Consider the following 115343-nt stretch of genomic DNA (forward strand, 5'->3'; position numbering starts at 1 on the left):
GAATACGGGCGGAACGAGATACATACGCTGGCGACTCTGTTTGACGGAGGATTGCAGGACGTCGAAGAAACCGCGCATGGTTTGCAACAGCACCACATTGTGCGAGGCTTCCGCGATCGCCAGATGAAAGCGCACGTCGGCCTGGGAGGCGAGATCCGGGTCTTCGCTGAGCGTCGCATCAAAGCAGAGTCTGATTTTCTCTTTGTCGGCAGCGGTGGCACGCATGGCGGCGTGCCAGGCCGTACTGGCTTCAATGGCGTGGCGGGCCTCCAGAATGTCGAAACTGTAGTCCGGATCGTCCGCCAGCAGGGTTTTCAGCGGTTGCACGATATTCTGTTCAGACCAGGCTTCATGCTGCCAGCGAACAAACGTCCCGCCGCCGCGACGGCTCACCAGCACGCCTTCGCTGACCAGCTTCGCCAGCGCTTCGCGTAAAGAGTTGCGTGATACGCCAAGCTGTTGAGCCAACTGGCGCTCGGCGGGCAATTTCATGCCCGCTTCCAGGTTTTGTTCTTCAATCAGCGCCCGCACGCGAGAGGCAATCTCGTCTGACAGGCGTTTTGGCATCACAATCACGGAATCATCCAGGTTAAAACATAGGCCTGAAGCGTAGTGATCACGCCCACCATACAGGTGAAGATCAGGCTGTGTTTGACAGTAAAACGGAACAGATCGGACTCTTTCCCTACCAGTCCCACCGCCGCGCAGGCGATGGCGATAGACTGCGGCGAGATCATCTTCCCGGTTACGCCTCCAGTGGTGTTCGCCGCCACCATCAGCACATCAGAGACGCCGATTTGCTGCGCCGCGGTAGCCTGTAGAGAGGCAAACAGCGCGTTAGATGAGGTATCCGAGCCGGTCAGGAAGACGCCCAGCCAGCCGAGGAACGGCGAGAAGAACGTGAAGGCGCTGCCGGTGTGCGCCAGCGCTAACGCCAGCGTAGAAGAAAGCCCGGAATAGTTCGAGATAAACGCGAACGCCAGCACCATGCCGATGGAGTAAATCGGCAACGCCAGCTCTTTCAGCGTGCTGCCAAAGGTTTGGATTGCGGCTGAGGGTTTCATTTTCAGCCAGACGATAGATAACAGCGCGGCAAACAGGATCGCCGTGCCGGTGGCGGAGAACCAGTCAAATTTATACACCGCCGCGTAAGCGGTCGCTTCGTGTACGACCGGCGGCATACGGGCGACCAGTTTATCGAGATACGGTACCGGAACGTTAATTACCCAGTCATACAGCGCGCCGCCGGGGGCAAACAGCGCTTTGAACGGCGGTATGCTCCAGAGAGTGACCGTGGCGGTCAGGAACAGGAACGGCGACCAGGCGCGAACAATTTGTCCTGTCGTATAGCGGGTACGGGCCAGCGTCTGATCGACCTGTGACGCGCCCATATCGCCGAAGCGGAAGATGCGTACCGGCTGCCAACGTTTGAGGAACAGCGTCAGGCACACCAGAGACACCAGCGAAGAGATAATGTCCGGCAGTTCCGGCCCGATAAAGTTGGAGCTGAGATACTGGGCGATAGCAAACGAACCGCCAGAGACCATCACCGCAGGCCAGGTTTCTTTCACGCCGCGCCAGCCGTCCATAATCGCCATAATCCAGAACAGCACGATAATGGTCAGGAACGGTAGCTGACGACCGACCATCTGACCGATTTCAAAGCTGTCCAGGCCCGTGACCTGTCCGGCAACCAGAATCGGGATCCCCATCGCGCCAAAGGCGACAGGCGCGGTGTTTACAATCAGGCACAGCCCTGCCGCATACAGCGGATTAAAGCCCAGACCCACCAGCAGCGCGGCGGTTATCGCCACCGGCGCGCCGAAACCCGCCGCGCCTTCAAGGAACGCGCCGAAGCAGAAGCCGACAATCAGCATTTGCAGACGTTGATCGGGGGTAATCGACAGAATTGACGAGCGAATAATGTCAAACTGCCCGGTCTTGACCGAAATTTTATAGACGAAGACCGCGGCGATGATTATCCAGGCAATCGGCCATAGCCCGTAGAAGAAGCCATACACGACCGATGCCAGCGCGTGATCGACCGGCATTTTATAGAACAGCAGCGCGACGGCGAGCGCGATAACCACCGTCCACGAAGCGGCAACGTAGCCTTTCAGCTTGAGTTTAATCAGGGCGAAAAAGAAGAACAGGATTGGGAGCGATGCGATCAGGCTGGAAAGCCAGATATTACCCGCCGGGTCATAGTTTTGTTGCCAGAGGTTCATTGCAGGTCTCCTGAGAACCACACGCATAATGGGATGAATCTTTGCTCATCTCGTTGAAGTCACATTATGTGTAAAAGTGGTCCTGCCAATATTGTTGTGTATGGATAATGACAACAAATAGTTAACCAGATGTTATTTATTGGCAACGGTATTGTAGAGTTAATTTAGTGAAATGTGAGTAGGCTGTGGTAACGGGCTAAAATTGGTAGGGCCAATTGAGGGGAGAGGACAGCAAAGGGAAGTGAAAAGGCAATGGCATTATGCCATTGCCTTTGATGTCGGGAGTGTTGTTACTTCATTACCACTGGAAGCCCGCGCCAATGGCCGCAGAGTAATCGCCCTGGCTGTTGCTGGTTCCTTGCAATTTATACACCCAGCCCCCGCTTTCACTTACCATGGAGACACCAATGGCGACGGCACTTTCACCATTAAACGTACCGCCAGCAATCGAGGTCATGTTGGCGCCCGGGGCGTAGGCTTGTGGCAGACCGGCCATCGCCATCGCTGAAGCGATACCGCCGCTCATCTTGTTTTCTACGCCTTTGATTTTGCTGTTCATTTCACCCATTTTCTGGTCGGTATAGGTGTTTGCTTCTTCGACGCTGCGTTTCAATTGCGCATAGTTAACCGCATCCGTATCATTCACCGCCGCTGAAACATTGCCGATCCGAGTGGTACCGCCACTCCCGTCTCCCAGGTTGAGCACGCTATAGTTAACCGAGCCATCTGCATTGGTTTCATAACGCACGGAGCCTGCTTCTGAGGCTTTCAGTTGCGCCACATTAACCGCGTCAGTGTTGTTCACCCCTGCGGCAACGTTGGTAATACGGCGTTGTTGAGTAGAAGAGCCGACAGACACAGTATTAGCTTCATCTGCGACGGAATTTGTGCCTAACGCCACGCTGTTTTCAGCGGCAGCAATAGAGCCAGAGCCAATCGCGACGCTGTCCGCACCCTGGGCATTTGCATCTACGCCATCGGTGTTGGTCTTGAAGTACTTGGTGCTACCGGTAGTGACGATATCGCCAATACCGTTTTCAATATTGGTGACGCGAGTATCAAGACTACTCACCTGCGTGTTCAGGTTATTGATGCTTTCGGTATTCGCGGCAACACGGCTGTCGGTGACTTTCAATTGACCAACGTTAACGGCATCGGTATCTGCCGAACCCGCCGCGACGTTAGTGATCTGACGTTGACCGTCTTCACTGCCGACAGAGAACTCACCGACAGAGTTCTGCGGTGTGTCCATGTTGTAGGCGGTGTAGTCAGTCTGTGCGCCGCGAGTGGTCTGAGAACCATTACCCATTGCAATACTGTTTGCATGGTAGGCGCGTGCGTTAGAACCGATAGCAATACCGTTGATGGCATCAGCCATCACCAGTGTATTCAGACCAATACCAATACCTGCATCAGCATTGACGATGGTCTTCGCACCCATTGCCAGTGAGTCAGTTCCGACAGCCAGTGAATCTTCTTCCGTTGAGTTTGCGTGGTAGTACTTGGTCGGTGTAGTAGTGACCGCACCAATGGCATTTTGTAACTGACGAACTGTTACCGCATCTTGCGCTTCAGAGCCGTCCGCAACGTTGGTAATTTGACGATAGCTTTCTCCATCCGTCCCCAATGACAACGCGCCCAGCAACTCTCTGTCTGTTGTATTGTAGCCAATGACAACGCCATCGCTTGTTACGCTCGTTGTTTGTATACCTGATGAAATCGCGCGGTTGGAGGTGGAGCCACTGCCCAAAGCGATACTGCCATCAATGCTACTGCTGCTGTTTTGGCCAAGAGCCAGACTGCCAGCGCCAGAGGCGACGGCGTCGTAACCTACTGCCGTTGCGCCGTTACCCGTTGCGTATGCATCCTGGCCTTCAAGCCCGTTATCATTCGTACGGATGTATTTCACGCCGGTACCATTTTCCGTGATATAGGTTTCGCTGGTATCGCCGGCTAGTTGGCTAATAGATTCATTATACTGAGAAATCAGCATGTTAGTTTCATAAAGCTGAGAGCCATTAACGGCGTCAGTACTGTCACTGGCGATTTCACCTGCTGCTACATTGGTTATCTTATTGGTACCGCTGGTACCGTGGCTGGCGCTGAACGCACCCTCTTCGTCATCCCAGCTCAGTGCATCGGTACCAAGATTGGTGATGGACGTATTGATATCCGCGATAGCAGAGGTGTTTTGATCCACCTTCTGGTTGGTTTCATACAACTGTGAGCCGTTTACCGCGTCTGTACTGTCCTCAGAAAGCGCCCCGGCGGCGACATTGGTTATTTTACTGGTGCTTCCACCGTGGTTTGCGCTGAAAGCGCCGATGTCTTCGTCCCATAACAGAGCGTTATCAGTGAGGCCGGTAATGGACGTATTAATGTCGGAGACAGAAGTATTCAGGTTCTCAATCGCGGTGCTGTTCTGAGTGATGTTAGTGGTATTGGCGGCGATATCGGTCGTGTTCTGATCCACTTTTTCATTGGTTTCGAACAGCTGCGAGCCGTTAACCGCGTCGGTACTTTCTTCAGACAGCTCTCCGGCAGCAACGTTGGTGATTTTGTTTGTCGTACTACTTCCGTGGCTGGCAGAGAACGAACTTGTTGTTTCATTCCAGCTCAGATTGTCAGAGCTAAGATTGGTGATGGACGTATTAATATCTGCGATAGCAGAGGTGTTTTGATCCACCCTCTGGTTGGTTTCATACAACTGGGAGCCGTTCACCGCGTCTGTACTGTCCTCAGAAAGGTCCCCGGCGGCGACATTGATGATTTTACTGGCGCTTCCGTTGCGGTTAGCGCTGAATGCGCCAGAGACTGCATCCCACAACAGGGCATCGTCAGTGAGCGTGGTAACTGAGTTGCTCAGGTTGTTGATACTGGTGGTGTTGGTGGCGATATCAGTGGTGTTCTGATTGATGCTGGTTGTATTGGCAGCGATATCAGTGGTGTTCTGAGACACATTTTCATTGGTGGCAAACAATTGTGAGCCGTTAACGGCGTCGGTGCTGTCCGAAGCCAGGGTACCCGCCGCCAGATTGGTGATTTTGCTGTCGCTTCCGTTGTGGTTAGCGCTGAATGCGCCAGAGGCTGCATCCCACAACAGGGCATCGTCGGTGAGCGTGGTGACGGAGTCGCTCAGGCTGTTGATATTGGTGGTGTTGGTGGCGATATCAGTGGTGTTCTGATTGATGCTGGTCGTATTGGCGGCGATATCGGTTGTGTTCTGAGACACATTTTCATTGGTGGCAAACAACTGAGAGCCGTTAACGGCGTCGGTGCTGTCAGCGGCCAGGGTACCCGCCGCCAGATTGGTGATTTTACTGTCGCTTCCGTTGTGCTTAGCGCTGAATGCGCCAGTGTCAGCATCCCAAAGCAGGGCATCATCGGTAAGGCCGGTGATGGAATCGCTCAGATTGTTGATATTGGTAGTGTTGGTGGCAATATCAGTGGTGTTCTGATTGATGCTGGTCGTATTGGCGGCGATATCGGTTGTGTTCTGGTTAATGCTGTCGGTATTAGCGGTAATATCGGCAGTGTTTTGGTTGATGCTGTCGGTATTGGTGGCGATATCAGCAGTGTTCTTATCCACTTTCTCATTTGTATCAAACAACTGAGAGCCGTTAACGGCGTCGGTGCTGTCTGCGGCCAGGGTACCCGCCGCCAGATTGGTTAACTTGCTGTCGCTTCCGTTGTGCTTAGCGCTGAATGCGCCAGAGGCTGCATCCCACAACAGGGCATCGTCGGTGAGCGTGGTGACGGAGTCGCTCAGGCTGTTGATATTGGTGGTGTTGGTGGCGATATCGGTTGTGTTTTGGTTAATGCTGTCGGTATTGGCAGCAATATCAGTGGTGTTCTGCGTCACATTGGCGTTGGTTGCAAATAGCTGAGAGCCGTTAACGGCGTCGGTGCTGCTTTCTGATATGGCTCCGTTACCAACGTTGACAATTTTGCGCTTTAGGGCATCACTCCCTACAGAAACTACGTTTTCTTCGGTCGCTGTAGAATTGCTCCCTATCGCGACGGAATTTTTTGCAGAGGTTACCGCCCCACTACCGAAGGCAATGCCATTTGCCGCATCTGACGTTACGGATGTATTGTAACCGAAAGCCATGCTATCCAGAGATGCGGCATTCGCCCCTAATCCTACCGTCAGGCTTCTTTCTGCTGATGATACGGTATCGCGTCCAAGCGCTATTGAATTTTTCCCTGAGGCATTTGCATTTGTTCCCAGTGCGATGGCGTAAAGATTTGAGGCAACTGCGTTTGTACCTACTGCCATAGAGTATTTAGCCGTAGAAGTGGTATGTGCACCTGCCCCTAGCGCCACTGAGCCTATACTCTCAGCAAGGCTATATCCGCCCAACGCAGTGCTGGAAGCCCCAGATGCCTTACTATAGTAACCTATTGCAATACCGGCACCCGCTACATATCCTTTGGACGGATCTTCTGCGACCTTTTCTTTAGTTGTTATTGTTGAATCAGCTTCGGCGCCTTCGCCAATGGCTATCCATCCATTCTCAGTGCCGATCCCTTTCCCTGTATCGTTCCCAGCATTGGCCAGTGCGTCCGCAGAAACCATAATGCTGCTAAGACTGATGAGTGCGGAAACCGCCAGCTTTCTGCGGCCGCTTTTTTTGCCGCGGCTTTTTGCGGTTTCGCTGGTGACAACAAATGTTCCCGTAGCGGCATTCCAGAGGACTCTAAATATTCTGTTCATGAATAAGTGCTTTCCTTTTCTAAAATAATTGTATCAATGGCTATTATTTTTTTGGCTTCTTTTTCGTATCATTAATAGGTTGTATGCTGTCGAATATGACATTCTCCATGTTAATACCTATTTTTAGATACTTAAGATTATTGGGCGATACGCCTTTTAATGTTAGCGTGACGTTTGTCCATGCTCCCGGTAAGAGTTCGATTGTCGAATCCATTTTTGTGTTGAGCAGGAGTTGTCGCCAGCGAGGCAGATCTTTTGCCTCGGAAGGTTTTTTCGTACCCCATGTCATATTAAACGCAAGGTTTGATACGGGAATGCTGAGTAAGTTAACTAAATCAAGATGAATAACACTTCCATTATCTATTGGCTCAATAGATAGAATACGCCCGGCTAATCCGATATTGCCGTTGTTAATAATAAAATAGTGCGTTTGTGATGGGTCCAGTTCTGTATAGTCGAATAGCCGTTGTTTGCGTTCAACGCGGCCAACGACTTCGGCGACCTTTTGAGTCGTGTTGATAACCGTAGCTTGTTGTTTTTCTAGCAAATTTATCTTTTCTTCTTGTTCTTTTTGTTGTTTTTCTAACAGGTTTATCTTTGTTTCTTGTTCTTTTTGTTGTTTTTTCAGCTCTTCAACAAGGTGTTTATCTGCAAAGTAGTCACAACCAGATAAAAAGAATGTGAATCCCAAAGCAAGCAGGGGGATAAATTTTCCATTTTTGTGCATATAAAATATCCTTGTTAATAATTTATATAATATAAATAGTTAACCTGTTATTTATACAGCTAACTCATCATTTTGCGAGCATTGCCAATAACCATAATATATGGTTATAACTAAAACATTCATTGTTTCTATAGGAGTGTGCAAATACCCGACGTTGTTTATCAATTACTCATAGCAATGCTTTATAAAAATATAATTATAATGTTTATGTATGGGGATTTTTTTCAGGGATGATAATGTTATTTAATTTTGCGGGTCAATCATATTCTGCGGGATATAAGAAAAGAGGATGAAAAAAATTCATTGTATAAATACAAACAGGCATGATAGTGGAATTTTTCATCCTGAAAAAGCAGGGACTATCGTTAAAAATGAACTTGTATATAAGCGGTGTAAATAGTTCCATGAAAAATTCGGAATATAGCCCGATGCTCTCAAGACACCCTCCGTACAACGGGTGTCCTGAGAGCCTGTGATGCGGAAGGTTTAGAACTCGCTCTTCGCGAAGCCTGTCATCTCTTTGAGCCCCATTTCCCGGCCCAGCGCCGTCATCGGGTGGACCACGATCAGGCCGCGTACGCTTTTTTTGAGTTTGCCCATATCGGCCTGTTCTTTTTTAGTGATCGCGCGGCGAAACGGCAGGTTCATCAGCTTCTGCGCTTCTTTACTCAGTTTCTGGCTGTGTACTTCGCGCAGACGGATAATTTCTGCTTCCAGCGTCTCTTTTTCTTTTTCCAGCTCCGCGTATTTATCGGCGGATTCAACCAGAGAGAGACCTGCCTGCTGGTGGCGAATAGCATCAAGACGATCGCTCAGGCGTTTAATTTCGTTTTTTTCGACTTCTTTCATGGGATAGCTTCTGATAGAAATGGGATAGATACCTTATAGTATGCGCGCAGTGAGTGATTCTTCACAACTCATGACGTAAAGATAATCAATTATGGCAAGTATTACACTGCTCACTATTTAATTATCTCGTTGAGAATAAAATCCTTTTTGTCGAAAGAAAAGATGAAGCGCCCTTTTGTCGGCAAGAAAAGCGATTAAGCACATTTTCCTCAATGACAACGCTAAATTGATCCTAAACTCAAATAAGCGACCGCGGGAGTCAGACGCGGGTCCCACATGGAGGATCTATCATGGCAAAAATAGGTGAGAACGTACCACTTCTTATTGATAAAGCCGTCGATTTTATGGCGTCCAGCCAGGCGTTCCGTGAATACCTGAATAAAACGCCGCCGCGTGATTATGTTCCTTCCGAAGTGCCGTCGGAGAGCGCGCCCATTTATTTGCAGCGTCTGGAATATTACCGACGGCTGTACCGACCAAAAGAAGAAGAAAGAGGTTAACGGCGGGATTTACTTTTGAAAGGCCTTTTTTAAGCTGATTTTAGAAATCAGCTCGGTCAGAGAGAGAACCATCGTCGAACGCACCGCCTGCTGGTAGCGCTGAATTTGCATGGCGTAGAGCGCCGCGTCGGACGTATCAAAATGCGGCGGCGGCGGTAGCGCCATGACGCAGTGCAGTTCGCCAAACGGCCCGAGGATTTCATCGTCGGTAAAGGCGTACTCATTGCCGTCGTGATTCAGCTCTTCGCGCAGCGCCATTAACAGCTCCGCATCTTCATATTCGGTGCGGCTGAGTACGCCCAGACCATAGATAAGTTTCAGACGTACCGAAAGATCGCCCAGCGGCCCGTCGCCGTCCAGCAACGGTTCCACAGCGTATTTCACCGCATAGTCGTCTTTGCGAAACACCTGGAGCACCAGAATATTCACCGCCTCGGTCAATAACTCGACGGCGGTAATCAGGAAGCTCCGTACGGTTTTGCCAGCATTCAGACGCTCAAGCACACGATTTTCAAAGGCTTGGGTTTGTTCCATTATTGCCTGCATATCTGACAATCTGTTATTTGGGCGCAGGCTAACCTGCGCCGGATTCTGCGTCATTTGGTCGCGTTATATGCGTTAACCGCCTCCGCCACCACATCGCTATTGGCATCCAGCCCGGAAATTTGCGCCAGCGCGGCCTGCGGGCCTTTTTCGGTAATCAGAGCCGCCAACTCCTGCGCCTGCGGATCTTCATCACTACGGAAATGCATCGCCGCCGCGATCCCTTTGACCAGATTTACATGCGGCAGACCATATTCCAGGGTGCCAAGCAGCGGTTTGATCAGACGGTCGCCCGCGCTGAGTTTGCGTAGCGGCTGACGACCTACGCGTTCGACGTCATCTTTCAGATACGGGTTTTCAAAACGACCGAGGATTTTCTGAATGTATGCCGCATGTTTGTCGGCATCAAAACCGTAGCGTTTGATCAGCACCGCGCCGCTTTCTTCCATCGCGCCTTTCACCACCGCACGAATACTCTCATCGAGAATGGCGTCGCGAATGGTTTGATGACCGGCTAATTTGCCGAGGTACGCGGTTATAGCATGACCCGTGTTCAGCGTGAAGAGTTTACGTTCGACAAATGCCATCAGGTTATCCGTTAACTCCATCCCCGGGATGTTTGGCAACGCGCCTTTAAACTGGGTTTTATCGACGATCCACTCGCTGAAGGTTTCTACCGTCACTTCCAGCGGATCGTTGGTCGCAGAAGCAGATGGCGGCACAATACGGTCAACGGCGGAATCGACAAAACCGACGTGCTGTTCAACCCAGGCTTTATCGCCATCCGCCAGCGCGTTCATCACATGGCCTTTCAACTGTGTTGTGCCGCGTACCATGTTTTCACAAGCGATGATATTCAGCGGGGCATCCACGCCCTGCGCCTTACGTTTTACCAGCCCTTTAGCGATGGCCGGAGCGATACGCTCAAGCACAACCGGACCCACGGCAGTAGTGATTAAATCAACGTGGGCAATCAGGTCGACAACATCATCGCCGATGCTGCTGACAGCGTTGACGCCGGAAACCGTATCCACCTGCTCATTTTCACCCACAACATGAACCTGATAGCTATGACGGGCATTCAGGGCATTGAGTACGACCTGGTTTACATCCGCAAACGTCAGTTGTATCCCCGCGTCAGCCAGCAGTTTGCCGATAAAGCCACGACCGATATTACCTGCGCCAAAATGTAATGCTTTCATAGTATTAACCTTCATTAATGTTTTTACCCGAGAGGGCTGGGGTGAGGGACTGCATAGATTTCCCCTCAACCTAACCCTCTCCACAAGGGAGAGGGTATCGCCTTCATATTTCGAACTGCAGATGCGTTGGCTCTCCTCGCTCACCCCAGTCACGTACTTATGTACGCTCCTGGGGATTCACTGCGTTGCCGCCTTCCTGCAGCTCGAACTATTTTGGGGATACTTAACTGTTAAGCTTTTTTACCTGCCAGCAGTTCCAGCACTTCATCCACGCTGGTGGTGTGCGCCAGACGTTCGATTACGGATTCATCATCCAGCGCGTTGGTCAGGCTGGTGATGACCTGGATGTGCTCATTATTACGAGCGGCGATACCAATGACCAGACGGGCAATATCGTCTTCTTCTTCACCGAAGCGTACGCCTTCCGGATACTGGCAGAACACCACGCCGGTTTTCAGCACGCGATCTTTCGCTTCCACTGTACCGTGCGGTACTGCGATGGATTCACCGAGGTAAGTCGGCGTCAGCTTTTCGCGGTCCAGCATCGCCTCGACGTATTCCGGCTCAACATAGCCGCCTTTCACCAGTTGTTCACCGGCAAAGCGAATCGCCTCTTCTTTGTTAGCGGCTTTACGGCCCAGGAAGATATTCTCCGCACCCAGTTTGAACAGGTTGTTATCACCCTCCTCAAAGCTGTCTTTCAGATGGTCGCGTACTTTCTCTTCATTAGTATTGTGGCGCTGTGCGGCAACCAGACGTTCGGTCAGGCTGGTGTACAGGCCGCTATCCAGGAAGTTGGTCAGCGAAATATGCTGCGCCTGCGGTACCTGACGCATCGCGCGCTCGGTAAGGTCACGGTGAGTAATGACCAGATCCACATCCGGCGGCAGATTGTTAATGGCGCTGTTGGTGACGGAGATCTGGCTCAGGCCCGCATCCTGTACTTTCTTACGCAGTACCCCTGCGCCCATCGCGCTGGAACCCATACCGGCATCGCAAGCCACGATGATTTTACGCACATGGCTCAGGTCGTTGGTCACGTCGCCAGCCGCTAGCGGAGAGGCGCCTTTAGATTCCGCTTTCATGTCATGCATACGACGGGTGGCCGCTTCAATGTCATCTTCTTCTTTCACTTTGCTGGTTTTCAGCAGAATTGCAGAAACCACGAAGGAGACTGCCATTGCCGCCACGATGGCAGCGATGTTAGCGAAGTAAGCGCCTTTTGGCGTCATCGCCAGTACCGCCAGAATGGAGCCAGGAGAGGCCGGAGAAACCAGACCGCCGTTCAGGATGGTCAGGGTAAATACGCCAGTCATACCGCCAAGGATAACGGCCAGAATCAGGCGTGGGTTCATCAGCACATACGGGAAGTAGATCTCATGGATACCGCCCAGGAAGTGGATAATTGCCGCGCCGCCCGCAGACTGTTTAGCGCTGCCGCGACCGAAGAACATGTACGCCAGCAGGACGCCCATCCCTGGACCCGGGTTAGCTTCAATCAGGAAGAAGATGGATTTACCCATCTCATGGGACTGCTGGATACCCAGTGGTGAGAAGATGCCGTGGTTAATCGCGTTATTGAGGAACAGGATTTTCGCCGGTTCAACAAAAATGGACGCCAGCGGCAGCATATCGTGCGCCACCATGAAGTTAACGCCCGCCGCCAGAATTTTGGACAGGACTTCAACCGCCGGACCAATACCGAGGAACGCCAGGATGGCGAGGATCATACCGATGATGCCAGCGGAGAAGTTGTTCACCAGCATCTCAAAACCGGATTTGATCTTACCGTCTACCCAACTGTCGAATTTCTTAATGCAGTAGCCGCCTAATGGACCGGCGATCATTGAGCCGAGGAACATCGGCATATCCGCGCCGACAATAACGCCCATGGTAGTGATAGCGCCCACCACGCCGCCGCGTTCGCCGCCAACCAGACGACCGCCGGTATAACCGATGAGCAGCGGCAGCAGGTAGGTGATCATCGGACCAACCAGTTTCGCCAGCGTTTCGTTAGGCAACCACCCTGTTGGAATAAATAATGCGGTGATAATACCCCACGCAATAAACGCGCCGATATTAGGCATCACCATATTGCTGAGGAATCGACCAAAGCTTTGCACTTTGATCTTAATATCGGATGACATAAAAACACCCCTTCTTATGTTGCTGTCGCGCAGGCTGAAAGCCCGAGGTTTGTTAATGTAGCGGCAGAGGTAGCCGGACCCTGTAGTGTAGATACTGCGCAATCTGGCACTGAATCGTTCAACTGTCCAGACAGGGACAATTTATGTGATTTGTGTCACATAAATATAGGGGGTAGAGAGGTAATTGATGTGATATTGATCACAAAGTGGCTGTGTAAAAAAACAACGAATCTAATTTTTAGCCCTTAAAAGACCATTTTATGTGAGATATTTCACATTTTTATTTTGGAGCTTTGTTGAATTTTTGTGATCCTCTTCACAAGAAATTTTAAGCCCGGGTAACGCCAATACGATCCGGCAAACATTTTGTCGCGAGCTCACTCACGTTATGTCATTCAGCAACCTCCTTTTGCGTCTCTTTTCGTCTTATTTGAGCCATACTATGATTTTTACTGGTTGGCAAAAAGGACACGGCATGAAACTCATCGGTAGCTACACCAGCCCTTTTGTGCGCAAAATCTCTGTTCTGCTGCTCGAAAAAGGCATTACCTTCAAATTTATTAATGAACTACCCTACGAGGCGGATAACGGCGTGGCGCAATACAACCCTCTGGGTAAGGTGCCAGCGCTGGTGACGGAGAAAGGCGAGTATTGGTTCGATTCGCCGATCATCGCGGAATATATTGAACTGCTGGATATCGCGCCAGCGATGCTCCCGCGTGACCCGATGGCAGCGCTTAAAGTTCGCCAGCTTGAAGCGTTGGCTGACGGCATTATGGATGCAGCGTTGGTTTCTGTACGCGAACAGGCGCGTCCGGCGGCGCAACAATCGGAAACGGAACTGCTGCGCCAGCGGGAAAAAATCAACCGCAGCCTGGATATGCTCGAAAGTTATCTGAGCGACGGGACGCTAAAAACGGATACGGTCAATCTGGCGACTATCGCGATTGCCTGTGCGGTAGGCTATCTCAACTTCCGCCGGGTCGCGCCTGGCTGGTGCGTTAGCCGCCCCCACCTGGTCAAACTGGTCGAAACGCTTTTTCAACGCGAAAGCTTTGCCCGCACCGAAGCGCCAAAGGCTTGACGCGCATTATGTCCGCCTGAGCAAACTCACGTTACAATCCCCCTTATGTCGATATCCCTCTCCCGCCAGGAGAGGGCCACCAACAGCCAGGCATTTTCATGACAAGCGAAACGCGTACACTCTACAGCCAGCTTCCTGCTATCGATCGCTTATTGCACGATAGCGCTTTTCTTTCTCTGCGCGATCGGTATGGCCATACCCAGGTGGTTGATCTGCTTAGGCGGATGCTTGACGACGCGCGCGACGTCATCCGGAATACGCAAACGCTTCCCGACTGGTACGCAGACTGGGCGCAAGAGGCGAAACTCCGGCTGGAAAATGCGGCGCAAAGCGCGCTGCGCCCGGTGATTAACCTGACGGGGACGGTGCTGCACACCAACCTTGGCCGCGCATTGCAGGCGCAAGAAGCGATTGAGGCGGTAACGCAGGCGATGCGCGCGCCGGTGACGCTGGAATATGATTTGGATGGCGCCGGGCGGGGGCATCGCGACCGGGCGCTGGCGACGCTGTTATGCCGTATCACCGGGGCGGAGGACGCCTGTATCGTCAATAACAATGCGGCGGCGGTATTGCTGATGCTGGCGGCGACCGCCAGCGGCAAAGAGGTGGTGGTTTCGCGTGGCGAGCTGGTCGAAATCGGCGGCGCGTTTCGTATTCCGGATGTTATGCGCCAGGCGGGCTGTACGCTGCATGAAGTGGGCACCACCAACCGGACGCACGCGAAAGATTACCGTCAGGCGGTAAATGAAAATACCGGTCTGTTGATGAAGGTGCATACCAGTAATTACAGCATTGAGGGCTTTACCAAAACGGTAGAGGAAGCGGAACTGGCGGAAATCGGGCGAGAGCTGGATATTCCGGTGGTGGCGGATCTGGGCAGCGGTTCGCTGGTGGATTTAAGTCAATATGGCTTACCCAAAGAGCCGATGCCGCAGCAGCTCATTGCCGCAGGCGTCAGCCTGGTAAGCTTCTCCGGCGATAAGTTGCTGGGCGGGCCGCAGGCCGGGATCATCGTCGGCAAAAAAGCGATGATTGCCCAACTGCAAAGCCATCCGCTGAAACGCGCTCTGCGCGCGGATAAAATGACGCTGGCGGCGCTGGAGGCAACGTTACGTCTGTATCTGCACCCAGAAGCGTTGGCGGAGAAATTACCCACCCTGCGTCTGTTAACCCGCAGTGAAGCGTCGATTCGCGAACAAGCGCAGCGATTACAGGCGCGGCTGGCGGTACATTACGGCGATGAATTTGCGCTGGAGGTTAAACCCTGCCTGTCGCAAATCGGCAGCGGTTCATTACCGGTAGACCGCCTTCCCAGCGCCGCCATGACCTTTACCCCGCACGACGGGCGCGGTAGTCGGCTGGAGGCGCTGGCGGCCCGCTGGCGCACGCTGCCTGTACCGGTCATTGGCCGAATTTATGATGGCCGTTTATGGCTGGATATGCGCTGTCTTGAAGACGAAAGCCGGTTTATGGAGATGATGCTGAAATGATTATTGCAACTGCCGGACACGTAGACCACGGTAAAACGACGTTGCTCCAGGCGATTACCGGAGTCAATGCCGATCGCCTGCCGGAAGAGAAAAAACGCGGGATGACTATCGATCTGGGCTACGCTTATTGGCCGCAGCCGGATGGTCGTGTGCTGGGCTTTATCGATGTGCCTGGGCATGAAAAATTCCTCTCTAACATGCTGGCGGGCGTAGGCGGTATCGATCACGCTTTGCTGGTGGTCGCCTGTGATGACGGCGTTATGGCGCAAACGCGCGAGCATTTACAGATCCTGCAACTGACGGGCAATCTCCAGCTCACCGTCGCGCTGACCAAAGCCGATCGCGTGGACGAGGCGCGTATCGGTGAAGTACGTGAAGAGGTACTGGCGGCGCTCGACAACTATGGCTTCGCCGATACCGTTTTATTTGTCACCGCCGCCAATGAAGGACGCGGTATTGCAGAACTTCGCGCTCATTTACAGCAACTTCCTGCACGTTCGCACGCCGCGCAGCATCGCTTCCGTCTGGCTATCGACCGTGCGTTTACGGTGAAAGGGGCGGGACTGGTGGTGACCGGAACGGCGCTGAGCGGAGAGGTAAACGTGGGCGATACGCTATGGTTGACCGGCGTTAATACGCCGATGCGCGTACGAAGTCTACACGCGCAAAATCAGCCCACCGACCATGCGTATGCCGGGCAACGTATTGCGCTCAATATTGCGGGCGATGCGGAGAAGGAACAGCTTAACCGCGGCGACTGGCTGCTTTCGGATGCGCCGGTGGGGGAGGCTTTTTCCCGGGTGATCGTTTCTCTGGCGCTTCATGCGCCGCTTTCCCAATGGCAGCCGCTACATATTCACCATGCCGCCAGCCATGTGACCGGTCGCGTCTCTTTGCTGGAAGGCGGGCTGGCCGAGCTGATCTTTGATACGCCGTTGTGGCTGGCCGATAATGACAGACTGGTGCTGCGTGATATTTCCGCACGTGCCACCCTTGCCGGCGCACGCGTGGTGACGCTTAAGGCGCCGCGTCGCGGTAAACGTAAGCCAGATTATTTGCACTGGCTTTCAACGCTTGCCGACGCGCAGGACGATAGCGCGGCGTTGGCCATTCATCTGGAACGCGGCGCCGTCAACCTGCTGGATTTCGGTTGGGCGCGTCAGCTTAATCCTGTCGGTATGCGTCAGCTTATTGAGCAACATGGTTTTATCCAGGCCGGAGACAATCTGTTAAGTGCGCCCGTCGCCGCCCGCTGGCAGCGTAAGATTCTTGATACGCTGGCGACCTACCACGAACAGCACCGCGATGAACCGGGGCCGGGACGCGAGCGTTTACGCCGCATGGCCCTGCCAATGGAGGATGAAGCGCTGGTCCTGATGCTGATCGAGCGGATGCGCGACGACGGCCTGATTCATAGCCATCACGGTTGGTTGCATCTGCCGGATCATAAAGCAGGATTTAGCGATGAGCAGCAGGCCGTCTGGCAAAAAGTCGAACCGCTATTTGGCGATGAGCCCTGGTGGGTACGCGATCTGGCGAAAGAGACCGGAACGGAAGAACAATTGATGCGGCTGGTGCTGCGGCAGGCGGCACAGCAAGGCATCATTACCGCGATCGTAAAAGATCGGTACTATCGTAACGATCGGATTGTCGCTTTCGCCAATATGATCCGCGAGCTGGATCAAGAGAGAGGATCAACGTGTGCGGCGGATTTTCGCGACAGGCTGAATGTAGGGCGGAAACTGGCCATTCAGATCCTTGAATATTTTGACCGGATTGGATTTACACGACGTCGTGGGAATGATCATTTATTACGTGATGCGTTATTATTTCCGCAAAAAGAATGAAATGGTTAAATTAAATAACAAATGAAGCAATACAATTATTGCGTTGCTTTTTATTTTTCTGGCTTCTTAAAATAGCCAGCGTGAGCCTATTATCAGAATAGTTTTGCCCATATTCTTTGCGCCTTAGTCAGGCGACTCACGATGAGATTGTGGAACTTTATCGCGCGGCGATGTAACGCCTTTGCCCGGTGGCGCGGACGCTTACCGGGCCTGCGTAGACGATGCAGGCCGGATAAGGCGTAACTCGTTAGCCTCGGTCGAGCTTTTGCTGCGCCAGCCAGACGGCGCCCAGCCTGCCCGCCTGATTTCCCAGTTGGCAGGGCTGAATCGGCACCTGGAGCGCCTCCCACATTTCAAACGTTTCAAGATGTCGCGTCAGGAGCGGGTAGAGCTTTTCCTGTTCGCTTATTCCTCCGCCGATCAGCACCACGCCCGGATCAAACATAGAGATCACGCTGTAAACGCCGCGTGACAGATAACGCGCCCAGTCATTGACCGCCTCACGCAGATGAACATCGGTCGCCATTCGTTCGAAGATCACATCCGCAGGCGGCATCTCTTCGGCAGGCAGCGCCAGCGCCTGGCGGCACGACGCCATTAATCCGCTGGTTGACGCGATCTTATGCATACTTTCGCCATTATTCCCGACCGGCATGACGCCGAATTCACCGGCATGGAAATGTGCGCCGCGATACAGTTCTCGTCCGACGATAATACCGCCGCCAATGCCGGTTCCAATGGTGATACAGACCATGTTTTCATAATGCTGCCCGGCACCTCGCCACATTTCGCCCAGCGCCGCGCAGTTCGCGTCGTTCTCTACGACCAGCGGCAGATCGGTCAGCCCGCTGAACAACTCCATCAGGTTGACGTCATCCAGGTAAGCCAGCGCGCCCGCTTTTGCCGCATGACCGTTATGGGGATTAATATGGCCGGGGAAACTGACCCCGATTGCCGCAATGTCATAGTCCTGTTGGCAACGCGCCACCACATCCTGCCATTTGCGGGTAAACGTGGAGGCGTCCTCTGGCGTATCGAATTGATGATGGGTTAATTCTTCGCCGTCACTGTTAATCACGCCATATTTGACGTGAGTTCCTCCCACATCAATGCCGATATATTGCTGCATAGTGTTCTCCGTACGTTAAACAGGCACCTGTTTAGTATGGCTAAAACCAGACGGAGAAACGTAAAGGAAAGTAATTCGTGATTGCTGTCGTAAAGCGGGAAACCATTGGCGAAAAATTCACCAGTACCGTCTACCCTTGTGGAGTACCTTTACAATAAGGAGTTGGTCATGACGAACAATCCCCCTTCAACACGTATTCAGCCAGGTGAATACGGGTACCCACTGAAATTAAAAGCCCGCTATGACAATTTTATTGGCGGTGACTGGGTTGCGCCCGCCGACGGCGAATATTATCAAAACCTGACGCCAGTGACCGGCCAGCCGCTATGTGAAGTCGCTTCCTCCGGTAAAAAAGATATCGATTTAGCGCTCGACGCCGCGCATAAGGCGAAAGATAAGTGGGCGCATACGTCAGTACAAGACCGTGCCGCTATCTTGTTTAAGATCGCCGATCGGATGGAACAAAACCTCGAACTGTTGGCGACAGCGGAAACCTGGGATAACGGTAAACCGATTCGTGAAACCAGCGCCGCCGACGTACCGCTGGCGATCGATCATTTCCGCTATTTCGCCTCCTGTATACGTGCGCAGGAGGGCGGGATCAGCGAAGTTGATAGCGAAACTGTGGCCTACCATTTTCACGAACCGCTTGGCGTCGTGGGGCAGATAATCCCGTGGAACTTTCCGTTGTTGATGGCAAGCTGGAAAATGGCGCCAGCGCTGGCGGCGGGTAACTGCGTGGTGCTTAAACCGGCACGCCTGACGCCGCTTTCCGTTTTGCTGTTAATGGAAGTCATTGGCGATCTGTTACCGCCGGGCGTCGTCAACGTTGTGAACGGTGCGGGCGGCGAGATCGGCGAATATCTGGCGACCTCGAAACGTATCGCGAAGGTGGCGTTTACCGGTTCGACGGAAGTGGGTCAACAGATCATGCAGTACGCCACGCAGAATATTATTCCGGTGACGCTGGAGTTAGGCGGTAAATCGCCCAATATCTTCTTCGCCGACGTGATGGATGAGGAAGATGCGTTCTTTGATAAAGCGCTGGAGGGATTTGCCCTGTTTGCCTTTAACCAGGGCGAGGTGTGTACCTGTCCAAGCCGTGCGCTGGTCCAGGAGTCCATCTATGAGCGCTTTATGGAGCGCGCTATTCGCCGGGTAGAGAGCATTCGCAGCGGGAACCCGCTAGATAGCGGTACGCAAATGGGGGCGCAGGTCTCCCACGGCCAGCTTGAGACTATCCTCAATTATATCGATATCGGTAAAAAAGAGGGGGCCGATATTCTGACCGGTGGGCGACGCAAGGAGCTGGATGGCGAACTTAAAGAGGGCTATTACCTTGAGCCTACCATTCTGTTTGGTAAGAATAATATGCGCGTCTTTCAGGAGGAGATCTTTGGCCCGGTGCTGGCGGTAACCACCTTTAAAACCATGGAGGAGGCGCTGGAAATCGCTAACGATACGCAGTATGGCCTCGGCGCAGGCGTCTGGAGCCGCAACGGCAATCTGGCTTATAAGATGGGGCGCGGCATTCAGGCCGGGCGCGTATGGACCAACTGCTATCACGCCTATCCGGCACATGCGGCGTTCGGCGGCTATAAGCAGTCGGGCATCGGGCGCGAAACGCATAAGATGATGCTGGAACACTACCAGCAAACCAAGTGCCTGCTGGTGAGCTATTCCGATAAGCCGCTGGGGCTGTTCTGACGCAAGAGGTAATGCCCGATGGCGCTGCGCTTATCGGGCCTACCGCATTGATATCAGTCTGGTGGTAATGCCCGATGGCACTTCGCTTATCGGGCCTACCGCGTTGATATTAGCCTGGTGGTAATGTCTGATGGCACTTCGCTTATCGGGCCTAACGCATTGATATCAGCCTGGTGGTAATGCCCGATGGCGCTGCGCTTATCGGGCCTACCGCGTTGATATTAGCCTGGTGGTAATGTCTGATGGCGCTGCGCTTATCAGGCCTACAAAAATTCATCGCAATATACTGATATTGCAAATCTTGTAGGCCGGATAAGGCGCAGCCGCCATCCGGCACAGTATTACCGCTCGTTAACCCAAATCCGCATTTCGCCCTCGCCACGGTTGGCCCAGCTAAACCATGGAATGAACGTTAGCGTCTGCGGCTGGCGCGATGACGGCGTGTTATCGTAGTGCCACAACGCCTGATGCTGCGCATCTGGGGCGCTTTGCTTCTCGCCTTCAGCCTGAATCAGCATCTTATGCGCAAAAAGCCCTTTGCCCTCAAAGACCCGGAACTCACTCTCTTTCGGTAGCCACAGATTATGCAGTTCTTCGCCGTTATCGGCCTGCTCAAGGCAATAGACCAGCGGCCCGCGCTGAATGGCAACCTTACCGGCGACGTGACGCGCCAGCGGATTGCCATACACGCGGCGAACCGGCATCGGCAGCGTCAGGGTTATCGTATCGCCCTCCTGCCAGGTTCGACGGATATGCAGATAACCTTTGCGAATATCCTGCTCCACTTCCAGCCCGTTGAGCGTCACTTTTGCCTCAGGGCACCAGTCCGGCAGACGTAGCGCCAGCGTGTGACGTACCGGCTGCACAGAGTCGATGGCGATCTTCACCTGCTCATGCCACGGGTAGTTCCCGCTGATTCGCAGTTTGAGCGCGCCATTTTCAACCGGTATTTCCATGCTGTTACCCACGTACATATTGATGTACAGCGCATCCGCACGCGGCGTGTAGATGTAGTGACCAAGGGAGGTGAGCACGCGGGCGATGTTCGGCGGGCAGCAGGCGCAGCCAAACCAGCGCTGGCGGATGGGCTTAACGTGATCGTAAATATGGTTGAATTTTAACGATTTTGGATGCACTTCCAGCGGGTTGACGTAGAAGAAATGCTTGCCATCCAGCGCCATACCGCCGAGGACGGTGTTGTACAGCGCGCGCTCCATCACGTCGGCGTACTGGCTATCGGCTTCCATTTCCAGCATCCGGCGGGCGAACATCATCAGGCCGATTGAAGCGCAGCTTTCCGCATAGACCGAATCATTCGGTAAATCGTAATCGCTGCTAAAGGCTTCGCCGCTGCTCTGGGAACCGATGCCTCCGGTGATATATAGCTGACGCTGCGCCATATTTTTCCACAGGCGCAGGCAGTCCTGGCGTTTGCCTTCATCGTTGCTCAGGCGAGCGAGATGCGCCACGCCAGTCATCAGATAGACAAAACGTACCGCGTGGCCAATGGCCGTCTGCTGCTGCGAAATTGGCAGATGCGCCTGGCTGTAGGCTTTGTCTTTGACCATCCACGCCGGGCCGTAGGTATGCCAGTAAGAGGTTTGGCCGCGTTTTTCGTACTCTTCGTCGTAGAAGTGCGGTTGGGTGCCGCGCTGCCCGATAAAGTAGCTTGCCAGCGTCATATAGCGCGGCTGCTCTGTTACCTCATACAGACGCATCAGCGCCAGCTCAATTTCCGGGTGGCCCGGATAGCCGTGCAGCTGATTTTCGCCAGGGCCGAAAGTGCTGTCGATATGATCGGCCAGGCGACAAACGACGTCTAGCAGCCGACGCTTGCCGGTGGCCTGAAAGAAGGCGACGCCCGCTTCAATCAGATGCCCGGCGCAATAAAGCTCGTGGCACTCCGCCAGGTTGCTCCAGCGCTCTTGCGGGGCTTTTGCCGTAAAGTACGTATTGAGATAGCCATCGTCACACTGCGCGGCGGCCACCAGTTCAATCACCTCATCGGCGGTTTTCTCAAGCGCTGGATCGGGCTTCTGGCACAGTGACCAGGCAACCGCTTCCAGCCATTTCGCCACGTCGCTGTCCTGAAAGACCATGCCGTAAAAGTCGCCCGTCTGCTGGCCTGCGGCAATGCGGAAATTTTCAATGGCATGGCTGGGTTCAGCCTCTGGAATACGATCGTTTAACGCATCCCACTGGTAAGGAATAACCACATCGCGAACCAGTTGTTGATACTGTTCGAGGAACGGATCGCTGACCGTCAGTTTATGCAGATCGACTTCCAGTACGTTCATTTCGTGCTCCTTAAGGCTGTAGAGGTCATAGATATTCCTCGCTGACGGGGTATTTTATGGCAGTAATTTTTATTTTCGCGTTATGACCTGATTCATTTTGCCCAGATAGCGGTGAGCGACAAGGCGATAAAAGAGTAAAAAAAGATGACGATTCCGACCCGTATTTAAAAATGTGAGATGGATCGAGTGAAATGACTATTTTTAGTTAATAATCAAAAGGTAATATGAAATACGGTGCTGAATGAGCGGGAAATGACATATTAATGCTCGAATTATCCATAACATTACCGATTAAAGTCCAAAACGGCGGATTATTTATTTCTCGCGGCATTGGGCGTCATCCTGCCAGGCGTCTGCAATCGTGGGAAATTATATTTGTGGAAAAAGGCTGCCTGAAAATTCAGGAAGAAGAATGTGTTTTCTGTGTCGAAGCCGGGGAAAGCCTGTTGCTTTGGCCGCATCGCCGCCATATTGGCGTTGAGGAGTTTCCCGCCGATCTTAAATTTTACTGGCTCCATTTTGAGGTCAAAGCGCCGGACAGCGACCCGCGCTGGCTGACGCATCTTTCCGTGCCGCAGCATACCCAGGTTGCCGATCCGCAGGCGCTGATTGCGCTTTTTCGCCAGTTTATGAACGAGCAGGAAAAGCACCAGCGCAGCCCGGCGCTGGAGTTCATCGTGCTGCTGATTTTGCAGCAGCTCACCGTTGACGCCCGGCAGAATGAAAACGCCGAGGCCGCTGGCGTGTCGCTGGCCTGGAAAGTACAGCAGTTGATTCGAACGCACTATCACCTGCCGCTTTCCAGCTCGGTTCTGGCGAAAGAACTGCATTGCAATGTGGATTATCTGGGACGTGTTTATCGGCGGGTATTTCACCTTACGCTAACTGAAGCCATCCACCGCCAGCGGGTGCGCGAGGCGGAAAAGTTGCTGATTAGCGACGCGCGTTCGTTAAAAGAGGTGGCGGAGCGGTGCGGTTTTAATGACGTTGGTTACTTTCGCCAGATCTTCCGTAAGCACACCGGCCTGACGCCTACCGCCTGGAAGCGGCGCTACAGTAAGGAACACGTTAATTCTTGAGTATAATCTTTGGCCCTCTGACAACGCGGTTGCAAACTGAATGCCCGATGGCGCTTTGCTTATCGGGCCTACAAGAGTTCATCACAACGTATTGATATTGCAAATCTTGTAGGCCGGATAAGGCGCAGCCGCCATCTGACACAGGCTGTGGCTGCCGGCATTACTGCCCGTAATAGGCATTCGCGCCGTGTTTACGCAGATAGTGTTTATCGAGCAGTTCAGGCTGCATATCCGGTAGCTGCGGGGCCAGCTGGCGCGAGAACAGCCCCATATAGGCACACTCCTCAAGCACCACGGCGTTGTGGACGGCATCGGCGGCATTTTTACCCCAGGCAAACGGGCCGTGTGAATGAACCAATACCGCCGGGATTTGCGCCGGATCCAGACCGCGCTCTTCAAAGGTTTTAATAATCACCTCGCCGGTCTGATACTCGTACTCGCCGTTAATTTCCTCAACGGTCATCAGTCGGGTACAGGGGATCGCGCCATAGAAATAGTCGGCGTGGGTGGTGCCCCAGGCGGGCAGATCGAGCCCGGCCTGCGACCAGATCGTCGCATGGCGGGAATGGGTATGCACGATCCCACCGATCTGCGGATAGCGGCGATAGAGCGCCAGATGGGTCGCGGTATCGGACGACGGTTTTTTGTTGCCTTCAACGACCTTACCGCTGGCGATCTCTACCACCACCATATCGTCGGCGGTCATCACCTCATATTCGACGCCGGAAGGCTTAATGACCATCAGCTTGCGCGTCTCATCGACCGCGCTGACGTTGCCCCAGGTAAAGGTGACCAGCCCGTGCGCCGGGAGGGCCAGGTTGGCCGCCAGCACCTCGGCTTTCAGTTGCTCTAACATGTGAAACCTCCTTCCTGCATCCGTGATTCAATCCAGCGGCGGGCCTGGATAATTTCCAGCACCGGCTCGCTGGCTTTCTCTGTCCACATCTCAATCAGAAATGAACCGCGATAATTCAGCTCATGCAGCGTTTTGAAGATGCCGACAAAATCAACGCATCCTTCGCCAAACGGCACGTCGCGGAACTGGCCGGGGCTGTCACCGGTCACCGGCAGCGTGTCTTTCAGGTGGATAGCGGCGATACGGTCGATACCCAGCTTCAGCTCGGCGGTCACGTCGTTCCCCCAGGCGCTGAGGTTGCCGACGTCTGGATAAACGGTGAACCACGGTGACGAAAGCATCTCGTCCCACTTTTTCCACTTGCTGATGGAGTTCATAAACGCGGTATCCATGATCTCCACCGCCAGCATCACCTGCGCCGCTGCGGCCTGTTCCACCGCCCACGCCAGCCCTTCGGCGAAACGTTGTTGGGTGCCTTCGTCGTGTTCTTCGTAATAGACGTCGTAACCTGCTAGCTGAATGGTGCGGATACCGAGATCGCGCGCCAGGCGAATGGCTTTGGTCATGATTTCACGCGCCCGCTGGCGTACCGCTTCGTCGCGGCTGCCAAAAGGGAAGCGACGATGGGCGGAGAGGCACATCGACGGGATGGCGACGCCGCTTTCCAGCATCGCGTTCACCAGCGAAGCGCGTTGGGCCGAGGTCCACTCCAGGCGTGAGAGACGTTCGTCGGTTTCATCCACCGACATCTCAACAAAATCAAAACCGCAGCTTTTTGCCAGCACCAGCCGCTCTGGCCAACTGAGGTCTTTCGCCAGCGCTTTCTCGTAAATACCTAATGGATGATTACGCATGCTTTTCTCCCCAAATGGCGTCAATTTGGGCGTGGAATTCGGCTGCGACCTGCGCCGGATGGGCGGCACCTGCCAGCGCACGTCCGGCGATAAATGCCTTGACGTTAATGTCGCGGAACAGCGGCAGATCCGCTGGGGTAATGCCGCCGGTAATTGACAGTTCAAGGCCAATGTCGGACAACGCCTTCATGCGCGCCAGATCCGCTTCGCCCCACTGCTGCCCGCTGGCCTGCGCATCGCGTCCGCGGTGGTAAATCGCCTGGCGAACCCCGACGCGATACCAGTCTCGGGCGTCGTCCAGCGTCCAGTTGCCGAACAGTTCTATCTGAATTTCACCGCCGCAGGATTGCGCGACGGCATGGCCTTTCTCGACGGTTGCGAGCGGCGCAGCGCAGATGATAGTCATCCAGTTAGCGCCAGCGCCAAAAGCCTGCTGCGCCAGGGTTTCTCCGGCATCGGCCACTTTCCAGTCGGCGACGATGATTTTTTCCGGGCACTGCGCTCGCAGGGCTTTCACCGCGCTAAGGCCTTCGGTTAAACAAAGGATGGTTCCGGCCTCAACGATATCGACATGATCCTGTAGCAGGGCGACATCGCGTTGGGCTGCTTCCAGGCTGGTGTGGTCGAGCGCCAGTTGCAGTAATGGTCGGCTCATAATGCGTGCTCCTTAATACGGGCGTGATAGCCCTGTAGTGCGGTAATCAAATCCTGGTATTGGCGGTATTTACGCTGATAGAGGGCGTGCGCGGTCATGTCCGGCAGCAGCGTGCGCACCGGGTGCTGCAGGTCGCGTTGGGCTTCGCGGAAATCGCGATATACGCCGGTGCCGACGCGGGCAGCCAGCGCCGCGCCGAAGCAGCCGGTCTCCTCCACCTGCGGCAGTTCAATGCGTAAACCGCTGACGTCCGCCAGCATCTGCATCCAGACGTCGGAGTGGGCCGGGCCGCCGGTAACGCGCAGGGCGCAAACGTCGGTAAAACGTTCACGCATGCGGTTGAGGTGGGTCATATGGCTGAAGACCACGCCTTCATAAATCGCCTGCAGCAGGTGCGCGCGGGTGTGCAGCGCCTGCATGCCATAAAAGCCGCAGGTCATCTCCAGCCCGGCATTGCTGCCGTAGAGAAACGGCAGAAAAAAAAGGTCGCTACCGGCTTTCGGCAGGCTGGCAACCGCCTGGTTGATCTCATCAAAAGAGAGGGCGCCCCACTGGGCGGTGAACCATTCAAGGTTGCCGGAAGAGGTCGGGCTGGCTTCGTGAACGATATACTGCCCGTCATTGACGTAGCGGCCATAGACGTAAGGGTGGGCCTCATGGTCTCGCAGGCCGTGAACGATGCCGCTGGTGACGGCCCAGGTACCCATCACCGCATTGAGGGTCGATTCATCCTCAATACCGGCGCAAAGGGCGGTGGAAACCACATCAAACAGGCCGCCGACGACGGGGGTACCCGCCGCCAGACCGGTTATGGCGGCCGCCTGAGCGGTGATTTCCCCGCATATTTCTGCTGAACCCACCACGGGGGGCAGCGCGCTGTCGATTTCGCTGATGCCCAGCCATTCGGTCAGGCGCGTGTCGTACTGGCCCGTCGCCATGTTGTAGAGGTTGGACTCGGAGATATTGCTCTCTTCACAGCCCTTTACGCCGGTTAAGCACCAGCGCAGATAGTCATGCGTCATCATGACGCTGCCTATCTGCGCGTAGCGCTGCGGCTCATTCTCTTTTACCCAGCGTAAAAGGGAGACCGGATGCCCGGTCCAGAGAGTTTGCCGAGTCAGCGGGTAGAGTTTTTGCGGAACCGCTTCTTTTTGCCAGCGCCGGACAATTTCCATGGCGCGACGGTCGGAAGAGAGAATCGCTTTACCTAATGGCCGATCGCTTTTATCTAACAGAAACAGGCCTTTCCCTTGGGCTGAAATACCCAGACCGCGGATTTGTGAGCCGCTCACCCCCGTGTGCGTCAGCAGTTTGTTGATGACCGAGCCGCACTGTCGCCACAGCTCGGTCATATCGCGTTCAACCCAGCCTGGCTGCGGGCTTAAAGCGTGCAGCGGCAGGCGTTGCACCGCTACTTCCCGGCCTGCGCCATCGTACAACCCGGCTTTTAGCCAACTCCCACCACAATCTAACCCCAGCCAGTAGTTGCTCATGACTTATTGCACCTCGTCCACGGCTTTCAGGAGATCGGCGCCCTGCGGGTTGTCTTTCAGGAACATATCGCGCACCTGGCTGCCCAGAGCATCGTTGAAGGCTTTACGGTCGATATCGGTCAGGACTTCAACTCCGGCTTCTTTCATGCCATCGATAATTTTTTGCTGATCTTCGGCGACCAGTTTGCGCTGATAGTCACCCGCTTCTTTGGCGGAACTCAGCAGTGCCTCCTGGAACTGCGGGCTTAAAGCGTCGAATTTGGCTTTATTGATCACCAGCAGCAGAGGCGAATAGGCGTGATGAGTGAGGGAGAGGTATTTCTGTACCTCATAGAATTTCGCTGACCACACGACGTTGATAGGGTGTTCCTGGGCATCAATCGTACGGGTTTCGAGGCCGGTATAGACTTCGGAGAACGGCATCGGAATAGGGTTCGCGCCGAAGATTTTAAAGGCCGCGATATTCATTGGGCTGTTGTTAGTGCGGATTTTTAAGCCTTTCAAATCGCCCGGCGTTTTTACCGGCGCGCGGGAGTTGGTGACGTCGCGCCAGCCGTTTTCCCAGTAGGCGAGGACTTTTAACCCTTTTGAATCGAGTGATTTTTTCAGTTCATCGCCGACTTTGCCGTCGAGCGTTTTATGCGCATGCGCGGTATCGCGAAACAGGAAGGGGACATCAAGTAAGTTGAATACAGGGGCCAGGCCGGTGAAATTGTTCGAACCGGACATTTCCATATCAATAGTTCCGCCGCGCACCCCGCTGATCATTGCCTGGGCGTTACCTAATGTGCTGTCAGGAAAGAGTTTTAGCGTTAATTCGCCGTTAGTTTTTTCTTTTAATAGTTCGTTAAATTTTTTCGCGGCAATATGTTGGGAGTCAGTTTGCGGTGTTTCATAACCAAAACGTAAAGATTGCGCCGCCAGAGACGACACGCTGAAAACCGTCAGACCAGCTATCAATAATGAACGAGCAATAACGTGTAATTTCATAATATTATCCTTTAATTAATCCATTTAAGCGGTGTGATAATTAGCTCGGGAATAAAAATAAATAAAACCAGCAGCGACATCAGTACGACAACGTAAGGGAATACGCCTCTTACCGCGTCATCAAATTTCAATTTTGCTACCCCGGAAATAACGTTGAGGACGTTGCCAACGGGCGGTGTGATTAATCCAATAGAGCAGTTAATAATGAACATGACGCCGAAATAAATCGGGTCAATATTGGCTTCTTTAACTAATGGCAATAATACAGGGGTAAGAATTAACACCGTTGGCGTTAAATCCATCACCATACCGACGACCATAATTGAGATCATAATGACGATAAATAAGAGTCGCGGAGAGTCGACCAGCGGCTGCAGCAAATCTGACACCATCATGGGTAATTCCGCGATCGTAATCAGCCAGGCGGATACCTGGGCCGCGGCCACCAGAAACATGACGACTGACGTCGTTTTGGCGGCATTGACCAGCACGTGGTAGAGACTGGAAAACGTTAATTCCCGATAGATAACCACGGCGACAAACAGGGCGTAAAACGCGGCGACCGCCCCTGCCTCCGTTGGCGTGAAAAGTCCGGAACGGAAGCCGCCGATAATAATCACCGGTAGAAACAGCGCCCAGATACCTGAAACCAATGATTGCCAGATTTCACGCGGTGTTGCTTTGGGCTGAGAAGGGAGATTTAATCGCCCGGCCTGCCACCACCAGGTGAGCATAAGCGCCGCGCCCATCATGATGCCCGGTGCGATCCCGGCCATAAACAGCTTGCTGATCGACAAGCCGCTGGAAACGCCGAAGATAATAAAAGGAATCGAGGGGGGAATAATTGGCGCAATGATCCCGCCGGAAGCGATTAACCCAACGGAGCGGTTGATCGGGTAGTTTGCGGAGCGCATCATCGGCACCAGCAGCGCGGCGACCGCAGCGGTATCTGCTACCGCAGAGCCGGAAAGGCTGGCCATAATCATTGCCGCAATAACGCCCACGTAGCCCAGGCCGCCGGGCTTATGGCCGACCAGCTTCATCGGCAGGTCGACAATTCGCTTTGACAGGCCGCCCGCGTTCATGATTTCACCGGCCAAAACAAAAAAGGGAATGGCCAGCAGGGAGAAACTGTCCGCGCCGTTAACCAGGGTTTGCGCCATAATCTGCACGTCAAACATATCCAGGTATGTCATCAGAGCAGCGCCGCAAAGCAACAGCGACCAGGCGATGGGTAAACCTATCGCGATCCCGCCGAGCAGGCAGCAGAGAAATATCACCACGGCCATGATTAGGCTCCTTGCTGTGGTTGTTGAAAGGAATCGTTACGCGTTATTAAGTGATAAAGCCGACGCAGCTCGATTAACGCGATAGCAACGCTTGTGGGCAGACAGGCGATATACATCAGGCCGATCGGTAAACCGAGGATTGGCGAGTGATCGCTCCAGTCCTGCAACGCTTTTTGCAGGCTGCCCCAGCCTAATGCGAGGCATAACAATAAAATCAGCGAATGCGTCAGCAGCGAGAGTCGACGCTGATTCGCTGGCGAAAGTTTTTCCACCACAAAAGTGACCTGAACGTGAGCGTTATCCATAAATGCAACGATGGCGCCAATAAACGTCAGCCATACAAATAGATAACGTGATAGTTCATCTACCGACAAAATACTGCTCTCAAAACCGTAACGTAAAATAACGTTAATAAATACAATGCAGGAAAGTACGGCAATTAATACCGCAAGTATGCCCTCAAGTACCCGCTTCATAACGACTCCATCAGGTTATAGAAACTTATTTCTTTCGATGCTGAATAGTGGAACTTAATTTCTTATGTTTGGTTTATATTAGGTCGGCGCAACGTTGAGTTGCAGGCCGAGAATTAAGGTGATGATGTTTAATTCAGGTTAGCGGCGTGTGGCCTTTTTCATCATGTTAATACCATCGCGTAATATATTTATGCGGTGATTAATATCGGCACTGGCATTGATTTCCAACAATTTAATACCGGTAAACTGCAACAGTTCGGGAGCGGCGGAGGTAATGAGTTCTTTAACATGTTTCTCCGTCATCAGACTTTGTGGACAGAAAGGTGCAAACGGAGCATGGAGGTCCTGCCATTCGCCGTATTCTCCATCCAGCGTTGTACCGGAGAACATCAGCGCCCCGAGTTTTCCAGCCTGTTTGGCCTGCTGCGTGTGGATCAGTGGTAGAGAGGTATCCCGCCCTTCAATAGCCGAGCGCGCCCAGTTAATGCAGACGCTTATGTCATAGTCGGCAATAGTTTCCAGTACGTTTACTAACGGTAAGAATCCTTTGCGCGGTGCGGGGCCGGTCACCGCGTCGCAGTGTTCAAGCACCAGGTCGCAGGACCAGTCCCAGTTGGCAATCTCTTTTAATGAGCGCGCAAAGGCGTCGGTTGCCTGCGCCACGTTCGGATTGCCCGCCAGAGGAGCGGCATGAAGCTCAAGGGCTATGACTTTGCCGGTATTGTTCCCATTGATTTTATTGATCTTCTGATGCAGATGACGATAGTACTCCACGCAGGCTTTACGCTGTTCCTCGTCACAGGACGCTAATCCAAAACCGCCGTTTTCGCTACGGCGGCGCATGGTTTCCATTATCGCGGTGACCACGATTTGCCAGTTTCCCGGTGTATGGCGCAATAACCACTCGTCGCCGAGTGGGTGAAGATGTTCAAGACAAGGCTGCTCCAGCCCCTGGATATCCGGAGTATCAGAGAGTTGCCGCCAGAATTCCGTCTCTTCCTCTTCACTCTTCTGGTGAAATGAGGGTGCACAAGGGTACGCACCGATAATATAACCGGTATTATTTTTCATTTTGTGCTCCAGTAAACTCTATTTTATAAAACGTCTATGGCGACTTTTACGACTATTTTCCGTATCGGCGTAGCAATGCTTTTATTACAACCTGGACGATGAACATCCTGCGGGAAAAACAGGGCATAACTTCCCGGTATCATTTCAATGAATGATTCATGTTCACTGTCGTGATAAAAAATAATATCGCGCTGTTCTAATAATGACTCGCTGATTTGATTATTACCGGTATCAATGGCAACCCCAATTTTCTCTTCGCCCCATGCCAGAAACTGAATATCCAGATAGCGGCGATGAACCTCCGGACGATTTTCAGCAGCATCGCGGGTGGTCATATCGATAATCTGCGCGAAGATATTTTTGCCGTCGATTTCCACTACGCCAGGTTCCAGCGTGCGAAAGTCCGTATTGCGCAGGAAATCGAGCGCCTGCTCTATGGCCGACGGTAGCCGGCACGGATTAGGCTGCGCAATATGTCCAAAAATCATGATGTGGCTCCTTACAGCGCCTGAATTTTGGCCCAGACGCTGTCGTCAATGGTGATACCGTGACGGCGGTTGTCATCCAGCAATTTGGTAAATTCGTGGCCGGGCAGCCGGATAGCGACGTTGTCGTCGGCGCGTTCAGCGGTGGTGATGAAATCCATAATCCGCTGCAGTTTGGCATCGCGGGTTGCGCCATCGATCAGCTTATCCACTTCTATGGCGATGAAAATCTGTGAGACGCCATACTCATCGCTGTTTTCCTGGGTCACTTCGGCAACGGAAGAACCGTTGGAAAGCAGGGTGGCAATCATGTCCAGCACAATCGACAGACCAGATCCTTTCCAGTAACCCATCGGTAAAATGCGGCGATTTTTCTCGATAACGCCCGGTTCTTTGGTCAACTGACCGTTATCGTCGAAACCGCCGTCCACCGGCAGTTCGCGGCCCGCCAGACGGTTAACTTCTAACATTCCGTAGGAGAACATCGACATCGACATATCTACCATCGTGATCGGCGTAGACGGGATGGCGACGATCAGCGGATTGGTACCGATACGGCACTCTTTCGCGCCCCACGGCGGCATGACGGCGATGGAGTTGGTCCAGCAAATGCCGATATAGCCTTTTTCCGCCGCCTGCCAGCCGTAGCTGCCGCCGCGCATCCAGTGGTTAGCATTACGTAACGCCACCAGGCCAATACCATGATCGGAAGCCAGCTCGATGGCCCGGTCCATCATCTTTTTCGCCGTCAGGTTGCCGATAGCGCGCTGAGCATCCCACTGTTCGATGGCGCCGAGGCTGGTAACCCGCTGCGGTTTAGCATCAGGAATAATGTCGCCGTTATCCAGTTGCTGAATGAAGCGGGGAAAGCGGTTCACGCCGTGGGAATAGACACCGGACTCGGTGGTGCGAGCGAACATTTCCGCGCAGGCGTCGGCGGTATCTTCCGCAATATTCCGCGACCGCAAGACGCGGTAGAAGGCCCCTTTTAACTCTTCGAAAGTTACTTTCATCCCTGTTCTCCTGGTCGATTGTTAGAAATTTTAGTATGTTTTTTTGTCGATAAATTTCATAATACGAAATGTAGTTCCAAATATATAGATCAAAAATTGACATGGCAACGCCAGAGAAGGTTTTTAAAAACGATTAAAATCATCGGGTTATGTTTTTTATGCTGATATCGTGAACTGCAACACACTTTGAGCTACCATCTGATCGCCCAAGAAAGGAGAGAGTTTTCTGATGAGCCAGAACAACGATAAAGAGAAGCCTGCGGGGAGTCAGAGCCTGTTTCGTGGCCTGATGTTGATAGAAATTTTGAGTAACTACCCGAACGGTTGCCCACTGGCGCACCTGTCGGAGCTGGCGGGGTTGAACAAGAGTACCGTCCATCGTTTGTTGCAGGGGCTTCAATCCTGCGGATACGTGACGCCAGCGCCGGCGGCCGGAAGCTACCGTCTGACGACAAAGTTTATTGCCGTCGGCCAAAAAGCCCTGTCATCGCTGAATATCATCCACGTTGCGGCACCGCACCTTGAGGCGCTCAACCTGGCCACCGGCGAGACGGTGAATTTTTCCAGCCGTGAAGATGACCACGCTATCCTGATTTATAAGCTGGAACCGACCACCGGTATGCTGCGCACGCGTGCCTACATTGGCCAGCATATGCCGCTGTACTGCTCGGCGATGGGGAAAATTTATATGGCGTTTGGTCAGCCGGATTATGTGGCGTCTTACTGGGAAAGCCATAAAGATCAGATCCAGCCGCTGACTCGTAATACCATTACCGATTTACCAGCAATGTACGATGAGCTGGCGCAAATTCGTGAAACCAGCATGGCGATGGATCGCGAAGAAAATGAACTGGGCGTTTCCTGTATTGCTGTGCCTGTGTTTGATATTCACCATCGAGTGCCTTACGCCATTTCTATTTCACTGTCGACGTCACGGCTAAAACAGATCGGCGAGAAAAATCTGCTCAAACCGTTGCGTGAAACCGCACAGGCTATCTCTAATGAGCTGGGATTTACCGTTCGCGAATAAGACAGCTCGCCAGGTTTTATCAGGCATCTGACAAAATTTGTCCGTTTGCGTAGTGGGATCAAAGCGGCGGGGAATGGCTCTCTGGCATTCTGGCGTTTTAACGCAGGGGGAGAACAATGAACCGGTTTATTATGGCGGATGCGTCGGCGTGTATCGGGTGTCGTACCTGCGAGGTCGCCTGCGTGGTGTCGCACCAGGAACAGCAGAATAGCGCGGCGGTGACGACGGCGGACTTTGTGCCGCGTATCCGGGTGATAAAAGAGGATAGCTTCACCACGGCCACGGTCTGCCATCAGTGTGAGGACGCGCCGTGCGCGAATGTCTGCCCGGTACAGGCGATTCGCCGTGATCGGGGGCATATCTTCGTGACGCCATCGCGCTGCATTGGTTGTAAAAGCTGTATGCTGGCTTGCCCATTTGGTGCGATGACCGTGGTGGCGTCCGCGTCAGGCGCGCAGGCGATTAAATGCGATCTTTGCTGGCATCGTGAAGCGGGGCCGGCGTGCGTGGAAGCCTGCCCGACCAGTGCGTTACAGTGCGTTGACGCAGCACACGTGCAGCGCCAGCGCCTCTATACTCAACCTTTCTGAACGTCGTTCCGGCCTGCATGATGGCCGGAATAACCGTCAGCCTTCACGCCAGGCGCGTTCAATCTCTTCTGCCAGAATTTTTACGCCCGCCTCGATTTTGTCCGGTTCAGGCACGTAGTTCATCCGCATACACTGGTGTGTGTGGGGCCAGGGTTTATCCAGCCCGGGAAAGAAATAGTGGCCCGGCACCATCAGCACGCCGCGCGCTTTCAAGCGTTGATAGAGTAGCTCGGTGGTAATCGGCAGATCTTTAAACCACAGCCACAAAAATATTGCGCCTTCCGGTTTATGAATCAGGCAGCGTTCTTCGGATAAATAGCGACGAATGATCGCGATCGTCTGTTGAACGCGCTGATAGTAGAAAGGTTTGATAACCGTTTCCGACAGCCGCAGCAGATCGTTACGCTTAATCATTTCGCACATCATCGCCGGACCCATGCCGCCGGGCGCAAGGCTGATAATGCCGTTCATGTTGGCAATGGCGGAAATCGTCTTATCATTGGCGATGATAATCCCGCAGCGGGAACCGGGCAGCCCCAGCTTCGAGAGGCTCATGCATAGGATAATATTGGGATTCCACAGCGGGCGCGCCTCGCTAAAGATAATGCCCGGAAACGGTACGCCGTAAGCGTTATCAATCACCAGTGGGATGTTGTGCTGATTCGCCAGTCTGTCCAGCTTCATCAGCTCTTCGTCGGTGATAACGTTACCGGTTGGGTTGGTCGGGCGCGAGACGCAAATCATCCCCGTTTCTTCGCCGATGTGCAGATGCTCAAAATCGACGTGATACTTAAACTGGCCTTCCGGCAGCAGCTCAATATTCGGGCGCGCCGAAACGAAGAGGTCGTCTTCCAGACCGGAATCCGCATAGCCGATGTATTCCGGCGCAAGCGGGAATAGTACCTTTTTCGTACTGCCGTCGGCGCGACGTCCGGCGAAGAGATTAAATAAGTAGAAAAACGCGCTCTGACTGCCATTTGTCAGCGCAATATTCTGTGGTTCGATATCCCATCCCAGCGTTTCACGTAGCAGTACGGCCAGTGCATTCAGTAGCGCCGTTTTTCCCTGGGGACCGTCATAATTACAAAGCGCATCAGCGGCTTTGCCGCTTTCTACCATATCTGTCAGTAGCGTCTGGAAATAATCCTGCATTGCAGGGATATGTGCCGGGTTACCGCCGCCAAGCATGATGGCGCCTGGCGTGCGTAAGCCGTCGTTGAGATCCTCCATCAGGCGGGTAATGCCTGAATGGCGGGTAAATTTATCGCCGAAAAGTGAAAATGTCATAACGGGTGATCTATCGAACTGTCTGTCAAAGTGGATAACCATAACGCTACAAATGGCGGGGCGCAAATGGGGGTCAGGCGGTAGTGTTGATGTTTTATGCTACAAATTTTTATCAGGTTAGTTTTTTATTTTGAAGGGGCTACCGGTACGCGAGGAGACCGGTAGCGCCACGATTAGCGGCGGCCCGCCCAGACGACCATCACCGTATCGTCGCCGTACTGGCGTACAAAACCGTACCCGTGTTTTAGCGTCAGCGTGGTTTGTTGGCCTGCGCCGATGGCGGGATGTCTGGCGCGGAACTGGCTAATACGCTGCCAGTGCGCGACGGCTGCGGCTGACTTTCCGCTCACGTCCTGCCAGTTCATATCTGAACGGGTGCCTTGCAGCGGGTCGGAGCCGGTGGGGCCGAAGGGACGAGCGGATTCATCGCCGTAAAAGATCTGCACCGCGCCCGGCGAAAGCAGCAGCAGTTCCGCCGCCTTATCACCGCCCTCACGGAAAAGGCGCGTATCATGCGAGGAGAGGTAACTTAATACGTTGAAATCCTGCATTTTATCCGCCATCTGCTGCCAGACTGGCCCCATTTCCGCCAGGCAATCGACCGCTTTCGCCGCCTGCTCCTGATAATCAAAATTGATCATCGCGTCGAAACCATAGCGATAATAATCACTTTTCATGACGCCGTGGCCCCACGCTTCGCCAGTCATCCAGAACGGGCTATCATCCAGCGCTTTGTCCGGATTGGCCTGCTTCCATTCACGTAACGCCGCGCTGGCCTGGGTTTTTAGCTGTTGCCAGGCAGGAAGCTCAACGTTTTTGGCAGTATCGACCCGGAACCCGTCAATGCCGTAATCATGCACCCACTGGCTTAACCAGTGAGTCAGATAATCCCGTGGCGTATAGCCCTCAATGAACTTTGCTTTAGTATCGGGTTTGTTGGCATAGAACACGGGTAGGCCGGAAGGCGTGGTAGATTCCGTTTTTATATCCGGCAGGAAGGCCAGCGACAGGGTTAAATCGTCAAATCCCGGACTGTCGTAGTCGCCAATATCGGTACGAATCCACTTTTTCCCCCACCATTTTTCCCAGGCGGCGCTGTCGCTGAAGTTGATGTAGTCGTTAAAGCTGTGCCAGCTTTGTCCGGCGGCGGGTCGCCAGTTTGTCCAGCGATCGCCGAGAATTTTTTGCCGTTCCGCGCCGGATAAATAGAGCGCGCCAAACTGATACTCCTGCATATCCTCCAGCGTAGCGTAACCGGCATGATTCATTACTACGTCAAATAAAATACGGATGCCGCGCTGGTGCGCGCCGTCGACCAGCGCGCGGAGATCGGCTTCGTTGCCCATATTGGCATCCAGCGTCGTCCAGTCCTGAGTGTAATAGCCGTGATAGGCGTAATGAGGAAAATCGCCTTTTGTTCCGCCGCCGACCCAGCCGTGGATCTGTTCAAACGGCGAGCTTATCCACAAGGCGTTCACGCCTAATTGCTGTAGATAGTCCAGTTGACTCGTCAACCCGCGCAAATCGCCGCCGTGGAAAGTGCCAATCTCTTGCATACCATCCTTATGGCGACCATAGCTGTGGTCATTGGTTGGATCGCCATTGCGAAAGCGATCCGTAAGCACAAAATAAACGGTGGCGTTGCGCCAGTTAAAAGGCGCCGACGCATGGGTTTCCGCGCGTTCCAGCAATAAAAGCCCGTGGCTGTCGGCAGGTCGCAGCGTGATTTGCCCGTTTTGGACGGTATCGGTTTGACCACTGTAATAATCGCGCACTACCGTCCCTTCCGGAAAGGTCTGGCGAACATCCAGCGTGAGCGGCGAACCATCCCAGACGGGACACTGGCGGGCGAGCTGCGCGGTGCGTTCAGGTTCAGTTTTTATCGATAACAACAGGGTCGGCGTACCGGAGCGGGTATCTACCGTTATCGTATAGTCGCCATCTTTAAACAAACGCCATTGCGGCGGCGCGCCTTCGCAGGGTTTTAACGACAACATCTGGTTGAGTTTTATGGCGCCGGAGGGCTGCCAGCACTGCTGGTCAATATGGAGCGTTAACGCGCGTGTACCTTTTGTTAATGCAGCATGGCTGGTAAAGCGCCCGGTTTCCTGCGTCGAGAAAGTCGGAAAACCGGGTGAGGTCCATGATGAGGCGATCGCGATACCGGGTATCAGCGTCAGAGCGAAGGCGGCAAGTTTCATCACGCTATCCTTTGTGGGCAATATTCATCAGCTTGCCTGGTTTTTAGGCGAATGAACTCCTCCCCAGCAGAGAGTCGCGCAGGAGGAGGCGCGAGGGTGAGCGACGAGGCGCAAAAAAACGCCTCTATTTGCGATAAGCACCACATTTTATTGGCATTATTGCTACCTGTTATCGTTAATAGTTGACATAGTTTCGGATTAAGACTATTCCCTGAGGTGCTTTTTAAGCCTATTTTTGCTAGAATTTGGGGTTCAAACCTTAACTTCGTGAAAAATAAAAGGTGTTGGAATGTATCAATCCGACCAGGAGACCTAATGATATTGACTCCCATGCGACGATATGGGGCAATGATTCTTATGTTACTCACCATCGCATTTTCGGGTGAGGTGCTGGCAAAGACGCACGCAACACAAATGAGTCAAAAGTCCCACGTAACTGAGACAAGTTATAAACAGGTTAGCAGTAAACAAGAGTATTCTCGCAATAGTGCAAAGAGCAGTTCACTTCCTGATTTGCGAAAATACCCTTCCGGAACCCCCAGAAAAAAAGCGTTTCTCCGGACCGTTATGCCTTACATCACCAGCCAAAATGCCGCGATTACCGCGGACCGTAATTGGCTGATCTCAAAACAGTACCAGAACCGCTGGTCGCCGTCTGAGCGCGCGCGTATGAAAGATATCGCGAAGCGCTATAAAGTGAGCTGGTCCGGCAACACGCGTCGTATTCCGTGGAATACGTTGCTGGAGCGCGTCGACATTATCCCAACCAGCATGGTGGCGACGATGGCGGCGGCGGAAAGCGGCTGGGGAACCTCTAAACTGGCGCGTAGCAACAACAACCTGTTCGGCATGAAGTGTACGAAAGGGCGTTGTACCAATACGCCGGGTAAGGTGAAAGGTTACTCGCAATTCGCGTCGGTTGAGGAGTCGGTGAGCGCGTATGTCGCCAACCTGAACACGCATCCGGCTTATTCTTCTTTCCGCAAGTCGCGCGCCCAACTGCGTAAGGCGGATCAGGAAGTCACCGCCACGGCGATGATTCATAAGCTGAAGGGTTACTCTACCCAGGGGTCGCGCTATAACAACTACTTGTTCGCGATGTACCAGGACAACCAGCGTCTGATCGCCGCGCATATGTAATTCTGTGTGCCGGATGGCGCTACGCTATCCGGCTTACAAGGCGTCTGTAGGCTGGATAAACTACAACAACGCTTCACTATGCTGGTCGCGATACTCCTTAGGCGTAGTGACGTATTCCTTTTTAAACACCGAATAGAAATATTGCAGTGACGGGTAGCCGCACATTTGCGAAATTTCGTTTATCGCCAACGTGGTGGAAATCAACAAACTACGCGCTTTTTCCAGCTTTTCGGCGTGGATCAGCGCATGTATCGTCTCGCCAACTTCTTCCTTAAAACGTTTTTCCAGGTTTGAACGTGAAATCCCAACCGCGTCCAGCACCTGCTCGACTTTAATGCCCTTACAGGCATGGTTACGAATAAAGTGCATCGCCTGGATAACCGCCGGATCGGTCAGGGAGCGATAGTCTGTCGAGCGGCGCGCAATGACGCGCACCGGCGGCACCAGAATGCGCTGTAACGGCATCTCTTCGCGCGCCAGCAAACGGTGCAGCAGTTTCGCCGCCTGATAGCCCATTTGCCGCGCCCCCTGCGCGACGGAGGAAAGCGCGACGCGCGACAGGTAACGGGTTAACTCTTCGTTATCAATACCGATAACGCAAAGTTTTTCCGGCACCGGAATATGCAGGTGTTCACAGGCCTGCAATACGTGACGGGCGCGGGCATCCGTTACGGCAATAATGCCGGTTTGCGGCGGCAGCGTCTGAAGCCAGTCGGCGAGGCGATTTTGCGCGTGCTGCCAGTTTTCCGGCGCGGTTTCCAGCCCCTGATAGACTACGCCGCGGTATTTTTCCTCGGCGACCAGCTGGCGAAAGGCGTATTCCCGTTCCGCCGCCCAATGTTTGCGGCTGGAGTCGGGCAAACCGTAAAACGCGAAGCGGTTAACGCCTTTTTCTTTTAAATGCAGGAAAGCGCTTTCAACGAGCGCATGATTATCGGTGGCGATGTAATGAACGGCGGGATAATTTTCAGCAAGATGGTAAGAACCGCCGACCCCGACAATGGGTACGTCGACATCGGCTAATAATTGCGCGATATCGTCATCATCGTAATCGGCAATAACGCCGTCGCCTAACCACTCTTTAATGTTATCGATACGGGCACGGAAATCTTCCTCAATAAATATATCCCATTCGGATTGCGAGGCTTGTAAATATTCACCCACCCCCTCCACTACCTGACGGTCATAGGCTTTATTCGCGTTAAATAACAGAGTGATGCGGTGACGTTTATCAAACATGAGGATATATCCTGCAAAAGTGAACCTGGACTCATGGATACTATCAAAACGGCTGACATAACGGTCTGGCGAATGATGACAAATTATTTTGCGCCTGAAACGTTATGCGAAATTCATCACAGCAAACGGCGGATGACAATTGTCATTTCTTATCTATATATTACGGTTTTTTGTTTATTTGCCAGGATTCGATCTCGATCGCTTTTTTCTTCTGTGGTTTTCAGCGTTTTTTTGAGAGCCAGAGCACATTTGGGGATTCTCTTAATAGCGGTGTGAAATAACGTAATTGAGCAATAAATCAGGAAATTCCAGTATGACGTTATGTCGTTTACTTGCCGTCTTATCTGATTATGGAGCTCACTATGCAGGCTTATTTTGACCAACTCGATCGTGTTCGCTATGAAGGCCCTCAATCGACTAACCCGCTGGCATTTCGTCATTACAATCCCGACGAGCTGGTTTTAGGTAAACGTATGGAAGATCACCTGCGTTTCGCGGCCTGTTACTGGCATACCTTCTGCTGGAACGGCGCGGATATGTTTGGTGTAGGCGCGTTTAATCGTCCGTGGCAGCAACCGGGCGAAGCGCTGGAGCTGGCGAAACGCAAAGCGGACGTGGCGTTTGAATTTTTCCACAAACTGAATGTGCCTTTTTATTGCTTCCATGACGTGGATGTGTCGCCGGAAGGCGCGTCGTTGAAAGAATATAAAAACAACTTCGCACAGATGGTGGATGTGCTGGCGGCGAAACAGGAGCAGAGCGGCGTAAAACTGCTGTGGGGAACGGCGAACTGCTTTACCAACCCGCGCTATGGCGCAGGCGCCGCCACTAACCCGGATCCGGAAGTCTTTAGCTGGGCAGCGACGCAAGTGGTTACGGCAATGAACGCCACGCATAAACTGGGCGGCGAAAATTACGTGCTGTGGGGCGGGCGCGAAGGTTATGAAACGTTGCTGAATACCGATCTGCGCCAGGAACGCGAACAGATTGGCCGCTTTATGCAAATGGTGGTTGAGCACAAACATAAAATGGGTTTCCAGGGCACGCTGCTGATTGAACCGAAACCGCAGGAACCGACTAAACATCAGTATGATTATGACGTTGCAACGGTTTATGGCTTCCTCAAACAGTTCGGCCTGGAAAAAGAGATCAAAGTGAACATTGAGGCGAACCACGCGACGCTGGCGGGTCATTCGTTCCACCATGAAATCGCGACCGCTATCGCGCTGGGTATTTTTGGCTCCGTTGACGCCAACCGCGGCGATGCGCAACTGGGCTGGGATACCGATCAGTTCCCGATTAGCGTTGAAGAGAACGCGCTGGTGATGTACGAAATCCTGAAAGCGGGCGGATTCACGACGGGCGGTCTCAACTTCGACGCCAAAGTTCGTCGCCAGAGCACCGATAAATACGATCTGTTCTACGGTCATATCGGCGCGATGGATACGATGGCGTTGTCGCTGAAAATCGCCGCGCGTATGGTTGAAGACGGCGAGCTGGATAAACGCGTGGCGAAGCGCTATGCCGGCTGGAATGGCGAGCTGGGGCAGCAGATTCTGAAAGGACAACTCTCCTTAGGCGAACTGGCGCAGTATGCGGAGCAGCATAATCTGGCGCCAGTACATCAAAGCGGTCATCAGGAGCTGTTAGAAAATCTGGTTAACCGTTATCTGTTTGATAAATAACCCTATCTACCGGGCGACTCCGCGTTAGCCCGGCCTGTAGTCGTGATTAGCCCGGTAAGCGTAGCGCTGCCGGGCGCTTTCAGTAAAGGAACCCACAATATGTATATCGGGATCGATCTTGGTACATCGGGTGTAAAAGCTATCCTGTTGAATGAGCAGGGCGATGTGCTGGCTACGCATACTGAAAAACTGACCGTATCGCGTCCGCATCCCTTATGGTCGGAACAGGAACCAGAGCAGTGGTGGCAGGCGACGGATCGTGCGGTTAAAGGTTTAGGTCGGCAACAGTCGTTAAGTGGCGTCCGGGCGTTGGGCATCGCCGGACAAATGCATGGCGCGACATTGCTTGATAGCCGTCAGCAGGTTCTGCGACCAGCGATTTTATGGAATGACGGACGCTGTAGCGAAGAGTGCGCCTGGCTGGAAAAACAGGTGCCGCAGTCGCGTGCGATAACCGGTAATCTGATGATGCCCGGTTTTACCGCGCCCAAATTAGTCTGGGTGCAGCGCCACGAACCGGATATTTTCCGCCAGATAGACAAAGTTCTGCTGCCGAAAGATTTTCTGCGGCTGCGAATGACGGGCGTCTTTGCCAGCGATATGTCGGATGCAGCGGGAACGATGTGGCTGGACGTGAAAAAGCGCGACTGGAGCGACGTTATGCTCAACGCCTGTCATTTAACCCGACAGCAGATGCCAGCGTTATTTGAAGGTAGTGACATTACCGGAACGTTGCTGCCAGAGGTAGCCAGCGCATGGGGAATGCCAGCAGTACCTGTGGTGGCGGGCGGCGGCGACAATGCGGCTGGCGCAGTCGGCGTAGGAATGATCGATGCCGGACAGGCGATGCTCTCACTTGGAACATCGGGCGTCTATTTTGCCGTCAGCGACGGCTTTCTGAGTAAACCGGAGAGCGCAGTACACAGTTTTTGCCATGCGCTGCCGGAACGCTGGCATTTAATGTCTGTAATGTTGAGCGCCGCCTCTTGTCTGGACTGGGCGGCTAAACTCACCGGGCAGAAGAACGTCCCGACGCTGATTGCCGCCGCGCAGCTGGCGGATGAGCATACCGATCCGATCTGGTTTTTGCCGTACCTGTCCGGCGAGCGCACGCCGCACAATAATCCGCAGGCAAAAGGCGTTTTCTTTGGTTTAACCCATCAGCATGGCCCGGCGGAACTGGCGCGGGCGGTACTGGAAGGCGTGGGATATGCTCTGGCGGATGGCATGGATGTGGTTCACGCCTGCGGCGTCAAACCCGCCAGCGTGACGCTTATCGGCGGCGGGGCGCGCAGCGAATACTGGCGTCAGATGCTATCTGATATTAGCGGGCTACAGCTTGATTATCGTACTGGCGGCGATGTGGGGCCAGCGCTGGGCGCGGCGCGTCTGGCGCAAATTGCGGTGAATAAACAGACTCCGCTCGCCGATGTATTGCCGCAGTTGCCGCTGGAGCAGGCGCATTATCCCGATGCGCAGCGTCATGCGGTTTATCAACAACGTCGTGAAACCTTCCGTCGACTCTATCAGCAGCTGTTGCCGTTGATGTCATAAGTCAGAATGCCTTTCGGTTTTGGCTGAAAGGCATTTCCCGTAAATATTAATTCTATTGAATTATATCGAAGTAAGTATGTGTGTTTTCTGATTTTTATATTATTGCTGAGCAGGCGCCTTTTTCATCGCTATTTCTTCGCTTAATGTGTCTCACACAACCACAAGGAGAGTGAGATGGACGATCACGTTGCACGCAGGAAACGGATGTTCGGCCTGGGAATGTTAGTTGTCGGTGCAGTGGTATACCTGGTGGGACTGTGGCCAGGCTGTCATACATTAAGCGAAAAGGGATATTTTTTTGCGGCAATCGTCATGTGCGGTTTTCCAGTCTTAATTCGCCAGGAACACACGGGGAATGACCGCTTGCTTTCTCGTTGCAAATCTTTGCTGTTGCTTGGCATCGGCATGGTCGCGGTCGGCGTATTTAACCTGGCGCTGGCGGGCGCGCTGAAAATACTGTGTCTGGTGGCGCTGGGGGTCAGTATATATGGAACCGATCTTTACGCTTCCTACAGTGATGATGAATGATGGCCGGAGCCATCATTCGTTTAGCTAACCCATTTCCGTTTATCAATACGCTGTAACAGCATGGAAAGTAGCAGGCTTCCTGTCACCGTCGCGGCAAAAACCCACACGATGTCTAACGGCGGCCAACGTTTTAACTCCAGACCATTAGTACGTAGCGTATGGATAATCAGCGCGTGGAAACCATAAATACCCAACGAGTGGCGGGAGATAAGCCCCAGTCCAGGTAACGTCCGCGCATTCAGCTTATTTTTAACTACCGTGAACAGTGAGACAGCGCAAATAAACACCATGGGACCGCAATACAGATACCAGGTATCGGCAAAATTTCCGCGCCAGCGTAATTCATGCAATGTGCCGCGAGAAATAACAAATACCGCGATGATGAACAGGGCAGTGCAGATAAGCGTCAGCGATGGCTTTTGCGTCTCCATCATTCCAATGGCGCGGCCCAGGATACCGTAGAGAATGTAGTAGAACGTGTCGCCGCTGATATACAGATTGATGGGCAACCATTCAACGCCGCCGATTTTTTGCGGCACAGTATTTGGGTTAGCAATAATACCAATGATCACCATCAGCATCAGGAGCATTTTGCCGCTCACGTTTTTTACCTGGATTAATGGCGATACCAGGTAGATCACCGCAATCGCAAAGAAAAACCACAGGTGGTAAAACACGGGTTTTTGCAGCACATTTTTTAGCGAAAGCTCGACGTTGATCGAAGTAAAAAGTGAAATGTAAGCCAGGGCGACAACGCTGTAAAAGATAAGGCAGAGGGCGATACGTAAAAAATGCCGCGGTTGCGCGCAGCGCTCGCCAAAAAAAAGATAGCCTGAAATCATAAAAAACAGGGGAACGCTAACGCGCGAAGCCGAATTCAGGACATTCGCAATATCCCAGTTTAGCGGGCTGACGCTGTGGGCGTTGGTGATGTACCACGTTGTAGTATGGATCATCACTACCATTAAACAGGCGATCCCTCGCAGGTTATCAATCCAGTTAATTTTAGGCTGCATCAGTTCCTCAGCTTCCGTTTGAATAGAGTTCCAGCGCGGTGGCTCACTGGAAAAATCCGACTTTCTACGCTACATCTTGTGATGGCGTAAGGAGATTCGCACAATGTTTCTGTTACCCACAAACCTTAATAATAAGACTGACCAGCAAACCAGACGGTAATAAAAATGATAATGAAGTATTTCTGTACTGTGATGATAGCCATCGCTCTGGTGGGATGCACAGCGACACCGCCACCGACGCAAAAAGCCCAGCAGAGTAAAGTGAGCCCAACACGCACGCTGGATATGGAAGCATTGTGTAAAGCTCAGGCGGCGCAGCGTTACAACACTGGTGCACAGAAAATTGCTGTTACCGGCTTCGAACAGTTTCAGGGGAGCTATGAGATGCGGGGTAATACCTTCCGTAAAGAGAGTTTTGTCTGCTCTTTTGATGCAGATGGGCAGTTTTTACATCTTTCTATGCGGTAAAAGCCGCGCCTGGTGAGGTGTGATGCCGCGAAATCCGGCAATTTTCGCTAAACAAACCGGTTTCATACTGTATATCTCGCATCCAGCGGGTATACTGGCTCCTTCCTTTAAATCCACACGTATCCAGCACGAAATAATATGCAAAAGTTTGATACCAGGACCTTCCAGGGCTTGATCCTGACCTTACAGGATTACTGGGCTCGCCAGGGCTGTACCATTGTTCAACCATTGGACATGGAAGTCGGCGCGGGAACTTCTCATCCAATGACCTGCCTGCGCGCGCTGGGGCCAGAGCCGATGGCGACTGCCTATGTGCAGCCTTCTCGTCGTCCGACCGATGGCCGCTACGGCGAAAACCCGAACCGCTTACAGCACTACTATCAGTTCCAGGTAGTGATTAAGCCGTCTCCGGACAACATTCAGGAGCTGTACCTCGGTTCTCTGAAAGAGCTGGGTATGGACCCGACCATTCACGATATCCGTTTCGTGGAAGATAACTGGGAGAACCCGACGCTGGGTGCCTGGGGACTCGGCTGGGAAGTGTGGCTGAATGGCATGGAAGTGACGCAGTTCACCTACTTCCAGCAGGTCGGCGGCCTGGAGTGCAAGCCGGTGACCGGTGAAATCACCTACGGTCTGGAACGTCTGGCCATGTACATTCAGGGCGTAGACAGCGTTTACGATCTGGTCTGGAGCGATGGCCCGCTGGGTAAAACCACCTACGGCGACGTGTTCCATCAGAACGAAGTGGAGCAGTCCACCTATAACTTTGAATACGCCGATGTGGATTTCTTATTCACCTGCTTCGAGCAGTATGAGAAAGAAGCCCAGCAGCTGCTGGCGCTGGAAAACCCGCTGCCGCTGCCGGCCTACGAGCGTATTCTGAAAGCCGCCCATAGCTTCAACCTGCTGGATGCGCGTAAAGCTATCTCCGTCACCGAGCGTCAGCGCTACATTTTGCGTATTCGCACCCTGACCAAAGCAGTGGCAGAAGCTTATTATGCTTCCCGTGAAGCCCTCGGCTTCCCGATGTGCAACAAAGACAAGTAAGAGGCGGCCATGTCTGAGAAAACTTTTCTGGTGGAAATCGGCACTGAAGAGCTGCCACCAAAAGCACTGCGCAGTTTGGCTGAGTCCTTTGCTGCGAACTTCACTGCGGAGCTGGATAACGCCGGCCTCGCGCACGGTAACGTTGAATGGTTTGCCGCCCCGCGCCGTCTGGCGCTGAAAGTGGCGAATCTTGCTGAATCTCAGCCCGATCGCGAAGTCGAAAAACGTGGTCCGGCGATTGCTCAGGCGTTCGACGCCGAAGGCAAACCGAGCAAAGCGGCAGAAGGCTGGGCGCGCGGCTGCGGGATCACCGTTGATCAGGCCGAGCGTCTGAAGACCGACAAAGGCGAATGGCTGCTGTATCGTGCCCACGTGAAGGGCGAAAGCACCGAAGCTCTGGTGCCGAACATGGTAGCCACCTCGCTGGCGAAACTACCGATCCCGAAACTGATGCGCTGGGGCGCGTCTGACGTACACTTCGTGCGTCCGGTGCACACCGTGACCCTGCTGCTGGGCGATAAAGTGATTCCGGCAACCATCCTGGGCATTCAGTCTGACCGCGTCATTCGCGGCCACCGCTTTATGGGTGAGCCGGAGTTTACTATCGACAATGCTGACCAGTACCCGCAAATTCTGCTGGAGCGCGGTAAAGTCATTGCCGATTACGAAGCGCGTAAAGCCAAAATCAAAGCGGACGCCGAAGAAGCAGCACGCAAGATTGGCGGTGTTGCTGACCTGAGTGAAAGCCTGCTGGAAGAGGTGGCCTCGCTGGTGGAATGGCCGGTGGTATTGACGGCAAAATTCGAAGAGAAATTCCTCGCCGTGCCTGCCGAAGCGCTGGTGTACACCATGAAGGGCGACCAGAAGTATTTCCCGGTTTATGACAACGCGGGCAAGCTGCTGCCGAACTTTATCTTCGTCGCCAACATCGAGTCGAAAGATCCGACCCAGATTATCTCCGGTAACGAGAAAGTGGTGCGTCCGCGTCTGGCAGATGCTGAATTCTTCTTCAATACCGACCGTAAAAAACGTCTGGAAGACCATCTGCCGCGTCTGCAAACCGTGCTGTTCCAGCAACAGCTGGGCACGCTGCGCGACAAGACCGACCGTATTCAGGCGCTGGCGGGCTGGATTGCCGGTCAGATTGGCGCTGACGTCAACCACGCCACTCGTGCGGGCCTACTCTCCAAGTGCGACCTGATGACCAACATGGTCTTCGAGTTCACCGACACTCAGGGTGTGATGGGGATGCACTACGCGCGTCACGATGGTGAAGCGGAAGATGTGGCTGTGGCGCTTAACGAGCAGTATCAGCCGCGCTTTGCCGGTGATGACCTGCCGTCTAACCCGGTAGCCTGCGCGTTGGCGATCGCCGATAAGATGGATACTCTGGCGGGTATCTTCGGTATTGGTCAGCATCCGAAAGGCGACAAAGACCCGTTTGCGCTGCGTCGTGCCGCGCTGGGCGTGCTGCGCATCATCGTTGAGAAGAACCTCAACCTTGATCTGCAAACGCTGACCGAGGAAGCTGCGCGTCTGTATGGCGACAAGCTGACCAATGCCAACGTAGTCGATGATGTGATCGACTTTATGCTGGGTCGTTTCCGCGCCTGGTATCAGGATGAAGGTTACACCGTCGACACTATCCAGGCGGTACTGGCGCGTCGTCCGACCCGTCCGGCAGATTTCGATGCTCGTATGAAAGCGGTATCGCACTTCCGCACCCTGGAAGAAGCCTCTGCGCTGGCGGCGGCGAACAAGCGCGTCTCCAACATCCTGGCGAAAGCCACTGAGCCGCTGAACGATATCGTCCACGCCTCCGTACTGAAAGAAGCGGCGGAAATTGAGTTGGCCAGACATCTGGTTGTGCTGCGTGATAAGCTTCAGCCGTACTTTGCCGATGGTCGTTATCAGGAAGCGTTGATTGAGCTGGCTGCTCTGCGCGCGCCGGTGGATGAATTCTTCGAAAATGTCATGGTTAACGCGGAAGAGAAAGATATCCGTATCAACCGCCTGACGCTGTTGTCGAAACTACGCGAACTGTTCCTGCAGGTTGCGGATATTTCGTTACTACAATAAGCGTTCAGTTAATTAAAAAAACCTGCTTTCGGGCAGGTTTTTTTATAACATAAATAGTATCAGTCGATTCGCTAATAATTCTGTAACTCATAGACGCGGTTATTTCTATTGATTGGCAAAAAATATTTCAGGAATACATTAACGCTGGCGGTACGGATATTGGCGTTAGAATAGCTGCGGGTGCTTGAGACTGTTTGTCTCAGGTATTCACCAAAAGGCAGACAGAGAAAATCCCCACCTGACTATACCCAAAATAATTCGAGTTGCTTAAAGGCGGCAAGGGAGTGAGTCCCCAGGAGCATAGATAACTATGTGACTGGGGTGAGCGACAAATCTGCCGGGAGCAGATTTGAACGTCGCGTGCGACGGCCCGTCAGGGCGAGGCCCATGGATGGGCCGAGTAATCCGTAGCCAACACATAAGCAACTTGAAGTATGAAGGGTATATAAATCAAAAGTGCACTGCGCCCATTATTGATCTCTTCAATAACGAAGCGATCTCCTGCAGTATTTCAGAACGTCCAACTATGCCGATGATCGATGACATGCTCATGAAGGCATTTGCCAGACTTGATGCGGGTACCAATCCGGTTCTTCATTCAGATCAGGGCTGGCAATACCGTCATTGATGGTACCAGTATCAGTTACGAGAGTTTGGCATCATCCAAAGTATGTCCCGCAAAGGCAACTGCCTTGATAATGCCTGTGCAGAATGTTTTTTCGGGACTTTAAAATCAGAAAGTTTTTACACCAGTAAATTTAAGGATATTGATGAACTTAAGATAGCTATTGAGGATTACATACGATACTACAATACCCGACGAATTAGCCTTAGATTTAACGGACTCAGCCCGGTTGAATACCGCCTAAAGAGCTATCCAGGCAGAAATTAACAAGGTCTGTACAGGGATGCTATCAGGAAACCTGAACGTTGGTGGATACGCTCACGTAAATGTCTGCTATGAGCGAGGAACGGACGCCCTATTTCACAAAAATTAGTATTGTTCTACAAGTAACTCTCACAATGAGGTTTTATGAAAATCAGAAGGTTCAGTAATGGGGATGAAATATCGTTATTCAGAGTTTTTTTCTCATCTGTACATACGATCGCATCACACTACTACACACGTGAACAAATTGATGCTTGGGCCCCAGCAGATATCGACCTGGAGCGATGGGCCAATCACATTAAGGAATTACAACCTTTTGTTGTAGAGCTGGATGGTGAAATAGCTGGATATGCAGATGTTCAACCAAATGGATACATTGATCATTTCTTTGTATCAGGAACCTATTCAAGACAGGGGGTAGGGACACTACTGATGAATTGCATTCATGAGGAAGCCAGACAGCGTGGAATTAGTGAACTTACTTCAAATGTAAGTAAGGCTGCGGAAGTGTTCTTTCTACGACACGGCTTTCATATAGTGGAGCGAGGCTTTCCTATTTGCCGTGGAGTGACATTACAAAATGCTCTGATGAGGAAATGTTTGGCGAAATAATAGTCAGCCTGCAGAAAGGCAGCATTGTTCTTTTGCCTTGTTGAACTCAGTAAACCGCTACAATGAGCAACGCCCGCTTCTGGCACAAAGCGGACATCAGTATTCAAAAAATGAAAAAAGACGACTTGATGTATATCGTTTGCTATACATGGTGGTTGTGCTATTCTTGTAAAGCAAATGCTATACAAGGGGTGTCTCATGAAATCAGATGTTCAACTTAACCTTAGAGCTAAGGAATCGCAGCGGGCGCTCATTGATGCAGCTGCGGAAATCCTTCACAAGTCACGTACAGATTTCATTCTGGAAACGGCCTGCCGGGCTGCCGAGAATGTGATCCTTGACCGCCGTGTATTTAACTTTAACGATGAGCAATATGAGGAGTTCATTAATCTGCTTGATGCACCGGTCGCAGATGATCCCGTTATCGAAAAACTGCTGGCAAGGAAACCTCAGTGGGACGTGTAACAGCACCAGAACCTTTGTCCGCTTTTCATCAGGTAGCTGAGTTCGTCAGCGGTGAAGCTGTGCTCGATGACTGGTTGAAGCAAAAGGGCCTCAAAAACCAGGCTCTCGGAGCGGCCAGAACATTTGTGGTGTGCAAGAAAGACACGAAGCAAGTAGCCGGTTTTTACTCTCTGGCCACCGGTAGCGTCAACCATACAGAAGCGACAGGCAACCTTCGGCGTAACATGCCAGATCCCATCCCTGTCATTATACTTGCCCGTCTTGCTGTCGATCTCTCATTCCATGGAAAAGGGCTTGGGGCTGATTTACTTCATGATGCAGTGCTTCGTTGCTATCGGGTTGCCGAGAATATTGGTGTACGTGCAATCATGGTTCATGCACTTACCGAAGAAGCCAAAAATTTCTACATTCACCATGGTTTCAAATCATCACAAACTCAGCAGCGAACATTGTTCCTTAGGCTCCCTCAATAGAATGCAAAGACTGTTATGTTCAAATCGCTATAAGCGATAATTTGATAGAACGTCTAAGGTTAAATTCAGGAAGAATACGACGAACAAAATATTGATGAGACAGGAATCCGCGTGATGCAAGAAAGCAACGGAATGGATAATCCGATTGCGGACAATGTTATTTAGTTATAGCCAGAAACAAAAAAGAGCCCATGTATTAAATGGACTCTTTCGCTGATGCCTCGGTTAATCTGTCCAGGTTTTTGGGGTCAGTACAAAGTGAGCCCACCTCTGCCATTCTTGTGGCGTTATGCATTCTCAAGGCACTCTGTTAATTTTATCTTGTTGGCGTTTTATAGGCCCGATAACCCATTATGTTATCGGGCATTTTTTTAACGTAATGGTAATTCCGTCAGACAGGTCTGGCTGTCATCTCTGGTGGCAATGGCATGTGACGCCGTTTTACCGTTGTAGCTTACTTCCAGCGTCCCTTCCATATTGCGCGGTAGCCAAACACCGATAAATCCGTTTCGATAGCTTTGCATCTCTTTTTGTACGATGACAGCGCCTTTACTGTCTGTCACTTTTACAGTGAACGGTTTATTCGGCATTTCTCCCTGACAGCCGGAAAGGCTGTGGTTAAAACAGGGGTGTGTCCGCCATTCATAGGGCGCAAAAGAGAGATAGAATTTGTCGCCTAACGGCAGCGTATAAATCTGCTCTCCGTCAGATAATTTGAGCTCGGTACTGGTAATCGACGCGGAGTAAGGCAAAGGACGGCTCTGCGGCGTCTGATCAATCGTATCCACGATCTGCTCAACCGTTTTTCCCGCCAGCCCATGTTGCGCCAGAAAAGCGGATTCTGAGGATGCCGCAAGCGCGGAGCCGCTGGCGCATAAACCCAAAAGTAATAACCATGATGATTTCGACATAACTTCAATTCCTTGTGAACAATCTCCTTACCTACTATAGGGGTTCCCCTAAGGGAAAGGTCAAAGGGACGCAGGGTAAAGTAATGCAAAGTTATGCTGGGGGAGAGGGGGAATTGGAATAAAAAAATCCCCGCCATCAGGCAGGGATTCAAAATTCTGAGCTTTTTAAGCTTACAGGCTGGTTACGTTGCCAGCTGCCGGGCCTTTAGCGCCGCTTTCGATGGTGAAGGAAACTTTCTGACCTTCGTCCAGAGATTTGTAACCATCGTTCTGAATAGCGGAGAAGTGTACGAACACGTCTTTAGAACCGTCATCAGGAGTAATAAAGCCGAAGCCTTTATCAGCGTTGAACCATTTTACGATACCAGTCATTTTACCGGACATAGTGTATTACCTTTTAAAAAATAAGTGTGCCTTTCGGCGTTATGGCGTGCTTTACAGATTTTTTAAGCGTTAAGGAAATGCGCACTACGAGGGGTATCTAATGGATAACTCTTGAAGGGACTTGCCTTACTAAACTGCTTTAATGGTCTGTACGTCAAACCGTTGAGCACATTAACTCATGTAATGCCGGGCGATGCAACTTTTATTTTACTTTAATTTCTCCAGGTCAGGAATCGGGCGGGGAAAACGGTCCTTGCGCAGGACCGTTAAAACAGAAAGGGGTAAAAATTACTCCATCAATTGCTTACTTAAACGTGGGTTCGCCTGTATCAGGCGCATCAATTTAAGCTCTGCTGGCGTGGGTTTTTCGCGTTTCGATTCCCATTCCTGAACCATGGCAACCGTTACGCCCAGCGCTCTGGCGAATTCATCTGTTTTTAGTCCCGTCCCTCTCCGTAACTGTTCAAATTCGGTAAAAGGATTGGGTTTTTGCGTCAGGGTGATCTTTCGCGTTTCATCTTTAAAAACAATTTGTTCCAGGCTGCTCAGCAGCTCAAACATCGGATCTTTATATTCCATTGAGAACTCCTGTAAATCACACAGCGGGATCGTGAAGTGCATCGAAGCCTCTTAAGAATAGTCGGGAAACTTGCGGGTGGGGGGCGACGCGCCGCCAGGAAGCGCTATCGATTCGTTTCGATGCCTTACGCTACGCGACTTTTAGGACGCTAACAATTTGATCCAGGAAGGTATATCCGTCTTTCAGAAAATAATTGTAAAGATTAAAAAAATATTACATCCCCCGCTGGAAAGCTTTCTTGCCGCGTTTTTTATCGCAGTGTCAGGTCAAAAATTAACAATAAAATAACAAATTAAGCATTGATGCAGATAAACATAATTTTCCGCTACAAGATCGCGTGGAAAGGGTATCCTGCAAGCCTGACCTGGACTATCCTTGTAAGCCGTCAGGCACGCAGGTGTCGTTGTGCGCATTTTTGGGTGAAAGGAGTATTAACAATGGCGACAGGTAAGTCCTGCTCTCGCTGGTTTGCGCCTGTTGTGGCGTTATTAATGGTGTTTAGCCTGAGCGGGTGTTTTGATAAAGAAGGCGATCAGCGCAAAGCGTTTGTCGATTTCCTGCAGAATACAGCAATGCGTAGCGGAGAGCGTTTACCAACGCTGACGGCCGATCAGAAAAAACAGTTTGGTCCGTTCGTGTCTGATTACGCGATACTGTATGGCTACTCGCAGCAGGTAAACCAGGCGATGGATTCCGGTCTGCGCCCGGTGGTCGATAGCGTTAACGCCATCCGCGTTCCGCAGGATTATATGACGCAACGTGAGCCGCTGCGGCAGGCAAATGGTTCGTTAGGCGTGCTGGCGCAACAGTTGCAGAATGCAAAACTGCAGGCTGATGCCGCGCATGGCGCGTTAAAGCAGGCCGATGACCTGAAACCTGTGTTTGATCAGGTCTACAAAAAAGTAGTTACCGTGCCGGCAGATGCTTTGCAGCCGCTGATCCCGGCGGCGCAGATCTTTACGCAGCAGTTGGTACAAGTGGGCGATTATATTGCGCAACAGGGCGAGCAGGTGAGCTTCGTCGCGAACGGCATTCAGTTCCCGACCTCACAGCAGGCCAGCCAATATAATGCGCTGATTGGGCCGTTGGCCTCGCAGCATCAGGCGTTTAATCAGGCCTGGACGGCGGCGGTAAACGCAACCCAGTAATGACAGTCTGCCCGATAAGCGCAAGCCAGCGCTTATCGGGCCTGTAGCGCTATCCCGCCGCCTGCGGGTTGACGCAGTTCTTCTCTATTTTTCCCTGCAGCGCATCAATCAAATTATCCACCGCACAGGCCATCATGTTGTAGCGCGTCTCATGCGTTGCCGAGCCAATATGCGGCACCGCGACGACATTAGACATGTTTAGCAGGGGCGAATCCACGGATAGCGGTTCATGTTCAAAGACATCCAGACCTGCCGCATATATTTCACCGTTTTGCAGCGCGGCAATCAGCGCGTTTTCATCGACCACCGGACCGCGTCCGGCATTAATAAAAATGGCGGACGATTTCATTCTGGCAAACTGTGTTGCGCCAAACAGATGTCGCGTTTCTGCCGTTAGCGGCAGGATCACGCAGACAAAATCAGCCTCCTGCAACAACGTATCCAGATCGCAGTAGCGGGCGTTAAACCGGTCTTCCGCCTCCTGATGCCGCCGACGGGCGTGATAGAGAACCGGCATGGTAAACCCAAAGTGCGCTCGCTGCGCCAGCGCCATCCCGATACGCCCCATCCCAACGATACCGAGTGTTTTGTGATGCACATCGACGCCAAACCACGCCGGGCCAATGCTTTCCGTCCATTCACCCGCTTTAACCCGTTCTGCGACGTCCACCACGCGGCGGGCAGTGGTCAGCATCAACGCCATCACCGTATCGGCAACGGTTTCCGTCAAAACGGCAGGCGTGTGCATCAGGACTATTTTGCGGGCAGTAAGGGCGTCCACCTCGACATTATCGTATCCCACCGAGATGGTTGACGCCGCGCGTAGCGCCGGCATTTTTTCCAGCAGCGCGCGGTTAACGGTTTCGCTGGCGCCCAGAAGGCCTTGCGCGCTGGCAAATGCCTGCGCATGTCGCGCTACCGTTTCCGGATGCAGGTTCGGTACCTGGGTGACGGTAAAATGCGCCTCCAGGCGATGCAGCAAATCATCAGGCAGGGTTTTGTAGAGAATGATGGACGGCTTCATGCGACTCTCCGTAAATCAAAAGGTAAGCGCGGCATGCGCCAACCGGAACAGGCTTATTATTAACCCGTTTAGCCATCATCGACCAGCCAATTTCCCCGCTGTCGGCAGCCGTGTCGTGGTAAATGATGAATGAATACCGAGTAATGCGCGATGTGTCCGGTTTGGCGAGGGAATGGCGAGGGAGTAATGCAGGCCGGGTAAAGCATACCGCTTTACCCGGTACGGTAGTTTACTGCAATGGACTCAAGGTAATTTCGACGCGGCGGTTTTGCGCCTTACCTTCTGCCGTACTGTTGCTGGCGATCGGGTTCGCCGGACCCATTCCGCTGGTACGGATACGGCTGGCGTCGACGCCCTGGGTGATCAGCGAGCTGGCGACGGAGTCAGCACGCTGCTGCGACAGACGCATATTCAGATCGTGGCTACCGGTACTGTCGGTGTAGCCCACCACATTGACGGCGGTCTTGGGATACTCTTTCAGCACCATCGCCACGCCGGTCAGCGTGTTAGCGCCTGCCGGTTTCAGCGTCGCGCTGCTGCTGTCGAAGGTGACATTATTCGGCATATTCAGAATGATATTATCGCCGCTTCGCGTCACGCTAACGCCTGTGCCCCGCATTTTGTCACGCAGTTTCGCTTCCTGTACGTCCATGTAGTAACCCACGCCGCCGCCCAGCGCCGCGCCAGCCGCCGCGCCAATCAGCGCGCCTTTACCGCGATCTTTTTTGGAGGAGGAAAGTGCGCCGATGCCTGCGCCGACCAGCGATCCAATACCCGCGCCAATGCCGGATTTACCTGCTTCGCGTTCGCCGGTGTAAGGGTTTGTTGTGCAGCCAGATACTGCCAGGGCGCCGCTCACGATGGCAGCAATCACAAATACACGTTTTTTCATCTTAAATCCTTATCACTTTTTTATTTTTACCACAGCGACCGTGGCGGTTGATTATGACGTCTGCACATGAAGAAAATTCCAGGGAAAACTCTGAAATTTGTAAGTAACATTGATCGGCAAAATAAATAATCCCAATAATTCAGGAGCGAACCTTGACCCACGCACCATCGCGTCATTCGGTATTGACCGCCGCACACTGGGGGCCAGTCCGCGTTGAAACCGACGGAGAACGCATTTTTGCCTCGTATGGCGAACTCCCGACGGCACACCAAAATTCCCTGCAAACCGTTGTGCATGACCAGGTGCACAGTAAAACGCGGGTTCGCTTCCCGATGGTGCGTAAAGGGTTCCTGGCTTCCCCCGATAAGCCGCAAGGCATACGCGGGCAGGATGAGTTTGTTCGCGTAAGTTGGGATGACGCGCTGGATCTGATCCACGCTCAGCACAAACGTATTCGCGAAAGTTATGGGCCATCGTCCATCTTCGCTGGCTCCTACGGTTGGCGTTCGAACGGCGTATTGCATAAAGCGGCTACGCTATTGCAGCGTTACATGGCGCTGGCGGGAGGGTATACCGGCCATCTTGGCGATTATTCCACCGGCGCGGCGCAGGCTATCATGCCTTATGTGGTGGGTGGTAACGAGGTTTACCAGCAGCAGACTAGCTGGCCGGTGGTGCTGGAACACAGCGAGGTGGTGGTGCTCTGGAGCGCGAACCCGCTGAATACTCTGAAAATTGCCTGGAATGCCTCGGATGAGCAGGGGCTCGACTATTTTGCGGCGCTGCGACAAAGCGGCAAGCGCCTGATCTGCATCGATCCGATGCGATCGGAAAGCGTCGACTTTTTTGGCGATAAGATGGAGTGGATCGCCCCACATATGGGCACCGATGTGGCGTTAATGCTGGGGATCGCCCATACGCTGGTGGAAAACGGTTGGCAGGATGAAACGTTCCTTGCCCGCTGCACGACGGGTTATGACCGCTTCGCCGACTATCTTTTGGGCACGACCGACGGTACGGCCAAAACAGCGGAATGGGCGGCGGAAATTTGCGGCGTTTCTGCGGTGAAAATTCGTGAACTGGCGGAAATATTTCATCATAACACCACCATGTTGATGGCCGGTTGGGGAATGCAGCGTCAGCAGTTCGGCGAGCAAAAGCACTGGATGATCGTTACGCTGGCCGCAATGCTGGGGCAAATTGGTACGCCTGGCGGCGGGTTTGGTTTTTCTTATCATTTTGCTAACGGCGGAAACCCGACGCGCCGCGCCGCCGTGTTAGCCTCGATGCAGGGAAGCATCCCTGGCGGGGTCGATGCGGTAGATAAAATACCGGTGGCGCGTATTGTCGAGGCGCTGGAAAACCCCGGTGGGTTTTACCAACACAATGGGATGGATCGCCGCTTCCCGGATATTCGTTTTATCTGGTGGGCGGGCGGCGCGAACTTTACTCATCATCAGGATACCAACCGTCTGATTCGCGCGTGGCAAAAACCGGAACTGGTCGTTATCTCGGAATGTTTCTGGACGGCCGCCGCGAAACACGCGGATATTGTTCTGCCTGCGACCACCAGCTATGAGCGCAACGATTTAACCATGACCGGCGACTATAGCAATCAACATTTGGCGCCGATGAAGCAGGTCGTGTCGCCCCGGTGGGAGGCGCGGAATGATTTTGACGTTTTTGCTGAACTGAGCGAACGGTGGGAAGCCGGCGGTTACGCTCGGTTCACCGAAGGAAAAAGTGAGCTGGCGTGGCTGGAGACTTTCTACAATATTGCCGCCCAGCGTGGCGCCAGCCAGGGGGTGACGCTGCCGCCGTTTGCCGCATTCTGGCAGGCTAACCGTTTACTGGAGATGCCGGAAAATCCCGCCAACGCGCAGTTTGTGCGCTTTGCGGATTTTCGCCGCGATCCTGATAACCATCCGCTAAAAACGGCCAGCGGCAAAATCGAAATCTATTCTGCGCGCATTGCCAGCTATGGTTACGCGGATTGTCCCGGCCATCCGATGTGGCTGGTGCCGGATGAGTGGCACGGGAACGCTGATGCGGGGCAGGTTCAGCTACTTTCCGCGCATCCGGCGCACCGTCTGCATAGCCAGCTTAACTACAGTTCGTTACGGGAGCGGTATGCGGTAGCCGGACGCGAACCGGTGACGATTCATCCGCAGGATGCGACAACGCGCGGAATCGTCGATGGCGATACGGTACGCGTCTGGAATCATCGCGGGCAGGTTCTGGCGGGCGCGGTCGTTACCGACGGAATTCGGCCTGGCGTGATCTGTATTCACGAAGGCGCATGGCCGGACCCTGAACCTACCGCAGGCGGCATATGCAAAAACGGCGCGGTAAACGTCCTGACAAAAGATCTTCCCAGTTCCCGGCTGGGGAACGGTTGTGCGGGCAACACCGCGCTGGTCTGGTTTGAGAAATATACCGGCCCGGCGCTACCGCTTACGGCGTTTGATCCGCCTGCCAACTCATAATCCAGGTGGGGTGGGCGGTATCCTCCTGCCAGGCGCTATCTTCAATACGAAAACCAAGCGCATGGTAGAAGTTTACGGCGGATTGATTTTTCTGGTAAACCTCAAGGCTCAGCAGAGGAAAACGTTGCTGGACATATTCCAGAAGCGCTTTGCCAATGCCGTGTCTTAACGCGTCGGGGGCGACAAACAGCGCCCCGACAAAACGGGCTTCCAGTACGCTGACGAAGCCTTTCAGTTGCCCATTTTCCTCCCATACCCAGGTTTGCGCGGCGGGTAAATAGACGTCGCGTACAATTGCTTCGCTCTCGTGCCAGTAACGTTCTTCGATAAAGGGATGGGCATAAATGGTACTTTTCATCCACAGCGCCAGAATAGACGCCATGTCTTCACTCTGGGATTTGCGAATCATGTTTTTCTCCCGGATGGCAAAAACAGCCGGTAATATGGTCGTTGACCAGTCCGCACGCCTGCATAAAGGAGTAACAGATAGTCGTACCGACAAACTTGAAACCGCGTTTTTTCAATGCCTTAGCAAGCGCATCGGACGCAGGTGTTGAGGTGGGGATCTTATCCAGGCTGGCCGCCTGGGTGATCTGCGGCTGGCCATCAACGAATGACCAGACAAAATCGGCGAAAGACTCACCGTTTTGCTCCATCGCAAGCCAGGCGCGGGCGTTACTGATAATGGCCTGAATTTTACCGCGATGTCGTATGATGCCCGTGTTCTGCAGCAGGCGTTCAACCTCCTCCTCCTGCATAGCTGCGATGCGTACCGGGTCAAACTGATGAAAACAGGCGCGGTAGTTCTCCCTCTTTTTAAGCACGGTGATCCAGGATAAACCGGCCTGTTGACCTTCAAGACAGATCATTTCAAACAGCTTTCTGCTGTCAGTCTCCGGTACGCCCCACTCGTTATCATGATAGGCAATATAAAGGGGGTCCTGGCTGACCCAGTCGCAACGCTGCATAGACTTCCTCGTTATTGTGGTTACCGCGAAAATTTCCTTCAACCCGCCTTGACGGGCTCGCTAAAAGGACAATAGTTAATACAGGGCTGATGCCCGACATCCTTCATTCAATGACAATAATATCGCCGAATTCGGCTCTACTCTGGAGTCGCGTTGATGATTGTAAGAAAACGCCGTGGTCGCCGGACATTGCGTTGTCTGGCGGGCCTTATGGCCTGCTCGTTTTTTATCAATACCACGTATGCCTGGCAACAAGAATATATCGCTGAAGCGGCTCCGGGGCATACGACGGAACGCTATACCTGGGACAGCGATCACCAACCGAATTACAACGACATACTGGCCGAACGTATTCAGTCTACGCAAAATACGGTGGGGCCGGTGCTTAGCCTGGCGGATGAAACCCCGCTTGATGCGACCAGCGGTATCAGTATGGGCTGGAATTTTCCGCTTTCCCGACGTGTGACCACTGGGCCGGTCGCGGCGTTGCATTACGACGGTTCGACGTCATCAATGTATAACGAATATGGCGATAGCGCGACGACATTAGCGCTTACCGATCCGTTATGGCACGCCAGCGTCAGTACGTTAGGCTGGCGGGTAAACTCGCAGTTCGGCGATGTCCGTCCCTGGGCGCAAATTAGCTATAACCAACAGTTTGGGGAAAATATCTGGAAAGCGCAGTCCGGGTTGAGTCGTATGACCGCAGGAAATCAGGCGGGAAACTGGCTGGATGTCACCGTAGGCGCGGACGTGTTACTTAACCCGCACATGGCGGCGTATGCGGCGTTTTCCCAGGCGGAAAATAGCGCTACGGATAGCGATTATTTGTATACCCTGGGGGTGAGCGCCAGGTTTTAACTTAAAAACTACCATCGAAACGCTGTGATAACAGATCTTGTGGCGGAAGTAGGGTGCTAACCTTCTGCGTTATCTTTGCGCTGTTAATCATCTCGCTGGCAGTTTCCACCACTATTCGCCAGCCGCAGCGGGAGAGGGTTAGCGAAGCGTCTGCGTAACACATGCAACACCAGGCGTACAGCGCACCCATTTGGTGCTCTTTATTTTTATTTAGCACAAATACCTAATCAATTGGAGTTAAAAAAACGTCTAATAAATAAGGAATGCATTTAACTTATTTATGAATCAGAAGAAATAATATATTATTTATATTAATTTATTCTTAATAAAAATTTACATTTATGTACGTTACATTTGTAACATATTGATTTCTATTTTTTTTAAGCTTAACTAAAAAATATTTTTATATATACTAATTATAGTATCTAATACCCACCTCTATACACTCCATTTCCTCACAGAATGCAGATAATCCTAAGGATGCGTTCTGTTATCTACCGTCATAAATGGAGTTTTTAATGAAAAAAGTTGTTTTTGCTCTGTCTGCTCTCGCTGTAGTTTCCACTTCTGCTTTCGCTGCTGAATCTGGTGACGGCACCATTAAATTCACCGGTGAAATCGTTGACGCGCCATGCGTCGTTTCTACTGACTCTCAGAACCAGGAAGTTGTGCTGGGTCAGGTTAAGAAAAATATCTTCAAAGCCATTGGCGATAAATCTGTTTCCAAGCCTTTCCAAATCAAACTGGAAGACTGTGACATCACCTCTCAAACCAAAGTTAACGTGAGCTTCGCTGGCGTTGGAGATGCAGACGACGCGACACTGGTTTCTGTTAACACTGAAGCAGGTGCGGCAACCGGCGTGGGCATCGGTATCTACGACAACGCTAACAAGCTTGTTGAAATGAACACCGGTAAATCCACCACTACGCTGGCTGCTGGTCAGACAGTGCTGTACTACACCGCTAACTACGTTGCAACAAAAGATACTGTAACCACTGGTTACGGTAACGCAGAAGTGGACTTCAACCTGTCCTACGAATAATCGAATTTTCGTTAATACAGTCAATCATAATGGCAACGGAAATCCCGTTGCCATTTTTTCCAGCGGAGGCTCAGGAAGAGAATCATGAACCGCTCACGTTTGATATCTTGCACAGCACTGGTGCTGGCGCTGATTGCTCAAAACAGTTTTGCCGGTGGCGTGGCATTAAGCAGCACACGTGTTATTTATGACGGTAGTAGAAAGGAAGCTTCTCTTACGGTAAATAATAAAAGCACCACGGATGAATTTCTCATTCAGTCATGGATTGATGACGCTAACGGTAATAAAAAGACGCCCTTTATCATCACTCCACCGTTATTTAAATTAAGCCCGACTAAAAATAACGTTTTACGTATTGTTAATACGACGAGCACGTTACCGCAGGATCGCGAGTCCGTTTATTGGATTAACGTAAAAGCTATTCCTGCCAAAAGTGAAGACGCGGAAGCTAAAAACGTACTGCAGATCGCCGTACGTACCCGCTTAAAACTGTTCTATCGTCCGGCGGGCCTGAAAGGCAATAGCATGGACGGCTGGAACAAACTGCAGTTCACCAGCGCAGGGGCTAACCAGATCAAAGTGGAAAACCCATCTGCCTTTAACCTGACGTTTAATAAATTTTATGCCAACGGCCGTGATATTGAAAAAACGGGAATGGTTCCGGCAAAAGGCTCATTGAATATTGAACTGCCAGCCGGCACCGGCAAGGTAAGCGAAGTTAAATACAACATTATTAATGACTTTGGCACGGCTGGCGACATGTTGACACAGCGCGTTAACTAACACGTTTTAAAGGATTATTACTATGACATGGACGCATCTTCCTCTGGGCAATAAGACCTCGCGTTTTACGCAGTCTGCGCTTGCGCTGATGATAGCGAGTACGCTCCCCGCGTATGCGGGAACATTTAACCCGCGCTTTCTGGAGGATGTGCCGGGTATTGATCAGCACGTTGACCTTTCAATGTATGAATCCAATAAAGCTGAACACCTGCCAGGTAAATACCGCGTCTCGGTGGTGGTCAACGAAAAAAAAATGGAGTCTCGCACCCTGGAGTTTAAGGCAGCGACAGAGGCGCAGCGCGCAAAAATGGGTGAATCCCTGGTGCCGTGCTTAAGCCGCGTGCAGCTTGAAGATATGGGCGTGCGTATTGATAGCTTCCCGGCGCTGAAAATGGCCCCGCCTGAAGCCTGTGTTGCTTTTGACGACATTATTCCCCAGGCCGCCAGCCATTTCGATTTTGCAGACCAGACCCTGATCATGAGCTTCCCGCAGGCTGCGATGAAACAGACAGCGCGCGGTACGGTGCCAGAATCGCAGTGGGACGAAGGGGTGAATGCCCTGCTGGTGGATTATAACTTCTCCGGCAGCAACGCCAGCTATGACGCGCACGACAGTGAGACCAACTACAACAGCGACAGCTACTATCTGAACCTGCGCAGCGGTATGAACCTGGGGGCATGGCGATTACGTAACTATAGTACCTGGACGCGAAACGACGGTAACAACACATGGGATAACATTGGCACATCCCTAAGCCGCGCCATTGTGCCGCTGAAATCACAGCTGACGTTGGGGGATACCTCCACCGCCGGTGATATTTTTGACAGCGTTCAGATGCGCGGGGTGCAGTTAACTTCCGACGAAGAGATGCTGCCTGACAGCCAGCGCGGGTTTGCGCCCGTCATCCGGGGTATTGCCAAAAGTAACGCCGAAGTCACCGTTGAGCAGAACAACTACGTTATTTACCGTACGTTTGTTCAGCCGGGTGCGTTTGAAATTAACGACCTGTATCCAACCTCAAACAGCGGCGACCTGACGGTCACCATTAAAGAATCGGACGGCAGTGAGCAGAAGTTCGTTCAGCCGTTCTCCTCGGTGGCGCTCCTCCAGCGTGAAGGCCATCTCAAGTACAGCCTTTCCGCCGGGGAATACCGTGCCGGGAACTATAACAGCGCCGAGCCGAAATTCGGGCAGCTTGATGCCATGTACGGCCTGCCATATGGCTTTACCGTTTATGGTGGTGCGATCTTCTCTGACGACTATTACTCGCTGGCGGGAGGATTAGGTAAAAACTTCGGTTATATCGGCGCGATCTCCATCGATGTAACCCAGGCAAAAAGCAAGCTGGCAAATGAGGAGAATTCGGAAGGTCAGTCTTATCGTTTCCTCTACTCCAAGAGCTTTAACAGCGGTACCGATTTCCGTCTGCTGGGTTACAAGTATTCGACCAGCGGCTATTACACCTTCCAGGAAGCGACGGATGTGCGCAGCGATGCGGACAGCTCTTATAGCCAGTATCACAAACGTAGTCAGATTCAGGGCAACGTGACGCAGCAACTGGGCGCCTGGGGCTCGGTCTATTTTAACGTCACGCAGCAGGACTACTGGAACGATGAAGGTAAACAGCGTTCGCTGAATGCCGGTTATAACGGCCGTATTGGCCGCGTGAACTACAGCATTGCTTACACCTGGACGAAAAGCCCGGAGTGGGATGAGAGCGATCGTTTACTGTCATTCTCCATGTCGATTCCACTGGGACGCGTGTGGAGTAACTACCACCTCACGACCGATCAGCATGGTCGAACCAACCAGCAGTTAGGGGTGAGCGGCACCGCGCTGGAAGACCACAACCTGAACTATAGCGTGCAGGAAGGCTACGGCAGCAACGGCGTGGGTAACAGCGGCAGCGTGAACCTGGATTACCAGGGCGGCGTGGGTAGCGCCAGCCTGGGTTACAACTACAACCGTGACGGCCAGCAGGTGAACTACGGTTTGCGCGGCGGTGTGATAGCCCATAGCGAAGGCATCACTCTTTCTCAACCGCTGGGTGAATCCATGGCCATTATCTCCGCACCGGGGGCGCGCGGCGCGCACGTGATCAACAACGGTGGTGTGGAAGTGGACTGGATGGGTAATGCGGTCGTGCCTTATCTCACTCCGTACCGTGAAACGGAAGTCTCACTGCGAAGCGACAGCCTGAACAACCAGGTTGACCTGGATACCGCCTCCGTCAACGTAGTGCCGACGCGCGGCGCGATTGTTCGTGCCCGCTTCGATACCCGAGTGGGCTATCGTGTGCTGATGAACCTGACGCAGGCCAATGGCAAAACGGTGCCGTTTGGTGCTACCGCCACGCTGCTGGATACCACAAAAGAGTCCAGCAGTATCGTGGGTGAAGACGGTCAGCTTTATATCAGCGGGATGCCGGAGAAAGGTGCCCTTCAGGTGAACTGGGGTAAAGACCAGGCACAGCAATGCCGCGTGGCGTTTACGCTGCCGGAACAACAGGATAATACCGGCGTGGTGATGGCGAATGCCGTCTGCCGGTAACAGGGAAGGAAACGATTATGTTGAAAAAGTTGATAATGTTTGCGGGCCTGCTGGGCGGGTCGGTGCTGTTTTCTGGCCAGGCGCTGGCGGCAGCGGATTGGGGGGCGTGTACGCCTGACGGCGGGACTCATGTTTTTTCGGCCACGCTGAATAAAACCATCACCGATACGTCCAAGAATGCCTCAGGTATGGTTTTCCGTGATTTTTGGTCGTGGGATTTAGGGGGGGATTACGATGCTGTTTGTGAATGTCCAGAGGGGACTGCTACGGCATCGACATATTATAAAGCTACTTCCCCCCTCGTTCCTGGCCACAGCGAAGGCGAACGCCAATATTTTATTATCAATAATAATATCCAGATTTCAGTCGATGTTTGGGTTCAGGGACACTATCAGGATTATAAAACAGCGCCATTTTCTAATTTAGATAATCTGTCCGCCGCCAGAGCAGGCTGCACTGTGGGTGATGTACGGTTTACAACAGGAAGTAAAGGAAAATTATCTCTTTATATTAATCATCCATTTGTCGGTGAACTGCAAATACCGAGTACAAAGATACTGGACTTGTTTGGCACCCACAAAGTAGACGTTTATAATGCCAGTCCGTTGGCATCCGTATATTTAAGTGGGAGCATCATTGTTCCACAGGGCTGTGAACTCTCCAGCGGCAGCACGCTGGAAATTCCGTTTGGGGAATTTAAGGCCACTGATTTTAAAGATCGCAAAGGACAAGTTGCAAAGAACGCCACGAAATTCACCAAAGAGCTGCAGTTTAAATGCACCAATATTTCCGATGGCGTAAAGATCTTCCTGCGTATTGAGGGAACGCCAAACGCTAATGATTCGAATGCCATCGACATGGGCAACCCGGATATCGGTGCCATCATTGAGGGTGCTAACGGTAAAATTTTGGTGCCAAATGACGCCAGTGTGAATCAGGAGCTGAGCGTATCGGGTCTTGTTGACGACACGCACCGTACCGCCTCAACGACCATTTCGGCTTACCCCATCAGTACCACCGGCAAATTGCCGGCCGCCGGGGATTTCGAGGGAATTGCCACCATGCGTATTGATGTGGAGTAAGCAGGATGAAAAACCTTCATGCTTTGATGCCAGCGTGTTTACTGCTTACCACTTCCGCGATGGCGGCACCGTCGAATATCGGTTCTGCTGGTGATATCCACTTTACCATTACTATTAAGGCGGCTACCTGTGAACTGGAAAACGACAGTATCGACGTCAATATGGAGACCGTGGTGCTTCAGCGCCCGGTAAAAGTGGGTAAAGAGCTGAACCAGAAAAACTTTAGCATCGGCTTAAAAGATTGCGCGTATGCCACAAAGGCCAGCGTTACGATGGACGGTTCTCCGGACCCGACTGACCCCTCGCTTTTTGCCCTGGATAGCGGCGGCGCGACGGGCGTGGCGTTAAAAATTAAAACATCTGGTGGGACGCAACAATACCCCTCCAGTACCGACTCTACGCCCGTAGAACACACCGTCTGGTTTGATGGTACTAACAAGCTGAACTATATCGCCAGCTATGTGCCTGTTAAGCCGGATGCCACCGTTGGCCCAGCGAATGCGACGGTGAATTTTAGCGTCACATACGAATAATCACTGAGGGCCAGTTCGCTGGCCCTTTTCCATTTTTAGTGATTTTTTGTAAAAATCTTCTCCGATCACACTCTCCGTTGCCACTTTCCCCTCTGCTTGTGGTCTACTTAACCGTGCTTGTAGACTTTCTTACATCTGCGTTAGCCGCATATTTACCTGTTTGATTACAGAATCGTTGTACAGGTCGTTTTTATCCCGATTCCCAGGGTTTGTTTGCATGAGATACATTAAATCGATGACGCAACAGAAACTTAGTTTCTTGCTTGCGCTCTATATCGGTCTGTTTATGAATTGCGCCGTGTTTTACCGCCGTTTCGGCAGTTATGCACAAGAATTTACCATTTGGAAAGGCCTCTCCGCAGTTGTCGAACTTGGCGCCACGGTGCTGGTCACTTTCTTCTTACTTCGTCTTCTTTCACTGTTTGGCCGACGCGTCTGGCGTGTGCTGGCCACGCTGGTGGTGCTGTTTTCCGCTGGCGCCAGTTATTACATGACCTTCCTGAACGTGGTGATTGGCTACGGCATTATTGCGTCTGTTATGACCACCGATATCGATCTCTCGAAAGAGGTGGTGGGGCTGCACTTCGTATTGTGGCTAATTGCCGTGAGCGTGCTTCCGCTCATCTTTATCTGGAGTAACCACTGTCGCTACACGTTGTTGCGCCAGCTACGTACGCCGGGGCAGCGTTTTCGCAGCGCCGCTGTAGTGGTACTCGCAGGCGTAATGGTGTGGGCGCCTATCCGCCTGCTGGATGTACAGCAAAAAAAGGTTGAACGGGCGACAGGTATCGACTTACCCAGCTATGGCGGCGTGGTGGCGAACTCCTATCTGCCTTCAAACTGGTTATCTGCGTTAGGGCTGTATGCCTGGGCGCAGGTAGATGAGTCGTCGGACAATAATTCGTTAATAAACCCGGCCAGGAAATTTACCTATGTTGCGCCGAAGGATGGGGATGACACCTACGTCGTTTTCATTATCGGTGAGACGACCCGTTGGGATCACATGGGGATTTTCGGCTACGAGCGTAATACCACGCCGAAGCTGGCGCAGGAAAAAAATCTGGCGGCGTTCCGCGGCTATTCTTGCGATACCGCGACGAAGCTTTCTTTACGCTGTATGTTTGTACGGGAAGGCGGGGCGGATAATAACCCGCAGCGTACCTTAAAAGAGCAGAATGTTTTTGCCGTACTCAAACAGCTCGGATTCAGTTCCGATCTGTACGCCATGCAGAGCGAGATGTGGTTCTATAGCAATACCATGGCGGATAATATCTCCTACCGCGAGCAGATCGGCGCCGAGCCGCGTAACCGTGGTAAAACGGTTGATGACATGCTGTTGATTGATGAGATGCAGAACTCGCTTGCCCAGAACCCGGAGGGTAAGCATCTGATTATCCTGCATACTAAGGGGTCGCATTTTAACTATACGCAACGTTATCCGCGCAGCTACGCTCAGTGGAAGCCCGAATGTATTGGGGTCGATAGCGGCTGCACGAAAGCGCAGATGATCAACTCTTACGATAACTCCGTGACCTATGTGGATCACTTTATTACCAGTGTGTTCGATCAGCTGCGTGATAAAAAAGCGATTGTGTTCTACGCGGCTGACCACGGCGAGTCGATTAACGAACGCGAACATTTGCACGGTACGCCGCGCAATATGGCGCCGCCGGAGCAATTCCGTGTTCCGATGCTGGTATGGATGTCGGATAAATATCTTGCCAGTCCGCAACATGCGCAGATGTTCGCTCACCTGAAACAACAGGCGGAGATCAAAGTGCCGCGTCGTCATGTGGAGCTGTACGATACGATAATGGGCTGCCTGGGGTATACATCGCCGAATGGCGGTATTAACCAGAACAACAACTGGTGCCATATTCCCGATGCGCAGAAAGTCGCCGCGAAGTAGGTTGTCTGCCGACTTTCTCGCCGATTGAATTGTATTTTGCGACTAAGGGATTGACGGGCGTGCGCCTGAGCAGTAAGATGCGCCCGCATTCGGTGATTGGCGCAGCCTGGTAGCGCACTTCGTTCGGGACGAAGGGGTCGGAGGTTCGAATCCTCTATCACCGACCAAATTCAGAAACCCTGCTCAACGAGCAGGGTTTTTTGTATCTGAAACCTGACGAGGATGAGAACCTCCGGGGGCAAGAGGTTCGACCCGAGCGAAGCGAGAGAACGTTGCGTCAGCAACGGCCCGCAGGGCGAGCCACGTAGTGGCGAGTCATCCTCTATCACCGACCAAATTCAGAAACCCTGCTCAACGAGCAGGGTTTTTTGTATCTGAAGCCTGACGAGGATGAGAACCTCCGGGGGCAAGAGGTTCGACCCGAGCGAAGCGAGAGAACGTTGCGTCAGCAACGGCCCGCAGGGCGAGCCACGCAGTGGCGAGTCATCCTCTATCACCGGCAGGTTGACGCTCGCACCACCAGTTCAGGCATGATCCCGTCGCTGTGACTGACCTTCTTGCCCGCCAGCAAATCAAATAATAGTGTGATTGCCTGTCGCGCCACCTCATCAAGATGCATATTCACTGCCGTCAGCGGTGGCAGCGATTCGCGCGCGCGGATACCATCATAGCGGGTGACCACGCGCATCCGCTCCGGGATAGCTACTGACTGTTCCTGAAAAGCGCGTACCGCGCCGCTGGCAAAGGTATCGATCAGCACCAGCACGCCGTCAACGTCGGGATGCGCCTGTAATAGCTGCTGCGCGGCCTGGTAGCCGGCATTTTCACCCTCGCTTTCATTGAGAGAGTAGACGACGGGGGCCTGGCGCCCCGCGCACCAGCGCTGGTAAGCCGCTTCGCTCTCCAGAACTGATGTTCGCCGTGTGTTACCGACAAATAACGCACATTTGCTGGCGCCGGAGGCCTCCAGATGCGTTAGCAGAAGCTGTGCTGTTGCCGCCGAGTGCAGCTCAACCCACGGCACAGGCGTGTCGGTGCCCGGCGTGCGGCCAATGGTGACGCAGGGAATGCCCGCTTGCGCCAGCGCCTGGAGCTGCGGGTCGTTCTCCGCCGGCTCAATCAGGATCGCCGCGTCAAAGCTGACGGCATCCAGTGGATTTGCCCCCGGCGGCACCAGAATCAGCGCATGCTGTTTTTCCAGCGCCATCATCGCGGACGTTAACGCCACCTCCATCATAAATCCCAGTCGTGACGCACCGGAGGCAATCGCCAGCGGCACCGAAGAGAGCAAGGCAATGGTATTGGTTTTGCCGGTTCGCAACTGGCGGGCGCGAATATTCGGCGTGTAGTTGAGCGCAACAATGGCCTCTTCAATACGCCGTCGCGTCTGCGGCTCGACAAAGCGGGTGTTGTGCAAGGCATTGGATACCGTCCCTGGCGACACGCCTGCATGGCGGGCAACATCAATCAACTTTGCGCGTTTTTTATTTTGAACAGCCATCTGCTTCCTGACCTTCGAAAGTTTGCGCACAGGGTAGCATATTTACCAGACGGTAACGTTTGCTTTTTTTCGGTGAGGATCGTAAAAAACTCTTCATTAAAACGTTTTAATGGAGTATTTTGGCGCAAATTTATTCCTCAGGAGGCGATGTGGCACACTTAACTCAGGATTCGACTTTCACCCTTGGACGCCGTCCGGCGGGCCTTATCTACGCTGATAAAGCGAAGAGCTTTGGCGGCTATACGCTTTTTGCGCCGCAAACCGCCGAAGGGCGGGTTTACCTGGTGGACGAGCAGGGCGAAGTCGCGCATCAGTGGCAGCTTCCGGTTCGCGCCGGGCGTGATGCGGTGCTGCTGCCGAACGGTAATCTGGGTTATAACGGCAGCCACCGCACTTCAGCGAACCTCTATCCGGCGTGGGATCTCTGGCACGGCGGCGACTTCTATGAAGTGACGCCGGATAACGAAATCGTCTGGCATTACGAAGATATTTACCATCACCACGATGCGCAGTGGCTGGAAAACGGTAACCTGCTGTATACCGCCGCGTCGCCGTTACCTGCCGATATCGCCGCCCGTGTTACCGGCGGCGACCCGCGACGTGATGCGCCGGACGGCGTGATTCAGAGCGACGTCGTCAAAGAGGTCAATCGCGACGGTGAAGTGGTCTGGGAATGGCGTGCCTGGGAGCATTTGAATCCGGAAGATTTCCCGATTCATGATATTTTCGATCGCCGCCACTGGCCGATGATTAACGGCCTGTCCGTCACCCGTGATGGCCTGGTGCTGATGAGCCTGCGCACTACGTCTGGCGTCATTGCCGTGGATAAAGAGAGCGGGAAGGTTATCTGGCATGCAGGGCCGGAAGTGGTAGCGCAGCAGCACACGCCGGTTGAGATGGAGAACGGGTCGATTCTGGTTTTCGATAACGGCAACCTGCGTCCCGGCGTCACCTCGCCGCATTCCACGGTGCTGGAGTTCGATCCGCAGACCAAAGCGATTACCTGGCAGTATCGCGATATCTTCCCGCCGGCGTTTTTCTCGCCGTATATGGGGAGCGCGCAGCGGCTGGCGAACGGCAACACCTTTATCTGTGAATCGGCGTTTGGCCGCCTGTTTGAAGTCACCCCGGAAGGCGAAACGGTATGGGAATATATCATTCCGTTCTTTAATGAATATCCGGAGCACCTCAGTAAAGGCATTATTCCTGGAAAACAGAACAGCGCCTTCCGTGCGCATCGCTATGCCGCTGATGCCATTAGTTGGTTGAAATAATACAGACCGCCAGCTCGCGCTGGCGGTTATTTTTTTGATGTTTTATGGGAGTTAATCATGCCGCAACCTGGCCTTACTACGCCGGATAACGATGCATTACCCTGGCAAACCACCTTACTTTTGGCGCTTCAGCATGTGCTGGTCGTTGCCGCCACCCCCATTACCTCCGTCTTTCTGATCGCCAAAGCGCTGCACTTTACCGATACGGTGACCGCCTCGGTACTTAGCGCGACCTTTCTGATGTGCGGTCTGGGCGCTATTTTGCAAAGCCTGGGTGTGAAAGGGGTGGGCGCGCGTTTGCCGTTTATTATGGTACCGGGGGGCGCGCCGATTGCGATTTTCGTTGCGATCGCTTTACAGACCAATATCCAGACCGCGATTGGCGCCGTAATTCTGACCTCGCTGTTCTACTTTATCGCGTTGCCGATTTTCCGCCGCTGCCTGCACCATTTTCCCCCCTTTATCATTGGCATCATGCTGCTAATGGTGTCGATTAACCTTATTCGCCTGTACGGCGGGTTGATCATTGGCCAGCCAGGGAGCGCCGACTTCGCTCATCCAACCAGTATCATTTTATCGCTGGGGACTATCCTGATAACGCTGATTTTCGCGCTGGCGTTTAGCGGTATTTTGCGCCAGTTGGCGGTGATGTTCGGCCTTTTAGCGGGAACGCTGCTGGGAATGGCGCTGGGTAGCACCGATTTTAGCGGTGTTGGTCACGGGCCGCTGTTTAGTTTCCCACAGCTTTTGCCGTTCGGCTGGCCGATTTTTGATCTCTCTGCCTCGCTGCCGTTACTGATTTATGCGGTCATCTCTATGGCTGAAGCAACCGGGCAAACGATTGCGACTGCGGAAATAGTCAATTCCACGCAAAATGTGCAGCAGGCGATTCCACGTACCATTCGTGGTGATGCGGTAATGTCGCTGCTGGGGGGGATTTTTGGCACCTCCTTAATTATCACTTCCGGCGAAAATATTGGGGTGGTACGCACCACTAATGTGAAATCGCGTTTCGTGACTGCGGCTGCCGGAGGATTGTTAATCCTGATTGCCATATTCGCGCCGCTGGTACGTCTGGCGACCTGTCTGCCAGGTTCGGTGGTGTGCGGTACGGCGGTGATTGTCTTCAGCATTATCGGGGTTATCGGTATTGATATGATTGCGCGCGAGCCACTGCATACGCCGGGTAAAACCTACGCGCTGGCGATGGGGCTGGCCATGGGAATGCTACCTATACTGGTACCCGGCCTGTATCAGAATTTCCCGGCGGGCGTACAGATGGTCTTTGGCAACGGCATGGCAGCGGGGACGTTGACGGCGATTCTGGTGAACTCGTTGTTTAACTGGAGCGAAAAGCGCACGCAGGCCAGGGTCAAAAGTTAGTTTTTGTGATCGCGGTAGGCCGCACGACGGCCTACTTATTTACAATTTTGTGACATATTCGATGGTGTTTTTCAATGTCCGGATAACTCTTTTTTGCACACGGCTTATGGATAACCTCAGCATTTTCGCCTGTGCGTTTTAGCGTTAGTGGTATTAATCGCTCAGATAATCAACATATCGAAAGAAATTTTTCAATTAATGGCTAATTGTTAATCACTAACTGTTGCAAAATATTAAGTGAATAACTCTGCCTTTCTGCCCATAGCACAAATTTCCCTGCTGAAAATACCCTTCTGAACTTTTTTTAATCTTTGTTTGTTAATTCTCACCGTTGTTGTAAAAGCTGGTTACCTGTATTGACGTTTTGACATTCTATTGACAGATTGTAGGGAATGAGGGGCATTTTATGGAGAATCCGCACTGCAACTCAGTCGATTATGCGAACGGAATCCCCACCTCTCACTACTGACCTGACCAGGTAAAAAACAAAAAAGGCCGGGCGGTAAAAGCCTTTGCAAAGGGCAAAACAACATACATCACAATTGGAGCAGAAGAATGAGTATTTCCTTGAAGAAGTCAGGGATGCTGAAGCTTGGTTTGAGCCTGGTGGCCATGACCGTTGCAGCCAGCGTGCAGGCCAAAACCCTGGTTTATTGTTCAGAAGGCTCGCCGGAAGGCTTTAACCCACAGCTCTTTACGTCTGGCACCACCTATGATGCCAGTTCCGTACCTATCTATAACCGTCTGGTTGAATTCAAAACCGGCACCACGGAAGTGATCCCGGGTCTTGCTGAGAAGTGGGATATCAGCGAAGACGGTAAAACCTATACGTTCCACCTACGTAAAGGGGTGAAATGGCAATCCAGCAAGGATTTCAAACCCACGCGCGAGCTGAACGCCGATGATGTCGTGTTCTCTTTTGACCGGCAGAAAAACGAGCAGAACCCGTACCATAAAGTGTCTGGCGGCAGCTATGAATACTTTGAAGGCATGGGGCTGCCGGATCTGATTAGCGAAGTGAAGAAGGTAGACGATCACACGGTGCAGTTTGTGCTGACGCGTCCGGAAGCGCCGTTCCTTGCCGATTTAGCCATGGACTTCGCCTCTATTCTTTCCAAAGAATATGCTGACAACATGCTGAAAGCCGGTACGCCGGAAAAAGTGGATCTGAACCCGGTCGGCACTGGCCCGTTCCAACTGGTGCAATATCAGAAAGATTCCCGCATTCTCTACAAAGCCTTTGACGGCTACTGGGGCACGAAGCCGCAGATCGACCGTCTGGTCTTCTCCATCACGCCTGACGCCTCTGTGCGTTACGCCAAACTGCAGAAGAACGAATGTCAGGTGATGCCGTATCCGAACCCGGCGGATATTGCGCGCATGAAAGAAGATAAAAACATCAACCTGATGGAGCAGGCCGGTCTGAACGTGGGTTATCTCTCCTATAACGTACAGAAAAAACCGCTGGATGACGTCAAAGTTCGCCAGGCGTTGACCTATGCCGTGAATAAAGAGGCCATCATCAAAGCCGTTTATCAGGGCGCGGGCGTTGCGGCGAAAAACCTGATCCCGCCGACAATGTGGGGCTACAACGACGATATTAAAGACTACGGCTACGATCCGGAAAAAGCGAAGGCGCTGCTGAAAGAAGCCGGTCTGGAAAAAGGCTTCACCATCGATCTGTGGGCGATGCCGGTACAGCGTCCCTATAACCCGAATGCGCGTCGTATGGCGGAAATGATCCAGGCGGACTGGGCGAAGATTGGCGTTCAGGCCAAAATTGTCACCTATGAATGGGGCGAATACCTCAAGCGCGCTAAAGATGGCGAGCACCAGACGGTGATGATGGGCTGGACCGGCGATAATGGCGATCCGGATAACTTCTTCGCCACGCTGTTCAGCTGCGATGCCGCCCAGCAAGGCTCCAACTATTCAAAATGGTGCTACAAGCCGTTTGAAGACCTGATTCAGCCTGCGCGTGCGACCGATGACCACAACAAGCGTATTGAACTCTATAAACAGGCCCAGGTCGTGATGCATGACCAGGCGCCAGCGCTGATCATCGCTCACTCCACGGTTTATGAGCCAGTGCGTAAAGAAGTTAAAGGCTATGTGGTTGATCCATTAGGCAAACATCACTTCGAAAACGTCTCTGTCGAATAATTAAAAGAGCGCTGCGCCCCGGTGTTGTGTAGGCCGGATAAGCGCAGCGCCATCCGGCGTAATGCTTTATCCGCGATGCAGTTTGCGTGGGATAAGATTTGTGAGCAATACAGACTCACGGTTCCAGGCCGTGGGTCATGAGAGAGAATTCGGGTTATGTTGCAGTTCATTCTCCGACGTTTGGGACTCGTTATCCCGACGTTTATCGGTATTACCCTTCTCACCTTTGCCTTTGTCCACATGATCCCCGGCGATCCGGTGATGATCATGGCGGGTGAGCGAGGTATTTCCCCTGAGCGCCATGCTCAACTGCTGGCTGAACTCGGTCTTGATAAACCGATGTGGCAGCAGTACCTCCATTATATCTGGGGGGTGATGCATGGCGATTTAGGCATCTCGCTGAAAAGCCGAATCCCTGTGTGGGACGAGTTCGTACCTCGCTTTAAAGCGACGCTGGAACTTGGCGTCTGCGCCATGATTTTTGCCGTCGCCGTGGGGATTCCGGTGGGCGTGCTGGCCGCAGTGAAGCGCGGTTCTATCTTCGATCACACTGCCGTTGGCCTGGCGCTGACCGGTTACTCTATGCCTATCTTCTGGTGGGGCATGATGCTGATCATGCTGGTCTCCGTCCACTGGAACCTGACGCCGGTTTCCGGGCGCGTGAGCGATATGGTGTTCCTTGATGATACCAATCCGTTGACGGGCTTTATGCTGATCGACACCGCTATCTGGGGCGAAGAGGGTAACTTTATTGATGCGCTGGCGCATATGATCCTGCCTGCGATGGTGCTCGGCACAATCCCGCTGGCCGTCATTGTGCGTATGACCCGTTCGTCGATGCTGGAAGTGCTGGGGGAGGATTACATCCGTACCGCACGCGCCAAAGGGTTGACCAGGATGCGCGTCATTATCGTCCATGCTCTGCGTAACGCCATGCTGCCAGTCGTTACCGTGATCGGCCTGCAGGTGGGTACGCTGCTGGCGGGCGCGATTCTGACAGAAACTATCTTCTCGTGGCCCGGTCTGGGGCGCTGGCTGATCGATGCGCTGCAACGCCGCGATTATCCGGTAGTGCAGGGCGGCGTGTTACTGGTAGCGACGATGATTATTCTCGTCAACCTGCTGGTAGACCTGCTGTACGGCGTGGTGAACCCGCGTATTCGGCATAAGAAGTAAGGGGCCATCATGTCACAGGTTACTGAAAATAATGTTAATGCCGCACCGGCGCCCATGACGCCATTGCGGGAGTTCTGGCACTATTTCAAACGCAACAAAGGCGCGGTCGTCGGGCTGGCGTATGTTCTCATCGTGATCCTGATTGCGGTGTTTGCCAACTTTATTGCGCCGTACAACCCGGCAGAGCAGTTCCGCGATGCGCTGCTGGCGCCGCCGGTCTGGCAGGAAGGCGGCAGTTGGGCGCATATTCTGGGAACGGATGATGTTGGTCGCGATGTCCTCTCGCGCCTGATGTATGGCGCGCGTTTGTCACTGCTGGTCGGCTGTCTGGTGGTCGTCCTGTCGCTGGTAATGGGGATTATTCTCGGCCTGGTCGCGGGCTACTTCGGCGGTCTGGTCGATAACATCATCATGCGCGTGGTCGATATTATGCTGGCCCTGCCGAGCCTGCTGCTGGCGCTGGTGCTGGTGGCGATCTTCGGCCCCTCCATCGGCAACGCGGCGCTGGCGTTGACGTTTGTGGCGCTGCCGCACTATGTCCGCTTAACCCGCGCGGCGGTTCTGGTAGAGGTGAACCGCGATTATGTGACTGCCTCCCGCGTGGCGGGCGCAGGCGCGATGCGTCAGATGTTCGTCAATATTTTCCCGAACTGCCTTGCGCCGCTGATTGTTCAGGCATCGCTCGGTTTCTCTAACGCCATTCTCGATATGGCTGCCCTCGGCTTCTTGGGGATGGGCGCACAGCCGCCTACGCCGGAATGGGGCACCATGCTCTCTGACGTATTGCAGTTCGCGCAAAGCGCCTGGTGGGTCGTGACCTTCCCGGGGCTGGCGATTCTGCTGACGGTACTGGCATTTAACCTGATGGGTGACGGTCTGCGTGACGCGCTCGATCCCAAACTGAAGCAGTAAGAGGTTCGAGATGGCGTTATTAAATGTAGATCAATTATCGGTGCACTTCGGCGACGAAGGGACACCGTTCAAAGCCGTCGACCGCATTAGCTACAGCGTGAAGCAGGGTGAGGTGGTCGGTATTGTCGGCGAGTCTGGTTCCGGCAAATCCGTCAGCTCGCTGGCGATTATGGGGCTTATCGATTACCCAGGCCGCGTGATGGCGGAAAACCTGCTCTTTAACGGACAGGATCTGAAGCGCATTTCCGAGAAGGAACGTCGCAACCTGGTGGGCGCTGAAGTGGCGATGATTTTCCAGGACCCGATGACCAGCCTCAATCCTTGCTATACCGTTGGCTTTCAGATTATGGAAGCCATCAAGGTACATCAGGGCGGGAACAAGAAAACCCGTCGTCAGCGAGCGATTGACCTGTTGAACCAGGTGGGTATTCCCGATCCGGCTTCTCGTCTGGATGTCTATCCGCACCAGCTTTCTGGCGGCATGAGTCAGCGCGTGATGATTGCGATGGCAATAGCCTGTCGACCAAAGCTGTTAATTGCTGATGAACCGACCACGGCGCTGGATGTGACCATTCAGGCGCAAATCATTGAGCTGCTGCTGGAGTTGCAGCAAAAAGAGAACATGGCGCTGGTGCTGATTACCCATGACCTGGCGCTGGTGGCGGAAGCGGCGCACAAAATTATCGTCATGTACGCCGGGCAGGTCGTCGAAACTGGCGCTGCGCAGGATATTTTCCGCGCGCCGCGTCATCCCTACACCCAGGCACTGCTACGAGCGTTACCAGAGTTTGCTCAGGACAAAGCGCGTCTGGCGTCGCTGCCGGGCGTGGTGCCGGGGAAATATGACCGACCGACGGGCTGTCTGCTTAACCCGCGCTGCCCCTACGCCACGGACAGATGCCGTGCGGAAGAACCTGCTCTCAACCAACTGGACGATGGACGTCAGTCAAAATGTCATTACCCACTCGATGATGCCGGGAGGCCCACACTATGAGCACGCATGAGGCCACCTTGCAACAGCCGCTGTTGCGGGCTATCGACCTGAAAAAACACTATCCGGTGAAGAAGGGGATCTTTTCTCCGGAACGGCTGGTAAAAGCGCTGGACGGCGTGTCGTTTAATCTCGAACGCGGTAAAACGCTGGCCGTAGTGGGGGAGTCCGGTTGTGGAAAATCCACACTGGGTCGCCTGCTGACGATGATTGAAACGCCAACCGGCGGCGAGCTTTATTACCAGGGGCAGGATCTGCTCAAACACGATCCGCACGCGCAGAAACTGCGGCGGCAGAAAATTCAGATTGTGTTTCAGAACCCCTACGGTTCCCTGAACCCACGCAAGAAAGTGGGGCAAATTCTGGAAGAGCCGTTGCTGATCAATACCAGCCTGAGTAAAGCGCAGCGTCGTGAAAAAGCGCTGGCGATGATGGCGAAGGTGGGGCTGAAAACCGAGCACTACGACCGCTATCCGCATATGTTCTCCGGCGGCCAGCGTCAGCGTATCGCTATCGCCCGCGGTCTGATGCTTGATCCGGACGTAGTGATTGCCGACGAACCGGTCTCCGCGCTCGACGTGTCGGTGCGTGCCCAGGTGCTGAACCTGATGATGGATTTGCAACAGGATATGGGGCTGTCTTATGTCTTTATCTCCCACGACCTGTCGGTGGTGGAACACATCGCCGATGAAGTGATGGTCATGTACTTAGGCCGCTGCGTGGAGAAAGGGACCAAAGAGCAGATTTTTAACAATCCACGTCATCCCTATACCCAGGCGTTGCTCTCCGCCACGCCGCGGCTGAATCCGGACGATCGCCGTGAGCGGATTAAGCTGACCGGCGAGTTACCGAGCCCGCTGAACCCGCCGCCGGGCTGCGCCTTCAACGCCCGCTGCAGCCGTCGCTTCGGACCCTGCACGCAGTTACAGCCGCAGCTTAAAGAGTACGACGGCCAGTTGGTGGCCTGCTTTGCCGTCGATCAGGATGAAAATCCGCAGAAACCGCTGAGTTAATTGCGTTTTATGCCGGATGGCGGCTGCGCCTTATCAAGCCTACACCGTACCTGTAGGCCTGGTAAGCGTAGCGCCACCGGGCATGGCTCTCCGGTACGGCTTATTCAATCAATTTTAATAACGGCGACAGGCACAACAATATTCCATATAACAGAATAAGCCAGGTTTTCAGGCCGCGTAATTTTTCCAGTTGCGCTACTTTATAAATCAGGAAAAAGGGAATAATACACGCGACAATGCCATAAAGCGGACTGCCTAACTGGAAAAAGACCAATACTGAGACGCGAAACGAAACCCAAATAACCAGAGTCACCACGATAAAGATACAGATTCCAGATGTCAGTAACAGTGGGTTGACGTTTTTGACATCCATAATACGACTCAATACATTCAGCACAATACCTTTAAGCGCTTCATGAAAACCTAAATAAATACCAAAGAACGCGGTAAGTACGGCAAAAATATTGAGGATGGTAGAGGTAATGTGGATGATATGGCCAGGGATTACCTGAGCTGCCAGCGCAAGGGCGGAAATATTCTGCTCGAACGCTGATACCGCCTCTTCATGGCTAATCGAAAAGGTAAACGAGAACGAGAAAAAGAGAATAATGGCAATCAGCGTAATATAGCTAATGCGATGCGTGCGAATCGCCATCCGGGTGGCCAGCACACGGTCAGGTTCGCGCTTACGATAGGCGATGTTCATTGGGTTTAGCACCTGAATGAAGACCGCAGAAAAGAAGCAAAATGGGATAGTGAGCAGTACGTCGCGAAAGAAAACCGATGCGGCGGGAAAGGCGGAAATATTATCAAGATTCCAGTGTGGGATCATCGCGAAACCGAATATCAGAATGATCCCGACTTTTACCACTACCATCGGGCCGGAAATTTTAAATAATAACTTTTCCCCGCCGGAGGCAATCGCCACCAGCACGGCGAAAATCGCGACTTTATAGATAATAGACTGCGAAAGATCGGCCTCAGTAAGGCCGAAGGTTTTGATATAGGAGGCGCTATCAAACACCACCGACAGGGAATAAATAAACACCCCATGGATAATCATAAGAAAATAGATTACACCGAGAAAAATGCCCCAGTTTTTGCCAAGATAGTGACTGATAATATCCGTATAATCGTCACAGGTTTCGCTTTCAGATAACGTTTTTAGATAAATATCCTGCACAATATAGGTAGCGGGATAGGCGATGATAAAAGCGGTAATAAATACCCAGATCCCCTTGAGACCGATTTGCACTGGCATTAAGACGGTACCGGCGCCGATCGCCATACCGATACACAAGAGCACCCAGCCAAAATCATATTTTGTAAACGGTAATCTCGTTGAAAGCGGTGTGGTCGTAGCGTTACTGTTATTTAATGGTAATGTGTCGTCCTGCATAGAGCCCCCTGCCCAAAATATACGCAGCTCTCTCATAAAGAATGCTGCCTATAACCAGGCTATAGTGCCTTGATACCCGATGCGGCAAACCGATGACAGCGGTTCGCCGAGCAATCGTCAGAATGCTGCTTTTCTGCTGGCGCGTTCAAGGTCATGAATAATATCGTCGGGATCTTCAGGTCCCGCTGAAAGACGGATAAGTTCGTCGGTAATACCTGCTTTTAGCCATTCCTCTGGCGCAACAGGCGAATATGTCATAGACGCAGGATGCTGAACGAGGGTTTCGGTATCACCGGGACTGGCCGCGAGGAGGCATAATTTACAGAATTGAGCGGCTGACTGCCAGCCTCAGAAATGCTGAATGTATTCTGGCAAATAAAAGTAATCGTCTGCGAAGCGTCACGCAGATTGCACGTTAGCGCCGTGCCGGGACGGGGATTTTGCCGTAATATCAGCAGCAAGCCGGGTTTACCCGGTGAGGCGCAATGTTGCGGGGGCTTGATCCCCGGCGGCATAGGTTGCTGGATAGAGAAAACCCCCGCACGTTGACTGGTATAAACCTGGCAACCTGACGGGGGCTAACTTGAACCTCAACACATCAAGGATAGCCGCGAACGGTTGCCATTGCAACAAGGCGGCTATATGACGCTTACGCAGTTGGGCGTGGCCTTCTGGCACGATCTGGCGGCGCCGATCATTGCTGGCATTATCGCCAGTGTGATCGTCAACTGGCTACGTGACAGGAAGTAACGCGTTTTGAGCGTCTGTCCGCCGTAATGGCAACATGCGCCCGAACCAGGCCGCAGGGGAAACCTTGTGGCCTTTTTCGGTTTACTGCGGGTAAGGCACCCAGTCGCCGCCATTCAGACGAACGTAGGGCTTACCCTGGTACTGAATCACCACCGCATTAGCGTTTTCTGAAACCTGCGCGGTTTGCGGCAGATTGCTGGTCAGCTTGTTCCAGTTCACACTGTCTTCGGTAAAGAGCTTACCGTCCACGGCGCGTACGACCAGTTCGGAAATCGCCAGGTAGCTGCTCGGCTGGTTAATATCAATCGGCGCGCCCTCATGCGGGGCTTTCATGCCAAAAAATTTCACGCCCGCCGGGACGTTGGTGATGGAGGGGCTGGGAATATCGCGCAGGCCTGAGATCTGCATTCTGTCGCCCTTCAGCGCGCCGCCGTGCTCCGGTACGACCACCACCATCACCTTACGCCCGGATTTCTCCAGTTCGGTAAAGAAGGCGTCCAGTTCATCGAACAGTTTCTGCGCGCGGATTTTATAATCCGCCGTTTTGCTGACGCCGGGGAAGTGGTTGCCATCGTGCAGCGGCAGCAGGTTAAAGAAAGTCGCGGAGCGGGAATTGGCTTCACGTTCTTCCCCTGTTAACCAGCGGTTCAGGACCGCCAGATCGTCATATACCGGCGAGCCGTCGAATGACAGCAGGGCGGTTGGCAGGCCGGACTGGTTCATCAGTTCGCTCTGCATACCGCCGTTTTCGCGAACTTCTTTCAGGAAGCCGCCAAATTCACCGTTATGATCCATCATCAGATGCTGAGTAAAGCCCAGCTTCGCCAGATTATCAAACAGATAACATTCGTTATCGGCTGGTTGATAAAGTCGGGTATGCGAAGGTTGACCACAGCTGGCGCGCAGCAGACGAATGGCCGCCGGGCCGCTGTAAGACGTACCGGAATTAAAGTGTTTAAACAAAATGTCAAAGTGCGACCATAGCGGATGTGACATCAGGCCTGCCGCTTCGACATCCGACCAGGAGAGCGAACAAATATTGATGACCAATAGGTCGAACGGCTGCGCATCAGGCGGAAGCTGCGCCGGGAACGTCGTTTTCCGCTTTTCTTCCGCGGCATAGAAGGTGTTCAACCAGGCGTTCAGATTCGCGGTCGTCGGCGGCGCGGTTTGCGCAGGCATATCGCCGATGACCGGCTTATCGCCCGCTGTCGCGACGGTAGCGGCTGCATTACCGCCAGTCGTCGTCACCGTATCGGTTGGCTGGCCTGCCGGCCACAGCGTAAAAACCGGGCTGGTTAATGTCAGGACATTCAGCCATACCATGATGGCGACCACAAACACCGTGACCCGAATCCACTGTGATAAAAAAAGCCAGGCAACCAGCAGTACGAAGATGGCGCCGATCATTTGCCAGTTAATAAAACGGGCGATCAGATCGAGCAGATAACCGGAGCTGAATTCCGCCACCTGCGTCCCCTGACTCATAATGCTTTGCGGGCCGGGTAGCCAGGTATCATGCCAGAACAGCGCGAAGCCGACGGGAATGGCAATCCAGTGGCGCAACCGGTGAAGGCGATACTTTGGTATTGGCATGAGCAGAAACGCCATGAATACCAGATTCAGTAAAGGATGAAAATTCAGATAGCCTGCCCACAGCAGGCCAAACTTGACCAGAAAATAGAAGTTCCAGCCGGAAAGACCGCGCCAGTATTGCCAGAGCGGAGAAGGCATTGATGGAGTTTGAGTATGCTGAGTCATTTTTTGTCTGCCTTGACTTTCGTAGCGCGGCGCAGAGTTCCGGCTGGTTTTACATAACGAGGTTTGGCAAATAGCAGCCGGGTTGTATCACTGATACGGCGTAGCGAATGACGCGCCAGATACCCCAGCGGAAAGAAAATCAGCGCGCAAAAAAGAATAATTTGCACGATATCGCTGATGGTCATCATGATGCACGCTCCGCGGTGTCGTCGAGCAGTCGCAGGGGTTCAGGAATACGACGCCAGATGCGGCCATCGTGTTCGGCATTTATTACCGGGTCGGCGCGTTTTGCCAGCGGTAGCGGCGTTCCCCACAGTTCCGGCGACAATAAGCGCATCTGCACCAGCTCGGCGCTGATTTGTTTATCTTCGAACCAGACCATACGATTAGAGAAAATATCGCCCGTCGGCAAAGGGAAAATATGGTTTAACGCGGTATCCAGATCGTTGACCCGGCAGAATGATAAAAACAGCACCAGACGGTTGCCGCCGATGGTCATAATATCGCCGGTTCGGTTTGGCCGACATAATGTCAACGCCTGCTCAACCCGAATGCCCGGCACCGGGCGCAGCGCGACCAGAACGCCTTTCCCGTCGGCGGGGAGCAGGGTGTTGCTCATCATCGTATGGATGGCATCGCAGAAGGTATCCCACGGCTGAAAACCGCGCAGTTTCAACGGCTGCGTCATCGACAGTAGCGTGGTGATGTCTTCCGGTACGTAACGGCTGAACTGCTGCCCCTGCACGCTTTCAATAAGCGTCAGACAGCGTGAAAGCGGGGCGTTCCAGGGAATGATCATATTCGCGCCGCAGCCCAGCAGCAGGCGCTCATCGGTGGCGCGCAAACTGGCGATATTTTCGCGCACGACAATTTTCAGCGCGCTTCCCCGCTGGCGCCGCAAAGTATGAATGCGACGAGCAAGCGGCTCGATTTGGTTGTTCTGTGTAAGCGAAAAAATAATTGTCGCGGCCTGCGCCGTGCGCGCGTCGTTGAATAGCGCTTCGTTATTGTCGAAAAGCGTCCAGTGTTCCGAGAGCGGCGGCGCGCCTTCAAGGACGGCGACGTGGCTAAGAATGCGTTTTTCGTCGCTACGCGGCTGAATTGCCGTCTCCTCCTGATGGGATAGCGTCCAGCGTTCGTCCTGCTGACACAGCAATAACTGCTGTCGGGCGCTGACGCCTTTTTCGTTACACCAGAAGGCAATATCGAACAAATGTTGGTCGCCCTGAAAACGTAAACTGGCGAGGCCAAAAAGTGAGCGATACTCGCCCATCAACAACGAGGACTGTTTATCGCTATTATTACAAGGGTTAATAACCAACAATGAACAGTGATGAAAACGAGTCCATTTATTCATTTTTTCCAGCCATTTATGCAGGCTTTCTGACGTTATATTCCGCCACGTGTTATTTGCACAAATAAGAATGAAAAAGTAATGCGTCGGGTTAACAGAACAAAGCAAATCGTGGGGCAAAGAGTATAGCCCTTTTTCTGAATCCGGCATGGTAAATAAGCGGATTTTCTCCGGACCGTGAGATTCATCTAATTTGATTACTTTGCCAGGATCGCCTTCCATGCCGATGACGGCGACATTTGCATTCTCCGTTTGTGACGCAATCGTTTGATTCACCAGGCTGATGGCATCTTGCTGGCGATCGGCGTTAACCCACCAGACGCCGCCGGTTGGCATATGGCGCAGTTCATCCCATAATGATGAGATGCCGAGAGAAAATACGGGGTCCACAGTGTCCCTCATGTCACTATTTTAACTGTTTATCAGTTTACTAGCGAAAGCACAGAAATAAACCTAACATTGAAATTAAAACGCATCAGATTTAGCATGTGAATCAATTTGCCCGGCAGGATGCCCTGTAACTCTGCGCTTTGCATTTTTACACATTATAAATGATGTCACGGAAAGATGAAAAATGCGCGTTCTCCCGTATTGACGACGGGGCGTAATGCTGCCAGTGAGAAATATTTAAAAAGGAGCAACCAGAATGTATAACAATGAACCTGGCGCTCAGTCTGATCCAACGTTGGGCTACACTTTTCAAAATGATTTTCTGGCATTAAGCCAGGCGTTTTCACTACCCGAAATAGATTATACCGATATTTCCCAACGCGAACAGTTGGCGGCGGCGATTAAAAGATGGCCACTCCTGGCTGAATTTGCGCAACCACATTCATTAAGGAAGCCATGAATGGCGATTCTGGGACTGCAGGGCGTGCGCGGCGGGGTGGGAACCACATCTCTCACCGCAGCACTCGCCTGGGCGTTACAAATCTTAGGGGAAAATGTCCTGGTGATTGACGCCAGCCCCGATAACCTGCTGCGCATGTCGTTTAACGTCGACTTCGTCCATCAGGGCGGTTGGGCGCGATCGTTGCTGGACGGCCAGGACTGGCGCGATGCCGGATTACGTTATACCTCACAGCTTGATCTACTGCCGTTTGGACAGCTCACCGCGCAAGAGCGGGAAAATCCGCAGGCCTGGCAGGAGACGCTGGGAGAGATCGGATCGGCTATCCAGGCGCTGAAAGCGAGCGGGCGTTATAGCTGGATTTTACTGGACTTGCCCTACGGCGCGTCACCGCTGACAGGGCAGCTGGTGAGCCTCTGCGACCATACGCTGGCGATAGCCCAGGTTGACGCTAACTGCCATATTCGCCTTCATCAGCAGGCGTTGCCTGCCGGGGCGCATATTCTGATCAATGACTTACGCATTGGCAGTCAGTTACAGGACGATCTGTACCAGGTCTGGCTGCAAAGCCAGCGCCGGTTGCTGCCTATTGTGATCCATCGCGATGAGGCGATGGCGGAGTGCATGGCGTCGAAACAGCCGTTAGGCGAATATCGCAGCGATTCGTTAGCCGCCGAAGAGGTGTTAACGCTGGCGAACTGGTGCCTGCTGCATGATGCGGGCGACAAAACGTCCGCCGGGAGCCTGCGATGAGCGCCCTTTCCCGGTGGCTGCTTATCCCGCCGGTTAGCGCGCGCTTGAGCGAGCGCTATCAGGGTTACCGCCGCCACGGCGCGTCGCCGTTTAGCGCAGCGCTCGGCTGCCTGTGGACGATTCTGGCGTGGATAGTGTTTCCGCTTGAGCATCCGCGCTGGCAGCGTATTCGCGACGGGCATAAAGCGCTTTATCCGCATATTAACGCCGCCCGCCCGCGCCCGCTGGACCCGGCCCGTTACCTCATTCAGACCCTCTGGCTGGTGATGATCTCGTCGGCTAAAGAACGTCATGAACCGCGCTGGCGGTCATTTGCGCGCCTGAAGGACGTTCGTGGACGTTACCATCAATGGATGGATACCTTACCGGAACGGGTGCGCCAAAAGACAACGCATCTGGAAAAGGAAAAAGAGCTGGGACATCTTAGCAACGGCGCCCGGCGTTTTATTCTGGGCGTTATCGTGACCTTTTCACTGATACTGGCGCTGATCTGTATTACGCAGCCATTTAACCCGCTATCGCAATTTATCTTTCTGCTGTTGCTGTGGGGCGTTGCGCTGTTGGTACGACGTATGCCGGGACGCTTTTCCGCGCTGATGCTCATCGTGCTGTCGCTAACGGTCTCCTGTCGTTATATCTGGTGGCGCTATACCTCGACGCTAAATTGGGACGACCCGGTCAGTCTGGTGTGCGGACTGATTCTGCTGTTTGCGGAAACCTACGCCTGGATTGTGCTGGTGCTGGGGTACTTCCAGGTGGTGTGGCCGTTAAATCGTCAACCGGTGCCGTTGCCGAAAGAGATGTCGCAGTGGCCGACGGTGGATATTTTTGTACCGACCTATAACGAAGACCTTAATGTGGTCAAAAATACCATTTACGCTTCGCTTGGCATTGACTGGCCGAAGGACAAGCTGAATATCTGGATCCTTGATGACGGCGGGCGTGAATCATTTCGTCATTTTGCCCGACATGTTGGCGTGCATTACATTGCCCGCGCCACGCATGAACACGCCAAAGCCGGCAACATCAACAATGCGCTAAAACACGCGAAAGGCGAGTTTGTGGCGATCTTCGATTGCGACCATGTGCCGACGCGCTCGTTTCTGCAAATGACAATGGGCTGGTTCCTGAAAGAAAAACAGCTGGCGATGATGCAGACGCCGCATCATTTCTTCTCCCCGGACCCGTTTGAGCGCAACCTGGGACGTTTTCGTAAAACGCCTAACGAAGGCACGCTGTTTTACGGACTGGTGCAGGACGGTAACGATATGTGGGACGCCACTTTCTTTTGCGGATCGTGCGCGGTGATTCGCCGTAAGCCGCTGGATGAGATTGGCGGTATCGCCGTTGAGACGGTGACGGAAGATGCGCATACATCGCTCCGGCTGCACCGGCGAGGTTATACCTCAGCGTATATGCGCATTCCGCAGGCGGCGGGGCTGGCGACGGAAAGCCTGTCGGCGCATATCGGGCAGCGTATTCGTTGGGCGCGGGGCATGGTGCAAATTTTCCGCCTCGATAACCCTCTGTTTGGTAAAGGCTTAAAACTGGCGCAGCGGCTGTGCTACCTCAACGCGATGTTCCATTTCTTGTCCGGCATTCCGCGCCTGATCTTTCTGACCGCGCCGCTGGCTTTTCTGCTGCTGCACGCCTATATCATTTATGCGCCTGCGTTGATGATTGCGCTATTTGTGATACCGCACATGGTCCACGCCAGCCTGACTAACTCGAAGATTCAGGGCAAGTATCGTCACTCTTTCTGGAGTGAAATCTATGAAACGGTACTGGCATGGTATATCGCACCGCCGACTCTGGTCGCGTTGATCAATCCGCACAAAGGGAAATTTAACGTCACGGCGAAAGGCGGGCTGGTGGAAGAGAAGTACGTCGACTGGGTAATCTCGCGTCCGTATATCTTCCTTGTCTTGCTTAACCTGCTCGGCGTGGCGGCGGGCGTATGGCGATACTATTACGGGCCGGAAAATGAAACGCTGACCGTCATCGTTAGCCTGGTGTGGGTCTTCTATAACCTGGTCATTCTCGGCGGCGCGGTTGCGGTTTCGGTAGAGAGTAAACAGGTCAGGCGCGCGCATCGGGTCGAGATTGCCATGCCGGGGGCCATCGCCCGCGAAGATGGACATTTGTTCTCCTGTACCGTACATGACTTCTCCGACGGCGGGTTAGGCATCAAGATCAACGGTCAGGCGCAGGTGCTGGAAGGGCAGAAAGTGAATCTGTTGCTTAAACGCGGGCAGCAGGAATATGTCTTTCCAACGCAGGTGGTGCGCGTAACGGGCAATGAGGTCGGGCTACAACTGATGCCGCTCACCACCAAACAACATATTGATTTTGTGCAGTGTACCTTCGCGCGCGCCGATACGTGGGCGCTTTGGCAAGATAGCTTCCCGGAAGATAAACCGCTGGAAAGCTTGCTGGATATTCTGAAGCTGGGCTTCCGCGGATATCGCCACCTCGCGGAGTTCGCGCCGCCTTCAGTAAAAGTAATTTTCCGATCGTTGACGGCGTTAATTGCCTGGATTGTATCGTTTATTCCGCGTCGCCCGGAGCGGCAAGCGGCGATACAGCCGTCGGATCGGGTTATGGCTCAGGCTCAACAATGATGATAATGCGATGAAAAGAAAATTGTCCTGGATTTGTGCGGCGGTAATAGGATTAAGCGCGTTTCCTGCTTTTATGACGGCGGCGGCGCCTGCGATGCCGCCATTGATAAATGCTGAACCCACCGAGCCTGCGCCGTCGCCCGCAACTGAGGCGTCCGTCGTGGCGCAGACCGCGCCTTCGCGCGAGGTCAAGTTGATCTTTGCGCAAATCGCGCCGCCGCCGGGCAGTATGGCGCTGCGTGGCGTTAACCCTAACGGCGGCATTGAATTTGGTATGCGCAGCGATGAAGTGGCGTCGAAAGCGGTGCTGAATCTGGAATATACGCCCTCGCCGTCGCTCCTGCCGGTTCAGTCGCAGCTCAAGGTTTATCTCAATGATGAACTGATGGGCGTACTGCCGGTGACAAAAGAGCAGTTGGGGAAAAAGACGCTGGCGCAGGTACCTATCAATCCGCTATTTATCACCGATTTTAACCGGGTGCGGCTGGAGTTTGTCGGCCACTATCGCGACGTGTGTGAAAACCCGGCCAGCAGTACTCTGTGGTTAGACATCGGGCGAAATAGCGCCCTGGATCTGACCTATAACATGCTGGCGGTGAATAACGATCTGTCCCACTTCCCGGTGCCGTTTTTTGATCCGCGGGATAACCGTCCGGTGACGTTGCCGATAGTGTTTGCTGATATGCCTGATCTGGCGCAGCAGCAGGCGGCTTCTATTGTCGCGTCCTGGTTTGGATCGCGGGCGGGCTGGCGCGGTCAGCGTTTCCCGGTGTTGTATAATCATCTGCCGGATCGCAATGCGATCGTGTTCGCCACCAACGATCGACGCCCCGATTTCCTGCGCGATCATCCTGCGGTTAACGCGCCGGTTATCGAGATGATGAGCCATCCGGATAATCCGTATGTGAAGTTGCTGGTTGTGTTTGGTCGAGATGATAAAGACCTGTTGCAGGCGGCAAAAGGTATCGCGCAAGGGAATATTCTCTTCCGTGGTTCCAGCGTGGTGGTCAACGATGTAAAACCGCTGCTGGCGCGCAAACCGTATGATGCGCCGAACTGGGTGCGTACCGATCGCCCGGTCACTTTTGGCGAGCTGAAAACCTATGAAGAGCAGCTCCAGTCGAGTGGGCTGGAGCCGGCACCCATCAATGTTTCTTTGAATCTGCCGCCGGACCTCTATTTGCTGCGTAGCAACGGTATTGATATGGATCTCAACTACCGTTATACCTCGCCGCCGACCAAAGACAGTTCACGGCTGGACATCAGTCTGAATAACCAGTTCCTGCAAGCCTTTAGCCTTAACAGTACGCAGGAAACTAATCGACTCTTGTTGCGCTTGCCGGTACTTCAGGGACTGCTGGATGGTAAAACGGATGTGTCTATTCCGGCGCTCAAACTGGGGGCGATGAACCAACTACGTTTTGACTTCCGCTACATGAATCCGATGCCGGGCGGGTCGGTGGACAACTGTATTACCTTCCAGCCAGTACCGAATCATGTGGTGATAGGGGATGACTCCACTATCGATTTTTCGAAATATTACCACTTTATCGCGATGCCGGATTTACGCGCGTTCGCCAATGCGGGTTTCCCGTTCAGCCGGATGGCCGACCTGTCTGACACGCTGGCGGTGATGCCGAAGACCCCAACCGAAGCGCAAATGGAAACGCTGCTGAATACGGTCGGCGCCATTGGCGGGCAGACCGGTTTCCCGGCAATTAATCTGACAATCACCGATGATAGCGCTCAGATAGCCGACAAAGACGCCGATCTGCTGATTATTGGCGCTATTCCGGGCAAGCTAAAAGACGATAAGCGTATCGATCTGTTGGTGCAGGCGACACAAAGCTGGGTAAAAACCCCGATGCGGCAGACCGCTTTCCCGTCGATTATGCCGGATGAGGCCGATCGCGCGGCGGATGCGCAGTCCACCGTCACCGCCAGCGGCCCGATGGCGGCGGTGGTGGGCTTCCAGTCGCCGTTTAACGATCAGCGCAGCGTGATTGCTCTGCTGGCTGACAGCCCGCGCGGCTACCAGCTACTGAACGACGCTGTGAACGACAGCGGTAAACGCGCCGCGATGTTTGGTTCCGTGGCGGTGATCCGCGAGTCCGGCGTTCACAGTCTGCGCGTTGGCGATATCTATTACGTCGGACATCTGCCGTGGTTTGAGCGGCTGTGGTATGCGCTGGCGAATCACCCGGTGCTGCTGGCGGTACTGGCGGCCCTCAGTGTGGTATTACTGGCGTGGGTATTGTGGCGTCTGCTACGTATTCTCAGTCGCCGTCGTCTCGACCCTGACCATGAGTAACGCATGATGACTATGCTGCGCGGATGGATAACGATGATCGTCATGCTGACGGCAATAAATGCGCAGGCGGCCTGTAGCTGGCCTGCGTGGGAACAGTTCAAGAAAGATTACATTAGCCAGCAGGGACGCGTTATCGATCCGGGCGATGCGCGAAAAATTACCACCTCCGAAGGGCAAAGCTACGCCATGTTCTTTGCCCTGGCAGCGAACGATCGACCGGCGTTCGCGCAACTGTTTAACTGGACGCAAAACAATCTGGCGCAGGGATCGCTGCGTGAACATCTGCCCGCCTGGCTGTGGGGGCAAAAAGATCCCGACACCTGGTCGGTGCTGGACAGCAACTCCGCGTCCGACGGCGATATCTGGATGTCATGGTCGCTGCTGGAGGCCGGTCGTCTGTGGAAAGAGACGCGTTATACCGAGGTGGGCACGGCGTTGCTAAAACGCATCGCTCGCGAAGAGGTCGTGAATGTGCCGGGGCTGGGCTCAATGCTGCTACCTGGCAAAATCGGCTTTGCCGAGGCGAATAGCTGGCGTTTTAACCCAAGCTATCTGCCGCCGCAGTTGGCGCAATACTTTAGCCGTTTTGGCGCGCCGTGGTCGACGCTACGGGAAACCAATTTGCGGCTTTTGCTGGAAACCGCGCCGAAAGGTTTCTCGCCGGACTGGGTGCGTTATGAAAGCAAGCAAGGCTGGCAGTTGAAAGCGGAAAAGACGCTGATCAGTAGCTACGATGCGATTCGCGTCTATTTATGGGCGGGAATGATGCATGATGGCGATCCGCAAAAAGCGCGTTTACTGGCGCGATTTAAACCGATGGCGACGTTAACGATGAAAAACGGCGTTCCACCGGAGAAAGTGGATGTCGTCAGCGGGAATGCGCAAGGGACGGGGCCGGTCGGGTTTTCCGCCGCTTTACTGCCTTTCCTGCAAAATCGCGACGCCCAGGCCGTGCAGCGACAGCGGGTCGCAGACCATTTTCCTGGCAGCGATGCCTATTACAACTATGTGCTGACTCTCTTTGGACAAGGCTGGGATCAGCACCGTTTTCGCTTCACCGTCAAAGGTGAATTATTACCTGACTGGGGCCAGGAATGCGTAAGTTCACGTTAAGTCTCATGCACGCTTTTTTGCCGGCTGGCGGTCGAAACGCCTTACCTGGCAAAAGGGGTGTTTCTCGGGCATTGTTGGGTTTATCGCTTGGTATGGCGCTAACACCGCTTGCCGGCGCAGCGACCTCCGCGCAGCAACAGTTGCTGGAGCAGGTTCGGCTGGGCGAGGCCACGCACCGTGAGGACTTAGTCCGTCAGTCGCTCTATCGCCTGGAGCTGATCGACCCCAATGATCCACAGGTTATCGCTGCCCGTTTCCGCTATTTGTTGCGCCAGGGGGATAGCGACGGGGCGCAGAAGCTACTTGACCGGCTGGCGCAACTGGCGCCGGAGTCGACGGCGTATCAATCTTCCCGCACCGCGATGCTGCTCTCCACGCCGCAAGGACGCCAGTCTTTGCAGGAGGCGCGTTTACTGGCGACGACCGGCCATACTGAACAAGCGATCGCCAGCTACGACAAGCTGTTTAAAGGTTATCCGCCGGAGGGCGAACTGGCGGTCGAATACTGGACGACCGTGGCGAAATTGCCCGCCCGCCGTCACGAAGCGATTAACCAGCTACAGAAAATCAATGCCGTCAGTCCGGGTAATAACGCTCTGCAAAATGCGCTGGCGCAACTGTTGTTCGCCAGCGGGCGGCGCGATGAGGGATTCGCGGTGCTAAAACAGATGGCGAAATCCAGTACGGGACGCAGCGCGGCCTCCGCCATCTGGTACCAGCAGATAAAAGATCTCCCGGTGAGCGACGCCAGCGTAAAAGCGTTGCAAGACTATCTGACGCAGTTTAGCGAAGGCGATAGCGTGTCTGCCGCCCGCGCCCAGCTTAGCGAGCAGCAGAAACAGTTAGCCGATCCGGCGTTCCGCGCGCGCTCGCAGGGCATCGCGGCGGTTAATGCCGGAGAAGGCGGTAAGGCCATTGCGCAATTGCAGCAGGCGGTGAGCGCCCGGCAGGACGACAGCGAGGCGGTCGGTGCGCTGGGGCAGGCATACTCACAGCGTGGCGATCGCGCCCGCGCCGTCGCGCAGTTTGAAAAGGCGCTGGCGATGGCGCCGCACAGCAGCAGCCGCGATAAGTGGGAGAGTCTGCTGAAGGTCAATCGCTACTGGCTGTTAATTCAGCAGGGCGACGCGGCCTTAAAAGCGAATAATCTGGCCCAGGCGGAGCGTTTCTATCAGCAGGCGCGAGCGGTGGATAACACCGACAGCTACGCGGTGCTGGGGCTGGGGGATGTGGCGATGGCGCGCAAAGATAATGCCACCGCCGAACGTTATTATCAGCAGACGCTGCGTATGGATAGCGGTAATACCAATGCTGTACGCGGGCTGGCGAATCTTTATCGCCAGCAGTCGCCGCAAAAAGCCGCCGCGTTTATCGCTTCTCTTTCCGCCAGCCAGCGGCGCAGTATCGACGATATCGAACGCAGTCTGGAAAATGACCGTCTGGCGCAGCAGGCGGAAACGCTGGAAAGCGAGGGCAAATGGGCGCAGGCCGCAGAACTGCACCGTCGTCGGCTGGCATTAGATCCGGGGAGCGTGTGGGTGACGTACCGACTGTCACGCGATCTGTGGCAGGCCGGGCAGCACGCCCAGGCCGATGCGCAAATGCGCTCTCTGGCGCAGCAGAAGCCAAACGATCCGGAACAGGTCTATGCTTATGGGCTCTATCTTTCCGGCAGCGATCGGGACCGGGCGGCGCTGGCGCATCTCAATACCCTACCGACCAGCCAGTGGAACAGCAATATTCAGGAGCTGGCGGGCCGATTGCAAAGTAACCAGGTGCTGGAAAGCGCTAACCGCTTGCGCGATAGCGGCAAAGAACGCGAAGCGGAAGCGTTGTTACGTCAGCAGCCGCCCTCTACGCGCATTGCGTTAACGTTGGCGGACTGGGCGCAGCAGCGTGGCGATAATGCGGCGGCCCGCGCCGCTTATGACGCCGTTCTGGCGCGGGAACCGGGTAATGTCGATGCCATGCTGGGGCGGGTGGAAATCGACATCGCACAGGGCGATAACGCCGCGGCGCGCGCTCAACTGGCGGCGCTGCCTGCGTCGCAAATCACCTCTATTAACATGCAGCGCCGCGTCGCGCTGGCGCAGCTCCAGCTTGGCGATATCACGGCGGCGGCGCGGACCTTCAACCGCATTACGCCGCAGGCAAAAGCACAGCCGCCATCAATGGAAAGCGCGATGGTATTGCGTGACGCCGCCGCTTTTCAGGCGCAAACGGGCGAGCCGCAGCGGGCGCTGGAGACCTACAAAGAGGCAATGGTCGCCGCGGCGATTACGCCGGTTCGTCCCCAGGATAACGATACCTTTACCCGCCTGACACGCAATGATGAAAAAGATGACTGGCTAAAACGCGGCGTGCGTAGCGATGCGGCGGAGTTGTACCGTCAGCAGGATCTTAATGTCACGTTGGCGCACGATTATTGGGGGTCGAGCGGGACTGGCGGCTACTCCGATCTGAAGGCGCATACCACGATGCTTCAGGTGGATGCGCCCTGGTCGGACGGACGGGCGTTCTTTCGTACTGATATGGTGAATATGGATGTTGGCCGTTTCTCTACGGATGCGGACGGAAAATACGATAATAACTGGGGTACCTGTACGCTGGAGAAATGCAGCGGACATCGTAGCCAGGCCGATACGGGCGCGAGCGTGGCGGTCGGCTGGCAGAATGAGACCTGGCGCTGGGATATCGGCACGACGCCGATGGGCTTTAATGTCGTTGATGTGGTCGGTGGCGTCAGCTATAGCGACGATATCGGGCCGTTGGGTTATACCCTGAACGCGCATCGTCGGCCGATCTCCAGCTCACTGCTGGCGTTTGGCGGGCAAAAGGACGCCAGCAGCAATACCGGCACCAAATGGGGCGGCGTGCGGGCCAACGGCGGCGGCGTCAGTCTCAGCTATGATAAAGGCGAAGCAAACGGTGTCTGGGCGTCGCTCAGCGGCGACCAGTTGAGCGGTAAAAATGTGGAAGATAACTGGCGCGTGCGCTGGATGACCGGTTATTACTATAAGGTGATTAACGAGAATAACCGCCGCGTTACCGTCGGGCTGAATAACATGATCTGGCATTACGACAAAGATTTGAGCGGTTATTCACTGGGTCAGGGCGGTTATTATAGCCCGCAGGAATACCTGTCGTTTGCGGTGCCGGTGATGTGGCGGCAGCGTACGGAAAACTGGTCGTGGGAGCTGGGCGGCTCGGTATCCTGGTCGCACTCCCGCAACCGTACCATGCCGCGTTATCCGCTGATGAATTTGATTCCGGCGGATTATCAGGAGGATGCGCGTGACCAGACCAACGGCGGCGGCAGCAGTCAGGGATTTGGCTATACCGCGCGGGCGCTCATTGAACGCCGGGTCACTGCCAACTGGTTTGTGGGTACGGCTGTCGATATTCAGCAGGCGAAAGACTATACCCCCAGTCATCTGCTGCTGTATGTCCGTTATTCCGCGGCGGGCTGGCAGGGGGATATGGATTTACCGCCGCAGCCTCTGGTGCCTTACGCTGACTGGTAATCATTGCGTCAGGCCTACGAATTGACAGGCGTCGTAGGCCTGAGAAGCGCAGCGCCATCAGACGCTATCATTAACCGTTATTCAGAAAAGTCCTTTTCAGATACAGCCTCTCTTAATGCCGCTGCAATCGGGTATACTCAGGCGGCAGTCCGGGATATCCAGGGAGAGTCAATTTGCGCGTCAGCCGCTCGTTAACAATTAAACAGATGGCAATGGTTGCGGCCGTTGTCATGGTGTTTGTTTTTGTCTTTTGCACCGTTTTGTTGTTCCATCTGGTACAGCAGAACCGCTACAACACGGCTACGCAACTGGAAAGCATCGCGCGATCTGTTCGGGAACCTCTTTCTTCCGCGATTTTAAAAGCGGATCTCCCCGGCGCGGAAACCATTCTGGAAAGTATTAAACCTGCGGGCGTGGTGAGTCGCGCCGATGTGGTATTGCCGAATCAGTTCCAGGCGTTGCGTAAGCGCTTCATTCCTGAACGCCCCGTCCCGGTTATGGTGACGCGTCTCTTCGAACTGCCGGTACAAATTTCTTTACCGGTTTATTCTCTGGAGCGTCCCGCCAATCCGCAACCGCTGGCCTACCTTGTATTGCAGGCGGATTCGTACCGTATGTACAAGTTCGTCATGAGCGCGCTCTCTACGTTAGTGACCATTTACTTACTTCTATCGCTGATCCTGACGGTGGCCATCGCCTGGTGCGTAAACCGCCTGATTGTGCATCCGCTGCGCAAAATCGCCCGCGAGCTGAACGACATTCCGCAGCAGGAGCTGATCGGACATCAGCTGGCGTTGCCGCGTCTGCATCAGGATGATGAAATTGGGATGCTGGTGCGCAGCTATAACCTCAACCAGCAGCTTATGCAGCGTCAACGCGAGGAGCAAACGGACAACGCGATGCGTTTTCCGGTTTCCGAGCTGCCCAATAAAGCCTTTTTAATGGCGCTGCTGGAACAGGTTATCACCCGCCAACAGACCACCGCGCTTATCATCGTGACGTGCGAAACGTTGCGTGACACGGCAGGCGTGCTGCAAGAAACGCAGCGGGAGATTCTATTACTGACGCTGGTTGAGAAGCTGAAGTCGGTGCTGGCGCCGCGCATGGTGCTTACGCAGGTCAGCGGGTATGACTTTGCCATTATCGCCCACGGCGTTAAAGAGCCGTGGCACGCCATCACATTAGGTCAGCAAATACTCACTATCATTAATGAACGACTGCCCATCCAGGGTATTCAACTGCGCCCAAGCTGCAGTATTGGCATTGCGATGTATTATGGCGATCTGACCGCCGAAGAGCTCTATGGTCGCGCCGTCTCCGCCGCGTTTACCGCGCGCCGAAAAGGTAAAAATCAGATCCAGTTCTTTGACCCGGCACAGATGGAGGCCGCTCAACAGCGCCTTACCGAAGAGAGCGATATCCTTACCGCGCTGGATAACCATCAGTTTGCCATTTGGCTGCAGCCGCAGGTCGAGATGCGCAGCGGCAACGTATTAAGCGCCGAAGCCTTGTTACGTATGCAACAGCCGGACGGTAGCTGGGAATTGCCGGAGGGGCTGATTGAGCGCATTGAATCCTGCGGCCTGATGGTCACGGTGGGCCATTGGGTGCTGGAAGAGTCCTGCCGCCAGCTTGCCGCCTGGCAGGAGCGCGGCGTGACATTGCCGCTCTCCGTCAATCTTTCCGCGTTACAGCTCATGCACCCTGGCATGGTGTCGGATCTGCTGGAATTGTTAAATCGCTATCGTATTCAACCGGGTACGCTGATTCTTGAGGTCACTGAAAGCCGCCGTATCGACGATCCACACGCTGCCGTCGCTATCTTACGTCCGTTACGTAATGCTGGCGTGCGTATCGCACTGGATGATTTTGGCATGGGTTACGCGGGGCTGCGCCAGTTACAGCATATGAAGTCGCTACCGGTCGATATCCTTAAAATTGATAAAATGTTTGTCGATGGGTTACCGGATGATCACAGTATGGTGACGGCGATTATCCTGATGGCCCGCAGTCTTAATTTACAATTGATTGCCGAGGGCGTGGAGAACGAGGCGCAACGCGCGTGGCTGGAACAGGCGGGAGTCAACGTCGCGCAAGGCTTCCTGTTTGCTCGGCCCGTTCCCGCGGATATCTTTGAAGAGCGGTATCTGTCGCACGAAAATCCTGATTACAAAAGTTAAAAAAGGTCGCGCTTGTGCGAGCCAGCTCAAACTTTTTAACATTTTTGTTTCAATTATGATCCTGGCGCATTTCTGTCATGTTGTGTGGGTGTTATTTTAAGGCCGCAGGTTACTCATAACCTTACAAGACCTGTGGTTTTTACTTCAAGGACACCCTATGAAAACCTCTCTGTTCAAAAGTCTTTATTTTCAGGTCCTGACAGCAATCGCCATTGGTATTCTCCTTGGCCATTACTATCCTGAACTGGGCGCACAAATGAAACCGCTTGGCGACGCGTTCGTTAAGCTCATTAAGATGATCATCGCTCCTGTCATTTTCTGTACTGTCGTGACGGGCATCGCAGGCATGGAAAGCATGAAAGCGGTGGGCCGTACCGGCGCGGTCGCGCTGCTTTACTTTGAAATTGTCAGTACGATTGCGCTGATTATCGGTCTTATCATCGTCAACGTTGTGCAACCTGGCGCCGGGATGAACGTCGATCCGGCAACGCTGGATGCGCAGGCGGTGGCCGTTTATGCCGCACAAGCCAAGGAGCAGGGCATTATTGCCTTCCTGATGGATGTCATACCGGGCAGCGTGATCGGCGCGTTTGCCAGCGGCAACATTCTGCAGGTCTTACTGTTTGCGGTGTTGTTTGGTTTTGCGCTGCACCGTTTGGGCAGCAAAGGCCAGCTCATTTTCAATGTGATTGAGAGTTTTTCGCAGGTCATTTTCGGCATCATCAATATGATCATGCGCCTGGCGCCGATTGGCGCATTCGGCGCGATGGCCTTCACCATCGGTAAATACGGCGTCGGTTCTCTGGTGCAACTGGGGCAGCTCATTATCTGCTTCTATATCACCTGTATTCTCTTCGTGGTGGTGGTGCTGGGGACGATTGCACGGGTAACGGGCTTTAGCATTTTTAAATTTATTCGCTATATCCGGGAAGAATTACTCATTGTGCTCGGCACCTCCTCTTCCGAGTCAGCGTTGCCGCGTATGCTCGATAAGATGGAAAAACTGGGGTGCCGTAAATCGGTGGTGGGGCTGGTGATCCCGACGGGGTATTCGTTCAACCTTGATGGCACCTCTATTTACCTGACGATGGCGGCGGTGTTTATCGCCCAGGCGACCAACAGCCATATGGATATCTTCCACCAGATCACGCTGCTGGTCGTGCTGCTGCTATCGTCAAAAGGCGCCGCGGGCGTGACCGGAAGCGGCTTTATCGTGCTGGCGGCCACTATCTCCGCCGTAGGTCATTTGCCGGTGGCGGGACTGGCGTTAATCCTCGGTATCGACCGCTTTATGTCCGAAGCGCGCGCGCTGACTAACCTGGTGGGTAACGGCGTGGCGACGGTGGTGGTTGCCAAATGGGTGAAAGAGTTAGATCACCAAAAGCTGGACGATGTGCTTAATAATCGTGCGCCGGATGGCAAAACGCACGAAATTTCCTCCTAATCTCGCCACTTATGCCCGTAGTCCCTTCCAGGACTGCGGGTGTTTGCGCATAATTGACCCCTGCGCCCAAAGCATACAGCATGATGCTTAGGGATTATTTCACTTCTTCCGTGACATTTTTAGGTTCTCGCGGTCTAACACGAAGTGTTTTTACGTCATATTCAGGCATCCCTGCCGGGGCTGTCTTTTTATTACCAGGATTGTTGATCAGGGGTTCACATGCAGGGCACAAAAATTCGACTCTTAGCGGGCAGTCTGTTGATGTTGGCCTCTGCCGGCTATGTGCAGGCAGATGCGCTCCAGCCCGATCCGGCATGGCAACAGGGGACGCTGGCTAATGGGTTACAGTGGCAAGTGTTGGCTACGCCTCAGCGCCCCAGCGATCGTATTGAAGTTCGTCTCCAGGTTAATACCGGTTCGCTCACCGAAAGTACGCAACAGAGCGGGTTCAGCCATGCGATTCCCCGTATCGCGCTAACGCAAAGCGGTGGTCTGGATGCCGCACAGGCACGTTCTTTATGGCAGCAAGGGTTTGATCCGAAACGTCCCATGCCGCCCGTTATTGTTTCTTATGATTCCACGCTCTATAACCTCAGTTTACCCAATAACCGTAACGATCTGTTGAAAGAAGCGCTGACCTATCTGGCTAACGTCTCCGGTAAATTAACCATTACGCCAGAGACGGTGAATCATGCGTTAAGCAGCGAAGATATGGTTGCGACGTGGCCAGCAGATACTAAAGAGGGCTGGTGGCGTTATCGGCTGAAAGGGTCGGCGTTATTGGGGCACGATCCCGCGGAACCGTTAAAGCAGCCGGTAGACGCAGCCAAAATTCAGGCTTTCTATGAAAAATGGTACACCCCGGATGCCATGACGCTGATTGTTGTCGGCAACATTGATGCGCGCTCCGTCGCCGAGCAGATCAATAAAACGTTCGGTACGCTGAAAGGTAAACGCGAAACGCCCGCCCCGGTGCCGACGCTTTCGCCGCTGCGGGCGGAATCAGTGAGCATTATGACCGATGCGGTGCGCCAGGATCGTCTCTCCATTATGTGGGATACGCCGTGGCAACCGATTCGCGAATCGGCGGCGCTGTTGCGCTACTGGCAGGCGGATCTGGCGCGCGAAGCGCTGTTCTGGCATATCCAGCAAGAGCTTACTAAAAATAACGCGAAAGATATTGGTCTGGGGTTTGACTGCCGGGTTCTGTTTCTGCGCGCGCAGTGCGCCATCAACATTGAATCACCTAATGATAAGCTCAATACCAATTTGAGCCTGGTGGCGAATGAACTGGCGAAAGTACGCGACAAAGGTTTGTCGGAAGAGGAGTTTACTGCGCTGGTGGCGCAGAAAAATCTCGAATTGCAAAAGCTGTTCGCGACCTACGCGCGTACCGATACTGACATTTTGACTGGACAGCGAATGCGCTCGCTGCAGAATCAAGTGGTGGATATCGCGCCGGAGCAGTATCAGAAGCTGCGCCAGAATTTCCTCAACAGCCTGACCGTCGATATGCTCAATCAGAATCTACGTCAGCAGCTATCGCAGGAGATGGCATTAATTTTGCTGCAACCGCAAGGCGAGCCGGAATTTAATATGAAGGCGTTAAAGGCGACGTGGGATGAAATCATGGTCCCGACAACTGCCGCCGCTGTTGAAGCAGATGAGGCGCATCCGGAAGTGACGGAAACACCGGCGGCACAGTAAGCTGCCGCCTGTCGGCCCGGTAAGCGCAGCGCCACCGGGCAAGAGCGAATGACTTACTGCGGCATCGCGTCGTGCGGAATAATGGCCCCACGGTACTGAATCACCGTGCTGGCCGTCAGGTGTCCGCGCTTCGCGGCATCCGTCGCGCTGCCGCCCGTCAAACGAACGGCCAGATAACCGGCGCTGAAGGAGTCGCCTGCGGCAGTGGTGTCTATCACTTTCTCTTTCGGCAGTTTGACTGCCGGAACGTCAATGAGCGCCTCGCCCTGAATCGAGACCAGGCAAGAGTCCGCCCCGCGTTTTACCACCACTTCCTGTACGCCTGCCGCATGGGTGCGGGCAATGACCTCTTCCACCGGTTGCTGACCCCATAGCGCGTCTTCATCGTCCAGTGTCAGGAAGGCGATATCAGTACATTCCAGCATCTTTTGATAGACCTGCTGCGTTTCTTCGCGACTTGTCCATAAACGCGGGCGATAGTTATTATCAAAAATGACTTTCCCGCCGTTGGCCCGACATTCACGCAATAAAGACAGCAGCTTATCACGGCTGGTCGGGCTTAAAATCGCGAGGCTAATGCCGCTCAGGTAGAGATAATCGAAGGTCGCCAGCATCTCGCAGATAGCCGCTGACTGCTCGCTCTCCAGCCAGAATTTCGCTGCCGCTTCGTTACGCCAGTAGTAGAAGGTACGCTCGCCAGTGTCATCGGTTTCGATGTAATAGAGGCCTGGCAGGCGATTTTCCATCCGCTGCGTTAGCGAGGTATCCACATTTTCATGCTGCCACGCCTCCAGCATCTGTTGGCTGAAACTGTCGGTACCCAGCGCCGTCACATAGTGAACGGCCAGAGCGGCAGAATCGACCTGACGGGCAATATAAACGGAGGTATTCAGCGTGTCGCCGCCGAAGCCGCGCTGAACATCAGCGCCTTTCTGCGACAGCTCAATCATGCATTCGCCAATCACGGCAATCTTTTTAGACATAGTCGTGAACCTGATCTGTAAAAATTAGCGTTAGTGTGCGCTGTGGATGTTTAGTGGTCAATAATATTAAAACATCGGTCCATTATTTTTTTGAGCAAGTGCGTATTTTTGACAAGTTTCGGGGTCTGTTTTTATTTTGCCAGGGACCGAGGGTAAAGTTCTCTGCCTGAACGCCGATAACCTTTGACGAGTCCGGACAGTCACACTCCCATTAACAGGACAACTGAGATGATAAAGCAGGTTATCCAGCAGCTACGCGTTCCTGATGCAGGTATAGAGAATTTGCAGGAACGGCGCTATTGGCTGCAATGCGAGCGTGCCTATACTTACCAGCCGATATACCAGACGGATGGCCGTTTGATGGCGGTTGAACTTCTCACTGTCGTCACCCATCCTGATAACCCTTCCAGACGTATTGCCCCGGATCGTTATTTCGCGGAGTTAGCGGTTCGACACCGCATTGACGTAGTGAAAGAACAACTTCATCAGCTTGAACAAAAAGCGGATTTTTTCACTCGCCATCACTTATTGGCTTCGGTCAATGTCGACGGCCCTACGCTGATTGCCATGCGACGACAGCCGGACATTCTGGCCGCGATGGAGCGCTTACCCTGGCTGCGTTTCGAACTGGTGGAACATATTCGTTTGCCGAAAGACTCCTCTTTCGCCTCGATGTGTGAGTTCGGCCCGCTGTGGCTGGATGATTTTGGTACAGGCATGGCCAATTTTTCAGCGCTGAGCGAAGTGCGTTATGACTACATTAAAGTGGCGCGCGAGCTATTCGTCATGCTGCGTCAGTCCGCGGAGGGGCGCAACCTGTTCATTCTGCTGCTGCAACTGATGAACCGCTACTGCCGCGGCGTTATTGTCGAGGGTGTGGAGACGCTGGAAGAGTGGCGTGATGTGCAGCGTTCGCCCGCCTTTGCCGCCCAGGGTTATTTTCTTTCTCGACCCGTGCCGCTGATATCGCTCGAAGAGGTGATTCTGACCCTGTAACGCCAGACTGTTCCCGTAATACGTGGTATTACGAGGCGCGGTCATCCTCCTTTTTCGTCTGGCTGAACTATCTTTAGGACAGGCAAGGGAAGAAGTGAGGAAATAACACATGACTAAAGCAGGCAAAATAACCGCCGCCATCACAGGGACTTTCTTGTTGTTGATCGCCATAGTGATTTTGTTGATCGCAACATTTGACTGGAACCGCCTCAAACCGACCATCAACCAGAAAGTCTCTACCGAATTGAACCGGCCTTTCGCTATTCGCGGCGATTTAGGCGTGGTGTGGGAACGCCAAAAACAGGAGACCGGCTGGCGAAGCTGGGTACCGTGGCCGCATGTTCACGCGGAAGACGTCATTCTCGGCAATCCGCCGGATATTCCGGAAGTTACGATGGTGCATCTGCCACGCGTTGAGGCGACGCTTGCCCCACTGGCGCTCCTGACCAAAACCGTCTGGCTGCCGTGGATCAAACTGGTGAAACCCGACGCGCGTCTTATTCGTCTGTCCGAGAAAACCAATAACTGGACCTTTAACCTCGCGCAAGACAAGAATACGGACCCCAATGCTAAACCTTCCGCCTGGTCCTTCCGGCTGGATAATATTCTCTTCGACCAGGGGCGAATCGCGATCGATGATAAGGTCAGCAAAGCGGATATCACTATTCTGATCGATCCGTTAGGCAAACCGTTGCCGTTCAGCGAAGTGACGGGAACGAAAGGCAAAGCAGACAAATCCAGCGTGGGCGACTATGTCTTCGGCCTGAAGGCGCAGGGGCGTTATAACGGGGAACCGTTGACCGGTACGGGCAAAATAGGCGGTATGCTGGCGCTACGCAGCGAAAGTACGCCTTTTCCTGTGCAGGCCGATTTCCGCTCTGGCAACACGCGGGTGGCTTTTAGCGGCGTGGTGAACGAGCCGATGAAAATGGGCGGCGTCGATCTGCGGCTTAAATTCTCTGGCGATTCACTGGGCGATTTATATGATTTAACCGGCGTGCTGCTGCCGGATACGCCGCCGTTTGAGACCGATGGGCGACTGGTGGCGAAAATTGACGCCGAAAAGTCATCTGTATTTGATTATCGCGGTTTTAACGGGCGCATTGGCGACAGTGATATCCACGGCTCCCTCACTTATACCACCGGTAAACCGCGCCCTAAACTGGAAGGCGATGTCGAATCGCGCCAGTTACGACTGGCCGATCTTGGGCCGCTGATTGGCGTGGATTCCGGGAAAGACGTTGAGCAGTCGAAACGGTCTGAACAGCGCAAAGGCGAGAAGAATGTTCAGCCGGCGGATAAAGTGTTGCCTTATGATCGCTTTGAAACCGACAAATGGGACGTCATGGACGCCGATGTCCGGTTTAAAGGCCGACGTATTGAGCATGGCGGCAGTCTACCGATTAGCGATCTTTCGACCCATATCATCCTGAAAAACGCCGACTTACGTCTACAGCCGCTGAAGTTTGGTCTGGCAGGCGGCAGTATTGTCTCCAACATCCATCTGGAAGGGGATAAAAAGCCAATGCAGGGGCGGGCGGATATACAGGCGCGTCGGCTGAAGCTTAAAGAACTGATGCCGGATGTGGAGCTGATGCAGAAAACGCTGGGTGAGCTGAACGGCGATGCGGATATTCGCGGGACGGGCAACTCGGTCGCCGCGCTGCTTGGCAACAGTAACGGCAATCTGAAGTTATTGATGAATGATGGATTGATTAGCCGCAACCTGATGGAAATCGTGGGGCTGAACGTCGGCAACTATATTGTCGGGCAGATTTTTGGCGATGACGAAGTGCGGGTTAACTGCGCGGCGGCGAATCTCAATATTGCGAACGGCGTGGCGCGACCGCAAATTTTTGCTTTTGATACAGAAAATGCGTTGATTAACGTGACCGGTACGGCGAGCTTCGCCTCTGAACAGCTCGATTTAACCATTGATCCGGAAAGTAAGGGGATTCGTATTATTACGCTGCGATCGCCGCTGTACGTGCGTGGGACATTTAAAAATCCGCAGGCGGGCGTCAAGCCCGGCCCGCTGATTGCGCGCGGCGCGGTTGCGGCAGCGCTGGCGACGTTGGTAACGCCCGCCGCCGCGCTATTGGCGCTCATTTCGCCCTCTGAAGGCGAAGCCAATCAGTGCCGGACGATTTTAACGCAGATGAAGCAGTAACGTGAAACGTAGCGCCGGATGACGCCATCCGGCGCCCTATTACAACGCCTGATGACGCGTCTCATGGGTTAACAGCAGTGCAATCAGCGTCAGCGCCGCCATTGACGCCAGGTAAACCCCTACCGCCGCCAGCCCGTAGTGGCTTTGCAGCCATGCGGCAATATACGGCGCGACGGAAGCGCCCAGAATCGATGACACATTGTAGGAAAACGATGCGCCGGTATAGCGCACTTCCGTCGGAAATAGCTCCGGCAGCAGCGCTCCCATTGGGCCGAAGGTCAGCCCCATCAGGCTCAGGCCTAACAACAGGAACACGAATACCAGCGCTGGATTGCCTGAACCCAGCAGCGGGGTAAAGGCGAACAACGCGAAGAGAATGATGAGCGTGGTAATGATGACCATGCTTTTCCGACGGCCAAATGCGTCCGCCAGCAGGCCGGCGACGGGCACCATCACGCCGAAACCAATCACCGCCATCATCAGCATCCACAGTATTTCATTGCGCGGCAAGCCAAGCCCCACCGGCGCGGCGGCCGTGCTGTAAGTCATGGAATAGACGGTCATGATATAGAACAGCGTGTAGGTCGCCAGCATAATAAACGTGCCGAGAATGGTTACGCGGACATGCTTCGTCAGCAACGTGCCCAGCGGTATTTTTACCTGCTTTTTCGCTGCGGCGACTTTCGCAAACACCGGCGTTTCATGCAGCGACACGCGCACATACAGGCCGATAATCACCAGCACCGCCGAGAAGATAAACGGCACGCGCCAGCCCCAGCTCATAAACTGCTCGTCGGTCAGCAGCCAGGAGAGCAACAGGAAGGTGCCATTGGCAAAGAAGAAGCCGATCGGCGCGCCCAACTGCGGGAAGGAGCCATACAGCGCGCGTTTGCGCGGCGGCGCATTCTCCGTCGCTAATAACGCCGCGCCGCCCCATTCGCCGCCCAGCCCCAGTCCCTGACCGAAACGCGCCAGCGCCAGCAGCAGCGGCGCGAAAATACCTATCGTCGCGTAGCCCGGTAACAGACCGATAATAACCGTGGAGATCCCCATCGTCAGCAGCGAAGCCACCAGCGTGACTTTGCGGCCTACCCGGTCGCCGAAGTGGCCGAATAGCGCAGAGCCGATCGGACGCGCCACAAACGCGATAGCGAAGGTGGCGAGCGATTGTAGCGTTGCCGCAGTGGGATCGCCCTGGGGGAAGAAGATAAGGGGGAACACGATCACCGCAGCGGTGGCGTAAATATAGAAGTCGAAGAACTCAATTGCGGTGCCGATAAGCGAGGCAATAACGACTTTATTGCGTGAGTTTACCGGAACATGTTCCTGCTCATGGTCGAGTGTTGTGGCGGTTGCTTGCATACTATTTTCTTATTTTTAGCGAACGAATAGCCATATTACGCACAGCAAAAGTTATATTTCAATGTGTAACAAAAGCCAAAAATGGTCAAAAAAAGCGCAAAAAGGGGATAATGTTTAAGCCAGCCATTTTGCGTCTATGAAATGCTTCACATAATTTTAGAATTAGTGGATAAAACTGGTTTATGGTTAAATAAAAGTTAATTACTGGATTTATATGCTGAAACAATGAGATGAGGCGGAAGGTCGTGCCTGATTGTACCGCCGGGTACGCTTTGCTTGCCCGGCCTGGGTCCACACAGCAGTAGGCCGAATGACGACGCCGTGCGCGCCATTCGGCAGCAAGCCGCAGACTAGCGTTGCGTTTTACCCGGCATTCGCGGGTCGTCCTTATATTCGGCGGTGGCTATCCAGGCCGCGCAGAATAACGTCAGGCGGGCAAAAAAGTAGAAGAAGGCCATCAGACCGAGTACGGAGCCAAACGCCGCGCCGGAAGGCGATTTCACCAGTGACGGCAGCGTATAAGTCATAATGATTTTAATCACCTCAAAACCGATAGCGGCGATAAATGTCCCGCGAATCAACGCTTTTTTACGGGGACGATGGCGAGGCAGTCGCCAGAAAATCCAGAAGAAAAGCAGATAGTTGGCAAAAATAGAGATGGCTAGACCGATCAAATGCCAGGCCGGTTTTAACCATTCGATGCTGTCGAGATACAAGGCGGAGATGATCATCTGCTGGGCGGAACCGGCAATGGAAGTAATGGACAGCGTAATGATTAAAGCGATTAATAATCCAATCAGCGAGATAAAATCGCGCAGATATTTGAGCCAGATTTTCTCCTGATCCTGCGGCTTGCGCTCCCAGACGTCCCGTGACTGGGCGCGAATCGCTTCCCGCAGGTTGCCCATCCAGTTAACGCCGGAATAGAGCGCGATACCCAGTCCGACCAGCCCTACCGTGGTACGCTGTTGAACCGCCGTATTAATCGTATTTTTAAGCGTGGACGCCAGCGTAGGATCGCTCACATTCATCAATATCTTGCTGAAAATATCTTCCAGTAGATTAGGGTGCGAGGCGAGGATAAAACCTGCCGCGGCAAAGGACACCATCATTATCGGGATCATCGACAGAAACGAAAAGTAGGTGATAGCCGCGCCAAACTGATTACCCAGTCGATCGTTAAAACGTTCGGTCGCGCGAATGAGGTGGGCCACCATCGGTTGACGCTGAATTTTTTGCACCAGGGAGGTGACGGAATGCAACGCCTGATTTGCCTTTTCGTTTTTTTCCGGGGCGTCATGCGGCTGCGTTTCTATTTTTTGTATCGGGTCGTGCTCCAGTTCCTGAATAGGGCGTTTTACGTCATTTTCCTGCGTCATCAGGTCGGTAGTCCTTCATCATTAATAGAATATGTCAGTATAGCTTCTCCCCGGTGGATGCTGAAAATGCGGCTACTCTGCGGCCTCTTTAATGGTTTCAGTCAGCCATACCATAAACAGGTGTACCCGGCGGGAAAGATTACGGCGATGGGGATAATGCAGCGTCACCGGCAGTGGAGCGGCGCGATATTGCGGTAAAATTTCAATGAGCGTTCCGGCGCGTAACGCCTCCCGTACAGCAATGCGCGGCGTCTGAATGATCCCTAATCCTGCCAGACAGGCCGTATGCCAGGTCTCAGTACTGTTTACCGTTAGCATTCCGCCGGTTTTTACCCACTGCATACCGTGGGGAGTTTCAAAGGCAAAACCCGGTGAAGAGACTCCCGGCGTCAATGAATAATGCACCACCGCATGTGAGGCGAGGTCGTCAAGGTTTTCCGGATACCCAAAGCGCGCCAGGTATTGTGGGCTGGCGCAGTTCACCATCCTCAGTTTGCCAAGCGGGCGCGTCAGTATCCCTGGCGCATGTAGCGGCTCTGTGCGCACCACGCAGTCGAAATCTTCCCGTAGTAAATCGACCTGTCGATCGCTACTACAAAGTTCCAGCGCAATGCCGGGATACTGATGCAAAAAAGTGGGCAGGCGCGGCATGATAAGGCTGTTTGCGAGACATGGCGGTATATCTACCCGTATTTTGCCGCTGATACTGGCGGGATCAGGTTGGAAAAGACCCTCCAGTTCATCCAGGTTACTCAACAGATCTTTTGCCCGTTCGTAGTAAACCATTCCGTCCTGAGTAAGCTGTACCCGCCGGGTGGTGCGGTGGAGCAGGCGGATGCCCAGTTGATGTTCTAACGCTTGTATTTGCCGTGAGACGCTGCCTTTGGGAAGGCCGATATCCTCTGCTGCACGGGAAAAACTTTCCCGTTCCGCCACGCGTACAAACAATTTCATTGCATATATTTTATCCATCATCAGGCTCTATTATTGTTTTTATTGAAACAGTGACGCTGAGGCGGCTGGTTTTATTGATTTTCTATCATCTAATAAGCCCTTTCGCAATCATTGCTCGCGTGACGAATACGTCTGATCGCGTTGCGCGGCGGATTTATCGTCTTCCGGCCAGGCTTTTTAGCGCCAAAAAGCCGATAAACGGGACGAGAGCGGTAAAACACGCTGATAGCCGCGGGTGTAGTGGGAGAGAGAAATGCATGTACATATACGGTATTGTCATTGACCCATCGTCGCGGTTTTCAGGCGGATTGGCTATTTTTTAACAAAATGTGCTACTTTATTTTTTGTAACACATCAGGTGAAAAGCAGATATTTCCTTTGTGACGCGCCAGGCGTACTCTTCATTAAATTAATATTCAAATTAGCCTTGGCTGTTCGCGCTAATAAGATATTCCTTACTTTAAAAGGCTAATTTTAGCGAATTCTGTAATCCCGATGTTGAAGCTGTAAATATTCATAACCTTTCCCTTCCTCAACCAATGACTATCGGTAAAATGGCCTATACCAAATGGCGACTTCTTATTTTACCCTACGGGTAATACCCTTCCTCATCTTGAGACTATTATCTTACCCAGGTGGAGAAAAGTAATGCAGGTAATCATGTTTGACAGGCAGTCAATATTTATTCATGGAATGAAAATCAGTTTGCAGCAGCACATTCCAGGAATAAGTATCCAGAGTGTCGGTCAGGCAGAAGAACTCTGGCAAAAAATAGAAAGCGCGCCGGATGCGCTGGTCATGCTGGATAGCGGCCTGGATGCTGAATTTTGCCGCGAGGTGTTACAAAGAATCGCGCAGCAATTTCCGGAGGTGAAGATTATTATCACGGCGATGGATGGCAGTCAAAAGTGGCTGCATGAAGTCATGCAATTTAACGTTCAGGCCGTGGTGCCACGCGATTCTGATGCCGAAACCTTTGTCCTTGCGCTCAATGCTGTCGCTCGCGGGATGATGTTTTTACCGGGGGATTGGTTAAATTCAACGGAGCTGGAGTCCCGTGATATAAAAGCGTTAAGCGCCCGCCAGCGGGAAATTTTACAGATGCTTGCCGCAGGAGAATCAAATAAACAAATTGGGCGGGCGTTAAATATTAGTACCGGGACGGTTAAAGCGCATCTGGAGTCGCTTTACCGGCGGCTGGATGTAAAAAATCGTACCCAGGCCGCCATGATGTTAAATGAATCGAATTAACGACGTTAAATTCGCAGTCCGCTTATTTCTGGCTGTGAAATATCACCCGTATTGATTAATGATAAAAAACGCTGATGTCCGATGCTGAACATCAGCGCAATAAGCGTTTCGCGTTGAAACCGATCATTAAGTTCCGGCAAACAATTCTGTAGCAGCATATCGCAGCTATTGAGGTCATCCAGCAAGAATGCCTCCGCCTGTTCGGGCGTAATGAACGTCAGCGTTTCATCCGGCGTCAACATATGCCCGTAACCAATCACCCAGTTACCCTGCCGATCGCGATACTTTTCCAGCGACAGACCCTGCCACTGTTTAATAAACGCGATGCAGGCGGAGCTAAAGCGAGATGAAATGTGCGGCATGGCATCTTTCTCATAAAAAGCGCGATTATAAAGTGTGCTGCACGCGTGGCTAGCGGTCAGACGGCCAAACGCAGGCAGGGAAAAGGTCTATGCCGTTCAGCGTCACGCCGCGTTGACAGAATGAAAAACTGATGTTTTTGGTTAGTAACCGATCTTCTTATAAATTTGCAATCATTAAGATTAAGTCACTGAAATGTGGCTAAATCTGTTATATCTATGAAAAAACATAATTAAAAGAAAACGAAGATCTCGTCGCGGGATCGTCTTTTTAGGGAAGATAATGACGAATAGCGCTTCGCAGGCGACACGCGCGCCTTTTGAGCATAGCCTGGGGATTATCCGCCAGGCATCAATAGAAATCCTGCTGCTGCTGGGTATTCATACCACAGAGGGAAAAGAGCCCCGGTGGTTCATGGAACAACTTGAGCAGGCGCGTCTTAACCTGGGCGGTTGGGGCGCGGTGGCGAAAAAATTGCGGATAAATGACGCGCAGTTGAGCCAGTTTATGCTGCAACTGCGTCACCTTCAGCAGCATGTTCCCCAGTATGACAGCGGGCAAGAGGTGAGCGAAAATCAACTCCTTGCCGCGTTGCGTTTTGTCACCTCGCTGGAACATCTACGTCAGCAGCAGCCGCTACTGACGTATCAAACTGAGCTGGAAGACCCCGACCAGGAGGCGCATCTTGAGGCGCAGCGTCAGCTTCGGGCGATAGAACTGACGTTAAAAGCGCTTATTGCGCGCGCATGGCCGGATCGGGCGTCGCTGAATCACTACCTCAAGCAACATTTTGGCCCGGACCGTTTGCGCCAGTGGTTAAAACAGGGAGAAGATCAACATGCGCTGGAAGGCATGTTGTTCAGCGAACTGGCGCTTATGGTGGTTGATAAAAAATTGTTTGCCCGTCATTACGTCAGAATTTTTAATGACGCCTCAGCGTTAACGCTGTTCGCCGAGTCGCGCACCACTCTGCGTATGTTTCTGGATGATTGCCGCCTCGCGCGAAACGAGGTTATCGCCAGGCAGCCGCTCACCTCAGCGCAGCTTATGCTGCTAAACGTTCAGTATCAGCAAATCGTTCGGCCCATCCAGCGCGCCTATGCCGAAAAACGTACCCGCGTGAATCCCGCTTCGTTTCTGCTGGCGGATGAACGTGAATTGCGCCAGTTCTGGGAAACCGCACGGCTTAAAGATCGGCAGGCCGGGGGAGATAAGCATGAGATTAGCGAGAGCATAGAACCACCGCGTAAGCGGCCTCCGCGTACGCCTGAAGAGCGGGAGCAACTTATTTCCGGCGCTTTGTGGGGCGCGGTTGGCGTCATGACGCTGGCGATACTGGCGGGCGCGTTCTGGCTATTTAGTTCGTCGTCGCCAGACTCCGATAACGGGCAAACTCCCGCAATGGCGCAGGATGAACCGCCGCGCGAGGCGCCTTCCGCGCGGGAAACGCTCAATCATATGGGGATTACCTGGGATGCGTTTACCATGCGGGCGGCGATAGAGCGCAATGATACGCGGGTGACGGCGCTGTTCCTCCAGGGCGGAATGAACTGGCAGCTCGCGTGGACGGAGCAGGCGTTTGCGGCAGGACATACCGAGGTGCTGCAATTGTTGTTGCGTTATCCCGCGCTGATGGATGAGGTCAAACCCTGCCGACGATTTATCACAACGTTAAGTCATGATATGTCGAGCGGCGCGCCGCTGACCGCGATGCATAAAACCTATTTGCAAACGTTTTGCACCGTTCCGGCTGTTGTGACGCGCCAGCAGCACGATACGGAGCAGGCCCGACTGCGCGCTCAGGCCCGGCCCAGCGCAGACAATAAAAAATGGCTGAAAATTCAGTCAGCCATTTATGATGCGATTCACTGAGGCCGGAGCAGGTTAAGGCTCTCCGTAAAGGCCAATCAGGCGGCGCACCACGCCATTGGTCCAGCCGAACCCGTCCTGTAGCGGATACTCGCCCCCGCCGCCTTCGCGGGGCGTACCGCCGGAAATATGGTATTTCTCGATCAGTTTATGGTGCTCCTGATAAAAATGGTTCACCGTTTTTAACCAGTTATGAGCGATTTCATCGCCCAGCATATCGTCGCCATACCGTTTGAAGCCCTGAATCGCCATCCATTGCAGCGGTGCCCAGCCGTTCGGTTTATCCCACTGTTCGCCGGTTTCGTATTCGGTCGCCATAATCCCGCCGGGCGTTAACAGACGGCTGCGTACCACATTTGCCAGACGGTCGGCCTGCTCGTGGTTCGCCATACCGACATACAGCGGCACGATACTGGCAGCGGAAAAGAGCGCCATTTCTTCGCGTCGCCAGTCATAGTCCCGATAACAGCCGTTTTCATCATCCCACAGATAATGGTTCACGGCGGCGCGTCGATCGCTGGCTTTCTGGCGAAATAGCGCCTCGGTGTCACGTTCGCCTTTCAGCGCTGAAATATTGGCGATAGCGCTCTCCAGTTTATACAGAAAAGCGTTCAAATCGATAGGGATAAACTGGGTCGTACGTATGCTGGCAAGCCGGCCCGCATCGCGTAGCCAGCGTGAAGAATAGTCCCAGCCGGACGCCGCCCCGGCGCGCAAATCCCGGTAGACTTCATTGGGCGGACGACCGGAGTGTTTTGCGGTTTCGACATCTTCCAGCCAGGACTCGTCGCGCGGCGTGTCGCGATCGTCCCAGTAGCGGTTCAGCAGGGAACCGTCCGGCATCCGCACAACGTGGCGATAAGCCTGGTTGAGCGCCAGCGATTCGGCGCCGTCCATCCAGAAGGCGTATTCCATTTTGAGATGGTCGAGATAACGCCGCGCGCCGCGTACGCCATCTTCTTCGAATAGTTCAACCATCAGGGCGAAAACCGGCGGCTGCGAGCGGCTCAGATAATAGGTCCGGTTGCCGTTGGGAATATGGCCATAGTTTTCAATCATCCAGGCGAAATTATCCGCCATACATTTAAGTAAGTCTTCGCGCCCGCTTTCCGCCAGACCCAGCATGGTAAAATAAGAGTCCCAATAATAGGTTTCGCTAAAACGGCCTCCCGGCACGATATAGGATTGCGGCAGCGCCAGCAGCGAAGACCACGGAATATGATCCTGCGGTTCGCGCGTCAGTATCGGCCAAAGCTGGTCAATATGTTCTTTGAGCGAGTTTTCGGGGTTAGAGACATACTCGCTGGATAAGGTTTCCGGTAGCCAGAAATGGTTCTCGACGAAGCGGCGTAAGTCAAAATCACGGTGGCGTCTGACCTTACGGTAGCGGATCAGGATATCAAGCGGGTCCATCTTCGGCGCGCAGTCCGGGAACGTTTTACTGTCTGGAAACAGTTTTGTTGACTGTACATGCTCGAACAGTTCGAGATACCGATCGGCAGGGGTCAGGGCGTCAGAGGCGGGAAGCCCCTCGATCATCTCCGGCTCCGGTTCCGCCTCGATCATTTCATCCAGCTTTAACTCGCACGGGTCTGTTTCATAAAGCAGATCGACATCAATAGTCAGATCTGCAGAAGGCGTGGGGTTTAATTTCTGGTTGAGCATAATGACAAGGACCTCCGGCTTGCGTCGTAAAAGATACGGGTGTTGCCCGGCTGTCTATTAAGCGTAGACATTCGCTTCGATACCTGAGTGGCAAAGTGTGCGATAGATCACATTTTGCAATTTATCTCTCAAGAAAAACACTTCATAACTTACTGAATAGTATTGCGAAAATCCTATTTTCATGACGCCCGCCCCAGACCTAAAATCAGAACATTCGTTTCATAGCGGTATCACTACGTCGCCGCATGGCGTGGATTCACAAGCAAAGGTAACGTAAATAGTTATAATACAAGCTATGGCACCATGATAATACAAATGGATACAAATGATCGAGCAACCCGACAGTAAAAGCGCCAAACCGCTTTATAAGCAGCTTGAAGCCGCCTTAAAAGAGGCCATTGCGCGTGGAGAGTATAAACCAGGCCAGCAGATCCCGACGGAAAATGAACTGAGCGCGCGCTGGCAGGTGAGCAGGGTCACGGTCCGTAAGGCGTTGGATGCGCTGACGCGTGAAAATTTGCTGACCCGTGTCTCCGGCAAAGGCACCTTTGTCTCTGGTGAGAAATTTCAGCGCAGCATGACCGGCATCATGAGTTTCAGCGAGTTATGCCAGTCCCAGGGACGTCGCCCGGGGTCACGCACTATCAAATCCGTTTTTGAATCGGTAGACGATGAGACAAAAGCGTTACTGAATATGAACGATGGCGAAAAAGCGGTCGTCATTGAACGTATCCGCTATGCCGACGATGTGGCGGTATCGCTGGAAACCGTACATCTTCCCCCACGTTTTGCGTTTTTGCTGGACGAAGATCTTAATAATCACTCTTTGTATGAATGCTTACGCGAGAAACACCACTTATGGTTTACCCACTCCCGTAAGATGATCGAACTGGTTTATGCCAGCTTTGAAGTCGCCCATTATCTTGGCGTCAACGAGGGTTATCCGCTGATCCTGATAAAAAGTGAAATGATTGATAACAAAGGAGAACTCTCCTGCGTTTCGCAACAGTTGATTGTCGGCGATAAAATACGGTTTACCGTATGATGTCAGCATTACGCTAACGAAGAGCAGGCTGAATCGGGATCCAGATCGCGGATCCCGATTTTTTTTGCTTTCCATCTTGATCAAATGTCTTTAAATGTCATATAAAAATGATAATACATTATGAGTCATTTATGGCGAATCCTCGCCTGTATCATTGATGGAACCAGAGGAAAGCATGATGGGTATGAAAGAGACAGTTAGCAATATTGTGACCAGCCAGGCAGAGAAAGGAGGCGTTAAACATGTCTATTATGTGGCGTGCGGCGGTTCTTATGCGGCGTTCTATCCGGCGAAAGCATTTTTAGAAAAAGAAGCGAAAGCGTTGACTGTCGGTCTGTATAACAGCGGAGAATTTATTAACAACCCGCCGGTAGCGCTGGGAGAAAATGCCGTTGTGGTTGTCGCCTCCCACAAAGGTAATACGCCAGAGACAATTAAAGCGGCTGAAATCGCCCGTCAGCACGGCGCGCCGGTCATTGGTTTAACCTGGATAATGGATTCACCGTTGGTGGCGCATTGCGACTATGTGGAAACGTACACGTTTGGCGACGGTAAAGATATTGCCGGAGAGAAAACGATGAAAGGCCTGCTGAGTGCGGTCGAACTGCTCCAGCAGACGGAAGGGTATGCGCACTACGACGATTTTCAGGATGGCGTCAGCAAAATCAACCGTATCGTCTGGCGCGCTTGCGAGCAGGTTGCGGAACGCGCGCAGGCGTTCGCGCAGGAATATAAAGACGATAAAGTCATTTATACCGTCGCCAGCGGCGCGGGCTATGGCGCAGCCTACCTACAGAGCATCTGCATCTTTATGGAAATGCAATGGATACATTCCGCCTGTATTCATAGCGGTGAGTTTTTCCACGGGCCGTTTGAAATTACCGATGCGAATACGCCTTTCTTCTTCCAGTTTTCCGAGGGCAATACGCGGGCGGTGGAT

Annotated in this window: 92 protein-coding genes, 1 tRNA gene, 2 other RNA genes and 2 pseudogenes (2 of these 97 cut by a window edge); 54 read left to right on the forward strand and 43 right to left on the reverse strand. The window is 53.3% G+C overall.

Annotation, left to right across the window (positions count from 1 at the left end):
• The 5 genes from lldR to NA330_RS16120 form a co-directional block, all read right to left on the reverse strand.
• Positions 1–576, reverse strand: the 5' portion of a protein-coding gene (gene lldR, locus NA330_RS16100; protein ID WP_023241776.1) for a transcriptional regulator LldR. It extends 201 nt beyond the left edge of the window; the window shows 576 of its 777 coding nt (coding positions 1–576); it begins with the start codon at positions 574–576; its stop codon lies beyond the left edge, outside the window.
• Positions 573–2228 (reverse strand): L-lactate permease, encoded by a 1656-nt coding sequence (gene lldP, locus NA330_RS16105; RefSeq protein WP_001055308.1) that lies wholly within the window; start codon positions 2226–2228, stop codon positions 573–575. Before lldP ends, lldR begins: the two co-directional genes overlap by 4 nt.
• Positions 2229–2526: 298 nt before the next feature.
• Positions 2527–6945: a trimeric autotransporter adhesin SadA gene (gene sadA / locus NA330_RS16110; RefSeq protein WP_023241777.1), complete on the reverse strand. Its 4419-nt coding sequence runs from the start codon at positions 6943–6945 to the stop codon at positions 2527–2529.
• Between the two features lie 43 nt (positions 6946–6988).
• Positions 6989–7672: a DUF3251 domain-containing protein gene (locus tag NA330_RS16115; protein WP_000549450.1), complete on the reverse strand. Its 684-nt coding sequence runs from the start codon at positions 7670–7672 to the stop codon at positions 6989–6991.
• A 486-nt stretch (positions 7673–8158) separates the two neighbouring features.
• A complete protein-coding gene (locus tag NA330_RS16120) occupies positions 8159–8521 on the reverse strand; it encodes a YibL family ribosome-associated protein (protein ID WP_000665687.1) in 363 nt (120 codons plus the stop codon).
• A gap of 290 nt (positions 8522–8811) precedes the next feature.
• On the opposite strand from NA330_RS16120, the gene NA330_RS16125 reads away from it, so the two are divergent.
• Positions 8812–9021, forward strand: a complete 210-nt coding sequence (locus NA330_RS16125) for a hypothetical protein (RefSeq protein WP_001062558.1) — start codon at positions 8812–8814, stop codon at positions 9019–9021.
• 9 nt (positions 9022–9030) lie between these two features.
• On the opposite strand, the gene mtlR is transcribed toward NA330_RS16125, so the two are convergent.
• The 3 genes from mtlR to mtlA all read right to left on the reverse strand — a co-directional run bounded on the left by mtlR (position 9031) and on the right by mtlA (position 12913).
• Positions 9031–9621: a mannitol operon repressor MtlR gene (gene mtlR, locus NA330_RS16130; RefSeq protein WP_000193201.1), complete on the reverse strand. Its 591-nt coding sequence runs from the start codon at positions 9619–9621 to the stop codon at positions 9031–9033.
• Entirely contained in the window at positions 9618–10766 is a 1149-nt protein-coding gene (gene mtlD, locus NA330_RS16135; protein ID WP_023241778.1) for a mannitol-1-phosphate 5-dehydrogenase, read from the reverse strand. Before mtlD ends, mtlR begins: the two co-directional genes overlap by 4 nt.
• Before the next feature lie 230 nt (positions 10767–10996).
• Positions 10997–12913, reverse strand: a complete 1917-nt coding sequence (gene mtlA / locus NA330_RS16140; RefSeq protein ID WP_000093287.1) for a PTS mannitol transporter subunit IICBA — start codon at positions 12911–12913, stop codon at positions 10997–10999.
• A 475-nt stretch (positions 12914–13388) separates the two neighbouring features.
• On the opposite strand from mtlA, the gene NA330_RS16145 reads away from it, so the two are divergent.
• The 3 genes from NA330_RS16145 (at position 13389) to selB (ending at position 17334) form a co-directional block, all read left to right on the forward strand.
• Positions 13389–13997, forward strand: coding sequence for a glutathione S-transferase (locus NA330_RS16145; RefSeq protein WP_023241779.1), 609 nt, complete (start codon positions 13389–13391; stop codon positions 13995–13997).
• Positions 13998–14095: 98 nt separating this feature from the next.
• Entirely contained in the window at positions 14096–15487 is a 1392-nt protein-coding gene (gene selA, locus NA330_RS16150) for an L-seryl-tRNA(Sec) selenium transferase (protein WP_023241780.1), read from the forward strand.
• Positions 15484–17334, forward strand: a complete 1851-nt coding sequence (gene selB / locus NA330_RS16155) for a selenocysteine-specific translation elongation factor (RefSeq protein ID WP_023241781.1) — start codon at positions 15484–15486, stop codon at positions 17332–17334. Before selA ends, selB begins: the two co-directional genes overlap by 4 nt.
• Positions 17335–17581: 247 nt before the next feature.
• On the opposite strand, the gene NA330_RS16160 is transcribed toward selB, so the two are convergent.
• Positions 17582–18463 carry an ROK family protein gene (locus NA330_RS16160; protein WP_001188274.1) on the reverse strand — a complete coding sequence of 294 codons (882 nt, stop codon included), beginning with the start codon at positions 18461–18463 and terminating at the stop codon, positions 17582–17584.
• A gap of 168 nt (positions 18464–18631) precedes the next feature.
• On the opposite strand from NA330_RS16160, the gene aldB reads away from it, so the two are divergent.
• Complete coding sequence (gene aldB, locus NA330_RS16165) at positions 18632–20170, forward strand: aldehyde dehydrogenase AldB (protein WP_000183988.1); 1539 nt, start codon at positions 18632–18634, stop codon at positions 20168–20170.
• A gap of 341 nt (positions 20171–20511) precedes the next feature.
• Here aldB and NA330_RS16170 read toward each other — a convergent pair whose 3' ends face one another.
• On the reverse strand, positions 20512–22467 hold the full coding sequence (locus tag NA330_RS16170; RefSeq protein ID WP_023241782.1) for a glycoside hydrolase family 127 protein: 1956 nt from the start codon (positions 22465–22467) through the stop codon (positions 20512–20514).
• Positions 22468–22730: 263 nt separating this feature from the next.
• On the opposite strand from NA330_RS16170, the gene NA330_RS16175 reads away from it, so the two are divergent.
• Positions 22731–23546: an AraC family transcriptional regulator gene (locus NA330_RS16175; protein WP_000891808.1), complete on the forward strand. Its 816-nt coding sequence runs from the start codon at positions 22731–22733 to the stop codon at positions 23544–23546.
• Positions 23547–23706: 160 nt separating this feature from the next.
• Here the strand turns inward: NA330_RS16175 and araD are convergent, their stop codons facing one another.
• The 10 genes from araD to yiaK all read right to left on the reverse strand — a co-directional run bounded on the left by araD (position 23707) and on the right by yiaK (position 32728).
• Positions 23707–24402, reverse strand: coding sequence for an L-ribulose-5-phosphate 4-epimerase (gene araD, locus NA330_RS16180; protein ID WP_000893174.1), 696 nt, complete (start codon positions 24400–24402; stop codon positions 23707–23709).
• The gene (locus tag NA330_RS16185; protein WP_001244035.1) at positions 24396–25256 is read right to left on the reverse strand and encodes an L-ribulose-5-phosphate 3-epimerase; all 861 of its coding nucleotides are present in this window, start codon (positions 25254–25256) and stop codon (positions 24396–24398) included. The genes araD and NA330_RS16185 overlap by 7 nt, the downstream gene beginning before the upstream one ends.
• The gene (gene ulaD / locus NA330_RS16190) at positions 25249–25911 is read right to left on the reverse strand and encodes a 3-keto-L-gulonate-6-phosphate decarboxylase UlaD (RefSeq protein ID WP_023232393.1); all 663 of its coding nucleotides are present in this window, start codon (positions 25909–25911) and stop codon (positions 25249–25251) included. Before ulaD ends, NA330_RS16185 begins: the two co-directional genes overlap by 8 nt.
• On the reverse strand, positions 25908–27404 hold the full coding sequence (locus tag NA330_RS16195; protein WP_023241783.1) for an FGGY-family carbohydrate kinase: 1497 nt from the start codon (positions 27402–27404) through the stop codon (positions 25908–25910). Before NA330_RS16195 ends, ulaD begins: the two co-directional genes overlap by 4 nt.
• A gap of 3 nt (positions 27405–27407) precedes the next feature.
• Entirely contained in the window at positions 27408–28394 is a 987-nt protein-coding gene (yiaO, locus tag NA330_RS16200) for a 2,3-diketo-L-gulonate TRAP transporter substrate-binding protein YiaO (RefSeq protein ID WP_023241784.1), read from the reverse strand.
• A gap of 11 nt (positions 28395–28405) precedes the next feature.
• On the reverse strand, positions 28406–29683 hold the full coding sequence (gene yiaN / locus NA330_RS16205; protein WP_000301828.1) for a 2,3-diketo-L-gulonate TRAP transporter large permease YiaN: 1278 nt from the start codon (positions 29681–29683) through the stop codon (positions 28406–28408).
• Between the two features lie 2 nt (positions 29684–29685).
• Positions 29686–30159 (reverse strand): 2,3-diketo-L-gulonate TRAP transporter small permease YiaM, encoded by a 474-nt coding sequence (yiaM, locus tag NA330_RS16210; protein ID WP_000832316.1) that lies wholly within the window; start codon positions 30157–30159, stop codon positions 29686–29688.
• Between the two features lie 138 nt (positions 30160–30297).
• Positions 30298–31230, reverse strand: coding sequence for a DUF4862 family protein (locus NA330_RS16215; RefSeq protein WP_023241785.1), 933 nt, complete (start codon positions 31228–31230; stop codon positions 30298–30300).
• A 23-nt stretch (positions 31231–31253) separates the two neighbouring features.
• Positions 31254–31718 carry a YhcH/YjgK/YiaL family protein gene (locus NA330_RS16220; protein ID WP_000576100.1) on the reverse strand — a complete coding sequence of 155 codons (465 nt, stop codon included), beginning with the start codon at positions 31716–31718 and terminating at the stop codon, positions 31254–31256.
• 11 nt (positions 31719–31729) lie between these two features.
• Complete coding sequence (gene yiaK, locus NA330_RS16225; protein ID WP_000869008.1) at positions 31730–32728, reverse strand: 3-dehydro-L-gulonate 2-dehydrogenase; 999 nt, start codon at positions 32726–32728, stop codon at positions 31730–31732.
• 229 nt (positions 32729–32957) lie between these two features.
• Between yiaK and yiaJ the strand changes: the two genes are divergently transcribed.
• Both yiaJ and NA330_RS16235 read left to right on the forward strand, forming a co-directional pair.
• Entirely contained in the window at positions 32958–33758 is an 801-nt protein-coding gene (gene yiaJ / locus NA330_RS16230) for an IclR family transcriptional regulator YiaJ (protein WP_000081338.1), read from the forward strand.
• 116 nt (positions 33759–33874) lie between these two features.
• Positions 33875–34348 (forward strand): 4Fe-4S dicluster domain-containing protein, encoded by a 474-nt coding sequence (locus tag NA330_RS16235; RefSeq protein WP_023241786.1) that lies wholly within the window; start codon positions 33875–33877, stop codon positions 34346–34348.
• 36 nt (positions 34349–34384) lie between these two features.
• Here the strand turns inward: NA330_RS16235 and avtA are convergent, their stop codons facing one another.
• Both avtA and NA330_RS16245 read right to left on the reverse strand, forming a co-directional pair.
• Positions 34385–35635, reverse strand: coding sequence for a valine--pyruvate transaminase (avtA, locus tag NA330_RS16240; RefSeq protein ID WP_000144379.1), 1251 nt, complete (start codon positions 35633–35635; stop codon positions 34385–34387).
• 173 nt (positions 35636–35808) lie between these two features.
• Positions 35809–37836, reverse strand: coding sequence for an alpha-amylase (locus tag NA330_RS16245; protein WP_023241787.1), 2028 nt, complete (start codon positions 37834–37836; stop codon positions 35809–35811).
• A 315-nt stretch (positions 37837–38151) separates the two neighbouring features.
• Here NA330_RS16245 and NA330_RS16250 point away from each other — a divergent pair, with 315 nt between their 5' ends.
• The gene (locus NA330_RS16250) at positions 38152–38976 is read left to right on the forward strand and encodes a protein bax (protein ID WP_023241788.1); all 825 of its coding nucleotides are present in this window, start codon (positions 38152–38154) and stop codon (positions 38974–38976) included.
• Between the two features lie 60 nt (positions 38977–39036).
• Here NA330_RS16250 and xylR read toward each other — a convergent pair whose 3' ends face one another.
• Positions 39037–40215, reverse strand: a complete 1179-nt coding sequence (gene xylR, locus NA330_RS16255) for a D-xylose utilization transcriptional activator XylR (RefSeq protein WP_000459824.1) — start codon at positions 40213–40215, stop codon at positions 39037–39039.
• 362 nt (positions 40216–40577) lie between these two features.
• Between xylR and xylA the strand changes: the two genes are divergently transcribed.
• The 3 genes from xylA (at position 40578) to NA330_RS16270 (ending at position 43982) form a co-directional block, all read left to right on the forward strand.
• Positions 40578–41900, forward strand: a complete 1323-nt coding sequence (gene xylA, locus NA330_RS16260) for a xylose isomerase (protein ID WP_001149561.1) — start codon at positions 40578–40580, stop codon at positions 41898–41900.
• 99 nt (positions 41901–41999) lie between these two features.
• Positions 42000–43454 (forward strand): xylulokinase, encoded by a 1455-nt coding sequence (xylB, locus tag NA330_RS16265; protein ID WP_000275322.1) that lies wholly within the window; start codon positions 42000–42002, stop codon positions 43452–43454.
• A 174-nt stretch (positions 43455–43628) separates the two neighbouring features.
• Positions 43629–43982 carry a YiaA/YiaB family protein gene (locus NA330_RS16270; RefSeq protein ID WP_001635944.1) on the forward strand — a complete coding sequence of 118 codons (354 nt, stop codon included), beginning with the start codon at positions 43629–43631 and terminating at the stop codon, positions 43980–43982.
• Positions 43983–44002: 20 nt separating this feature from the next.
• On the opposite strand, the gene NA330_RS16275 is transcribed toward NA330_RS16270, so the two are convergent.
• Positions 44003–44998: an acyltransferase gene (locus NA330_RS16275; RefSeq protein WP_023241789.1), complete on the reverse strand. Its 996-nt coding sequence runs from the start codon at positions 44996–44998 to the stop codon at positions 44003–44005.
• 165 nt (positions 44999–45163) lie between these two features.
• Between NA330_RS16275 and NA330_RS16280 the strand changes: the two genes are divergently transcribed.
• The 7 genes and pseudogenes from NA330_RS16280 to NA330_RS16310 all read left to right on the forward strand — a co-directional run bounded on the left by NA330_RS16280 (position 45164) and on the right by NA330_RS16310 (position 51034).
• Positions 45164–45466 (forward strand): YsaB family lipoprotein, encoded by a 303-nt coding sequence (locus tag NA330_RS16280; RefSeq protein ID WP_000605592.1) that lies wholly within the window; start codon positions 45164–45166, stop codon positions 45464–45466.
• A 138-nt stretch (positions 45467–45604) separates the two neighbouring features.
• A complete protein-coding gene (glyQ, locus tag NA330_RS16285) occupies positions 45605–46516 on the forward strand; it encodes a glycine--tRNA ligase subunit alpha (protein WP_001168551.1) in 912 nt (303 codons plus the stop codon).
• Positions 46517–46525: 9 nt separating this feature from the next.
• Positions 46526–48595: a glycine--tRNA ligase subunit beta gene (gene glyS / locus NA330_RS16290; protein WP_023241790.1), complete on the forward strand. Its 2070-nt coding sequence runs from the start codon at positions 46526–46528 to the stop codon at positions 48593–48595.
• 463 nt (positions 48596–49058) lie between these two features.
• Positions 49059–49487 (forward strand): annotated as a pseudogene (locus NA330_RS16295) (IS3 family transposase); the annotation flags it as partial.
• Positions 49488–49628: 141 nt separating this feature from the next.
• Positions 49629–50096, forward strand: a complete 468-nt coding sequence (locus tag NA330_RS16300) for a GNAT family N-acetyltransferase (protein WP_000702452.1) — start codon at positions 49629–49631, stop codon at positions 50094–50096.
• A 177-nt stretch (positions 50097–50273) separates the two neighbouring features.
• Entirely contained in the window at positions 50274–50561 is a 288-nt protein-coding gene (locus NA330_RS16305) for a DUF1778 domain-containing protein (RefSeq protein WP_000965889.1), read from the forward strand.
• Complete coding sequence (locus NA330_RS16310; protein WP_000533909.1) at positions 50549–51034, forward strand: GNAT family N-acetyltransferase; 486 nt, start codon at positions 50549–50551, stop codon at positions 51032–51034. Before NA330_RS16305 ends, NA330_RS16310 begins: the two co-directional genes overlap by 13 nt.
• 371 nt (positions 51035–51405) lie before the next feature.
• On the opposite strand, the gene cueP is transcribed toward NA330_RS16310, so the two are convergent.
• From cueP to NA330_RS16325, 3 genes are all read right to left on the reverse strand, one after another.
• Positions 51406–51945, reverse strand: a complete 540-nt coding sequence (gene cueP / locus NA330_RS16315; protein WP_000047148.1) for a copper-binding periplasmic metallochaperone CueP — start codon at positions 51943–51945, stop codon at positions 51406–51408.
• Positions 51946–52116: 171 nt separating this feature from the next.
• Entirely contained in the window at positions 52117–52329 is a 213-nt protein-coding gene (gene cspE / locus NA330_RS16320) for a transcription antiterminator/RNA stability regulator CspE (RefSeq protein WP_000014594.1), read from the reverse strand.
• A 288-nt stretch (positions 52330–52617) separates the two neighbouring features.
• Positions 52618–52908, reverse strand: coding sequence for an HTH-type transcriptional regulator (locus NA330_RS16325; protein WP_000455790.1), 291 nt, complete (start codon positions 52906–52908; stop codon positions 52618–52620).
• 438 nt (positions 52909–53346) lie between these two features.
• Here NA330_RS16325 and NA330_RS16330 point away from each other — a divergent pair, with 438 nt between their 5' ends.
• Positions 53347–54057, forward strand: coding sequence for a DUF3053 domain-containing protein (locus NA330_RS16330; protein ID WP_000190524.1), 711 nt, complete (start codon positions 53347–53349; stop codon positions 54055–54057).
• A gap of 49 nt (positions 54058–54106) precedes the next feature.
• On the opposite strand, the gene ghrB is transcribed toward NA330_RS16330, so the two are convergent.
• The gene (gene ghrB / locus NA330_RS16335) at positions 54107–55081 is read right to left on the reverse strand and encodes a glyoxylate/hydroxypyruvate reductase GhrB (RefSeq protein WP_000804681.1); all 975 of its coding nucleotides are present in this window, start codon (positions 55079–55081) and stop codon (positions 54107–54109) included.
• A gap of 229 nt (positions 55082–55310) precedes the next feature.
• Positions 55311–55973 (reverse strand): OmpA family lipoprotein, encoded by a 663-nt coding sequence (locus NA330_RS16340; protein ID WP_000747548.1) that lies wholly within the window; start codon positions 55971–55973, stop codon positions 55311–55313.
• A 152-nt stretch (positions 55974–56125) separates the two neighbouring features.
• Between NA330_RS16340 and NA330_RS16345 the strand changes: the two genes are divergently transcribed.
• On the forward strand, positions 56126–58459 hold the full coding sequence (locus tag NA330_RS16345; RefSeq protein WP_000148463.1) for a molybdopterin guanine dinucleotide-containing S/N-oxide reductase: 2334 nt from the start codon (positions 56126–56128) through the stop codon (positions 58457–58459).
• On the opposite strand, the gene NA330_RS16350 is transcribed toward NA330_RS16345, so the two are convergent.
• Both NA330_RS16350 and tag read right to left on the reverse strand, forming a co-directional pair.
• Positions 58428–58868, reverse strand: coding sequence for an N-acetyltransferase (locus NA330_RS16350; protein WP_000619902.1), 441 nt, complete (start codon positions 58866–58868; stop codon positions 58428–58430). The two genes, NA330_RS16345 and NA330_RS16350, sit on opposite strands and share 32 nt — an antisense overlap.
• Positions 58846–59427: a DNA-3-methyladenine glycosylase I gene (tag, locus tag NA330_RS16355; RefSeq protein ID WP_001188421.1), complete on the reverse strand. Its 582-nt coding sequence runs from the start codon at positions 59425–59427 to the stop codon at positions 58846–58848. Before tag ends, NA330_RS16350 begins: the two co-directional genes overlap by 23 nt.
• Before the next feature lie 156 nt (positions 59428–59583).
• Here tag and NA330_RS16360 point away from each other — a divergent pair, with 156 nt between their 5' ends.
• The 10 genes from NA330_RS16360 to NA330_RS16405 all read left to right on the forward strand — a co-directional run bounded on the left by NA330_RS16360 (position 59584) and on the right by NA330_RS16405 (position 68692).
• Positions 59584–60288 (forward strand): autotransporter outer membrane beta-barrel domain-containing protein, encoded by a 705-nt coding sequence (locus tag NA330_RS16360; protein ID WP_000637073.1) that lies wholly within the window; start codon positions 59584–59586, stop codon positions 60286–60288.
• Positions 60289–60806: 518 nt separating this feature from the next.
• Complete coding sequence (lpfA, locus tag NA330_RS16365; protein ID WP_001518613.1) at positions 60807–61331, forward strand: long polar fimbria major subunit LpfA; 525 nt, start codon at positions 60807–60809, stop codon at positions 61329–61331.
• An 84-nt stretch (positions 61332–61415) separates the two neighbouring features.
• Entirely contained in the window at positions 61416–62114 is a 699-nt protein-coding gene (gene lpfB / locus NA330_RS16370) for a long polar fimbrial chaperone LpfB (RefSeq protein ID WP_001082125.1), read from the forward strand.
• A 22-nt stretch (positions 62115–62136) separates the two neighbouring features.
• Positions 62137–64665 (forward strand): outer membrane usher protein LpfC, encoded by a 2529-nt coding sequence (gene lpfC, locus NA330_RS16375; protein WP_001650952.1) that lies wholly within the window; start codon positions 62137–62139, stop codon positions 64663–64665.
• A gap of 17 nt (positions 64666–64682) precedes the next feature.
• Positions 64683–65747, forward strand: coding sequence for a long polar fimbrial protein LpfD (gene lpfD, locus NA330_RS16380; RefSeq protein WP_001650951.1), 1065 nt, complete (start codon positions 64683–64685; stop codon positions 65745–65747).
• A gap of 5 nt (positions 65748–65752) precedes the next feature.
• Positions 65753–66280, forward strand: coding sequence for a long polar fimbrial protein LpfE (gene lpfE / locus NA330_RS16385; RefSeq protein WP_000792961.1), 528 nt, complete (start codon positions 65753–65755; stop codon positions 66278–66280).
• 217 nt (positions 66281–66497) lie between these two features.
• The gene (eptB, locus tag NA330_RS16390) at positions 66498–68189 is read left to right on the forward strand and encodes a kdo(2)-lipid A phosphoethanolamine 7''-transferase (RefSeq protein WP_023232384.1); all 1692 of its coding nucleotides are present in this window, start codon (positions 66498–66500) and stop codon (positions 68187–68189) included.
• Between the two features lie 90 nt (positions 68190–68279).
• Positions 68280–68356 (forward strand) — tRNA-Pro (locus NA330_RS16395).
• 34 nt (positions 68357–68390) lie between these two features.
• Positions 68391–68524: non-coding RNA, RtT sRNA (locus tag NA330_RS16400), on the forward strand.
• 34 nt (positions 68525–68558) lie between these two features.
• A non-coding RNA gene (locus NA330_RS16405) (RtT sRNA) lies at positions 68559–68692 on the forward strand.
• Here the strand turns inward: NA330_RS16405 and NA330_RS16410 are convergent.
• Positions 68683–69690 carry a LacI family DNA-binding transcriptional regulator gene (locus NA330_RS16410; protein WP_023241874.1) on the reverse strand — a complete coding sequence of 336 codons (1008 nt, stop codon included), beginning with the start codon at positions 69688–69690 and terminating at the stop codon, positions 68683–68685. The genes NA330_RS16405 and NA330_RS16410 overlap by 10 nt on opposite strands.
• Positions 69691–69839: 149 nt before the next feature.
• On the opposite strand from NA330_RS16410, the gene NA330_RS16415 reads away from it, so the two are divergent.
• From NA330_RS16415 to dppF, 7 genes are all read left to right on the forward strand, one after another.
• The gene (locus NA330_RS16415; RefSeq protein WP_023241875.1) at positions 69840–70964 is read left to right on the forward strand and encodes an aryl-sulfate sulfotransferase; all 1125 of its coding nucleotides are present in this window, start codon (positions 69840–69842) and stop codon (positions 70962–70964) included.
• Positions 70965–71021: 57 nt separating this feature from the next.
• Positions 71022–72347, forward strand: a complete 1326-nt coding sequence (locus NA330_RS16420) for a uracil-xanthine permease family protein (protein ID WP_001136076.1) — start codon at positions 71022–71024, stop codon at positions 72345–72347.
• A gap of 555 nt (positions 72348–72902) precedes the next feature.
• Positions 72903–74510, forward strand: coding sequence for a dipeptide ABC transporter periplasmic-binding protein DppA (gene dppA / locus NA330_RS16425; RefSeq protein WP_000028047.1), 1608 nt, complete (start codon positions 72903–72905; stop codon positions 74508–74510).
• A 156-nt stretch (positions 74511–74666) separates the two neighbouring features.
• Positions 74667–75686 carry a dipeptide ABC transporter permease DppB gene (gene dppB / locus NA330_RS16430; RefSeq protein WP_000938843.1) on the forward strand — a complete coding sequence of 340 codons (1020 nt, stop codon included), beginning with the start codon at positions 74667–74669 and terminating at the stop codon, positions 75684–75686.
• 9 nt (positions 75687–75695) lie between these two features.
• The gene (gene dppC / locus NA330_RS16435) at positions 75696–76598 is read left to right on the forward strand and encodes a dipeptide ABC transporter permease DppC (RefSeq protein WP_000084690.1); all 903 of its coding nucleotides are present in this window, start codon (positions 75696–75698) and stop codon (positions 76596–76598) included.
• A gap of 10 nt (positions 76599–76608) precedes the next feature.
• On the forward strand, positions 76609–77592 hold the full coding sequence (dppD, locus tag NA330_RS16440; RefSeq protein ID WP_001196509.1) for a dipeptide ABC transporter ATP-binding protein: 984 nt from the start codon (positions 76609–76611) through the stop codon (positions 77590–77592).
• Positions 77589–78602 (forward strand): dipeptide ABC transporter ATP-binding subunit DppF, encoded by a 1014-nt coding sequence (dppF, locus tag NA330_RS16445; protein ID WP_000103563.1) that lies wholly within the window; start codon positions 77589–77591, stop codon positions 78600–78602. The genes dppD and dppF overlap by 4 nt, the downstream gene beginning before the upstream one ends.
• 100 nt (positions 78603–78702) lie before the next feature.
• On the opposite strand, the gene NA330_RS16450 is transcribed toward dppF, so the two are convergent.
• Positions 78703–80001: an aromatic amino acid transport family protein gene (locus tag NA330_RS16450; protein WP_023241876.1), complete on the reverse strand. Its 1299-nt coding sequence runs from the start codon at positions 79999–80001 to the stop codon at positions 78703–78705.
• A 117-nt stretch (positions 80002–80118) separates the two neighbouring features.
• Positions 80119–80271, reverse strand: a pseudogene (locus NA330_RS16455) (PLP-dependent transferase); the annotation flags it as partial.
• Between the two features lie 372 nt (positions 80272–80643).
• Here NA330_RS16455 and NA330_RS16460 point away from each other — a divergent pair.
• Positions 80644–80751 (forward strand): type I toxin-antitoxin system toxin Ldr family protein, encoded by a 108-nt coding sequence (locus NA330_RS16460; RefSeq protein WP_001537650.1) that lies wholly within the window; start codon positions 80644–80646, stop codon positions 80749–80751.
• Positions 80752–80832: 81 nt separating this feature from the next.
• Here NA330_RS16460 and bcsG read toward each other — a convergent pair whose 3' ends face one another.
• The 3 genes from bcsG to bcsE are packed head-to-tail and all read right to left on the reverse strand — an operon-like array spanning position 80833 to position 84268.
• Positions 80833–82512: a cellulose biosynthesis protein BcsG gene (gene bcsG, locus NA330_RS16465; protein ID WP_023241877.1), complete on the reverse strand. Its 1680-nt coding sequence runs from the start codon at positions 82510–82512 to the stop codon at positions 80833–80835.
• Positions 82509–82700 carry a cellulose biosynthesis protein BcsF gene (bcsF, locus tag NA330_RS16470; RefSeq protein WP_000988321.1) on the reverse strand — a complete coding sequence of 64 codons (192 nt, stop codon included), beginning with the start codon at positions 82698–82700 and terminating at the stop codon, positions 82509–82511. Before bcsF ends, bcsG begins: the two co-directional genes overlap by 4 nt.
• Entirely contained in the window at positions 82697–84268 is a 1572-nt protein-coding gene (gene bcsE / locus NA330_RS16475) for a cellulose biosynthesis c-di-GMP-binding protein BcsE (protein ID WP_001205771.1), read from the reverse strand. The genes bcsF and bcsE overlap by 4 nt, the downstream gene beginning before the upstream one ends.
• Before the next feature lie 244 nt (positions 84269–84512).
• On the opposite strand from bcsE, the gene bcsR reads away from it, so the two are divergent.
• The 9 genes from bcsR (at position 84513) to NA330_RS16520 (ending at position 100369) form a co-directional block, all read left to right on the forward strand.
• Positions 84513–84716: a cellulose biosynthesis protein BcsR gene (bcsR, locus tag NA330_RS16480; protein WP_000282616.1), complete on the forward strand. Its 204-nt coding sequence runs from the start codon at positions 84513–84515 to the stop codon at positions 84714–84716.
• Entirely contained in the window at positions 84717–85469 is a 753-nt protein-coding gene (gene bcsQ, locus NA330_RS16485; RefSeq protein WP_000996115.1) for a cellulose biosynthesis protein BcsQ, read from the forward strand.
• Positions 85466–88090 (forward strand): UDP-forming cellulose synthase catalytic subunit, encoded by a 2625-nt coding sequence (gene bcsA / locus NA330_RS16490; RefSeq protein WP_023193899.1) that lies wholly within the window; start codon positions 85466–85468, stop codon positions 88088–88090. The genes bcsQ and bcsA overlap by 4 nt, the downstream gene beginning before the upstream one ends.
• 10 nt (positions 88091–88100) lie before the next feature.
• Entirely contained in the window at positions 88101–90401 is a 2301-nt protein-coding gene (gene bcsB / locus NA330_RS16495) for a cellulose biosynthesis cyclic di-GMP-binding regulatory protein BcsB (protein WP_023241878.1), read from the forward strand.
• 3 nt (positions 90402–90404) lie between these two features.
• Positions 90405–91514: a cellulose synthase complex periplasmic endoglucanase BcsZ gene (gene bcsZ / locus NA330_RS16500; protein WP_024149236.1), complete on the forward strand. Its 1110-nt coding sequence runs from the start codon at positions 90405–90407 to the stop codon at positions 91512–91514.
• The gene (bcsC, locus tag NA330_RS16505) at positions 91496–95038 is read left to right on the forward strand and encodes a cellulose synthase complex outer membrane protein BcsC (protein ID WP_023241880.1); all 3543 of its coding nucleotides are present in this window, start codon (positions 91496–91498) and stop codon (positions 95036–95038) included. Before bcsZ ends, bcsC begins: the two co-directional genes overlap by 19 nt.
• A 173-nt stretch (positions 95039–95211) precedes the next feature.
• Positions 95212–97218, forward strand: coding sequence for a biofilm formation regulator HmsP (gene hmsP, locus NA330_RS16510; protein ID WP_001266361.1), 2007 nt, complete (start codon positions 95212–95214; stop codon positions 97216–97218).
• 157 nt (positions 97219–97375) lie between these two features.
• The gene (gene dctA, locus NA330_RS16515; RefSeq protein ID WP_000858228.1) at positions 97376–98662 is read left to right on the forward strand and encodes a C4-dicarboxylate transporter DctC; all 1287 of its coding nucleotides are present in this window, start codon (positions 97376–97378) and stop codon (positions 98660–98662) included.
• A gap of 219 nt (positions 98663–98881) precedes the next feature.
• Complete coding sequence (locus tag NA330_RS16520) at positions 98882–100369, forward strand: M16 family metallopeptidase (RefSeq protein ID WP_001163182.1); 1488 nt, start codon at positions 98882–98884, stop codon at positions 100367–100369.
• A gap of 53 nt (positions 100370–100422) precedes the next feature.
• Here the strand turns inward: NA330_RS16520 and NA330_RS16525 are convergent, their stop codons facing one another.
• A complete protein-coding gene (locus NA330_RS16525; protein WP_023181742.1) occupies positions 100423–101352 on the reverse strand; it encodes a sugar kinase in 930 nt (309 codons plus the stop codon).
• Positions 101353–101580: 228 nt separating this feature from the next.
• On the opposite strand from NA330_RS16525, the gene pdeH reads away from it, so the two are divergent.
• A complete protein-coding gene (gene pdeH / locus NA330_RS16530; protein WP_000595623.1) occupies positions 101581–102348 on the forward strand; it encodes a cyclic-guanylate-specific phosphodiesterase in 768 nt (255 codons plus the stop codon).
• A gap of 109 nt (positions 102349–102457) precedes the next feature.
• Positions 102458–104518, forward strand: a complete 2061-nt coding sequence (locus tag NA330_RS16535; protein WP_023181741.1) for an AsmA family protein — start codon at positions 102458–102460, stop codon at positions 104516–104518.
• A gap of 39 nt (positions 104519–104557) precedes the next feature.
• Here NA330_RS16535 and NA330_RS16540 read toward each other — a convergent pair whose 3' ends face one another.
• From NA330_RS16540 to NA330_RS16550, 3 genes are all read right to left on the reverse strand, one after another.
• On the reverse strand, positions 104558–105880 hold the full coding sequence (locus NA330_RS16540; RefSeq protein WP_001148981.1) for an MFS transporter: 1323 nt from the start codon (positions 105878–105880) through the stop codon (positions 104558–104560).
• A gap of 350 nt (positions 105881–106230) precedes the next feature.
• Positions 106231–107259, reverse strand: a complete 1029-nt coding sequence (yhjD, locus tag NA330_RS16545; protein WP_000191230.1) for an inner membrane protein YhjD — start codon at positions 107257–107259, stop codon at positions 106231–106233.
• A 72-nt stretch (positions 107260–107331) separates the two neighbouring features.
• Complete coding sequence (locus tag NA330_RS16550) at positions 107332–108231, reverse strand: LysR family transcriptional regulator (RefSeq protein ID WP_000358040.1); 900 nt, start codon at positions 108229–108231, stop codon at positions 107332–107334.
• A 630-nt stretch (positions 108232–108861) separates the two neighbouring features.
• Between NA330_RS16550 and NA330_RS16555 the strand changes: the two genes are divergently transcribed.
• Complete coding sequence (locus tag NA330_RS16555; protein WP_001196081.1) at positions 108862–109464, forward strand: response regulator transcription factor; 603 nt, start codon at positions 108862–108864, stop codon at positions 109462–109464.
• A gap of 5 nt (positions 109465–109469) precedes the next feature.
• Here the strand turns inward: NA330_RS16555 and NA330_RS16560 are convergent, their stop codons facing one another.
• Positions 109470–109826, reverse strand: coding sequence for a glycoside hydrolase family protein (locus tag NA330_RS16560; protein ID WP_001120252.1), 357 nt, complete (start codon positions 109824–109826; stop codon positions 109470–109472).
• Between the two features lie 280 nt (positions 109827–110106).
• Here NA330_RS16560 and NA330_RS16565 point away from each other — a divergent pair, with 280 nt between their 5' ends.
• On the forward strand, positions 110107–111696 hold the full coding sequence (locus NA330_RS16565; RefSeq protein WP_023205338.1) for an STY4199 family HEPN domain-containing protein: 1590 nt from the start codon (positions 110107–110109) through the stop codon (positions 111694–111696).
• Positions 111697–111708: 12 nt separating this feature from the next.
• Here the strand turns inward: NA330_RS16565 and NA330_RS16570 are convergent, their stop codons facing one another.
• Entirely contained in the window at positions 111709–113358 is a 1650-nt protein-coding gene (locus NA330_RS16570; RefSeq protein WP_080164349.1) for an alpha,alpha-trehalase, read from the reverse strand.
• Between the two features lie 325 nt (positions 113359–113683).
• Between NA330_RS16570 and NA330_RS16575 the strand changes: the two genes are divergently transcribed.
• Both NA330_RS16575 and fraB read left to right on the forward strand, forming a co-directional pair.
• Entirely contained in the window at positions 113684–114403 is a 720-nt protein-coding gene (locus NA330_RS16575) for a GntR family transcriptional regulator (protein ID WP_000572565.1), read from the forward strand.
• Positions 114404–114578: 175 nt separating this feature from the next.
• On the forward strand, positions 114579–115343 hold the 5' portion of the coding sequence (gene fraB, locus NA330_RS16580) for a 6-phosphofructose-aspartate deglycase (RefSeq protein WP_077943755.1). 213 nt of this gene lie beyond the right edge of the window; the window shows 765 of its 978 coding nt (coding positions 1–765); its start codon is at positions 114579–114581; its stop codon lies off the right edge, out of view.

The sequence above is a fragment of the Salmonella sp. NW722 genome (assembly GCF_051702785.1).
Lineage (GTDB): Bacteria > Pseudomonadota > Gammaproteobacteria > Enterobacterales > Enterobacteriaceae > Salmonella > Salmonella enterica.

What these genes read in the sequence shown, in the direction of transcription:
- lldP (WP_001055308.1), bottom strand. Translation starts at nt 2,228, where the DNA reads ATGAACCTCTGGCAACAAAACTATGACCCGGCGGGTAATATCTGGCTT.
- sadA (WP_023241777.1), bottom strand. Translation starts at nt 6,945, where the DNA reads ATGAACAGAATATTTAGAGTCCTCTGGAATGCCGCTACGGGAACATTT.
- NA330_RS16115 (WP_000549450.1), bottom strand. Translation starts at nt 7,672, where the DNA reads ATGCACAAAAATGGAAAATTTATCCCCCTGCTTGCTTTGGGATTCACA.
- NA330_RS16120 (WP_000665687.1), bottom strand. Translation starts at nt 8,521, where the DNA reads ATGAAAGAAGTCGAAAAAAACGAAATTAAACGCCTGAGCGATCGTCTT.
- NA330_RS16125 (WP_001062558.1), top strand. Translation starts at nt 8,812, where the DNA reads ATGGCAAAAATAGGTGAGAACGTACCACTTCTTATTGATAAAGCCGTC.
- mtlR (WP_000193201.1), bottom strand. Translation starts at nt 9,621, where the DNA reads ATGACGCAGAATCCGGCGCAGGTTAGCCTGCGCCCAAATAACAGATTG.
- mtlD (WP_023241778.1), bottom strand. Translation starts at nt 10,766, where the DNA reads ATGAAAGCATTACATTTTGGCGCAGGTAATATCGGTCGTGGCTTTATC.
- mtlA (WP_000093287.1), bottom strand. Translation starts at nt 12,913, where the DNA reads ATGTCATCCGATATTAAGATCAAAGTGCAAAGCTTTGGTCGATTCCTC.
- NA330_RS16145 (WP_023241779.1), top strand. Translation starts at nt 13,389, where the DNA reads ATGAAACTCATCGGTAGCTACACCAGCCCTTTTGTGCGCAAAATCTCT.
- selA (WP_023241780.1), top strand. Translation starts at nt 14,096, where the DNA reads ATGACAAGCGAAACGCGTACACTCTACAGCCAGCTTCCTGCTATCGAT.
- selB (WP_023241781.1), top strand. Translation starts at nt 15,484, where the DNA reads ATGATTATTGCAACTGCCGGACACGTAGACCACGGTAAAACGACGTTG.
- NA330_RS16160 (WP_001188274.1), bottom strand. Translation starts at nt 18,463, where the DNA reads ATGCAGCAATATATCGGCATTGATGTGGGAGGAACTCACGTCAAATAT.
- aldB (WP_000183988.1), top strand. Translation starts at nt 18,632, where the DNA reads ATGACGAACAATCCCCCTTCAACACGTATTCAGCCAGGTGAATACGGG.
- NA330_RS16170 (WP_023241782.1), bottom strand. Translation starts at nt 22,467, where the DNA reads ATGAACGTACTGGAAGTCGATCTGCATAAACTGACGGTCAGCGATCCG.
- NA330_RS16175 (WP_000891808.1), top strand. Translation starts at nt 22,731, where the DNA reads ATGCTCGAATTATCCATAACATTACCGATTAAAGTCCAAAACGGCGGA.
- araD (WP_000893174.1), bottom strand. Translation starts at nt 24,402, where the DNA reads ATGTTAGAGCAACTGAAAGCCGAGGTGCTGGCGGCCAACCTGGCCCTC.
- NA330_RS16185 (WP_001244035.1), bottom strand. Translation starts at nt 25,256, where the DNA reads ATGCGTAATCATCCATTAGGTATTTACGAGAAAGCGCTGGCGAAAGAC.
- ulaD (WP_023232393.1), bottom strand. Translation starts at nt 25,911, where the DNA reads ATGAGCCGACCATTACTGCAACTGGCGCTCGACCACACCAGCCTGGAA.
- NA330_RS16195 (WP_023241783.1), bottom strand. Translation starts at nt 27,404, where the DNA reads ATGAGCAACTACTGGCTGGGGTTAGATTGTGGTGGGAGTTGGCTAAAA.
- yiaO (WP_023241784.1), bottom strand. Translation starts at nt 28,394, where the DNA reads ATGAAATTACACGTTATTGCTCGTTCATTATTGATAGCTGGTCTGACG.
- yiaN (WP_000301828.1), bottom strand. Translation starts at nt 29,683, where the DNA reads ATGGCCGTGGTGATATTTCTCTGCTGCCTGCTCGGCGGGATCGCGATA.
- yiaM (WP_000832316.1), bottom strand. Translation starts at nt 30,159, where the DNA reads ATGAAGCGGGTACTTGAGGGCATACTTGCGGTATTAATTGCCGTACTT.
- NA330_RS16215 (WP_023241785.1), bottom strand. Translation starts at nt 31,230, where the DNA reads ATGAAAAATAATACCGGTTATATTATCGGTGCGTACCCTTGTGCACCC.
- NA330_RS16220 (WP_000576100.1), bottom strand. Translation starts at nt 31,718, where the DNA reads ATGATTTTTGGACATATTGCGCAGCCTAATCCGTGCCGGCTACCGTCG.
- yiaK (WP_000869008.1), bottom strand. Translation starts at nt 32,728, where the DNA reads ATGAAAGTAACTTTCGAAGAGTTAAAAGGGGCCTTCTACCGCGTCTTG.
- yiaJ (WP_000081338.1), top strand. Translation starts at nt 32,958, where the DNA reads ATGAGCCAGAACAACGATAAAGAGAAGCCTGCGGGGAGTCAGAGCCTG.
- NA330_RS16235 (WP_023241786.1), top strand. Translation starts at nt 33,875, where the DNA reads ATGAACCGGTTTATTATGGCGGATGCGTCGGCGTGTATCGGGTGTCGT.
- avtA (WP_000144379.1), bottom strand. Translation starts at nt 35,635, where the DNA reads ATGACATTTTCACTTTTCGGCGATAAATTTACCCGCCATTCAGGCATT.
- NA330_RS16245 (WP_023241787.1), bottom strand. Translation starts at nt 37,836, where the DNA reads ATGAAACTTGCCGCCTTCGCTCTGACGCTGATACCCGGTATCGCGATC.
- NA330_RS16250 (WP_023241788.1), top strand. Translation starts at nt 38,152, where the DNA reads ATGATATTGACTCCCATGCGACGATATGGGGCAATGATTCTTATGTTA.
- xylR (WP_000459824.1), bottom strand. Translation starts at nt 40,215, where the DNA reads ATGTTTGATAAACGTCACCGCATCACTCTGTTATTTAACGCGAATAAA.
- xylA (WP_001149561.1), top strand. Translation starts at nt 40,578, where the DNA reads ATGCAGGCTTATTTTGACCAACTCGATCGTGTTCGCTATGAAGGCCCT.
- xylB (WP_000275322.1), top strand. Translation starts at nt 42,000, where the DNA reads ATGTATATCGGGATCGATCTTGGTACATCGGGTGTAAAAGCTATCCTG.
- NA330_RS16270 (WP_001635944.1), top strand. Translation starts at nt 43,629, where the DNA reads ATGGACGATCACGTTGCACGCAGGAAACGGATGTTCGGCCTGGGAATG.
- NA330_RS16275 (WP_023241789.1), bottom strand. Translation starts at nt 44,998, where the DNA reads ATGCAGCCTAAAATTAACTGGATTGATAACCTGCGAGGGATCGCCTGT.
- NA330_RS16280 (WP_000605592.1), top strand. Translation starts at nt 45,164, where the DNA reads ATGATAATGAAGTATTTCTGTACTGTGATGATAGCCATCGCTCTGGTG.
- glyQ (WP_001168551.1), top strand. Translation starts at nt 45,605, where the DNA reads ATGCAAAAGTTTGATACCAGGACCTTCCAGGGCTTGATCCTGACCTTA.
- glyS (WP_023241790.1), top strand. Translation starts at nt 46,526, where the DNA reads ATGTCTGAGAAAACTTTTCTGGTGGAAATCGGCACTGAAGAGCTGCCA.
- NA330_RS16300 (WP_000702452.1), top strand. Translation starts at nt 49,629, where the DNA reads ATGAAAATCAGAAGGTTCAGTAATGGGGATGAAATATCGTTATTCAGA.
- NA330_RS16305 (WP_000965889.1), top strand. Translation starts at nt 50,274, where the DNA reads ATGCTATACAAGGGGTGTCTCATGAAATCAGATGTTCAACTTAACCTT.
- cueP (WP_000047148.1), bottom strand. Translation starts at nt 51,945, where the DNA reads ATGTCGAAATCATCATGGTTATTACTTTTGGGTTTATGCGCCAGCGGC.
- cspE (WP_000014594.1), bottom strand. Translation starts at nt 52,329, where the DNA reads ATGTCCGGTAAAATGACTGGTATCGTAAAATGGTTCAACGCTGATAAA.
- NA330_RS16325 (WP_000455790.1), bottom strand. Translation starts at nt 52,908, where the DNA reads ATGGAATATAAAGATCCGATGTTTGAGCTGCTGAGCAGCCTGGAACAA.
- NA330_RS16330 (WP_000190524.1), top strand. Translation starts at nt 53,347, where the DNA reads ATGGCGACAGGTAAGTCCTGCTCTCGCTGGTTTGCGCCTGTTGTGGCG.
- ghrB (WP_000804681.1), bottom strand. Translation starts at nt 55,081, where the DNA reads ATGAAGCCGTCCATCATTCTCTACAAAACCCTGCCTGATGATTTGCTG.
- NA330_RS16340 (WP_000747548.1), bottom strand. Translation starts at nt 55,973, where the DNA reads ATGAAAAAACGTGTATTTGTGATTGCTGCCATCGTGAGCGGCGCCCTG.
- NA330_RS16350 (WP_000619902.1), bottom strand. Translation starts at nt 58,868, where the DNA reads ATGATTCGCAAATCCCAGAGTGAAGACATGGCGTCTATTCTGGCGCTG.
- tag (WP_001188421.1), bottom strand. Translation starts at nt 59,427, where the DNA reads ATGCAGCGTTGCGACTGGGTCAGCCAGGACCCCCTTTATATTGCCTAT.
- NA330_RS16360 (WP_000637073.1), top strand. Translation starts at nt 59,584, where the DNA reads ATGATTGTAAGAAAACGCCGTGGTCGCCGGACATTGCGTTGTCTGGCG.
- lpfA (WP_001518613.1), top strand. Translation starts at nt 60,807, where the DNA reads ATGAAAAAAGTTGTTTTTGCTCTGTCTGCTCTCGCTGTAGTTTCCACT.
- lpfB (WP_001082125.1), top strand. Translation starts at nt 61,416, where the DNA reads ATGAACCGCTCACGTTTGATATCTTGCACAGCACTGGTGCTGGCGCTG.
- lpfC (WP_001650952.1), top strand. Translation starts at nt 62,137, where the DNA reads ATGACATGGACGCATCTTCCTCTGGGCAATAAGACCTCGCGTTTTACG.
- lpfD (WP_001650951.1), top strand. Translation starts at nt 64,683, where the DNA reads ATGTTGAAAAAGTTGATAATGTTTGCGGGCCTGCTGGGCGGGTCGGTG.
- lpfE (WP_000792961.1), top strand. Translation starts at nt 65,753, where the DNA reads ATGAAAAACCTTCATGCTTTGATGCCAGCGTGTTTACTGCTTACCACT.
- eptB (WP_023232384.1), top strand. Translation starts at nt 66,498, where the DNA reads ATGAGATACATTAAATCGATGACGCAACAGAAACTTAGTTTCTTGCTT.
- NA330_RS16410 (WP_023241874.1), bottom strand. Translation starts at nt 69,690, where the DNA reads ATGGCTGTTCAAAATAAAAAACGCGCAAAGTTGATTGATGTTGCCCGC.
- NA330_RS16420 (WP_001136076.1), top strand. Translation starts at nt 71,022, where the DNA reads ATGCCGCAACCTGGCCTTACTACGCCGGATAACGATGCATTACCCTGG.
- dppA (WP_000028047.1), top strand. Translation starts at nt 72,903, where the DNA reads ATGAGTATTTCCTTGAAGAAGTCAGGGATGCTGAAGCTTGGTTTGAGC.
- dppB (WP_000938843.1), top strand. Translation starts at nt 74,667, where the DNA reads ATGTTGCAGTTCATTCTCCGACGTTTGGGACTCGTTATCCCGACGTTT.
- dppC (WP_000084690.1), top strand. Translation starts at nt 75,696, where the DNA reads ATGTCACAGGTTACTGAAAATAATGTTAATGCCGCACCGGCGCCCATG.
- dppD (WP_001196509.1), top strand. Translation starts at nt 76,609, where the DNA reads ATGGCGTTATTAAATGTAGATCAATTATCGGTGCACTTCGGCGACGAA.
- dppF (WP_000103563.1), top strand. Translation starts at nt 77,589, where the DNA reads ATGAGCACGCATGAGGCCACCTTGCAACAGCCGCTGTTGCGGGCTATC.
- NA330_RS16450 (WP_023241876.1), bottom strand. Translation starts at nt 80,001, where the DNA reads ATGCAGGACGACACATTACCATTAAATAACAGTAACGCTACGACCACA.
- NA330_RS16460 (WP_001537650.1), top strand. Translation starts at nt 80,644, where the DNA reads ATGACGCTTACGCAGTTGGGCGTGGCCTTCTGGCACGATCTGGCGGCG.
- bcsG (WP_023241877.1), bottom strand. Translation starts at nt 82,512, where the DNA reads ATGACTCAGCATACTCAAACTCCATCAATGCCTTCTCCGCTCTGGCAA.
- bcsF (WP_000988321.1), bottom strand. Translation starts at nt 82,700, where the DNA reads ATGATGACCATCAGCGATATCGTGCAAATTATTCTTTTTTGCGCGCTG.
- bcsE (WP_001205771.1), bottom strand. Translation starts at nt 84,268, where the DNA reads ATGAGGGACACTGTGGACCCCGTATTTTCTCTCGGCATCTCATCATTA.
- bcsR (WP_000282616.1), top strand. Translation starts at nt 84,513, where the DNA reads ATGTATAACAATGAACCTGGCGCTCAGTCTGATCCAACGTTGGGCTAC.
- bcsQ (WP_000996115.1), top strand. Translation starts at nt 84,717, where the DNA reads ATGGCGATTCTGGGACTGCAGGGCGTGCGCGGCGGGGTGGGAACCACA.
- bcsA (WP_023193899.1), top strand. Translation starts at nt 85,466, where the DNA reads ATGAGCGCCCTTTCCCGGTGGCTGCTTATCCCGCCGGTTAGCGCGCGC.
- bcsB (WP_023241878.1), top strand. Translation starts at nt 88,101, where the DNA reads ATGAAAAGAAAATTGTCCTGGATTTGTGCGGCGGTAATAGGATTAAGC.
- bcsZ (WP_024149236.1), top strand. Translation starts at nt 90,405, where the DNA reads ATGATGACTATGCTGCGCGGATGGATAACGATGATCGTCATGCTGACG.
- bcsC (WP_023241880.1), top strand. Translation starts at nt 91,496, where the DNA reads ATGCGTAAGTTCACGTTAAGTCTCATGCACGCTTTTTTGCCGGCTGGC.
- dctA (WP_000858228.1), top strand. Translation starts at nt 97,376, where the DNA reads ATGAAAACCTCTCTGTTCAAAAGTCTTTATTTTCAGGTCCTGACAGCA.
- NA330_RS16520 (WP_001163182.1), top strand. Translation starts at nt 98,882, where the DNA reads ATGCAGGGCACAAAAATTCGACTCTTAGCGGGCAGTCTGTTGATGTTG.
- NA330_RS16525 (WP_023181742.1), bottom strand. Translation starts at nt 101,352, where the DNA reads ATGTCTAAAAAGATTGCCGTGATTGGCGAATGCATGATTGAGCTGTCG.
- pdeH (WP_000595623.1), top strand. Translation starts at nt 101,581, where the DNA reads ATGATAAAGCAGGTTATCCAGCAGCTACGCGTTCCTGATGCAGGTATA.
- NA330_RS16535 (WP_023181741.1), top strand. Translation starts at nt 102,458, where the DNA reads ATGACTAAAGCAGGCAAAATAACCGCCGCCATCACAGGGACTTTCTTG.
- NA330_RS16540 (WP_001148981.1), bottom strand. Translation starts at nt 105,880, where the DNA reads ATGCAAGCAACCGCCACAACACTCGACCATGAGCAGGAACATGTTCCG.
- yhjD (WP_000191230.1), bottom strand. Translation starts at nt 107,259, where the DNA reads ATGACGCAGGAAAATGACGTAAAACGCCCTATTCAGGAACTGGAGCAC.
- NA330_RS16550 (WP_000358040.1), bottom strand. Translation starts at nt 108,231, where the DNA reads ATGGATAAAATATATGCAATGAAATTGTTTGTACGCGTGGCGGAACGG.
- NA330_RS16555 (WP_001196081.1), top strand. Translation starts at nt 108,862, where the DNA reads ATGCAGGTAATCATGTTTGACAGGCAGTCAATATTTATTCATGGAATG.
- NA330_RS16560 (WP_001120252.1), bottom strand. Translation starts at nt 109,826, where the DNA reads ATGCCGCACATTTCATCTCGCTTTAGCTCCGCCTGCATCGCGTTTATT.
- NA330_RS16565 (WP_023205338.1), top strand. Translation starts at nt 110,107, where the DNA reads ATGACGAATAGCGCTTCGCAGGCGACACGCGCGCCTTTTGAGCATAGC.
- NA330_RS16570 (WP_080164349.1), bottom strand. Translation starts at nt 113,358, where the DNA reads ATGCTCAACCAGAAATTAAACCCCACGCCTTCTGCAGATCTGACTATT.
- NA330_RS16575 (WP_000572565.1), top strand. Translation starts at nt 113,684, where the DNA reads ATGATCGAGCAACCCGACAGTAAAAGCGCCAAACCGCTTTATAAGCAG.